This is a genomic window from Streptomyces sp. Inha503, from assembly GCF_047215865.1.
GTDB lineage: Bacteria > Actinomycetota > Actinomycetes > Streptomycetales > Streptomycetaceae > Streptomyces > Streptomyces lycopersici.
In genome coordinates, this window is sequence record NZ_CP178360.1 from 5259577 (window position 1) to 5371469 (window position 111893).

At 71.3% G+C, this 111893-nt stretch carries 105 protein-coding genes, 2 tRNA genes, 1 other RNA gene and 1 pseudogene (2 of these 109 only partly in view); 32 read left to right on the forward strand and 77 right to left on the reverse strand.

Going from position 1 to position 111893, the window contains the following annotated elements:
• A protein-coding gene (locus ACJX2R_RS21565) for a heme-degrading domain-containing protein (protein WP_413101471.1) crosses the window boundary here: on the forward strand, positions 1-335 show its 3' portion. The gene continues 151 nt to the left of window position 1, outside the view; 335 of the gene's 486 nt are visible here — the last part of the coding sequence; the start codon falls outside the window, past its left edge; the stop codon is at positions 333-335.
• Between the two features lie 2 nt (positions 336-337).
• On the opposite strand, the gene ACJX2R_RS21570 is transcribed toward ACJX2R_RS21565, so the two are convergent.
• The 6 genes from ACJX2R_RS21570 to ACJX2R_RS21595 form a co-directional block, all read right to left on the reverse strand.
• Positions 338-1894, reverse strand: coding sequence for a hypothetical protein (locus tag ACJX2R_RS21570; RefSeq protein ID WP_413101472.1), 1557 nt, complete (start codon positions 1892-1894; stop codon positions 338-340).
• A 236-nt stretch (positions 1895-2130) separates the two neighbouring features.
• Positions 2131-2997, reverse strand: a complete 867-nt coding sequence (locus ACJX2R_RS21575) for a fumarylacetoacetate hydrolase family protein (RefSeq protein WP_262699815.1) — start codon at positions 2995-2997, stop codon at positions 2131-2133.
• 137 nt (positions 2998-3134) lie between these two features.
• Positions 3135-3794: a YidC/Oxa1 family membrane protein insertase gene (locus ACJX2R_RS21580; protein ID WP_413101473.1), complete on the reverse strand. Its 660-nt coding sequence runs from the start codon at positions 3792-3794 to the stop codon at positions 3135-3137.
• A 165-nt stretch (positions 3795-3959) separates the two neighbouring features.
• Complete coding sequence (locus ACJX2R_RS21585) at positions 3960-4280, reverse strand: DUF6412 domain-containing protein (protein ID WP_262699906.1); 321 nt, start codon at positions 4278-4280, stop codon at positions 3960-3962.
• Between the two features lie 128 nt (positions 4281-4408).
• Positions 4409-5209 (reverse strand): class E sortase, encoded by an 801-nt coding sequence (locus ACJX2R_RS21590; protein ID WP_413101474.1) that lies wholly within the window; start codon positions 5207-5209, stop codon positions 4409-4411.
• 102 nt (positions 5210-5311) lie between these two features.
• Positions 5312-6634, reverse strand: a complete 1323-nt coding sequence (locus tag ACJX2R_RS21595; RefSeq protein WP_413101475.1) for a DUF445 domain-containing protein — start codon at positions 6632-6634, stop codon at positions 5312-5314.
• Positions 6635-6911: 277 nt separating this feature from the next.
• Here ACJX2R_RS21595 and ACJX2R_RS21600 point away from each other — a divergent pair, with 277 nt between their 5' ends.
• Positions 6912-8222: an SGNH/GDSL hydrolase family protein gene (locus ACJX2R_RS21600; protein WP_262699819.1), complete on the forward strand. Its 1311-nt coding sequence runs from the start codon at positions 6912-6914 to the stop codon at positions 8220-8222.
• A gap of 170 nt (positions 8223-8392) precedes the next feature.
• Here the strand turns inward: ACJX2R_RS21600 and ACJX2R_RS21605 are convergent, their stop codons facing one another.
• The 4 genes from ACJX2R_RS21605 to ACJX2R_RS21620 all read right to left on the reverse strand — a co-directional run bounded on the left by ACJX2R_RS21605 (position 8393) and on the right by ACJX2R_RS21620 (position 11924).
• The gene (locus ACJX2R_RS21605) at positions 8393-9190 is read right to left on the reverse strand and encodes a DUF1707 SHOCT-like domain-containing protein (RefSeq protein WP_413101476.1); all 798 of its coding nucleotides are present in this window, start codon (positions 9188-9190) and stop codon (positions 8393-8395) included.
• An 85-nt stretch (positions 9191-9275) separates the two neighbouring features.
• Complete coding sequence (locus tag ACJX2R_RS21610; RefSeq protein ID WP_262699821.1) at positions 9276-10265, reverse strand: ATP-binding cassette domain-containing protein; 990 nt, start codon at positions 10263-10265, stop codon at positions 9276-9278.
• A 47-nt stretch (positions 10266-10312) separates the two neighbouring features.
• The gene (locus ACJX2R_RS21615; RefSeq protein ID WP_413105923.1) at positions 10313-11077 is read right to left on the reverse strand and encodes an ABC transporter permease; all 765 of its coding nucleotides are present in this window, start codon (positions 11075-11077) and stop codon (positions 10313-10315) included.
• Positions 11078-11123: 46 nt separating this feature from the next.
• Complete coding sequence (locus ACJX2R_RS21620) at positions 11124-11924, reverse strand: ABC transporter permease (protein ID WP_413101477.1); 801 nt, start codon at positions 11922-11924, stop codon at positions 11124-11126.
• Positions 11925-12240: 316 nt separating this feature from the next.
• On the opposite strand from ACJX2R_RS21620, the gene ACJX2R_RS21625 reads away from it, so the two are divergent.
• Positions 12241-14586 (forward strand): transglycosylase domain-containing protein, encoded by a 2346-nt coding sequence (locus ACJX2R_RS21625; protein ID WP_413101478.1) that lies wholly within the window; start codon positions 12241-12243, stop codon positions 14584-14586.
• A gap of 397 nt (positions 14587-14983) precedes the next feature.
• Here the strand turns inward: ACJX2R_RS21625 and ACJX2R_RS21630 are convergent, their stop codons facing one another.
• Together ACJX2R_RS21630 and ACJX2R_RS21635 are read right to left on the reverse strand one after the other, a co-directional pair.
• Entirely contained in the window at positions 14984-15286 is a 303-nt protein-coding gene (locus ACJX2R_RS21630; protein ID WP_044581870.1) for a GroES family chaperonin, read from the reverse strand.
• 105 nt (positions 15287-15391) lie between these two features.
• Positions 15392-15754 carry a DUF3618 domain-containing protein gene (locus ACJX2R_RS21635; protein ID WP_413101479.1) on the reverse strand — a complete coding sequence of 121 codons (363 nt, stop codon included), beginning with the start codon at positions 15752-15754 and terminating at the stop codon, positions 15392-15394.
• 141 nt (positions 15755-15895) lie between these two features.
• Between ACJX2R_RS21635 and bcp the strand changes: the two genes are divergently transcribed.
• A complete protein-coding gene (bcp, locus tag ACJX2R_RS21640; RefSeq protein WP_262699825.1) occupies positions 15896-16363 on the forward strand; it encodes a thioredoxin-dependent thiol peroxidase in 468 nt (155 codons plus the stop codon).
• Between the two features lie 58 nt (positions 16364-16421).
• A tRNA-Leu gene (locus ACJX2R_RS21645) sits at positions 16422-16505 on the forward strand.
• Between the two features lie 66 nt (positions 16506-16571).
• On the opposite strand, the gene rdgB is transcribed toward ACJX2R_RS21645, so the two are convergent.
• The 4 genes from rdgB to ACJX2R_RS21665 form a co-directional block, all read right to left on the reverse strand.
• A complete protein-coding gene (gene rdgB, locus ACJX2R_RS21650) occupies positions 16572-17207 on the reverse strand; it encodes an RdgB/HAM1 family non-canonical purine NTP pyrophosphatase (protein WP_262699826.1) in 636 nt (211 codons plus the stop codon).
• 67 nt (positions 17208-17274) lie between these two features.
• On the reverse strand, positions 17275-17670 hold the full coding sequence (locus ACJX2R_RS21655; RefSeq protein WP_413101480.1) for a hypothetical protein: 396 nt from the start codon (positions 17668-17670) through the stop codon (positions 17275-17277).
• 79 nt (positions 17671-17749) lie between these two features.
• Positions 17750-18481 (reverse strand): ribonuclease PH, encoded by a 732-nt coding sequence (gene rph / locus ACJX2R_RS21660; RefSeq protein ID WP_413101481.1) that lies wholly within the window; start codon positions 18479-18481, stop codon positions 17750-17752.
• A gap of 246 nt (positions 18482-18727) precedes the next feature.
• A complete protein-coding gene (locus ACJX2R_RS21665; protein WP_069863737.1) occupies positions 18728-18961 on the reverse strand; it encodes a glucose PTS transporter subunit EIIB in 234 nt (77 codons plus the stop codon).
• A gap of 198 nt (positions 18962-19159) precedes the next feature.
• Between ACJX2R_RS21665 and ACJX2R_RS21670 the strand changes: the two genes are divergently transcribed.
• Positions 19160-20410, forward strand: coding sequence for a PTS transporter subunit EIIC (locus tag ACJX2R_RS21670; protein WP_037962145.1), 1251 nt, complete (start codon positions 19160-19162; stop codon positions 20408-20410).
• A 140-nt stretch (positions 20411-20550) separates the two neighbouring features.
• Here the strand turns inward: ACJX2R_RS21670 and ACJX2R_RS21675 are convergent, their stop codons facing one another.
• The 8 genes from ACJX2R_RS21675 to clpS all read right to left on the reverse strand — a co-directional run bounded on the left by ACJX2R_RS21675 (position 20551) and on the right by clpS (position 26198).
• Complete coding sequence (locus tag ACJX2R_RS21675; protein WP_413101482.1) at positions 20551-21303, reverse strand: MBL fold metallo-hydrolase; 753 nt, start codon at positions 21301-21303, stop codon at positions 20551-20553.
• 187 nt (positions 21304-21490) lie between these two features.
• Positions 21491-22441: a PLP-dependent cysteine synthase family protein gene (locus tag ACJX2R_RS21680; protein WP_138915421.1), complete on the reverse strand. Its 951-nt coding sequence runs from the start codon at positions 22439-22441 to the stop codon at positions 21491-21493.
• Positions 22441-22773, reverse strand: coding sequence for a MoaD/ThiS family protein (locus ACJX2R_RS21685; protein ID WP_020870964.1), 333 nt, complete (start codon positions 22771-22773; stop codon positions 22441-22443). The genes ACJX2R_RS21680 and ACJX2R_RS21685 overlap by 1 nt, the downstream gene beginning before the upstream one ends.
• A 105-nt stretch (positions 22774-22878) precedes the next feature.
• The gene (locus ACJX2R_RS21690; RefSeq protein ID WP_014061047.1) at positions 22879-22995 is read right to left on the reverse strand and encodes a putative leader peptide; all 117 of its coding nucleotides are present in this window, start codon (positions 22993-22995) and stop codon (positions 22879-22881) included.
• A 91-nt stretch (positions 22996-23086) separates the two neighbouring features.
• Positions 23087-23512, reverse strand: coding sequence for a Mov34/MPN/PAD-1 family protein (locus ACJX2R_RS21695; RefSeq protein WP_182471280.1), 426 nt, complete (start codon positions 23510-23512; stop codon positions 23087-23089).
• A 136-nt stretch (positions 23513-23648) separates the two neighbouring features.
• Entirely contained in the window at positions 23649-25064 is a 1416-nt protein-coding gene (locus tag ACJX2R_RS21700) for an amino acid permease (RefSeq protein ID WP_413101483.1), read from the reverse strand.
• 211 nt (positions 25065-25275) lie between these two features.
• Positions 25276-25887, reverse strand: a complete 612-nt coding sequence (locus tag ACJX2R_RS21705) for a DUF2017 domain-containing protein (RefSeq protein WP_413101484.1) — start codon at positions 25885-25887, stop codon at positions 25276-25278.
• Positions 25887-26198, reverse strand: coding sequence for an ATP-dependent Clp protease adapter ClpS (gene clpS / locus ACJX2R_RS21710; protein WP_413101485.1), 312 nt, complete (start codon positions 26196-26198; stop codon positions 25887-25889). Before clpS ends, ACJX2R_RS21705 begins: the two co-directional genes overlap by 1 nt.
• A gap of 83 nt (positions 26199-26281) precedes the next feature.
• On the opposite strand from clpS, the gene ACJX2R_RS21715 reads away from it, so the two are divergent.
• Together ACJX2R_RS21715 and ACJX2R_RS21720 are read left to right on the forward strand one after the other, a co-directional pair.
• Positions 26282-27616 carry a nicotinate phosphoribosyltransferase gene (locus ACJX2R_RS21715; RefSeq protein WP_413101486.1) on the forward strand — a complete coding sequence of 445 codons (1335 nt, stop codon included), beginning with the start codon at positions 26282-26284 and terminating at the stop codon, positions 27614-27616.
• A 103-nt stretch (positions 27617-27719) separates the two neighbouring features.
• A complete protein-coding gene (locus ACJX2R_RS21720; protein WP_413101487.1) occupies positions 27720-28304 on the forward strand; it encodes a nicotinamidase in 585 nt (194 codons plus the stop codon).
• Between the two features lie 338 nt (positions 28305-28642).
• On the opposite strand, the gene ACJX2R_RS21725 is transcribed toward ACJX2R_RS21720, so the two are convergent.
• Both ACJX2R_RS21725 and ACJX2R_RS21730 read right to left on the reverse strand, forming a co-directional pair.
• On the reverse strand, positions 28643-28957 hold the full coding sequence (locus ACJX2R_RS21725) for a hypothetical protein (protein ID WP_164430298.1): 315 nt from the start codon (positions 28955-28957) through the stop codon (positions 28643-28645).
• 133 nt (positions 28958-29090) lie between these two features.
• On the reverse strand, positions 29091-31478 hold the full coding sequence (locus ACJX2R_RS21730) for an immune inhibitor A domain-containing protein (protein ID WP_413101488.1): 2388 nt from the start codon (positions 31476-31478) through the stop codon (positions 29091-29093).
• Positions 31479-31797: 319 nt separating this feature from the next.
• Here ACJX2R_RS21730 and ACJX2R_RS21735 point away from each other — a divergent pair, with 319 nt between their 5' ends.
• Positions 31798-32079: a hypothetical protein gene (locus tag ACJX2R_RS21735; RefSeq protein ID WP_413101489.1), complete on the forward strand. Its 282-nt coding sequence runs from the start codon at positions 31798-31800 to the stop codon at positions 32077-32079.
• A 5-nt stretch (positions 32080-32084) separates the two neighbouring features.
• On the opposite strand, the gene ACJX2R_RS21740 is transcribed toward ACJX2R_RS21735, so the two are convergent.
• From ACJX2R_RS21740 to ACJX2R_RS21750, 3 genes are all read right to left on the reverse strand, one after another.
• A complete protein-coding gene (locus ACJX2R_RS21740) occupies positions 32085-32591 on the reverse strand; it encodes an RDD family protein (RefSeq protein ID WP_344316538.1) in 507 nt (168 codons plus the stop codon).
• 94 nt (positions 32592-32685) lie between these two features.
• Positions 32686-33288, reverse strand: a complete 603-nt coding sequence (locus ACJX2R_RS21745) for an RDD family protein (protein ID WP_413101490.1) — start codon at positions 33286-33288, stop codon at positions 32686-32688.
• A gap of 132 nt (positions 33289-33420) precedes the next feature.
• Positions 33421-35208 (reverse strand): RDD family protein, encoded by a 1788-nt coding sequence (locus ACJX2R_RS21750; protein WP_413101491.1) that lies wholly within the window; start codon positions 35206-35208, stop codon positions 33421-33423.
• A gap of 303 nt (positions 35209-35511) precedes the next feature.
• Here ACJX2R_RS21750 and ACJX2R_RS21755 point away from each other — a divergent pair, with 303 nt between their 5' ends.
• Together ACJX2R_RS21755 and ACJX2R_RS21760 are read left to right on the forward strand one after the other, a co-directional pair.
• Complete coding sequence (locus tag ACJX2R_RS21755; protein WP_262699842.1) at positions 35512-36435, forward strand: helix-turn-helix transcriptional regulator; 924 nt, start codon at positions 35512-35514, stop codon at positions 36433-36435.
• Positions 36436-36535: 100 nt separating this feature from the next.
• A complete protein-coding gene (locus ACJX2R_RS21760; protein ID WP_413101492.1) occupies positions 36536-37585 on the forward strand; it encodes an NAD(P)-dependent alcohol dehydrogenase in 1050 nt (349 codons plus the stop codon).
• Between the two features lie 101 nt (positions 37586-37686).
• Here the strand turns inward: ACJX2R_RS21760 and ACJX2R_RS21765 are convergent, their stop codons facing one another.
• The 3 genes from ACJX2R_RS21765 to hppD form a co-directional block, all read right to left on the reverse strand.
• Positions 37687-39054, reverse strand: coding sequence for an FAD-binding oxidoreductase (locus ACJX2R_RS21765; protein ID WP_413101493.1), 1368 nt, complete (start codon positions 39052-39054; stop codon positions 37687-37689).
• A 121-nt stretch (positions 39055-39175) separates the two neighbouring features.
• Positions 39176-40171 carry a teichoic acid biosynthesis protein C gene (locus ACJX2R_RS21770; protein WP_413101494.1) on the reverse strand — a complete coding sequence of 332 codons (996 nt, stop codon included), beginning with the start codon at positions 40169-40171 and terminating at the stop codon, positions 39176-39178.
• A 228-nt stretch (positions 40172-40399) separates the two neighbouring features.
• On the reverse strand, positions 40400-41548 hold the full coding sequence (gene hppD / locus ACJX2R_RS21775) for a 4-hydroxyphenylpyruvate dioxygenase (RefSeq protein WP_413101495.1): 1149 nt from the start codon (positions 41546-41548) through the stop codon (positions 40400-40402).
• Between the two features lie 159 nt (positions 41549-41707).
• Between hppD and ACJX2R_RS21780 the strand changes: the two genes are divergently transcribed.
• The 4 genes from ACJX2R_RS21780 to ACJX2R_RS21795 all read left to right on the forward strand — a co-directional run bounded on the left by ACJX2R_RS21780 (position 41708) and on the right by ACJX2R_RS21795 (position 44495).
• Positions 41708-42175: an Lrp/AsnC family transcriptional regulator gene (locus tag ACJX2R_RS21780; protein WP_020870947.1), complete on the forward strand. Its 468-nt coding sequence runs from the start codon at positions 41708-41710 to the stop codon at positions 42173-42175.
• A gap of 92 nt (positions 42176-42267) precedes the next feature.
• Positions 42268-42864: an ArsR/SmtB family transcription factor gene (locus ACJX2R_RS21785; RefSeq protein WP_413101496.1), complete on the forward strand. Its 597-nt coding sequence runs from the start codon at positions 42268-42270 to the stop codon at positions 42862-42864.
• 22 nt (positions 42865-42886) lie between these two features.
• Entirely contained in the window at positions 42887-43102 is a 216-nt protein-coding gene (locus tag ACJX2R_RS21790) for a hypothetical protein (protein WP_262699848.1), read from the forward strand.
• Between the two features lies 1 nt (position 43103).
• Positions 43104-44495 (forward strand): MFS transporter, encoded by a 1392-nt coding sequence (locus ACJX2R_RS21795; protein WP_413101497.1) that lies wholly within the window; start codon positions 43104-43106, stop codon positions 44493-44495.
• Here the strand turns inward: ACJX2R_RS21795 and ACJX2R_RS21800 are convergent.
• The 9 genes from ACJX2R_RS21800 to ACJX2R_RS21840 all read right to left on the reverse strand — a co-directional run bounded on the left by ACJX2R_RS21800 (position 44434) and on the right by ACJX2R_RS21840 (position 53429).
• Positions 44434-45219, reverse strand: coding sequence for a S16 family serine protease (locus ACJX2R_RS21800; RefSeq protein ID WP_201856642.1), 786 nt, complete (start codon positions 45217-45219; stop codon positions 44434-44436). The genes ACJX2R_RS21795 and ACJX2R_RS21800 overlap by 62 nt on opposite strands.
• Before the next feature lie 112 nt (positions 45220-45331).
• Entirely contained in the window at positions 45332-45973 is a 642-nt protein-coding gene (locus tag ACJX2R_RS21805; RefSeq protein ID WP_044574552.1) for an IclR family transcriptional regulator, read from the reverse strand.
• Between the two features lie 691 nt (positions 45974-46664).
• Entirely contained in the window at positions 46665-48461 is a 1797-nt protein-coding gene (locus ACJX2R_RS21810; protein ID WP_262699851.1) for a DEAD/DEAH box helicase, read from the reverse strand.
• Between the two features lie 117 nt (positions 48462-48578).
• Entirely contained in the window at positions 48579-48947 is a 369-nt protein-coding gene (locus ACJX2R_RS21815; protein ID WP_413101498.1) for a type II toxin-antitoxin system death-on-curing family toxin, read from the reverse strand.
• Positions 48947-49144, reverse strand: a complete 198-nt coding sequence (locus ACJX2R_RS21820) for an Arc family DNA-binding protein (protein WP_413101499.1) — start codon at positions 49142-49144, stop codon at positions 48947-48949. The genes ACJX2R_RS21815 and ACJX2R_RS21820 overlap by 1 nt, the downstream gene beginning before the upstream one ends.
• 32 nt (positions 49145-49176) lie before the next feature.
• The gene (locus ACJX2R_RS21825) at positions 49177-50712 is read right to left on the reverse strand and encodes an MFS transporter (protein ID WP_413101500.1); all 1536 of its coding nucleotides are present in this window, start codon (positions 50710-50712) and stop codon (positions 49177-49179) included.
• A gap of 109 nt (positions 50713-50821) precedes the next feature.
• Positions 50822-51874, reverse strand: coding sequence for a YeiH family protein (locus ACJX2R_RS21830; RefSeq protein ID WP_413101501.1), 1053 nt, complete (start codon positions 51872-51874; stop codon positions 50822-50824).
• Complete coding sequence (locus tag ACJX2R_RS21835; RefSeq protein ID WP_413101502.1) at positions 51871-52440, reverse strand: cysteine dioxygenase; 570 nt, start codon at positions 52438-52440, stop codon at positions 51871-51873. The genes ACJX2R_RS21830 and ACJX2R_RS21835 overlap by 4 nt, the downstream gene beginning before the upstream one ends.
• A gap of 83 nt (positions 52441-52523) precedes the next feature.
• Entirely contained in the window at positions 52524-53429 is a 906-nt protein-coding gene (locus ACJX2R_RS21840) for a LysR family transcriptional regulator (protein ID WP_020870935.1), read from the reverse strand.
• A 221-nt stretch (positions 53430-53650) separates the two neighbouring features.
• Between ACJX2R_RS21840 and ACJX2R_RS21845 the strand changes: the two genes are divergently transcribed.
• The 4 genes from ACJX2R_RS21845 (at position 53651) to gntA (ending at position 59992) form a co-directional block, all read left to right on the forward strand.
• Positions 53651-54526, forward strand: coding sequence for an alpha/beta fold hydrolase (locus tag ACJX2R_RS21845; protein ID WP_262699857.1), 876 nt, complete (start codon positions 53651-53653; stop codon positions 54524-54526).
• Between the two features lie 145 nt (positions 54527-54671).
• A tRNA-Cys gene (locus tag ACJX2R_RS21850) sits at positions 54672-54746 on the forward strand.
• A 329-nt stretch (positions 54747-55075) separates the two neighbouring features.
• Positions 55076-59086, forward strand: a complete 4011-nt coding sequence (locus tag ACJX2R_RS21855) for an amino acid adenylation domain-containing protein (protein ID WP_413101503.1) — start codon at positions 55076-55078, stop codon at positions 59084-59086.
• 213 nt (positions 59087-59299) lie between these two features.
• Entirely contained in the window at positions 59300-59992 is a 693-nt protein-coding gene (gntA, locus tag ACJX2R_RS21860; protein ID WP_413101504.1) for a guanitoxin biosynthesis heme-dependent pre-guanitoxin N-hydroxylase GntA, read from the forward strand.
• A gap of 79 nt (positions 59993-60071) precedes the next feature.
• Here the strand turns inward: gntA and ACJX2R_RS21865 are convergent, their stop codons facing one another.
• The 11 genes from ACJX2R_RS21865 to ACJX2R_RS21915 all read right to left on the reverse strand — a co-directional run bounded on the left by ACJX2R_RS21865 (position 60072) and on the right by ACJX2R_RS21915 (position 73338).
• Entirely contained in the window at positions 60072-60875 is an 804-nt protein-coding gene (locus ACJX2R_RS21865) for a polysaccharide deacetylase family protein (protein WP_413101505.1), read from the reverse strand.
• 125 nt (positions 60876-61000) lie between these two features.
• Positions 61001-63322 carry a xanthine dehydrogenase family protein molybdopterin-binding subunit gene (locus ACJX2R_RS21870; RefSeq protein ID WP_413101506.1) on the reverse strand — a complete coding sequence of 774 codons (2322 nt, stop codon included), beginning with the start codon at positions 63320-63322 and terminating at the stop codon, positions 61001-61003.
• Positions 63319-65574, reverse strand: a complete 2256-nt coding sequence (locus ACJX2R_RS21875) for a 2Fe-2S iron-sulfur cluster-binding protein (RefSeq protein WP_413101507.1) — start codon at positions 65572-65574, stop codon at positions 63319-63321. The genes ACJX2R_RS21870 and ACJX2R_RS21875 overlap by 4 nt, the downstream gene beginning before the upstream one ends.
• A complete protein-coding gene (locus tag ACJX2R_RS21880; protein ID WP_138915390.1) occupies positions 65571-66470 on the reverse strand; it encodes an FAD binding domain-containing protein in 900 nt (299 codons plus the stop codon). The genes ACJX2R_RS21875 and ACJX2R_RS21880 overlap by 4 nt, the downstream gene beginning before the upstream one ends.
• Before the next feature lie 275 nt (positions 66471-66745).
• Positions 66746-68401, reverse strand: coding sequence for a beta-N-acetylhexosaminidase (locus tag ACJX2R_RS21885; protein WP_413101508.1), 1656 nt, complete (start codon positions 68399-68401; stop codon positions 66746-66748).
• A 128-nt stretch (positions 68402-68529) separates the two neighbouring features.
• Complete coding sequence (locus ACJX2R_RS21890) at positions 68530-69399, reverse strand: carbohydrate ABC transporter permease (RefSeq protein WP_413101509.1); 870 nt, start codon at positions 69397-69399, stop codon at positions 68530-68532.
• Positions 69396-70394 (reverse strand): carbohydrate ABC transporter permease, encoded by a 999-nt coding sequence (locus ACJX2R_RS21895; protein WP_413101510.1) that lies wholly within the window; start codon positions 70392-70394, stop codon positions 69396-69398. The genes ACJX2R_RS21890 and ACJX2R_RS21895 overlap by 4 nt, the downstream gene beginning before the upstream one ends.
• A complete protein-coding gene (locus tag ACJX2R_RS21900; protein WP_413101511.1) occupies positions 70391-71728 on the reverse strand; it encodes an extracellular solute-binding protein in 1338 nt (445 codons plus the stop codon). The genes ACJX2R_RS21895 and ACJX2R_RS21900 overlap by 4 nt, the downstream gene beginning before the upstream one ends.
• Before the next feature lie 158 nt (positions 71729-71886).
• Positions 71887-72294 carry a recombinase family protein gene (locus ACJX2R_RS21905; RefSeq protein WP_413101512.1) on the reverse strand — a complete coding sequence of 136 codons (408 nt, stop codon included), beginning with the start codon at positions 72292-72294 and terminating at the stop codon, positions 71887-71889.
• Positions 72295-72441: 147 nt separating this feature from the next.
• Complete coding sequence (locus ACJX2R_RS21910) at positions 72442-72729, reverse strand: DUF3039 domain-containing protein (RefSeq protein WP_075200572.1); 288 nt, start codon at positions 72727-72729, stop codon at positions 72442-72444.
• 21 nt (positions 72730-72750) lie between these two features.
• Complete coding sequence (locus ACJX2R_RS21915) at positions 72751-73338, reverse strand: YqgE/AlgH family protein (protein WP_262699867.1); 588 nt, start codon at positions 73336-73338, stop codon at positions 72751-72753.
• A gap of 255 nt (positions 73339-73593) precedes the next feature.
• Between ACJX2R_RS21915 and murA the strand changes: the two genes are divergently transcribed.
• On the forward strand, positions 73594-74937 hold the full coding sequence (gene murA, locus ACJX2R_RS21920; RefSeq protein ID WP_037954796.1) for a UDP-N-acetylglucosamine 1-carboxyvinyltransferase: 1344 nt from the start codon (positions 73594-73596) through the stop codon (positions 74935-74937).
• A gap of 106 nt (positions 74938-75043) precedes the next feature.
• On the opposite strand, the gene ACJX2R_RS21925 is transcribed toward murA, so the two are convergent.
• Both ACJX2R_RS21925 and ACJX2R_RS21930 read right to left on the reverse strand, forming a co-directional pair.
• Positions 75044-75325 (reverse strand): HU family DNA-binding protein, encoded by a 282-nt coding sequence (locus tag ACJX2R_RS21925; protein WP_009717479.1) that lies wholly within the window; start codon positions 75323-75325, stop codon positions 75044-75046.
• A gap of 255 nt (positions 75326-75580) precedes the next feature.
• Positions 75581-77002 carry an NAD-dependent malic enzyme gene (locus tag ACJX2R_RS21930; protein ID WP_413101513.1) on the reverse strand — a complete coding sequence of 474 codons (1422 nt, stop codon included), beginning with the start codon at positions 77000-77002 and terminating at the stop codon, positions 75581-75583.
• 285 nt (positions 77003-77287) lie between these two features.
• On the opposite strand from ACJX2R_RS21930, the gene ACJX2R_RS21935 reads away from it, so the two are divergent.
• A complete protein-coding gene (locus ACJX2R_RS21935; protein ID WP_020870916.1) occupies positions 77288-77497 on the forward strand; it encodes a cold-shock protein in 210 nt (69 codons plus the stop codon).
• Positions 77498-77748: 251 nt separating this feature from the next.
• On the opposite strand, the gene ACJX2R_RS21940 is transcribed toward ACJX2R_RS21935, so the two are convergent.
• The 8 genes from ACJX2R_RS21940 to ACJX2R_RS21975 all read right to left on the reverse strand — a co-directional run bounded on the left by ACJX2R_RS21940 (position 77749) and on the right by ACJX2R_RS21975 (position 87332).
• The gene (locus ACJX2R_RS21940) at positions 77749-80259 is read right to left on the reverse strand and encodes a HelD family protein (RefSeq protein ID WP_413101514.1); all 2511 of its coding nucleotides are present in this window, start codon (positions 80257-80259) and stop codon (positions 77749-77751) included.
• Positions 80260-80322: 63 nt separating this feature from the next.
• A complete protein-coding gene (locus ACJX2R_RS21945; protein WP_262699869.1) occupies positions 80323-81087 on the reverse strand; it encodes an anti-sigma factor family protein in 765 nt (254 codons plus the stop codon).
• The gene (locus ACJX2R_RS21950; protein ID WP_020870913.1) at positions 81084-81605 is read right to left on the reverse strand and encodes a sigma-70 family RNA polymerase sigma factor; all 522 of its coding nucleotides are present in this window, start codon (positions 81603-81605) and stop codon (positions 81084-81086) included. Before ACJX2R_RS21950 ends, ACJX2R_RS21945 begins: the two co-directional genes overlap by 4 nt.
• 272 nt (positions 81606-81877) lie before the next feature.
• Positions 81878-82480 carry a CGNR zinc finger domain-containing protein gene (locus tag ACJX2R_RS21955; RefSeq protein ID WP_413101515.1) on the reverse strand — a complete coding sequence of 201 codons (603 nt, stop codon included), beginning with the start codon at positions 82478-82480 and terminating at the stop codon, positions 81878-81880.
• 161 nt (positions 82481-82641) lie between these two features.
• Positions 82642-83808 (reverse strand): uroporphyrinogen-III synthase, encoded by a 1167-nt coding sequence (locus tag ACJX2R_RS21960; protein WP_413101516.1) that lies wholly within the window; start codon positions 83806-83808, stop codon positions 82642-82644.
• Positions 83809-84020: 212 nt separating this feature from the next.
• A complete protein-coding gene (locus ACJX2R_RS21965; RefSeq protein WP_413101517.1) occupies positions 84021-85421 on the reverse strand; it encodes a nitrate/nitrite transporter in 1401 nt (466 codons plus the stop codon).
• A 204-nt stretch (positions 85422-85625) separates the two neighbouring features.
• Positions 85626-85991 (reverse strand): MmcQ/YjbR family DNA-binding protein, encoded by a 366-nt coding sequence (locus tag ACJX2R_RS21970; RefSeq protein ID WP_262699873.1) that lies wholly within the window; start codon positions 85989-85991, stop codon positions 85626-85628.
• A 366-nt stretch (positions 85992-86357) separates the two neighbouring features.
• The gene (locus ACJX2R_RS21975) at positions 86358-87332 is read right to left on the reverse strand and encodes a LysR family transcriptional regulator (protein ID WP_413101518.1); all 975 of its coding nucleotides are present in this window, start codon (positions 87330-87332) and stop codon (positions 86358-86360) included.
• A gap of 121 nt (positions 87333-87453) precedes the next feature.
• On the opposite strand from ACJX2R_RS21975, the gene ACJX2R_RS21980 reads away from it, so the two are divergent.
• A complete protein-coding gene (locus ACJX2R_RS21980; protein WP_413101519.1) occupies positions 87454-88740 on the forward strand; it encodes an MFS transporter in 1287 nt (428 codons plus the stop codon).
• Here the strand turns inward: ACJX2R_RS21980 and ACJX2R_RS21985 are convergent.
• Positions 88735-89589, reverse strand: coding sequence for an alpha/beta hydrolase (locus ACJX2R_RS21985; protein WP_413101520.1), 855 nt, complete (start codon positions 89587-89589; stop codon positions 88735-88737). The genes ACJX2R_RS21980 and ACJX2R_RS21985 overlap by 6 nt on opposite strands.
• A gap of 93 nt (positions 89590-89682) precedes the next feature.
• On the opposite strand from ACJX2R_RS21985, the gene ACJX2R_RS21990 reads away from it, so the two are divergent.
• The 5 genes from ACJX2R_RS21990 to yicI all read left to right on the forward strand — a co-directional run bounded on the left by ACJX2R_RS21990 (position 89683) and on the right by yicI (position 96131).
• Positions 89683-90576, forward strand: coding sequence for a LysR substrate-binding domain-containing protein (locus tag ACJX2R_RS21990; RefSeq protein WP_413101521.1), 894 nt, complete (start codon positions 89683-89685; stop codon positions 90574-90576).
• A gap of 163 nt (positions 90577-90739) precedes the next feature.
• Positions 90740-92044: an ABC transporter substrate-binding protein gene (locus ACJX2R_RS21995; RefSeq protein WP_413101522.1), complete on the forward strand. Its 1305-nt coding sequence runs from the start codon at positions 90740-90742 to the stop codon at positions 92042-92044.
• A gap of 7 nt (positions 92045-92051) precedes the next feature.
• Positions 92052-92966, forward strand: coding sequence for a carbohydrate ABC transporter permease (locus tag ACJX2R_RS22000; RefSeq protein ID WP_413101523.1), 915 nt, complete (start codon positions 92052-92054; stop codon positions 92964-92966).
• Between the two features lie 92 nt (positions 92967-93058).
• A complete protein-coding gene (locus tag ACJX2R_RS22005; RefSeq protein WP_413105924.1) occupies positions 93059-93823 on the forward strand; it encodes a carbohydrate ABC transporter permease in 765 nt (254 codons plus the stop codon).
• Positions 93824-93836: 13 nt separating this feature from the next.
• Positions 93837-96131: an alpha-xylosidase gene (gene yicI / locus ACJX2R_RS22010; RefSeq protein ID WP_413101524.1), complete on the forward strand. Its 2295-nt coding sequence runs from the start codon at positions 93837-93839 to the stop codon at positions 96129-96131.
• Between the two features lie 2 nt (positions 96132-96133).
• On the opposite strand, the gene dacB is transcribed toward yicI, so the two are convergent.
• Positions 96134-97708: a D-alanyl-D-alanine carboxypeptidase/D-alanyl-D-alanine-endopeptidase gene (gene dacB / locus ACJX2R_RS22015; protein WP_413101525.1), complete on the reverse strand. Its 1575-nt coding sequence runs from the start codon at positions 97706-97708 to the stop codon at positions 96134-96136.
• Positions 97709-97831: 123 nt separating this feature from the next.
• Here dacB and ACJX2R_RS22020 point away from each other — a divergent pair, with 123 nt between their 5' ends.
• Positions 97832-98245 carry a DUF3592 domain-containing protein gene (locus tag ACJX2R_RS22020; RefSeq protein ID WP_413101526.1) on the forward strand — a complete coding sequence of 138 codons (414 nt, stop codon included), beginning with the start codon at positions 97832-97834 and terminating at the stop codon, positions 98243-98245.
• Positions 98246-98262: 17 nt separating this feature from the next.
• On the opposite strand, the gene ACJX2R_RS22025 is transcribed toward ACJX2R_RS22020, so the two are convergent.
• Positions 98263-98937, reverse strand: coding sequence for a TetR/AcrR family transcriptional regulator (locus ACJX2R_RS22025; protein ID WP_413101527.1), 675 nt, complete (start codon positions 98935-98937; stop codon positions 98263-98265).
• 99 nt (positions 98938-99036) lie between these two features.
• On the opposite strand from ACJX2R_RS22025, the gene ACJX2R_RS22030 reads away from it, so the two are divergent.
• Positions 99037-99963, forward strand: a complete 927-nt coding sequence (locus tag ACJX2R_RS22030; RefSeq protein ID WP_413101528.1) for a zinc-binding dehydrogenase — start codon at positions 99037-99039, stop codon at positions 99961-99963.
• Here ACJX2R_RS22030 and ACJX2R_RS22035 read toward each other — a convergent pair.
• The 3 genes and pseudogenes from ACJX2R_RS22035 to ACJX2R_RS22045 all read right to left on the reverse strand — a co-directional run.
• Complete coding sequence (locus ACJX2R_RS22035; RefSeq protein WP_413101529.1) at positions 99908-100471, reverse strand: N-acetyltransferase family protein; 564 nt, start codon at positions 100469-100471, stop codon at positions 99908-99910. The genes ACJX2R_RS22030 and ACJX2R_RS22035 overlap by 56 nt on opposite strands.
• 62 nt (positions 100472-100533) lie before the next feature.
• The gene (locus tag ACJX2R_RS22040; protein ID WP_413105925.1) at positions 100534-101553 is read right to left on the reverse strand and encodes an XRE family transcriptional regulator; all 1020 of its coding nucleotides are present in this window, start codon (positions 101551-101553) and stop codon (positions 100534-100536) included.
• A gap of 132 nt (positions 101554-101685) precedes the next feature.
• A pseudogene (locus tag ACJX2R_RS22045) lies at positions 101686-101826 on the reverse strand (helix-turn-helix domain-containing protein); the annotation flags it as partial.
• A 205-nt stretch (positions 101827-102031) separates the two neighbouring features.
• On the opposite strand from ACJX2R_RS22045, the gene tgmA reads away from it, so the two are divergent.
• Positions 102032-102730, forward strand: a complete 699-nt coding sequence (gene tgmA / locus ACJX2R_RS22050; protein WP_413101530.1) for a putative ATP-grasp-modified RiPP — start codon at positions 102032-102034, stop codon at positions 102728-102730.
• A 287-nt stretch (positions 102731-103017) separates the two neighbouring features.
• On the forward strand, positions 103018-103173 hold the full coding sequence (locus ACJX2R_RS22055; protein WP_413101531.1) for a hypothetical protein: 156 nt from the start codon (positions 103018-103020) through the stop codon (positions 103171-103173).
• Positions 103174-103238: 65 nt separating this feature from the next.
• Here the strand turns inward: ACJX2R_RS22055 and ssrA are convergent.
• From ssrA to ftsE, 5 genes are all read right to left on the reverse strand, one after another.
• Positions 103239-103608: a transfer-messenger RNA gene (gene ssrA, locus ACJX2R_RS22060) on the reverse strand.
• A 117-nt stretch (positions 103609-103725) separates the two neighbouring features.
• Positions 103726-104205: an SsrA-binding protein SmpB gene (gene smpB / locus ACJX2R_RS22065; RefSeq protein ID WP_164435300.1), complete on the reverse strand. Its 480-nt coding sequence runs from the start codon at positions 104203-104205 to the stop codon at positions 103726-103728.
• 18 nt (positions 104206-104223) lie between these two features.
• The gene (locus ACJX2R_RS22070; protein WP_413101532.1) at positions 104224-105435 is read right to left on the reverse strand and encodes a S41 family peptidase; all 1212 of its coding nucleotides are present in this window, start codon (positions 105433-105435) and stop codon (positions 104224-104226) included.
• A gap of 68 nt (positions 105436-105503) precedes the next feature.
• Complete coding sequence (gene ftsX, locus ACJX2R_RS22075; protein ID WP_020870885.1) at positions 105504-106415, reverse strand: permease-like cell division protein FtsX; 912 nt, start codon at positions 106413-106415, stop codon at positions 105504-105506.
• A 9-nt stretch (positions 106416-106424) separates the two neighbouring features.
• Positions 106425-107114 carry a cell division ATP-binding protein FtsE gene (ftsE, locus tag ACJX2R_RS22080; RefSeq protein WP_009717451.1) on the reverse strand — a complete coding sequence of 230 codons (690 nt, stop codon included), beginning with the start codon at positions 107112-107114 and terminating at the stop codon, positions 106425-106427.
• Between the two features lie 330 nt (positions 107115-107444).
• Here ftsE and ACJX2R_RS22085 point away from each other — a divergent pair, with 330 nt between their 5' ends.
• Positions 107445-107639: a hypothetical protein gene (locus ACJX2R_RS22085; RefSeq protein WP_020870883.1), complete on the forward strand. Its 195-nt coding sequence runs from the start codon at positions 107445-107447 to the stop codon at positions 107637-107639.
• Between the two features lie 125 nt (positions 107640-107764).
• On the opposite strand, the gene ACJX2R_RS22090 is transcribed toward ACJX2R_RS22085, so the two are convergent.
• The 4 genes from ACJX2R_RS22090 to ACJX2R_RS22105 form a co-directional block, all read right to left on the reverse strand.
• Positions 107765-108439 carry a hypothetical protein gene (locus ACJX2R_RS22090; RefSeq protein WP_413101533.1) on the reverse strand — a complete coding sequence of 225 codons (675 nt, stop codon included), beginning with the start codon at positions 108437-108439 and terminating at the stop codon, positions 107765-107767.
• A 295-nt stretch (positions 108440-108734) separates the two neighbouring features.
• A complete protein-coding gene (gene prfB, locus ACJX2R_RS22095; RefSeq protein WP_262706200.1) occupies positions 108735-109847 on the reverse strand; it encodes a peptide chain release factor 2 in 1113 nt (370 codons plus the stop codon).
• A 40-nt stretch (positions 109848-109887) separates the two neighbouring features.
• Positions 109888-111228 (reverse strand): serine/threonine-protein kinase, encoded by a 1341-nt coding sequence (locus ACJX2R_RS22100; protein WP_413101534.1) that lies wholly within the window; start codon positions 111226-111228, stop codon positions 109888-109890.
• Positions 111229-111425: 197 nt separating this feature from the next.
• Positions 111426-111893 carry the end of a serine/threonine-protein kinase gene (locus ACJX2R_RS22105; RefSeq protein WP_262706198.1) on the reverse strand. Its footprint extends 1263 nt past the window's final position, so the window shows 468 of its 1731 coding nt (coding positions 1264-1731); its start codon lies off the right edge, out of view; its stop codon occupies positions 111426-111428.

The window sequence follows — 111893 nt, forward strand, 5'->3', positions numbered from 1 at the left end:
TCGGCATCCTGCGGGCCGGTCAGCGCCTCTTCCACCGCGCGCTGCCGGGCACCTCCCCGGACAATGACGCCTGGCTGGAGCGCAAGTGCCGGGTCGTGGAGCGCTACGGGGCGAGCTCGTTCCTGGTCGGCGCCCGCTTCCGCGCCAAGGGCGGCAGCTTCGAGGAGTCCTCCCGCCTCGACCCCGACCGGTACGCGGCGCACGGGGGCGCCTTCCCGATCCATGTGACGGGCACGGGCGTCATCGGCGCGGTGGCGGTCTCGGGGCTGCCGCAGGCCGAGGACCACGCGCTGGTGGTGGAGGCGCTGGAACGGTTCTCGCTCACCGGGCCCTGACGCTACGTGCCCACCGGGCCCTGACGGACGGACTCCGTCCGGGCCCGGGTCCGACAGCGTACGGCGTACAGCACTCCCAGAGCGAGCACGAGGGCACCGCCCGTTCCCCCGTACAGCCAAGGCCGCGTATCCGGCTCGGCGGCGGCGGTGGTCTCCAGAGCCACCGGGGCGCTGTCGTTCGCCGGGCGCGGGTCGTGTGGCGGGAAGTCGGGGTTGGGGACGACCTCGACCCGGCCCCGCGCACCGTGGACCTTCTTGTCGATGTGCAGGCGGAAGCCCATCCCCGCGCCCGCCCCCGGCCCCGACGCCGCTCCCTCCGCCGACTCGGGGCACATGGCCACCGTCCCCCCGTGCCGGATGGTGCACAGCGGCTGTCCGTCGTCCTCCGGCCCGCCCACGATGCGGGTCCCCCGGGGCGCCGTGAACCGCACGGACCAGGCGCTCTGATCCCAGTACGACAGGTCCAGGTCTCCGTTCCCCCGCGCCCGTACGCCGACCCGGACGGGCACCGTCTCGCCGACCCGGCCCCGGGCGGGCCGCGCGACCGCGTCCAAGTCCACGTGCCGGTCGAGCCCCACCGTGGCCTCGCTGAGGGATTCCCTGAACCGACCGCGGTCCGCCGACGCGTCCGTCAGCCCGAGCGGCCGGCCCTTGCCCGGCGTGGTGGGGTACGGCTCCTCGTCACGCTCGTCGGGGTCGTACGCGGGGTCGTCGGGGCTGCCGAGGGCGTAGACGGTGATGGAGAGGTCGCTGTACAACCGCCGCTTCGACGCGGTGACTCCGAGGGGCCCGTCCGTGGCCGCCGACTGACCCGGCTTCAGCGACCGCCCGAAGACACATCGCAGTTCGGGATCGAGGTCGGGGCCCTCCTTACGGCAGTTGCGGTACCTCGGAGTGATCCTCTGGTCCCCGCCCGCGCCGACCGCGATGCCGAAGCCGTTGCGCGCGGGGATCCCGCCCTCGTTCCGCACGGCCACCCGGAGCGGCAGCGGAGCGCCGGGCCGCAGGCGCTTCAGGCTGCCCCGCCCGCCCACGGTGAGCTTCGGCACCCCGACGATCACCGCGGTACTCCCCGCGGCCGCCGAACCGTCCTGGGACGCGCGTACGGTGACCCGGGCGTGGTCGCCGCGCGTGCTCCCCTCCGCCGGGCGCAGCCGGAAGGGACGTACGGTGCTCGGCTGCCCGATGTTCCAGACGCGGTACGAACAGGTCACCCGGGCGCCCTCGCGGCGGCAGGAATCACTCAGCCGGCGGACCGTGGCGACCCCGGCCAGCCGTGAGGTGTCGATGACCACCGTGACCCGCCCCGCCCGCTTCGGCACGACGGAGAACGCCAGGTCCATCGACCGTTCGTCGTTGCCCGGCTCCGGAACATAGGTGTCGGCGGGCAGATCCTCGACGCGCACCTGCCCCGGGTGGTCGTCCGCCCGCGCGGACGGCACAGCCACCATGACCGCGGTGGCCCCCGCCACCGCCAGAATGAGCGCGGCAAGCGCGACAGCTCTCGCCGCGCCCTTCGCCACGCCTGCCGCGAAGGAGACAGCCCCCTTATCCACCACTGCTTCACACTCCACCGTGATCGAGAATCCGGGGAAAGACGTTCACCGTGAGCACGTGGTTCCTGCATCGGATGGGCCCGTTCCGCCATCGGATGGGCCCGTTCCGCTACCGCTTCGATCCTGACCGCAGCCGGTAGGCGCTCGCGGACCGGTTCGGCGCGCGGCGGGTGTTCAGACGCCCAAGAAGGCGGGCCACTCGGGCAAGTGAGCCCGAGTGGCCCCGAGGCCGTCGATGGTCAGGCGTCCTTGAACTCCTGGCGCTGGCGGCCCAGCCCGTCGATCTCGAGCTCGACGACATCGCCGGCGCGCAGATACGGCTTGGGCTCGGGGCGGCCCATGGCCACGCCCGCCGGGGTGCCGGTGTTGATGACATCGCCGGGGTAGAGCGTCATGAACTGGCTGAGGTAGCGGACCACCTGGGCCACGCCGAAGATCTGGTCCGCCGTGTTGCCGTTCTGCTTGAGCTCGCCGTTGACCCAGAGGCGCAGGCCCAGGGCCTGCGGGTCGGGGACCTCGTCGGCGGTGACCAGCCAGGGGCCCAGGGGGTTGAACGTCTCGCAGTTCTTGCCCTTGTCCCACTGGCCGCCGCGCTCGATCTGGAAGGCGCGCTCGGAGACGTCGTGCGCCACCGCATAGCCCGCGACCGCGGCGAGGGCCGCCTCGTCGGAGTCGAGGTAGCGGGCGGTGCGGCCGATGACGATGGCGAGCTCGACCTCCCAGTCGGTCTTCACGCTGCCGCGCGGGACGAGGACCGTGTCATCGGGGCCGACGACCGTGTCCGGGGCCTTCATGAAGACGATGGGCTCTTCGGGGATGCTGGCGCCGGTTTCGGTGGCGTGGTCGTGGTAGTTCAGCCCGATGCACACGATCTTGCCGATACGGCCGAGCGGCGGGCCGATCCGCACCCCGCCGTCCTCGATCGCGGGCAGCGCGCCGTCCCCCTCGGCGGCCGCCGCCGCGCGCACCCGCGCGAGGGCGGCCTCATCGGCGAGGAGGGCGCCGTCGATGTCCGGGACCAGGGCGGATAGATCGCGCAGAGTGCCGTTCTGATCGAGCAGCGCGGGGCGTTCCGCGCCCGCCGGTCCGACTCGCAGCAGTTTCATCCCAAGACTCCCGAGGTCACAGGCCGGTGCGAGGCGCCTACCGGCCGATTGATCCTCCCTTCAGGGGCGTCCAGCCCGCAAGACCTCGTTCACGGACTGGGACATCGGTCTCAAGGGTGACCGCGGCGGGGCCGTTGTCAGCGGTGCAGCAGGGCCCGCTCCACCGCCGTCCAGGTGGTGCTGGTCGCCAGGTAGAGGGCCGCCGCCAGCGGGACCACGGCGGCGGTGACGAGGGTGCCGAACGACAGCAGCGGCAGCGCCCTGGCCACTCCGGGCGCCCCGGGGACGGTCGCCTTACGGGCGCGGAGATACGTCCAGGTGGCCACGGCCGCGATCAGCACGAAGAGCCCCAGGTAGACCAGGCCCGGCCCGCCAGTGAGCACCCCGCCCCAATGGGCGCCGAGCGGGGCCCCGGCGAGCGTGTGGTCGAGGAGGTCTCCGGCGCCGCTGCCGGTGGAGAACACGTGGTACATGACGAAGAAGACCGGGAGCTGGGCGAGCGTCGGCAGACACCCCGCCAGCGGTGACGCGCCCTCCTTCACCTGGAGCTCCGCCATGGCGCGCCGCATCCGCTCCGGGTCGTCCCGGTGCTTGCGGCCCAGCTCGGTGATCTTCGGCGCGAGCGCGGCCCGCGCCTTCTCGCCGCGCACCGCGGCCCGGGCGAGGGGATGCAGCGCGGCGCGGACGCACAGCGTGAACAGGACGATGGCGGCCGCCGCCGCGGACGCGCCGAAGAGCGGATCGAGGCCGTCCGCCATGGTGGTCAACAGGGAGCCGAGGGAAGAGAAAAGGGACATGGGAGCCCTCCGCGGGTCTCGTCGTGCCGGGGTGAGGAAGACATCGGCGTGACGAGCCGCGTGGCGCGGCGGTACGGATCCTGGACCTTCCGGGGCTCCGCCCCGGACCCCGCTCCTCAGACGCCGGAGAGGCTGGAGGTACGCCGTACAGCGATATGGGTGCGCCTACGCGGCCGTCGGCAGACGACGGCCCGGCGCTCGGGGCCTCGGGCGCCCGGCGGCGTCGGGATCCCGCTGCGGCAGGAACGCCGTACGGCGCTCCCGGTCCCGTATCGCGGTGCGAATCCGCCCGGCGGGGACGGGTATTCGGCCACGGGAGGCGAGGATCGCGCACATGGCCAGCGCGGCGGCGACCGCGGTCGTGGCCGCGACGGTGGCGGCGAGGGCGACGGCGCTGACCACCCCGCTCTGCGCCAGCAGAACCCCGGTCAGCAGGAACAGGCAGACGCCCAGATGCGCCCGCAGCGCTTCAAGCCGCCGCGACACCGTCACGTCCCCCCTCTCCCGGCCGGTCTCCCCTCCTGGCGCTGCCAGTCTAAGCAGACCGGGGGCCAGGTGGTGGAGCCGCGTAGGGGACAGCCCGCCGCAGGCGGCACGCGGCCCGTCGGACAACCCTAGTGGCCCCCGCCGACATCCCGGGGGGCGGCGGTTCGCAGTCGGGCCCAGACCACCAGGCGGTAGCGGGAGGTGAATTCGGGGGTGCAGGTCGTCAGCGTGAGGTAGTAGCCCGGCTCGGTGTAGCGGTAGCGGGGGTGGGCGGAGCTGTACGGCACCCGCGCGACCACCGTGCCATCGGCGGGCGAGGTACGCGGCAGGGTGCGCTCGATCACGTACGTATAGCGGGCGTCGGCGGTGTCGATGCGCACCGTGTCGCCGGGGCGCACCTCGTCCAGTTGCCGGAAGGGCTCGCCGTGGGTGTTGCGGTGACCCGCGAGGGCGACGTTGCCCGCCTGGCCCGGCTGGGCGGTGCGCGGATAGTGGCCCACATAGCCCTTGTTGAGCACCGCCGCGCGGCTGATGCCCTCGGCGATGGGCACCGTAAGGCCGATACGCGGGATCCTGAGCACCGCGTACGCCTGGTCCCGGCGCGGCCCTTGGCCCCCGGCGCCGCTTCCGGTCGACCGGTCACGGTCGCGTTCGTGTTCGTGTTCGCGGTCGCGGTCGCGTTCGTCCCGCTGAGCGGAATCGGAGGATCCCGTCGCCCCCGGCGTCGGCGTCGCGGACTCCGCCGCCCCGTCCTGCCACCGCCGCTCCAGCACCGACACCTCGTGCCGTGCGCCCGCCCTCGCCTGCCGGTTGGTCCACCACAGCTGGTGGACGACGAAGAGCAGCACCACGACCCCGAGGGTGACGGCGAGCTCACCGGCCGTCCACAGCCCCCGGGCGAGCACGGCACGCCCTCCACGACGTCGCACGCGCGCACCATAGGCCAGGCCGCGCACACCTTCCAGAGCCGCGACGCGGCAAGACGCGGCAATCCGCCGGACGCCACGGGTCAACTGCCCGCCGCCCGCGCGCTATCCGCCCAGCGCCCGGGAGACCGTATAGATCACCAGCCCGGCCAGGGCACCCACCACCGTGCCATTGATCCGGATGAACTGAAGGTCCCGGCCGATATGCGCCTCGATCTTCCGCGAGGTGTGGTCCGCGTCCCAGCTCGCCACCGTCTCGCTGATCAGCGAGGTGATCTCGTCCCGATACGTCGTCACCACATAGACGGCGGCGTCCTCCAGCCAGCCGTCGACCTTGTCCCGCAGCCGTGGGTCCGTCACCATCCGCCGCCCCAGCGACAGAATCGCCGCCCGCGCCCGCTGCCGCAGCTCGCTGCGCTCGTCCTCCGCCGCCGCGACGATCATCGCCCGCACCGAGGCCCAGGCCGAGGCGATGAGGTCCTGGACGTCGCCGCGCCCCAGCACCTCGCTCTTCACCCGCTCCACCCGCAGCCGGGTGTCGGTGTCGGACTGAAGGTCCCCGGCGAAGTCGGTGAGGAAGCGGTCCAGGGCGCCGCGCGCCGGATGGTCGGGCATGTCGCGCATCTCGGTCACGAAGCGCAGCAGTTCCTTGTAGACGCGCTCGCCGACCTTGCGGTCCACGAACCTCGGCGTCCAGCCGGGGGCGCCGCCGGTCACCGCCTGCATCACCGAGTCGTTGTGCTCCACCAGCCAGTCGTGGGCGCGCAGACACACCAGGTCCACGGCGCGGCGGTGGCCGCCGTCCGCGACCACCCGCTCCAGCAGCTTGCCCAGGCCCGGTGCGATCTCCTGGCTGTCGGCCCGGCGGGTGATCGCCTCGCCCACCACCGCCTGCACATCGGAGTCGCGCAGCACCGTGAGCGCGCCGCGCAGCGCGGTGGCCAACTCCGCGGTCACCCGGTCGGCGTGCTCGGGCTCGGCGAGCCAGGTGCCGAGCCGGCTGCCGATGCCGACCGCGCGCAGCCGCAGCCGTACGACGTCGCCGGAGAGGAAGTTCTCCCCGACGAACTCCCCGAGGCTGGCCCCGAGCTGGTCCTTCTTGGTGGGGATGATCGCCGTATGGGGAATGGGCAGCCCCATGGGCCGCCGGAAGAGCGCCGTGACCGCGAACCAGTCGGCCAGGGCGCCCACCATGCCCGCCTCGGCGGCCGCGGCCACATAGCCGGGCCAGCCGCCGATACCGGAGGACCGCGCCCAGGTGGCGAGCACGTACACCAGTGCGACGCCGAGCAGCAGTCCGGTGGCGAACGCCTTCATCCGGCGCACCCCGCGCCGCCGCTCCACGTCGAGAGGGCTGTCGGTGACGAAGGGCACAGCCGCGCCCCGAGGCGGCGGGGACGCCGTCTCACCAGTCGTTCTTCGCTCCATACGCTCCACCTGGTCGACCCGTCTCCCCATGCATTGTCTCTTTCCGGTCTCAGTCGCCCATGTGTGGAACGAACGGTGAGTTCCCGTCGTCTGTCTGGGGGAGCGACCCAGCACATTGGGGGCAGGCCGACGGGCGGAGCCGGGTCCCACCATGGGATCATGGGAGACCGACCGGACCGCATCGGCATTGCCGGATACCACCCGCCGTTCCCGTCCACTTCCGGAGCCTCGGGCTCCGTCTGCCCGAGGAGACAACCCGCCCATGAGCGTGCCCCCTATGCCCAGACGCACGGGGTATGCCGTGCTCGCTGCGCTGGCGGCTGTGGTGATCCTCGTCTCCACCGCGATATTCATCGGGCTCGGTGGTGACAAGGGCGGCGCGGACCCCCGTGCGCAGGGAGCCCGCGGCTCGGCCGACCCGGCCTCGGCCGGTGCCTGGGTGGGCACCTGGTCCACCTCGGCCGCTGCCGCCGAGCCGAGGACGCTGCGCGGCGGCCTCTCGGGCATGTCGATACGGAACGTGGTGCACACCAGCATCGGCGGCACCAGCGCCCGGATCCAGCTCTCGAACTTCTACAGCAGCCGTCCACTGACGATCACGCATGCCTCGGTGGCGCTGGCCGCCGCGCCCAGCAACCCCACCGCGGCAGCCGGCACCATGCGCCGTCTCACCTTCAACAACCGCACCTGGGTGACGATCCCGCCCGGTAAGGCCGCCGCCAGCGACCCGGTGCGGCTCGCCGTCCCGGACGCGGCCGATCTGCTGGTCACCACCTACACCCCGCAGGCGTCCGGGTCCGTGACCTACCATCCGCACGCCCGCCAGACGTCGTACATGGCGCGTGGCGACCGTACGGAGGACACTGCGGGCTCCGCCTACACCCAGCAGAGCCCGTACTGGCGCTATCTGACCGGTGTGGACGTGTGGTCCAAGCAGGCCGAGGGCGCCGTCGCGGTGCTGGGCGACTCGATCACCGACGGCATCACCTCCACCGCCGGGGCCAACCATCGGTGGACCGACTTCCTCTCCGAGCGGCTTCGCAGCGAGCCCGGGGCGCCCCGCTTCGGCGTGCTCAACCAGGGCATCAGCGGCAACCGCGTGCTGAGCGACGGCACGGAGTACCCGCCCAACAACCCCAGCGGGCTGTCCCGCTTCGACCGCGACGTGCTGTCCCGTACGGGCGTCAAGGCCGTGATCATCGAGCTGGGCGTCAACGACATACTCCGCATCCCCCATCAGACCGACCCCAACCGGATCGTGTGGGGCCTGAAGCGGCTGACCGAGCAGGCCCATACGCGCGGCCTGCGGGTCATCGGAGCCACCCTGACGCCCTTCTACGGGCACCGCGGCTACACCCCCCGGCTGGACGCCGTGCGCGAGCAGGTCAACGCGCAGATCCGCGCCGGGCGGGTCTTCGACGAGGTCGTGGACTTCGACAAGGCGCTGCGCGACCCGATCAGCCCGCTGCGGCTGCGCCCGATGTTCGACTCGGGCGACCATCTGCACCCCAGCGACGACGGCTACCGCGCGATGGCGCGGGCGCTGAACCTGGACCACCTGCGGGGCCGCACGGCGGCCGAGCTCTAGAGAGTTCCGCGGAGAGAGCCTAAGCGGCCTCGCTGAAGTCCGGTGCGGTTCGGTTGCGCCCCGAAGGGGCGCGGGACTGTGTCGATGTGCGGCTCCGCCGCGTGGGCGCGACCAGCCACGACGGCGCCGCAGTCGGCCGACGACGCATCGCGACACTTCCAGCGGAGCGCTTAGTCCTCGCGGCGTTCCTTCTCCAGGGACAGCCGCCGCTCCTCCCGCTCATCGCGTCGCTCCTCGCGCCGCGTGCCCCGCAGTTCCCGGCGCTCGGCGCGCAGCTCCTCCCGGCGCTCGGCCTTCAGCCGGCGGCGCTCCTCCTTCATGCGCTTGTGCTCCTCCCGGCGGAGCTTGCGCTCGACGCTGACCCCGCCGAAGAGCGCGAGGCCGGTCACGGTCACCCGGGGCCCGGTGGGATCCCCGTCGGCGGACCCGGTGTGGTCGAAACCGCCCATGAGTCCGATGCCGCTGACGTGCGTCTCCAGGTCCGGCGGGACGGTGATCTCTATCCCGCCCATGAGGGCGAAGCAGCGGATCACCACATCGCGGCCCTCGAACCGGGCCTCGCGCAAGTCGATCTCACCGCCGCCCATGATGGTGAGGGCGGTGAAGGCACGCGGAACGGTCCAGGTCCCCTTGCGCTGGAAGCCGCCCATGATCGCCACGCCCCACTTCGAGGTCGGGGTGCCGCCGATCCGCTCGGCCCAGCCGGTGCGGTCGGCGGGGGACGGCGGGGCCGGAGCGGCGCTGCCGGGCACCGGGAGGTCCCGTACCAGCGGCTCCAGCTGGCCATGGGTGCGCGCCGCGTAGGCCGCGCTCAGCCGCTCCTCGAACTCCTCCATGTCCAGACGGCCTTCGGCGACCGCCTCGCGGAGGACCTCGGCGATTCGCTCACGCTCGGCGTCCGATGCCCGCATCCCGGCCGGGTCCGGGAGGTCGGGGCTCGCCCCCTGGGAAGAACCAGCGCTCGTCATACGGACAGACTAATGGCGGGCACCGGCCCTGACCCCTCTCACACACCGAGCCCCGGTCGTTCTCGCACACGGCGCCCTTGCCCTCTTACGGGGTCCGCCCCGCCCGGTCCTCCGCCCCGTGCAGCATCCTCGCGATGACGTCCTCGATCTCGGGCTCGCGCACCGAGAGGTCCACCAGCGGACAGCCGTCGGCGACCGCCGCGACGATCGGCGCCGCGCTGCTGGTCGCCGGGAAGGCCAGCCACTGCCGGGGCCCCTCGACCCGCACCGTCCGGGCGCCGGGGACCTCGATGGGCGGCAGCTCCCGCTCCAGGTCGACCACGAGGGTGCGTTCGCTCTCCCCCACCGCGTGCAGCCCGTCCAGCCCGCCGTCGTAGACCAGCCGCCCGTGGTCGATGACCATCACCCGCTTGCACAGCAGCTCGATATCGGTCAGATCGTGGGTGGTGAGCAGCACCGTCGTGCCCTGCTCGGCGTTCACATCGCGCAGGAACTCCCGCACCTTCGCCTTGCTGACCACATCGAGCCCGATGGTCGGCTCGTCGAGATAGAGCACCTCGGGGTCGTGCAGCAGGGCGGCCGCGATATCGCCGCGCATCCGCTGGCCGAGCGAGAGCTGACGCACCGGCACGTCCAACAGCGCGCCGAGGTTGAGCAGTTCCACACAGCGGTCCAGATTGTGCCGGTAGCGGGCGTCGGGGATCCGGTACATCCGCCGCACCAGCGCGTACGAGTCGCGCAGCGGCAGGTCCCACCACAGGGTGGTGCGCTGCCCGAAGACCACCCCGATCCGGCGCGCAAGCCTCGTCCGGTCCCTGGAGGGGTCGATTCCGGCGACCCTGAGCCGTCCGCCGCTGGGCACCAGGATCCCGGTCAGCATCTTGATGGTGGTGGACTTCCCGGCGCCGTTGGGGCCGATGTAGCCCACCATCTCGCCGCGCGGCACCCGAAAGCTGATGCCGTCCACCGCGCGCACCTCGCGGCGCTCACGGCGCATCAGCCCGGCCTTGCGCCGCACCTGGAACACCTTCTCGACGCCGTCGAGCTCGATCAGATCGTCCACGGCACTCCCCATGCCACTCCCCACGGCATCCCCGGCACCATTCCCCACGGCCACTCCCCTCAGCTCCCCGTGCTCTGATACGCCCGCAGCCCCGCCCGCCACGCCAGCCCCGCCACCGCACAGCAGCCGCCCGCGACCAGCGGCGCCGCGAAGCCGATCCGGGCCGGGAGCCCCAGCGGATCGGGCCGGCCCAGGATGTGCAGCGCCGGGAGCCAGTTGACGAAGGCCAGCGGGACGACGAAGGTGACGCCTCGCAGCAGCTCCTTGCCGAAGACCGTCGGCGGGTACTCCAGCAGCGTGGTCCCGCCGAAGGTGAAGGCGCTCTGCACCTCGGAGGCGTCCTTGGCCCAGAACTGGAAGGCGCCACCGAGCACGAACAGCGCCCCGAAGATGGCGCCCCCGCTCAGCAGCATCACCGGCATCAGCAGCGCCCGGTCCACCGTCCAGTCGATGTCCAGCCGGGCCAGCGACCAGCCGAGCACCACCGTCCCCTGGGTGATCCGGCCCAGCCGGCGCAGCGCGAAGCGGTCGGCGGCCACCTGGGCGAGTATCGGCACCGGCCGCACCAGCAGGGTGTCCATCGTGCCGTCGCGCACCCGCTGACCCAGCCGGCTCATGGTGCCCAGCACGAGATCGGCGAGGCCGAAGGCGACGCTGGTGGTGCCGTAGAGGAAGGCGACCTCGTCCAGGGTGAAGCCGCCCAGCTCACCGATGTGGCTGAACATCAGCGCGATCGCGACGAAGTCGAGACCGGTCGCGAGGAAGTTCCCCAGCGTCATGATCAGGAACGAGGTGCGGTACGCCATCGTGGAGCGCACCCACATCCCGACGATCAGGCCGTAGGCCCGGAGCCCGTTGGACACGGCGGACTCAGCCACCCTGGACCACCACCTTCCGGGTCGCCACCGATTGAACCGCCCGCCCGGCCGCCAGCAGCGCCACCGCCCACCCCGCCTGGAAGGCGAACGCCCCCAGCAGCCCCGAGCCCCGGCGCTCCTCCAGGAAGACGTCCGCGGGCATCTGGAGTGTCGCCGCCCAGGGCAGCGCGCGGGCGATCTCGCCCAGCTGCCCGGGGAAGACGTTGAGCGGCAGGGTCATCCCGGAGAAGAACAGGCACAGCAGCCCGCTCAGCATGGACAGCCCCGTCCCGTCGAGCAGCCAGAACGAGGCGAGCGACACCAGATAGCGCAGCGCGAAGCTGACGCACACCGCGAGCGCCACGGCGAGCAGGAACCACAGCCAGGTCAAGGGCGAGGCGGGCAGCCGGAGTTCGAACGCCAGCGCCCCGACGGCCATCGGCACCACACCGCGCCCCAGCAGCTGGAACAGCGCCCGGCCGAGCTCGGTGGCCAGCCACCACAGCTGGAGGTCGACGGGGCGGTAGAGGTCCACGGCGATGTCCCCGGAGCGGATGCGCTCCTGGAACTCCTCCTGGAAGCCGCCGCCCATCAGCGCCACGGCCGCCAGCAGCGCCTGCCCGAGCCAGACGAAGGTCAGCGCCTGGGCGAGGTCGTAGCCGCCGAGGTGCGGCCGCTCGTCCCACAGCGCGGTATAGGTGTAGGCGAGGATGAAGCCGAAAACCGTGTTGGTGAAGACCCCGGCCACCGTGGCGACTCGATACGTCGCGTAGCGTTTGAAGCCGCTGACCGCGACGGCCGCGTACAGCCGCATCCGCCCCTGCCTCCCTCCCCGACCGCACCGCCCGACCGGCCCGGCTCGACCGGCCCCGACCGCACGCCCCCGAACGGCGCCAAAATCCGGAGCCTAGTGGGGTGACGGGAGAGACGGCCAGGCAATTATTCACCGGATGGTGTGAGCGGAATCATCCATTCGACCGGTCACAGACCAGTCACAGGTGCGCGCCTCGTCCTCGGCCCGGAACGGATGATGCGACAGTGTTTTATCGGGCGTACGACGCGAATCGCCCGACCGTGCACGATCCCGCCGCCGCGCAACCTTCGACGGCGGCCGAGGAGTCTCAGGAGACATGAGCGACGAGCCCCAGTTGATCGATGGTGGCGCGGCCGGAACGGGTGACCGGCCCGGCACCGACGATGGCAACCACGACACGCCGCACCGTGCGGACGGCCTCCCCGGGGGCAAACCGGCCAAGGGCAGAAAGGGGCGTCCCCAGCGCACCGGATGGCGCCGTCTGCTGCCCACCTGGCGCATGGTCCTCGGCGGCTTCCTGCTGATCGTCCTGCTGATCGCGGGCGGGCTCGTCACCGGCTATCTGCTCGTCGACATCCCCCCGGCCAACAAGGCCGCCATCGCCCAGAGCAATGTCTTCCTCTACTCCGACGGCTCCCAGCTGGCCCGCGAGGGCACGGTCAACCGGGAGAGCGTGCAGCTCAGCCAGGTGCCCAAGCGGATCCAGCGGGCGGTGCTGGCGGCCGAGGACCGGGACTTCTACTCGGAGTCGGCCATCGACCCCCAGGCGATGCTCCGGGCCGCCTGGAACACCGCCACCGGCAAGGGCAAGCAGTCCGGCTCCACCATCACCCAGCAGTATGTGAAGAACTACTACCTGGACCAGGAGCAGACGGTCTCCCGGAAGGCCAAGGAGTTCTTCATCGCGATCAAGCTGGACCGCGAGGTGAGCAAGGACAAGATCCTTGAGGGCTACCTCAACACCAGCTACTTCGGGCGCAACGCCTACGGCATCCAGGCCGCCGCCCAGGCGTACTACGGCAAGGACATCGGCGAGCTCAACACCGCCCAGGGCGCGTATCTCGCCACCCTGCTGAACGCCCCCAGCTCCTACGACATCGTCGCCCATCCGCAGAACAAGGGCCGGGCCGTGGCCCGCTGGAACTACGTGCTCGACGGCATGGTGAAGAAGCACTGGCTGACCAGGGCCGAGCGGCAGAAGATGACCTTCCCCGGGCCCTCCGAGGCCAAGGCCCCCTCCGGCATGTCCGGCCAGCGCGGCTATCTCATCGAGGCCGTCGAGGACTACCTCACCAGCAACGGGATCATCGACGAGCAGACCCTGGCGCGCGGCGGCTACCGCATCACCACCACGATCGACAAGGACAAGCAGGACGCCTTCACGGAGGCCGTGCGCGACCGGCTGATGAGCAAGCTCAGCAAGGACCGCAAGGTCGACGCCTACGTCCGCGCGGGCGGCGCCTCGATCGACCCCAAGACCGGGAAGGTGGTCGCCCTCTACGGCGGGATCGACTACACCAAGCAGTTCGTCAACAACGCGACCCGCCGTGACTACCAGGTGGGGTCCACCTTCAAGCCATTCGTCTTCACCTCGGCGGTGCGCTACGGGGCCACCACCCAGGACGGCCAGACGATCACCCCGGACACCCTCTACAACGGTGACAACGAGCGCGAGGTCATCGGCTCCGACGGGCCCACCGGCTACGCCCCCGCCAACGAGGACGACGTGGACTACGGCGACATCGACGTCACCACGGCCACCGACAACTCGGTGAACTCGGTGTACGCGCAGATGGCCGAGGACGTCGGCCCCTCCAAGGTCAAGCAGACCGCCATCGACCTGGGCATCCCCAAGAACACCCCCGATCTGCACGCCTCCCCCTCGATCGCGCTCGGCCCGGCCACCGCGAGCGTGCTGGACATGACCGAGGCGTACGCGACCCTCGCCAACCACGGTGAGCACGGCCGGTACAGCCTGGTCGAGGAGGTCACCAAGGACGGTGCGCGGCTCAAGCTCCCGGCGCGGGAGAGCCGCCAGGCCATCCCGCGCGGCGCCGCCGACACCACCACCTCGATACTCCAGAGCGTTGTCGACGGCGGCACCGGCACCGCCGCCCAGGCCGCCGAGCGCCCGGCGGCGGGCAAGACCGGCACCGCGGAGGAGGACAAGGCCGCCTGGTTCGCGGGCTACACCCCGGATCTGGCGACCGTGGTCGCGGTGATGGGCCAGGACTCCAACACCGGCGTGCAGAAGTCGCTGTACGGGGCGACGGGCCTGGAGCGGATCAACGGTGGCGGCTACCCCGCCGAGATCTGGGCGCAGTACACATCGGGGGCGCTGGACGGCAAGGAACCGGCCGAGTTCGATCTGCGGCTGGAGGACGGGGCGGGCGCCCCCGACGGCTCCGAGACCCAGCAGCCTCCGAACTCCCCGCCGCCGGTCGTCACCCCTCCCCCGACCGGCGCGCCGCCGGACACCTCGGTCCCCACGGCGCCGACCTACACCCCGCCGACGCCGCCGACGGACGAGCCGACGATCCCCACCCCGCCGACGGACTTCCCCACCGACGGCCCGACAACCGAACCCGGCCCAGGCGGCCCCGGCGACCCGGGCGGCGACCCGGGCGATCCCGGCGGCCCAGGAGGCCCGGTGGGCGGCTGAGGGGCGCCCCGAAGGGGCGCCCTAAGGGGCGCGGGGCTGTGTCGATGTGCGGCTCCGCCGCGTGGGCGCGACCAGCCACGACGGCGCGACAGACGACCGACGGCAGGTCGGGGCACAACCTGCGGAGCGCTGGGGGGTCTTTCCCCTCCGCGCCCCTTCCCGATACCAGGGGCTCCGCCCCTGGACCCCGGGGGCCTGGGGCGGAGCCCTGCCACGCGGCGGAGCCGCATATCGATGCTGCGGGAAGGGGCGCAGCGGCTCCGGCCCGGGGTCTGGGGCGCAGCCCCAGTTGAGGGAAGGGGCGGGGAGGGGGAAGCATCGATATGCGGCTCCGCCGCGTGGCCCGCCGCAGGCGCCAAGACCCGGCGGGCGCCCCTGGGCGGTCCTACAGGCAGTCCTACAGGTAGAGCCCCGTGGAGTCGTCCGCGCCCTCCAGCCGCTCCGCGGCAACCGCGTGCAGATCGCGCTCCCGCATCAGTACGTAGGCGACCCCGCGGACCTCGACCTCGGCCCGGTCCTCCGGGTCGTAGAGCACCCGGTCACCGGGCTCCACGGTCCGTACGTTCTGTCCGACCGCGACCACCTCGGCCCAGGCCAGCCGTCGGCCGACCGCCGCGGTGGCGGGGATGACGATTCCGCCGGACGACCGGCGCTCGCCCTCCGGGATGTCGGTGCGGACCAGCACGCGGTCGTGCAGCATCCGGATGGGCAGCTTGTCATGGGTCGTGTTCGCACTCACGCCATGACCGTACCTGGCCGGAGGGCGGGATGACGCCTCAGGGCCGGAGCCCGCCGCCCCAGCCCCTCACCGGCGCCGCTTGGCGCACCACGAGGAGCGGGGCGCCTTGGCGGACCGGGCGGACCTGGCCGACAGTGCGAGCAGGCCGACCAGCCCGGCCACGAGGAGCGCGGCCGGCACGATCCGCTCCATGCGGGGCCCGCCCTCCTCCGACACCAGCTGGCCGCGCACGCCCGTCACCACTCGGTTGACGGACACATAGGCCCGCCCGGCGGTCCGGTCCACGGCCGACGCCGCCTTCGCCTTCGCGTCCCCGATGATCGTCTTCGGGTGCACCCGCACCCCGATCTCGTCGAGCGTCACGGCGAGCTCCTGCCGCCTGCGGGCGATGTCCGCCTCGATCTGCGCAGGGGTCCTGGCATCCGACACCGCGCTGCCTCCGTCGTCAGTCTCGATGGTTCGTGGTGGACAGTCTGTCAGCTCGCTCTCCTCACCGCCCCACGGCACCCCCGGACGGGAAGCTGGCTAATGTCGGGTGTGTACCCCCGATGCCAGGAGGAGCACCAGACCATGAGCGAGCGACTGAAGCCCGGCGACACCGCCCCCGCCTTCACCCTCCCCGACGCGGACGGCAAGCAGGTCTCGCTCGCCGACCACACCGGCCGCAAGGTGATCGTCTACTTCTACCCGGCGGCCCTCACCCCCGGCTGCACCAAGCAGGCCTGCGACTTCACCGACAACCTCGAGTTCCTCTCGGGTCACGGCTACGACGTCATCGGCATCTCCCCCGACAAGCCGGAGAAGCTGGCCAAGTTCCGCGACCAGGAGGGTCTGAAGGTCACCCTGCTCGCCGACCCCGCCAAGGAGACCCTGGAGGCGTACGGCGCCTTCGGTGAGAAGAAGCTCTACGGCAAGACGGTGACGGGCGTGATCCGGTCCACCGTCATCGTGGACGAGCAGGGCAAGGTCGAGCGCGCCCTGTACAACGTGAAGGCCACCGGCCACGTCGCCAAGATCATCAAAGACCTGGGGCTGTGACGGACCCGGGGCTCCGGCCCCGGCCCCCGTTCACCAGGCGATACCATGACCGTGCCGAGCGGCCGTGATGGAATTGGCAGTCATGCTGGGTTTAGGTCCCAGTGGGGTAACACCCGTGAGGGTTCGAGTCCCTCCGGCCGCACGCCACGCATACGCGGGCCCGGCTCGCCTCAGCGCGGGCCGGGCCCGCGGCGTCCTATGGGGCGGCTCACCCCAGGAGTTCGCGGACGACCGGGGCGATGGCGCGGAACGCCTTGCCGCGGTGGCTGATGGCGTTCTTCTCGTCGGGGGTCAGTTCGGCGCAGGTGCGGGTCTCACCGTGGGGCTGGAGGATCGGGTCGTAGCCGAACCCCCCGCCGCCCACGGGCTCATGGCGGAGGGTGCCGGTGAGCCGGCCCGAGACCACGCGCTCGGTGCCGTCGGGGAGGACGAGGGCGGCGGCGCACGCGAAATGGGCGCCGCGGTGTTCGTCGGGGACGTCGGCGAGCTGGGCCAGCAGCAGCTCGAGGTTGGCGCGGTCGTCGCCGTGCCGGCCCGACCAGCGGGCCGAGAAGATGCCGGGGGCGCCGCCGAGGACGTCCACGCACAGCCCGGAGTCGTCGGCGATGGCGGGGTGGCCGGTGGCCCGGGCCAGGGCGTGGGCCTTGAGGAGGGCGTTCTCCGCGAAGGTCACGCCGGTCTCCTTGACGTCCGGGACCTCCGGATAGGCGTCGGCGCCGACGAGTTCGACGTCGAGGCCGGTCTCGCCCAGGATCGAGCGCAGCTCGGTGATCTTGTAGGCGTTGCGGGTGGCGAGGATGAGACGGCGGGGGTGCGGAGGGTGTCCCTCAGTGCGTTGCTGCATAGCTCTCGATTATCGAGGGTGCGTGGCGCGTGCCGTTCGGGGGCGGTCAGGACGACTCGGGGGACGGTCAGGAAGAGCAGACCTTGGTCAGCTCGCCCGCCGCGTCCTTGACCGGGGTCAGATCGGGGTCCTTGCCGCTGTCGATGGACTTCTGGACGTTGTCCACGGCCTTCTGGAGGTCGTCGACGGCCTTGCCGACGTCCGCGTTGTCGGTGCGGTCGCCGACCTTGTCGATGTCCTTGTCGAGCGAGTCCAGGATCTTGTCGGCCTGCTGCGGGTCGACCGCGGCGCCGGTCACGGCGTCCTGGAGGTTGTCCACGTCGTTGGATATCTCGACCGCGAGCTGGGCGCAGTCCAGGGCCTTCTCCACCGCGCCGCAGCCCACGGTGACCGGCACGGCGAGCGCGACGGCGGCGAGGGCGGTGAGGGCGGTGGTACGGCGGTGACGGTGGCGCGGCGCCATGGAGTGGGTCCTTCCCCGGGAATGGTGCTGGTACCTGACTAAACGCCAGGCGCCGCGCGACGGTTGCCTGGTGCCGTCGTCAGTTCCCCTCGGCCAGTGCCGCGCGCTGGATTCCGGACAGCGTGTCACAGCCCGCCACGGCGAGGTCCAGCAGCCCGTCCAGCTCCTCACGGGCGAAGGGCTCGCCCTCGGCGGTGCCCTGCACCTCGACGAAGCGTCCGTCACCGGTACAGACCACGTTCATGTCGGTCTCGGCGCGCACGTCCTCCTCGTAAGCGAGGTCGAGCAGGGGGACGCCGCCGACGATGCCGACGCTGACGGCGGAGACGGTGCCGGTCAGCGGCTGCCGGGTGGCCTTGATCAGCTTCTTCCCCCGGGCCCAGCCGATGGCGTCGGCCAGGGCCACATAGGCGCCGGTGATGGCGGCGGTGCGGGTGCCGCCGTCGGCCTGGAGGACATCGCAGTCCAGGACGATGGTGTTCTCGCCCAGCGCCTTGTAGTCGATCACGGCGCGCAGCGAGCGGCCGATGAGCCGGGAGATCTCATGCGTACGGCCGCCGATCTTGCCGCGGACGGACTCGCGGTCACCCCGGGTGTTGGTGGAGCGCGGCAGCATCGCGTACTCGGCGGTGACCCAGCCCTCGCCGCTGCCCTTGCGCCAGCGCGGCACGCCCTCGGTGACGCTCGCGGTGCACAGGACCCGCGTATCGCCGAAGGAGACGAGGACCGAGCCCTCGGCATGCTTGCTCCAACCGCGCTCGATGGTCACGGGGCGGAGCTGGTCGGGGGTGCGGCCGTCGATACGAGACATGGGATGAGCCTATCGGCATCGCCAGGGGCCCCGGTCCGCGTCCGCGGCGGGGCAGGGGGCTTCTGATGGATCTCCGTGGGAGAAGGAGCGGGGCCTGGCGCCTGTGATCGCAAGGCGGAGGAGGGAAGCGACGCGGAGCGTCGTTGACCGACGACAACGCCGCGAGCGCTGGTGCCAGGGCACGCGACGCCACGGAGATCCATCAGAAGCCCCCTGGTCCCGGGGGACGGCGCGACGGTCAGCGGCTCACATCAGGTCTTCGATCTCGGCGGCGACGGGGTCCGCGTCGGTGCCGATGACCACCTGGATCGCGCTGCCCATCTTCACCACGCCATGGGCGCCCGCGGCCTTCAGCAGCGCCTCGTCGACCAGGGAGACGTCCTTGACCTCGGTACGGAGCCGGGTGATGCAGCCCTCGACCTCGACGATGTTGTCGATGCCGCCGAGCCCCTCGACGATCTTCTCAGCCTTGCTGGCCATGTTCGCTCCCTGTCGTACGTTCCGCCATGCGGCAAGTGGTCTACACCATTATGTGGGCGAAGACGTTACACGTCACTTGGAACGATAGATTCCTTCATCGGATCCCTCCGTGCTACAACAGGTCTACACCACATGTGGTTTAGACCATAAAGCGGGCCGTCCCTTCCCCCGAGAGCCCGCCTCACCAGGAGGAATCCGATGAGTACGGCCACCGCCAAGGCGGCGCCCGCCCAGAAGCGGGGTGCCGGCCTGTTCCAGGGACTCCAGAAGGTCGGCCGCAGCCTTCAGCTGCCGATCGCGGTCCTGCCCGCCGCCGGAATCATGGTCCGGCTCGGACAGCCCGATGTGTTCGGCGCCGACGGACTGGGCTGGGACAAGGTCGCCGCCGTGTTCAACAACGCCGGTGGCGCGCTCACCGGCGCCCTTCCGCTGCTGTTCTGCGTCGGCGTGGCCATCGGGTTCGCCAAGAAGTCGGACGGCTCCACCGCGCTGGCCGCCGTGGTCGGGTTCCTGGTCTACAGCAAGGTGCTGGAGGCGTTCCCGGTCGCCGACGCGGTGATCCAGAAGGGCGAGGACATACCGGCCAAGTTCAACGACCCCGGGGTGCTCGGCGGCATCATCATGGGGCTGCTCACCGCGGTGCTGTGGCAGCGGTTCCACCGCACCCGGCTGGTGGACTGGCTCGGCTTCTTCAACGGCCGCCGGCTGGTGCCGATCATCATGGCCTTCACCGGTATCGCGGTGGGCGTCTTCTTCGGCCTGGTCTGGGAGCCCATCGGCGACGGCATCAGCAACTTCGGCGAGTGGATGACCGGGCTCGGCTCCGCGGGATCGGCCCTGTTCGGCGCCGTCAACCGCGCCCTGATCCCGATCGGCATGCACCAGTTCGTGAACACCGTGGCCTGGTTCCAGCTCGGCGACTTCACCAACGCGGCCGGTGAGACCGTGCACGGCGACCTCAGCCGCTTCCTGGCCGGCGACCCGAGCGCGGGCATGTTCATGTCCGGCTTCTTCCCGATCATGATGTTCGGCCTGCCGGCCGCCGCCCTGGCCATGGCGCACACCGCCCGCCCCGAGCGCCGCAAGGCCGTGCTCGGCATGATGATCTCGCTGGCGCTGACCTCGTTCGTCACGGGTGTGACCGAGCCGATCGAGTTCTCGTTCATGTTCATCGCCCCGCTGCTCTATGTGATCCACGCGGTGCTGACCGCCCTCTCGATGGCGATCACCTGGGCCCTGGGCGTGCACGCGGGCTTCAACTTCTCCGCGGGGTTCATCGACTACGCGCTGAACTGGAGCCATGCCACCAAACCACTGCTGATCATCCCGGTGGGGCTGGTCTTCGCGGTGGTCTACTACGTGGTCTTCCGCTTCGCGATCACCAAGTTCGATCTGCCCACCCCGGGCCGTGAGCCCGAGGAAGAGGTCGAGGACCTCACCAAGGCGTAGACCGCCGCCCCGCGCCCCGTGCGAAGGCCCCGGAACCGGACTTGAACCGGTTCCGGGGCCTTCGCGCGTACGGGGAGCGCTCGGGGCCTTCGCGCGTACGGGGAGCGCTCGGGGCCTTCGCGCGTACGGGGACGGCGCGCCTACACCTCGTAGACCGCGCCCGCCTTGGCCAGCTCCACCGGGCCGCCGAAGACCGCCTGGGCGTCGCGCTGGTTGATCTGGGGGTCCGTCCACGGCGGCACATGGGTGAGCACCAGGGCCCCGACCCCCGCCCGCAGCGCGTGCTCGCCCGCCTCGCGGCCGTTGAGATGCAGCCCCGGGATGTTCTCCTTGCCGTGCGTGAAGGCCGCCTCGCACAGGAAGAGGTCGCCGCCCCGGGCCAGGTCCACCAGGGCCTCACAGGGGCCCGTGTCGCCCGAGTAGACCAGCGAGCGGCCGCCGTACTCGATCCGGAAGCCGTACGCCTCCACCGGATGGCACACGCGCTCGGCGCGGATGGTGAAGGGGCCGATCTCGAAGCTGCCGGGCGTGAGCGTGCGGAAGTCGAAGACCTCGCGCATCGACTTCTCGTCGGGCACGTCGTCGTACGCCTGGACCAGCCGCCGCTCGGTGTCCTCGGGGCCGTAGACGGGGATCGCCTCGGCGCGGCCACCGTCGTGCCGGTAGTAGCGCGCGACGAAGTATCCGCACATGTCGATGAAGTGATCGGGGTGGAGATGGGACAGCAGCACGGCGTCGAGGTCGTAGAGACCGCAGTGGCGCTGCAACTCGCCAAGGGCGCCATTGCCCATGTCGAGGAGCAGCCGGAAGCCGTCGGCCTCGAGGAGGTAGCTCGAGCAGGCCGATTCCGCGGACGGGAACGACCCTGAGCATCCGACGACGGTGAGCTTCATGAAGCAGGAACCTCCTTGAGGGGTCCCCATGCCGAGGGCCATGGGCGGGTGCGGGGGGTCATGCGGTGCCCACGAGCGTAAGGCGCAAAAACCCAGGCAGCTCCTCCACGGGGCCGCGTTGTGGGCGGAATCACCAGGACGGAGCCGGGTGGCGCCCGGCCCTGCCCCCCGTCGGCCGATTCGGTCTCTACGCCCAGAGCTGGCCGTGCAGCGTCTCGATCGCCTCCTCGGTGGTGGCCGCCGTGTAGACACCGGTGGAGAGGTACTTCCAGCCGCCGTCGGCGACGATGAAGACCACATCGGCGCTCTGCCCGGCCGTGACCGCCTTACGGGCGACACCGAGGGCGGCGTGCAGCGCGGCCCCGGTCGAGACGCCCGCGAAGATGCCCTCCTGGGCGAGGAGTTCCCGGGTGCGGGACACCGCGTCCTCGGAGCCGACGGAGAAGCGGGTGGTCAGGACGGACTCGTCGTACAGCTCGGGGACGAAGCCCTCGTCGAGGTTGCGGAGTCCGTAGACGACGTCGTCGTAGCGCGGCTCGGCGGCGACGATCTGGACGTCCGGCTTGTTCTCGCGCAGGAAGCGGCCGACGCCCATCAGGGTGCCGGTGGTGCCCAGACCGGCGACGAAGTGGGTGATGGAGGGCAGGTCGGCCAGGATCTCGGGGCCGGTGGTGGCGTAGTGGGCGCCGGCGTTGTCCGGGTTTCCGTACTGGTACAGCATCACCCAGTCCGGGTGCTGCTCCGCCAGTTCCTTGGCCACCCGGACGGCGGTGTTGGAGCCGCCGGCGGCGGGCGAGGAGATGATCTCCGCACCCCACATGGCGAGCAGCTGGCGCCGCTCCTCGCTGGTGTTCTCCGGCATCACGCAGACGATGCGGTAGCCCTTGAGCTTGGCCGCCATCGCGAGGGAGATGCCGGTGTTGCCGGAGGTGGGCTCGAGGATGGTGCAGCCGGGGGTCAACCGGCCGTCCTTCTCGGCCTGTTCGATCATATGGAGCGCGGGGCGGTCCTTGACCGAGCCGGTGGGGTTGCGGTCCTCCAGCTTGGCCCAGATCCGTACGTCGGAGGAGGGCGAGAGCCGCGGCAGCCCGACGAGCGGCGTATTGCCGACCGCGGCCAGAGGGCTGTCGTACCGCATCAGAGCATGCCCGCCCGTCGCCCGGCCACCACCCCAGCAGGACGGGGCTCCGCCCCGAGAGCCCCACCTGCGACAGCCGGGAGGATCGTCACATTGTCGCCGTCCGAGACCTTGGTGGAGATGCCGTCGAGGAAGCGGACGTCCTCGTCGTTCAGATAGACGTTGACGAAGCGGCGCAGCTCGCCGCCGTCGACCAGGCGCTCCTGGATGCCGGAGTGCCGGCTCTCCAGGTCGGCGAAGAGCTCGGCGAGCGTGGCCCCGCTGCCCTCGACCGCCTTCTGGCCGTCGGTGTAGGTGCGGAGGATGGTCGGGATGCGGACCTCGATGGCCATGTCTGGGCTCCTGTCGGAGGGCGGGGTGGACTCCCGGACCGGGAGCGGCCGGGAGGGCGTCGTCGAAGGGCGTCGGGCGTCGCGTCGGGCGTCTCGGGCGCGCGCTCAGGCGGCCACGGCGCGGCGCGGACACATCGCGCTGGCGAGCCGGCACAGGTCGACGTGGAGCCGCGCCACGAGCAGCATGCCCGGCGTCTTCTCGCTCACGTCATCGAAAACCATGGACTCATCGTATCGATTCCCGAACCGGACTCCGGTAGGTGATCCCGCGATACGGACGGGTAGCGACCGCGATACGAGACAGCATGGCGATTCAGCCACCCGGGACGATCTCCACCTCTTCCTCGGTGACCTCGCCGTCCACGATCCGGAAGGACCGGAACTGGAAGGGCCCCTCGTCATTGCCGCATTCGGCCGTGGAGACCAGGACGTAGTGGGCACCGGGCTCATTGGCGTAGGAGATATCGGTACGGGAGGGGTACGCCTCGGTGGCGGTGTGCGAGTGGTAGATGACCACCGGCTCCTCGTCCCGGTCGTCCATCTCGCGGTAGAGCTTGAGCAGGTCACCCGAGTCGAACTCGTAGAAGGTGGGGGAACGGGCCGCGTTCAGCATCGGGATGAACCGTTCGGGGCGGCCGCTTCCGGCCGGGCCCGCGATCACACCGCATGCCTCGTCGGGGTGGTCGGCACGGGCGTGCGCGACGATCTTGTCGTGGAGCGCCTGGGTGATGGTCAGCATGAGCACACAATAGGAAAGAAGAGGGGGCGGCGCGCAGCGCCTCCGTTGAGGGTGGTGGCGGGAGACGGGCGGGCGGGCTCCGGACAGAGGTCCGGAGCCCGCCTGCTGAGATGCTGCGCCCGAAAGGCGATACGGCTTAGTTACGCGCGTACTCCGGCTCCGCCGCGTCACTCTGGTCGAGCGGCCGAGCCCCGCCGCGGGCCTTGAGGACGTACCAGCCGATCACCAGGCAGACGGCCCACCCGGCGCCGACGTACAGGGAGACCCGGCCGTCCTTGTCGTAGGCGACCAGGCAGGTCACGAACAGCAGGAAGACCACCGCCACCCAGCTGAAGAACGAGCCGCCGGGAGCCGGGAAGGACGAGGCGGGCAGCCGGCCGGCGCGGAACGCGTGGCGGTACCGGATGTGGGCGAACAGGATCATCAGCCAGGTCCAGATGCCGCAGGCCGTGGACACCGAGGTGACGTAGGTGAACGCCTTCTCGGGGACGACGTAGTTGAGGAGCACGCCGATGGCCATGAAGAGGACGGAGAAGGTGATGCCGATGGCCGGGGACTTGCGGAGGTTGAGCCGGGCGAAGATCCTCGGCCCCTCACCGCTGGTCGCCAGGTCGCGCAGCATCCGGCCGGTGGAGTACATGCCGGAGTTACAGGAGGACAGGGCCGCGGTCAGGACGACGAAGTTGACGATACCGGCGGCGAGGGGGATGCCGATCTTGGAGAAGCCGTGCACGAAGGGGCTCTCGCCGGCCGAGAACTCGGTCCACTTGACGACGGCGAGCAGCACCGTCAGGGCGCCGACGTAGAAGATGATGATGCGCCACGGCAGCGTGTTGATCGCCTTGGGCAGGGTCTTCTCCGGGTCCTCGGACTCGCTCGCGGTGACGCCGACGAGCTCGACGGCGATGTAGGCGAACATCACGCCCTGGAGGGTCATCAGGCTGTCGCCGATGCCGTTGGGGAAGAACCCGCCATGGGACCAGAGGTTCGAGGCGGCGGCGGTGTCACCGGCGTCGGAGAAACCGAGGGTGAGCACACCGAGGCCGATCACGATCATGCCGATGATCGCGGTGACCTTGACCATCGAGAACCAGAACTCGACCTCACCGAAGACCTTGACCGAGATCAGGTTGACCCCGAAGAGCACCACCAGGAAGACCAGGGCGCTGACCCACTGCGGGATCGAGGGGAACCAGAAGTTGATGTAGATGGCGGCGGCCGTGAGCTCGGCCATACCGGTCACCACCCACAGCAGCCAATAGGTCCAGCCGGTCACATAGCCGAAGAACGGGCCCAGGAACTCCCGGATGTATTCCGCGAAGGAGCCCGTGGAGCGCCGGTAGAGGAGCAGCTCACCGAGCGCTCTCATGATGAAGAAGACGACCACGCCCGCGAGGGCGTACATCAGGATGATGCTCGGGCCGGCCTTGGCGATGTTCGCCCCGGCACCCATGAACAGGCCGACGCCGATGGCGCCACCGATAGCGATCATCTGGACCTGGCGACTGCCAAGGCCGCGCTCATAGCCCTCTTCAGGAGCCGCTGAGGTCATATTGCTGCGCCTTTCTCCCTGTGGCGGCTGGCTGCGATCGTGAAGATTTACCACGACCGTCACGCTGATCCACTGCGTCGCGTGTGGTGCACGCCATAGGAAGAAGCGGACAAAGGTTATGCCGTGCGGCAAAGTTAACGATCGCAGTGATGCGATCGTTATCCGGAGTTGAGCATCCTCTAAACGAACACTCAGTAATTGCCGGAGGGCATCATTCCGGCATGAGGGTCTCGATCAGGGTCTCCTGGAGCCCACCGAGCCAGAAGTACGCCATCACCATCGGCTTGCGCGGATCGGAGTCCGGCAGCCCCAGCAGCTCACCGCCGTCGTCCTCGTCGGTGACCTCCAGCCGGGTGCCGATGGCCAGCCGCAGGTCGTTGAGCGCGCCCAGCCACCGCCCGGACTTCTCCGGCCCCAGCTCCAGCACCCCCGGGGCCCCGCCCGAGGAGCCGGAGCCCAGCGCGTCCAGGTCGCGCACCACCGTCAGGGCGTCGTCGCGCTTGCGCGCCCGCAGGTCGTTCTCGGTGAAGCGGCGGAACTCCGCGGACGCCTCCCGCGCCTCCTTCTCCTCCCGCGCCCCGAGCTCCCGGTCCGGCGGGGAGTAGGCGTCCGGGAAGAGCCGGGCGAGCGCCGGATCCTCCGGCGGCTTGCTGGGGCCGTCCGCGAAGAGCGCGGCCAAGGGGTCCTCGCCCCCGGCGGGCTGATCACCCGGGCCGATCAGCTCGGCGAGCTGCATGGCCAGGCTGCGCAGGATGGAGATCTCCACCTCGTCCAGGGCGATGGCGGCACCGCCGCCCGGCAGGGGTTCGAAACGTCCCGACATCAGCGCTCCTGCTGGAGGATCGCCCACAGGCCGTAGCCGTGCATCGCCTGCACGTCGCGCTCCATCTCCTCGCGGGTGCCGCTCGAGACGATCGCGCGGCCCTTGTGGTGGACGTCGAGCATCAAACGGTTGGCCTTGTCCTTGGAGTAGCCGAAGTAGCTCTGGAAGACGTAGGTCACATAGCTCATGAGATTGACGGGGTCGTTATGGACCACCGTCACCCACGGAACGTCGGGTTCCGGCACCGACGAGGGTGCTTCACGGGATTCGGGACGTTCGATCTCCACGGGCGCGACACTCACACGTCCCATGCTGCCACCCGGCACAGGCCGTCGCCTAAACCGGCACCCAGATCTCGTCACTCTGACGAGTACGGGAGGTAGCATCGTCAACCATGGACACTGCGGACTTGGGACTGCCGGTGGACGTGCCGTCGACCGCCCTCTTCACCGACCGGTACGAACTCACCATGCTTCAGGCCGCGCTGCGGGCGGGCACCGCCGACCGCCGCTCGGTCTTCGAGGTCTTCACCAGGCGCCTCCCCGAGGGCCGGCGCTACGGCGTCGTGGCGGGCACCGGGCGGGTGCTGGACGCCGTCGAGAACTTCCGCTTCGACGCCGGCGTGCTGGACTTCCTCGCCCAGCAGCGGATCGTGGACGAGCCCACGCTCGGCTGGCTCGCCGACTACCGCTTCCGCGGCGACATCTGGGGCTACCCCGAGGGCGAGGTCTACTTCCCCGGCTCGCCGATCATCCGGGTGGAGGGCACCTTCGCCGAGGCGGTGCTGCTGGAGACGGTCATTCTGTCCATCCTCAACCACGACTCCGCGGTGGCCGCCGCCGCGTCCCGGATGTCCACCGCCGCGGGCGACCGGCCGCTCATCGAGATGGGCGCCCGCCGCACCCATGAGCTGGCCGCCGTGGCCGCCGCCCGCGCCGCCTACGTCGGCGGCTTCACCACCACCTCCGACCTCGCGGCCGGATTCCGCTACAACATCCCCACCGTGGGCACCAGCGCCCACGCCTTCACCCTGCTGCACGACAGCGAGCGGGACGCCTTCACGGCGCAGGTCCAGGCGCACGGCAGCGACACCACCCTGCTCGTGGACACCTATGACGTCGCCGAGGCGGTGCGCACCGCCGTGGAGGTGGCCGGCAAGGACCTGGGCGCCGTAAGGATCGACTCCGGCGATCTGCTGCTGCTCGCCCACCGGGTGCGCCAGCAGCTGGACGAGCTGGGCGCCAAGAACACCAAGATCGTGGTGACCAGCGACCTCGACGAGTACGCGATCGCCTCGCTGGCCGCGGCCCCCGTGGACGCGTACGGGGTCGGCACCCAGCTGGTCACCGGCAGCGGCCACCCGACCAGCTCGATGGTCTACAAGCTGGTGGCGCGGGCGGTTTCGGACGACGCGGACGCGCCGCTGCTGCCGGTGGCCAAGAAGTCCATGGGCGCCAAGACCTCGGTGGGCGGCCGCAAATGGGCCGCGCGGCGGGTGGACGAGCAGGGTGTGGCCGAGGCCGAGGTGATCGGCACCGGTGAGGTCCCCGAGCAGCTGGCGGGCCGTCAACTGCTGGTGGAGCTGGTGCGCGGGGGCGAGATCGTGGCCCGCGAACCGCTGGACGCGGCGCGGGACCGGCACATCGCGGCGCGGGCCGGACTGCCGCTGTCGGCCACCCAGCTCTCGCGCGGGGAGCCGGTCCTGCCCACCGAGTACGCGCGGTCGTGAGGCGGGCCGGTCCGGTCATGAGCGGGAACACGGGGCACGCATGAGCGGGAACACGGGGCACGCCCACTGCCGCAATCGCCGCGGAGTGTCTACCCTCGGTGACATGCACCGGGCACTGATCGTCGTCGACGTCCAGAACGACTTCTGCGAGGGCGGAAGCCTCGCGGTGACGGGGGGCGCGGACGTCGCCGCCGCGATCACCGATCTGATCGGGGAGGCCACGCCCGGTTACCGGCACGTCGTCGCCACCCGTGATCACCACATCGATCCGGGCGATCACTTCTCGGAGAACCCGGACTACGAGCACACCTGGCCGGTGCACTGTGTCGCGGGCACCGAGGGCGTCGGATTCCACCCGAACTTCGCGCCCGCCGTCGCCTCCGGCGCGATCGACGCGGTCTTCGACAAGGGCGCGTACACGGGGGCGTACAGCGGCTTCGAGGGCGCCGACGAGCACGGCACCCCGCTCGCCCAGTGGCTGCGCGAGCGGGAGGTGACCGAGGTGGACGTGGTGGGCATCGCCACCGACCACTGTGTGCGGGCCACGGCGCTGGACGCGCGCCGCGAGGGGTTCGCGGCGCATGTCCTGCTGGACCTGACCGCGGGCGTCTCCCCGGGCACGACCGAGCGCGCCCTGGAGGAGCTGCGGGCGGCCGGGGTCGACCTCAGCGGCAAGCCGGTCGTCTGAGCGCCCCGGAGGCGCCCTGAGCGCCCCCCAGCCCCCTTCCCGGCAGCTTGCCGGCCTGGCCCGACCGGCTGCCCTCCCGGGCCCGGTGCTACGCGGCGTCCGGTGGGCCTTTCCCCTACCCGCCCCTTCCCGTTACCAGGGGCTCCGCCCCTGGACCCCGGGACGCCCTTCGGGCGTGTCCTCAATCGCCGGACGGGCTGAAATCAGCCCCTCCGGCGATTGAGGAGCGGGGTCTGGGGCGGAGCCCCCCACGCGGCGGAGCCGCATATCGTCAGGCGTCGGGAAGGGGCGGGGAGGGGAGCAGCCCGCCGCAGGCGTCACGATCCGCCGGGCACCCCCTACGACGCCGGGGCCGGGGGTCTGAGGAGGGCGGCCATGGGGTGCCAGAGCTCCCCTCCGCGATCCGGCGCGGCGCGCCAGACCACCCCGTCGGGATGGTGGAGCACCGCCGTCACCTCATCGGGTGTCGGCGGCGCCGTATTGCCGCGCAGATAGACAGCGCGAAGCCCGAGATTGCGGAGCCTGGTCAGGGCTCGCTGACGGTTCGCGGCGTGTACCAGTACGCGGACGCCACCCTCGCCCAGCGGGCGCGGCAGCGTCAGTGCGACCACCACACTGCCGCCCGGCAGCTTGGTAAATCCTCCGTCGGCCATTGCGGTCATGTCCCCCGTGAGACGTCGTGTCAACAAGAAGGTCTAAGGGGCATCTAAACGCGAACGGCCGCCGCCCGCTAGGGGGCGACGGCCGCTACCGCTCTGACCTGCGAAAACGCAGACTGGTGTGGATCTAGGAGGCGGACGGTCCGACCTGGACGGTCATCGTCGAGCCACCCGGGAGCTCCTTGAGGATCTTGATCCGGGTGTTGGTGTCAGCAGTCTGGACGCTGCCGGTCGGGTTGCTCTTGTCCCAGTACGTACCCTTGTGGTCGTCGAAGACCGGGATGCCAGGCTTCGGCTTCACCTTGGCGGCCTTGCCGTCGTTGTGCAGCGTGAAGCCGTCCGAGGGGAGCCGACTGAAGGGCGAGTCGTACGCCTGGATCCGGTTGCGCATCAGCGCGCCGTCCGCCCACTTCTCGGCGGCGGGGTGCGCGTCGATCGGCAGGATCAGACCGCTGCCCGGGTGGACGCCGACGTTGTTGTCCGGCTGCGAGGTGTCCCACTGCCAGATCAGCAGCCCGTTCTGGTACGGGAAGTGCTCGACCCAGTTGGGCCGGCTGGAGGCCCAGCCGAAGTTGTACGGACCGGTCTTGAGGGTGGTGTCGTACGACACGTACTGGCGGTTCTCGGCGAGGTAGTACTGCGGGTAGTCCTTGGTGAAGGAGCCGCCGATGCGCGAGAAGCCGTTGGCGGTCCAGCCGTTGTCGTCGCCCTCGGCGCCGTCGCTGAAGACCGGGGCGCCGTCCGCGGTCAGGGTGATCGCGTCGGCCGCGAAGCCCTTCTGCGCCACACCGCCGTCGGTCTGGTAGCGGAAGCGCAGGTCGATCTTCTTGCCCGCGTAGGCGTCCAGCGGGAAGGAGAGCTTCTTGTACGCGCCGGAGGTGCCGGTCAGCGCGGGCTTGTCACCGGCGTCGCGCGGGATGGCCTTGCCGTCCGCGGTGCCGTCGACGGGCGTCCAGTTGGCGCCGCCGTCCGTGGAGACCTCGGCGTAGAGGTAGTCGTAGTTCTCCTCGATGTCCCACCAGCCCTGGAGGTCCAGGCTGGCCTTGGACTTACCCGTGAGGTCCACCGACCGGGTCAGGGTGTTCTTGAGGTCGTCCCCCATTCCGCTCCACCACTGCTTGGAGCCCTCGGCTGGGGCGACCACCTCGGTGGTGACGGCCTTGGCGGGCAGCTCGACCACCAGCGCCTGCTTGTTCTTGGTGTTGTACTCGGCCACCCCGAGGGTGTGGGTGGACTTCTTACCGGCCTTGGCCGAGGCGTAGTTCAGCCAGCCCAGCTGGAGCTTGTCCCAGGCGTTCATGTCGCCGGGCAGATCGCCGATGGCGTCCTTACCGGTGCCGAGCCAGGATCCCGCGGACATCAGCGACCAGTAGGCGACGGACGACTCCCCCTTGCCGGTGGTGTCGTACTCGTCCGGCAGCCCCAGGTCATGGCCGTACTCATGGGCGAAGACGCCGAGGCCGCCGTTCTCCGGCTGCATGGTGTAGTCGCCGACCCAGATGCCGGTGTCGCCGATCTGCGTACCGCCCGACTTGTTCTCGCCGGGGCCGGTCTTGCCCGCGTCGGTGCCGTACGCGTACCAGCGGTGCGCCCAGATGGCGTTCTCGCCCTGGACCCCGCCGCCCGCGGACTCGTCCTCACCGGCGTGGACGATCTGGAAGTGGTCGATGTAGCCGTCGGGCTCGTTGAAGTTGCCGTCGGCGTCGTAGTCGTAGCGGTCCCACTGGTCGTACTTGGCCAGGTCCGCCTTGATCTGCGCGTCGGTGCGGCCGGCCGCCTTCTGGTCCTTGGCCCACTGGTTGACGCCGTCGCGGATCAGGTCCCAGGCGTTGGCGCAGTTGGTGTCGCCGCAGTAGTTGGACCCGTAGCGCGCCTCGTTCCAGTCGACCTTGACCCAGTCGGAGACCTCGCCGTCCACCGAGTAGCGGCCCGAGGACTGCTTCTCGTAGTACTTCTTCAGGGACTCCTTCTTCTTGTCCTTGGAGAAGTAGAGGTCCTGGAAGTGCTGGCGGTTGTAGTCCTTCTGCCAGGCGGTGCTGTTGTCGTCGGCGCGGTCCGGCCGGCCTATGGTGTTGTGCGCCGGGCCCGGGTCGCCGCCGTACTTCTTCACCGGCGGTTTGGGGCCGTCCCCGTCCGGGTCGTACATGGTGGTGTCGTCCACCTTGTCGCCGAACTCGACCAGGATGGTGAAGATCTTGTCGGTCTTCTCCCGGGCCAGCTCGACGTACTTGCCCTTGCCGAGCTTCACGACCTTGGACGCCCCGCGCGTGGTCGCCTTGGTGTCGCCGGAGATGACCTGACGCAGCGCCTCCTGGCGCTGCGCTTCCCGCTGCTTGCTGTAGGGACCTTCGAGGTCGTGCTGGACATCCGTCTTCGCGGGCGCCGGATCATGGCGCTCGACACGCGTAGACGGTGCGTCCGCCTGGGCCATGCCGGTCGATAGTGCCGCCGCTCCGAGCGCGGCCACCACTGTGGCTATGGCGGCCGATCTGGCCGCCCTCCGTTGGCTGTTCACTCGCTCAGTCCTCCCCTTTCCACACCAGTGCCGGACATTTGACCGGAGTGGCAGGAGAAAAGACAGACCTTGACTTGGACTGATGAGACAAGTACGTTCTGCGATCCCGACGTTCCGTTTAACGGACGGCAACGGGCGCGCCATGCACGCCGGTTGGCACACCCGATGATTCCGTGCGCCCCCTGTGCAACGGCGTCGTGGGTGAGGTCACGCTTACTTCCGTTCCGCACGGGCATGCAGGACCGTAGAGTCAGGACTGACGGTGCACTTCAGCCTGGTTCATGCCCCCTGCATATCGCCCCCGAGGACGGATCCCGCCATGCCGCGTCCGACTCCTGCACAGCTTGCCTATGGTTCGGCCACCGTCGTTCTCTCGACCTTCGCCATGCTGCTGCTCTCCCAGACCCGATCGGGGCTCGGGATGGCGGTGGTGACCGTGGTCGGGTTGGTTCTCGGGCTCCTCGTCGCCGTCACCGTGCCGGTGGCCCGGGTGTCCCGCTCCGGCCGCACCGTCCGCACCAGCCGCCCCGTGGCGGGGTCCGGACCGGCCGACCCGGCGCGGGCGCACACCCGGGCGCACGCCGACTCACTGCACGGCTGACCCACTCACTGCACGGCTGACACCACGACGGTCCGCGCGGCCTTGTCGTGCAGACAGCGCTGGAACGGCTTGTCCCACAGCAGTGACGCCGAGTTGACCAGCCAGAAGACCGTGCCCACCAGCAGCGGGATCAGCATCCCCGGCAGGACGTAGACCGCCGCGCGGACCCAGCCCTGACCGGCCGGCACATTCCCGTCGGACAGCATCGCCACCCGGATGCGCAGCGCCTTCTTGCCGAGCGTCTGTCCGCTGCGGGCCAGCATGACGCCCTCGTAGCCGAAGTAGAGCGCCATCGTGATGATGAGCGCGAGGGTCACCTTGCCCATGTCCTGCTCGCCCGGGTGGTCCATCGTGTACTGGAGCGCGCCGGTCGCCGTGAGCGCCACCGTCCAGATCGCGCCGAGGATGACGATGTCGATGAGCCGGGCGGTGAAACGCTGACCAGGGGTGGCCAGCGGGGGCATCCCTGGGGGGATCACAGGCGGGGGCGAGGACAGCGGGTCGGGGGCCATGCCCCCGATTACATCAGCGCTCCCGGAGGACCGGAAGCGCAGGGGGCGTCTCGGGGGCTCGGGACGCGCCTCGGGGTCAGGGGGACGTCAGAGATCAGGGCGCGGCCGAGACCACCAGCGTCTTGGCCACCTTGTCATGGAGGCACTGCCGGTAGGGCCGGTCCCAGGTGCACCACAACACATTGATCAGCCAGAAGAGGAAGCCGCAGCAGGGCACGATCTCCGGCAGGGCGTACACCCCGGCGCGCACCCAGCCCGCCTGGCCGACCGGCGGCCCGCCGTTCTCCAGCATGGCGACCCGGATCTTCATCGCCTTCTTGCCGACGGTCTGGCCGTCCCGGGTCAGCATCAGCCCCTCGTAGAGGAAGTAGACCAGGACGTATACCAGCGTGACGGTGGTCGAACGCGCGTTGCCCTCGATCGGGTCATAGCCCTCGGCGATCGCGGTCACGACGAGCCCGACCGGGATGCCGATGAGCAGCGCGTCGATGATCCGGGCGATCAGACGGCGGCCGAGGTGCGCGAGCGGGGGCATCCCGGCGTACGGCTCGGGCCCCGCGGTGTGGTCCTCGCGGTCCCCGTGGTCCCCGTGCTCCCCGTACGGGGAGCCGTTCGCACGCGGTTGCTTCGCGAACGGATCGCTGCTGTCCCGGTCCCGGGGCTCATCGGGCCCGGGCGGCGGCTGATCGGTGCTCATGGCCCGAGTCGACCCCGGAGCCGGGACGGCCGCATCCGGCGCGCCCCGTTCGGGCGACCGGGCTCGTCCATCCGCCGCAGCCGGGGCGGATGTCCGGTTCGACGGCGGCGGGCGGCCCGGTCGGCCGCCGCCTCAGTCGGCCGACGCGACGAAGGTGCGGGCCGCCTTGTCGTGCCAGCACTGCCGCCACGGGCGGTCGAACAGGCACCACAGCACGTTCAGCACGCCGATGACGAGCACCCCCAGCACCGAGTAGACCAGCCAGCGGCGCAGCGCGGCGCCGAAGGACGGGGTGTCGTGCTCCTCGATGTCCAGCACCCGCACCCCGCACAGCCTCTTGCCGAGCGTGCGGCCCCACTTGACGGTCGGCAGCGTCTCCAGGACGACGCCGAGGACGAGCAGCAGACCGAGGACGATGCCCAGATAGCCGCTGGTGGTGCCGTCCAGGAAGTAGACCGTGACGGTCTCGCCGCTCTGCTTGGCCGCCTCGACCTTCTCGTCGATGTGGTCGCTCGTCTTGCTCCACAGCGGGAACGCGACGGCGCCGACGACGCCGAACAGCACGACCGAGTCGATCAGCCGGGCGGCGAGGCGGCGGCCGAGCGAGGCGGGCCGCCCCTCGGCCTGGGCGGCCAGGAGGAAGGGGTTGTCGACGGGCGGCTTCCAGGGGATGACGCCCTCGGGCGCGCCCGAGGGCGCGCCGCCCGGACCCACGCCGTGCGGGGCCGCCTGGGGAGCGTGCGGCGCGGCCTGCGGCGGGCTCTGCGGCGGGCCGGGCTGCTGGGCGAACCGCCCCTGCGGCTGCCAGGCCGGGCCGCCGCCCTGGGCGGGGATACCGCCGAAGGGCTGCTGGGGCTGGTGTGTCTGCGGGGGCTGCGGGGGCTGGTGTGTCTGCGGAGGCTGCTGGGGCTGGTGCGCGGGCTGGGCCGGGGGCGCGGCCTCGGCGCCCTTGCGCGCGCCGCCGCGGCCGATCGCCCGGATCGCCATCGTCCCGTCGTCCCTACCGGCCGCCTGGCCCTGGCCCCGGCCCTGGCCCCGGCCCTGGCCCCGGCCCTGGTCCTGCCCCTGTTCCCGGTCCTGCCCCTGGCCGGTCGTGGGTGCCGCTCCGCCGCCGCGTCCCACCGTCCGGAACGTCATCGTCCCGTCGCCCGCCGGGGCGGGGGTCCCGCCCTCGTCCGCCGGGGGCAGCTCCGGAGCCCGGCGTACGGGCGGCAGGGCCTGCGTCGAGCGGTCCGTCGTACGCCCGCCCCCGCCCGCGCGCATGGTCAGCGTGCCGTCATCGCGCCCGGCGTCCTCACCCGGGCCCGCGCGCCGCGGGTCGGGCACGCCGGGCCACTGCCCGCCACCGGCTGGTCCGCCACCGGGCTGCCCGGCACCGGCCCGGGAGTCGCCGGGGGCGTCCGGCTCCGCTCCCCAGGAGATCCGGCGGTCCTGCTCACCGCCGAATCCGCCCTGCTGGGCGGCGTCCGCCTGCCAGGCCGAGCCGGCGTCGGGGCGGGTGCCGTGCAGCCGCTGGGGGTCGTTCCAGTCCACGGACGCCGGGACCCCGCCGGGCGGCACCGGCTGCGCCCCCATGCCACCGGCCGCCGCCTCGGGCGGCCCGCCCGCGCCGCGGACGTCCATCTCGGCGCTCCGGCGCAGCTCGGGCAGTGCGCTGCCGGTCTCCTCGGCGGCCCGCGGCGCCGGATCCTCGTCCAGGAACATCGGGCCCGTCTCGTCCGGCGGCGGGCTGATCACCTGGGTATGGGTGACCCCGGGCGGCGGCGCGGGCATGGCCTCGCCCTCGGCCGGGGCGGGACGGCTGGTGCCGGGCACCCAGGCGGCGCCGTTCCAGTAACGGATGTACCCAGGGATGGACGGATCAGGATAAAAGCCAGGAATGGAGCTGCCGTCCGCGGATCCTGAGGTAGGGGCGCTCATGATCTCCGATGTCCCATATCTGCTCGGCCGTGCTGTACTGCGCTGCGCCTTTGCGGTGCCTCGCGGTGAGGGTGGAGCGTAAGCAGTTTGCCGTACAGGAGCCGCAGTGCAACCCGGAGCGCGCGGTCAAGGTCTATCAGACCGGCCCACCGGCACCAGCCCACCGCTCCCGCCACCACTCTCCCGTGCGAGCGCCACGAAGCCTTACGAGCGGCGGCGGCCCGCATGGCCCCGCCCGGCCTAGGTTCAGCAGACCTACTCTGGCACGCTCGGATGCCTTTTCCGTTGCCAATACTGGAACCCATGGACCGCAATACCGAGCTCAGTGAGTTCCTGCGGAGCCGCAGGGCACGTCTGAGCCCCGGCGACGCGGGCGTGAGCGTGAGCAACGACAGCCCCCGCCGGGTGCCGGGGCTGCGCCGCGAGGAGCTGGCGCAGCTGGCCGGCGTGAGCACGGACTACTACACGCGTCTGGAACAGGGCCGTCACCTCAATGTGTCGGAGACGGTGCTGGACGCCGTGGCCCGCGCCCTTCAGCTCAATGAAACCGAACGTGCGTACCTCTTCGAGCTGACCCGGCCGCGCCCCCGGCGCGCGGTGCGCCGCCGACCGCCCCGCCCCCAGCGGGTGCGGCCCGGGGTACACGCGCTGCTGCGCATGCTGGACGGGGTCTCACCGGCCTTCGTCCTCGGGCGCAGGGGCGATGTCCTGGCCTCCAATCAGCTGGCCCGGGCGCTGATCATCGACTTCGAGGCGCTCCCGTACCACGAGCGGAACATGGCCCGTTTCATGTTCCTCGACGAGGCGGCCCGTTCGCTGTGGCCGGAGTGGGAGACGGTCGCGGCGGAGATGGTGGCGTCCCTCCGGCTGGAGGCCGGGCGCCACCCCGACGATCCCCGGCTGACCGAGCTCGTGGGCGAGCTCACCATCAAGAGTCCTGAGTTCCGCACCTGGTGGGCCGACCACAACGTGCGGGAGAAGACCCACGGCGTCAAGCTCTACCACCATCCGGTGGTCGGGGACATGACGCTGGCCTACGAGAACGTGACCGTGCCCGGCGATCCCGACCAGGCTCTGTGTATCTACACGGTCGAGCCCGGCTCCCCCTCCGAGGCGGCCCTGCGGCTGCTGGCGAGCTGGACCGCGACTCCCTCGGCCGATCGTTCCGCGCCGCCCTCGTCCGAAGCGCGTCCTTCGGGGGGATCGTCCTCCGACGTCTCCCCCTGATCCCCCCTTCCCCCGCACACCCTTCCCCCCTCCCCCTCCTTACCTCCCCCTTCCCTCCATCCATCCCCTTTTTTCTAGTTAGTCCCAGGGAGACACGTTTATGACCACCAGCGTCACCGCCTACGCGGCCCCCGCCCCGAAGGCCCCGCTGGAAAGGACCACCGTCGAGCGCCGCGCCCTGCGCGAGCACGACGTGCTGATCGAGATCGCCTACGCCGGTATCTGCCACTCCGACATCCACCAGGCCCGCGAGGAGTGGGGCACCGCCCTCTTCCCGATGGTGCCCGGCCATGAGATCGCCGGTGTGGTCGCCGAGGTCGGCTCCGCCGTGACCAAGTACGCCGTCGGCGACCGGGTCGGCGTGGGCTGCTTCGTCGACTCCTGCCGCGAGTGCGAGAACTGCCTCGCGGGCGAGGAGCAGTACTGCCTCAAGGGCGAGGTGGCCACGTACAACGGCAAGGAGTACGACGGCGCCCCCACCTACGGCGGCTACAGCACCCACATCGTGGTGGACGAGAACTACGTACTGCGCATCCCCGAGGGGATCTCGCTGGACGTGGCCGCCCCGCTGCTGTGCGCCGGGATCACCCTCTACTCCCCGCTGGCCCACTGGAACGCCGGTCCCGGCAAGAAGGTCGCCATCGTGGGCCTCGGCGGCCTCGGCCACATGGGCGTGAAGATCGCCCATGCGATGGGCGCCGAGGTGACGGTGCTGAGCCAGACGCTCCGCAAGAAGGACGACGGGCTGCGGCTGGGCGCCGACCACTTCTACGCCACCAGCGACGAGTCCACCTTCACCGAGCTGGCGGGCACCTTCGACCTGATCGTCAACACGACCTCGGCGAACCTCCCGCTGGACGGCTATCTGTCGCTGCTGAAGCTGGACGGCACGCTGGTGCACGTGGGCGCGCCGGAGAACCCCAGCGCGTTCAACCAGTTCTCGCTGATCATGGGCCGTAAGTCGATGGCCGGATCGAAGATCGGCGGCATCCGGCAGACCCAGGAGATGCTCGACTTCTGCGCCGAGCACGGGCTCGGCGCGGAGATCGAGCTGATCGACGGCGAGCGGATCAACGAGGCCTACGACCGCGTCGTGAGCAGCGATGTGCGCTACCGCTTCGTGATCGACATCGCCTCGCTCAAGGCGTGATCGGCTACTCGGGCGCGATCAGCCGCTGAGACCGAGGCCGTCCGGACCACCCCCGGGTCCGGGCGGCCTCACCATAAGCCGACCCTCAGAACAGCCGGCCCTCAGAACAGCTTGCCGGGGTTGAGCAGGCCCAGCGGGTCGAAGACCTGCTTGATACCGCGCTGCATCTCCATCCCCACCGGGCCGAGTTCACGCGCCAGCCACTCCCGCTTGAGGACGCCGACGCCGTGCTCCCCGGTGATGGTGCCGCCGAGCTCGAGGCCCAGCGCCATGATCTCGTCGAACGACTCCCGGGCCCGCCGCGACTCGTCCGGGTCCGCCGGGTCGAAGCACACCGTCGGATGGGTGTTGCCGTCCCCGGCGTGGGCGACGACGCCGATCGTGAGATCGTGCTTCTCGGCGATGGCGGCCGTGCCGTCGATCATCTCGGCGAGCCGGGAGCGGGGCACACAGACGTCGTCGATCATGGTGACGCCCTTGACCGCCTCCAGCGCCGGAAGCGTCATCCGGCGGGCCTGGAGCAGCATGTCGGACTCGGCGGCGTCCTCGGCCGGGACCACCTCCGTGGCACCGGCCGCCGTGCACAGCTCGGCCACGGCGGCGAGGTCGGGGGCCGGGTCCGGGGTGTCGAAGGCCGCCATCAGCAGGGCCTCGGTGGACTCCGGGAGGCCCATGTTCCCCATCGCGTTGACCGCGCGGACGCTCGTACGGTCCATCAGCTCCAGCAGCGAGGGGGCGTGGCCGCGCTCCATGATCCGGCAGATGGCGTCGCAGGCGGACGCGGTGGAGGGGAACTCGGCGGCGAGCACGAGCTGTTCGAGCGGGGCGGGCTTGAGGGCGAGGACCGCTCGCACGACGATGCCGAGGCTGCCCTCGGAGCCGACGAAGAGCCGGGTCAGGTCGTAGCCCGCGACGCCCTTGGCGGTACGGCGGCCGGTCTTCAGCAGCCGGCCGTCGGCGAGGACGACATCGAGCCCGAGGACGTATTCGGCGGTGACGCCGTACTTCACACAGCACAGCCCGCCGGACGCGGTGCCGATGTTGCCGCCGATCGTGCACTGCTCCCAGCTGGAGGGGTCCGGCGGATAGTAGAGGCCCCTCTCCATCACCGCGCGGGACAGGGTCGCGTTGATCACGCCCGGTTCGACGACCGCGATCCGGTCCACCGGGTTGATCTCCAGGATCCGGTCCATCTTGACCAGGGACAGCACGACGCAGCCGTCCGACGCGTTGGCCGCGCCCGACAGCCCGGTGCGCGCGCCCTGGGGCACGATCGGGACGCGCAGCGCGGTGGCGGTGCGGCACACGTGCTGCACCTGCTCCACCGTGCGCGGGAGAACGACCACGGCGGGCGCGCCCGCATCGCAGAAGCTCGCCATGTCATTGGCGTAGGCCCCGGTCACATCGGGGTCGGTGAGCACCGCCTCCTCGGGGAGGCCCTCCCGCAGCAGCTCGATGAGGTCCGTCATATCTCCAGACTCGCACCCGGGAAGCGCCCGGGGAAGATCGCCGCAGCGGACGGATGACCGCGAGGAGGGCCTTGAGAGGGTCCGTGGGCAGGGCCGTGAGCAGGGCCGTACGTACGGACTGCTACTGCGCCTTGTAGTAGACGCTGACCTTACGGTCCCCGGCGACGCCCGAGGCGAAGCCCATGCACAGCCGGCGGGGGCTGGACAGCTGGACGGCCATCCCCTCGGGCTCGCGGTAGCTCAGCGAGTAGGCGGCCTCGGTGCGGGCGCGCTGGACGAGTTCGCCGGTGCGCAGATCGACGCAGGAGACGTAGGCGTTGCCGTGGCCGGAGGGCGGGTTGGCGCCGTCCTCGCCGGTGTAGGCGGTGCCGGTCAGCTGGTACACGTAGTCGCCGAGGACCGTGAAGCCCTGGAAGACCTCGCCGTCCTCGACACCGGTCTGGGGTATGTCGTCGTACACGGCCGTGTAGTCGCCCGCGCTGACCCCGGACAGGCTCATCAGCCGGTAGCGGACCTCGCCGTCGAGGCGGTGGCGCAGCAGCAGCCGGCGGTTGAGCATGTCGACGGCGGGCTGATTGCTGGTGGAGCCCGCCACCGGGCGGTGCTTGACCAGCGAGGACGAACCGGACGACAGCACGGTGCCATCGGCGAACTTGAAGCGGCTGATGGCGCGGCCGTAGCCGGAGTCGGGGTTGGCGTCCGACTCGGTCCACAGATAGACGGTGGAGCCGACCGGCTCACAGCCCATGGCGACGCCGTGCCCGAACCCCTTGAGGTACATCGAGCCCAGCTCCGCCCCGGCCAGGGACAGCTTGGTGACGCACAGATCGCCGTGGGCGGCGCGGTCGGCGCCGGAGACGGGGGCGGACTCCCCGCTGAGCCGGATCCCGCCCTCCATCAGCTGGATCGTGTAGACGTGCCCGCCCACGTCGTCGAACGCGAAGGACTGCGCCACGGTGGAGTTGTGCGGGGTCTTCTCGCGGATCAGCTGGGTGGAGGGCACCGACAGGTCGAACCGGCCGCCCGCCACGGTGGCGGCCCCCGCGCGGGCGGCGAAGGCACCGAGTGCGCCGGCCGCGGCGACTCCCCCGCCGAGGGTGAACCTACGCCTGGTCAAACGGCCCGCAGTGTACTTTTCCGTGTGCATTGATACTCAACAACTCCCGTGTGATCACGCCGTGTTGGAGTGAACAGATCGCCGTGAGTGTAGACGGTGAGAAAGCGCTCCCATTCAGGTGTTCGCATTTTCTGGCACCGGCGGCGCATGGGCACGGGAGTGTGGGCGCATGTGCGCGGAATTGGGGGACCGCCCCGCACGGCCGTGCGGGGCGGGGGCGGTCAGGAGTCAGAGGTTGCCGCGCTTGGCCTGCTCGCGCTCGATCGCCTCGAACAGCGCCTTGAAGTTGCCCTTGCCGAAGCCCATCGAGCCATGCCGCTCGATCAGCTCGAAGAAGACGGTCGGCCGGTCCTGGACCGGCTTGGTGAAGATCTGGAGCAGATAGCCGTCCTCGTCCCGGTCGGCGAGGATCTTCAGCTCACGGAGGGTCTCCAGCGGGACGCGGGTGTCGCCGACCCACTCCCCCAGGGCGTCGTAGTACGAGTCCGGCGCGTCCAGGAAGCTCACCCCGGCCGCGCGCATCGCCCGCACGGTGGCGACGATGTCGTTGGTGGCGAGCGCGATGTGCTGGACGCCGGGGCCGCCGTAGAACTCCAGGTACTCGTCGATCTGGGACTTCTTCTTGCCGACCGCGGGCTCGTTGAGCGGGAACTTCACCTTGCGGGTGCCGTCGGCCACGACCTTCGACATCAGCGCGGAGTACTCGGTGGCGATGTCGTCGCCCACGAACTCCTTCATATTGGTGAAGCCCATGACGTCGTTGTAGAAGCGGACCCACTCGTCCATCCGGCCGAGTTCGACATTGCCCACGCAGTGGTCGATGGCCTGGAAGTTCCGGCGCGCCGGCGGGGCGACGATCGGCTCGGCCTCGGCGTAGCCGGGGAGGTACGGGCCGAAGTAGCCGGTGCGCTCGACGAGGGTGTGGCGGGTGTCGCCGTAGGTGCGGATCGAGGCCATGACCACCGTGCCGTGCTCATCCTTGACCTCGTGCGGCTCCTCGATCCCGGTGGCGCCGTGCTCGAGGGCATACGCGTAGGCGGCGCGCGCGTCCGGCACCTCGACCGCGAGGTCGATCACCCCGTCGCCGTGCTCCGCGACATGCTCGGACAGGAAGCGGCCCCAGGCGCTCACCGGTTTGATGACGGAGGTGAACACGAAGCGGGCGCTGCCCGAGACGAGGACGTAACTGGCCGTCTCCCGGCTGCCGTTCTCCGGGCCGGAGTAGGCGACGAGCTTCATGCCGAAGGCGGTGGCGTAGTAGTGCGCGGCCTGCTTGGCGTTGCCGACGGCGAAGACGACCGCGTCCATCCCCTTCACGGGAAACGGGTCGGCGTGCCGTGCGTCCCCCTGATGCAGCATCTCTGTCGTCTCAGTCATACTTCGAAGCGTCCCTCGGTGACTCAAGGTGCGCAACACTTCACGAAATCGCTGGTCAGTGTGTATAGCCGCAGCCGAGTTCGGCAGCGCATCCTGTACAGGGTGACCACCGTCACAGAGGACACCTCAAGAGAAGCCCGGGACCTGGAGGGGAACCGCATGGGAATCGACGGGCTCGACGCCCGCCTGATCGAGCTGCTCGCCGAGGAGCCACGGATAGGGGTGCTGGAGGCGTCGCGCCGCCTCGGTGTCGCCCGCGGCACGGCGCAGGCACGGCTGGACCGACTGCGGGCGCAGGGGGTGATCCGGGGCTTCGGCCCCGAGGTGGACCCGGCGGCGCTCGGCTATCCGGTCACCGCCTTCGCGACGCTGGAGATCGAGCAGGGGCAGGGGCCGGACGTACGGGCCCATCTGGCGACCGTTCCGGAGGTGCTGGAACTGCACACCACCACGGGCCACGGGGACATGCTGTGCCGACTGGTGGCCCGCTCCAACGCCGATCTCCAGCGGGTGATCGACCTGGTGGTGGGGTTCGGGGGGATCGTCCGGGCCTCGACGGCGATCGTGATGGAGAACCCGGTGCCGCTGCGGATCATCCCGCTGGTGCGGCAGGCGGCGCGGGACTGAGCACTGGGATCAGAGGGTCCTGAAGTGGATCCAAAGACTCCGTTGCAAAGGAAGGGTTGCAAGCACATCTTTGCATGCTTACGCTGCGGCGCATGGCAGAGAACGAACAGCCCGCGTCCGACGAAGTACGGGTGCTCGACCCACGCACCCTGCGCGGGCTCGCGCATCCACTGCGGATGCGCCTGCTCGGAGCGCTGCGCGAGTACGGACCGGCCACCGCGTCCCAACTGGCCGACAGATTGGGGGAGTCCAGCGGCGCCACCAGCTACCATCTGCGTCAGCTGGCCACCTATGGCTTCGTCGAGGACGACCCGGGGCGGGGCAAGGGGCGGGAGCGGTGGTGGAAGGCGGCGCACAGAGGTACGCGCTGGAACGCCGACAAGTTCCTGGCCCACCCCGACCCGGCCGTACGGGGGGCGGTGAACACCGTGCTGCACGAGGTGGCCACCCAGCACACGGAGCAGATGTCCACCTGGCTGGGCACTCTGCACGGCTGGTCGGATAAGTGGGTGTCGGCCTCGGACATGAGCGACTTCCACCTTCGTCTCACCCCTGAACTCGCCCGCGAAATGCGCGACAAGGTGCACGAACTGATCGAGAGCTACCGCGAGAAGGAGGTGGACCGGGACACCGAGGGCTCCGCCCCGTACCGCGTCCATCTGCACGCCTTCCCGCGCGACGAGGACTGACCGATCCCTGGGGGACCCACATATGTACGGCGACGAGATCCATCTGTGGCTGCACCACATACGCGCCGAGCGGCTGCGCGACGAGGCCCGCGAGGCACCCCGGCCACACCGCCGCTCCCGCCCCGCCCGCGCCCGGGTGCTGCGCGCCCGGGTCGGCTGGACGCTGGTGGAGGTCGGGCTGCGGCTGGCCACGCCGCGGCTGCCGCAATCCGGTCTGACCGCCCGGTTCGACCACTGATATGAGCTCCGACGACACAGGAGACAGAGAGCGCCGGGGGAACAGCGGGGACGGCCGAAGACCACTCTTACTCGTCCTCGCCGCCAACACCGTCTCCATAGCGGGCAATTCCCTCACCCTGATCGCCGTCCCGTGGTTCGTCCTGGAGACCACGGGCAGTGCCGCCAAGGCCGGGCTGGTCTCCTTCTGCGCGACCCTGCCGGTGGTCGTCTCCGCCGTCATCGGCGGGCCGGTCATCGACCGGATCGGCCGCCGGCGGGTCTCCATGGCCTCCGACTCGCTGTGCGGGGTGGCCGTCGCCACGATCCCGGTGCTGCACTTCGCCGGGATGCTGCGGTTCTGGCAGCTGTGTGCGCTGATGGCGTTCTGCGGACTGCTCCACGCGCCGGGCGAGACCGCCCGCCAGGTGCTCGTCCCCGCGCTGGCCGAACGGGCGGGCACCACCCTCAGCCGCGCGGCCAGCTTCTACGACGGGGCCTCGCGCGGGGCCAGGATGCTGGGCGCCGCGCTGGGCGGGCTGCTGATCGCGCTGCTCGGCCCGCCGTCCGTACTGCTGCTGGACGCGGCGACGTTCGCGGCGTCCGCGGTGCTGATCATGGCGGGGCTGCGCGGACTGCCCGCCGCCGCGCCACGCAAGCCCGTCGTCCCGGTGTCCGCCCGCGCCTACCGCGCCGAGCTGGGCGAGGGGTACCGCTTCCTGCTGCGCCACCGGCTGCTGCTGGCCATCGTGCTGATGGTCATGGTCACCAACGGCCTCGACCAGGGCCTGTCCTCGGTACTGCTGCCGGTCCACGCCGAGCGGCACCTGGGCGGGTCCGTACAACTCGGGCTGCTCACGGCGCTGTTCGGCGGCGGGGCGCTGGTGGGGGCGCTGCTGTACGGGGCGGTGGGCGACCGCTTTCCGCGCCGGACCGTGTTCGCGGTGAGCTTCCTGGTGTGCGGGCTGCCGAGGTTCCTGATCGCCGCGTTCGTGCCCGGGGTGTCCCCGCTCGCCGTGACGATGGCGATCAGCGGGGTCGCGGCGGGGATGCTCAATCCGATCCTGACCACGGTGACGTACGAGGCCGTCCCCGATGAGCTGCGCAGCCGGGTCTCGGGGGCGCTCACCGCGGGGGTGTGGGTGGTGATGCCGCTCGGCGGGCTCGCGGCCGGGTGTCTGGTGGAGGGGGTGGGGCTGACCGCCGCCTTCCTGATGACCGGTGGTGTCTACTTCCTGGCCACGCTCAGCCCGCTGGTCTTCCCGGCCTGGCGCGGGATGGACGAGGGGGCGGCGCGGACGGTGGAGGAGGGGACGGCGGCGCGGACGGTGGAGAAGGGGACGGCGGCGCCGCTCAGCAGTGCGGGACCGCGCCGCCCGACCGCAGCGCCCGCAGAGCCGTCACCGCACCCTTGAGGGTGGTGACGGGGATCAGCCGCAGCCCCTTGGGCAGCTCGGCCGTGGCGTCGGCACACTCGGCCTTCGGCACCAGGAAGACCGTGGCACCGTCCCGCTTGGCGGCCTGCGTCTTCAGCGGGACCCCGCCCACGGCTCCGACCTTGCCCTTGGCGTCGATGGTGCCGGTGCCCGCGATCGTCCGGCCGCCGGTGAGGTCGCCGCCGCGGCCGTCGCCGTCCAGCTTGTCGACGATGCCGAGGGAGAACAGCAGCCCGGCGCTCGGACCGCCGACGTCGGCGAGGCGCAGGGTGACCTTGACGTCGCGCGGGGAGCGGTGGAGATAGCCGAGCGCGGCGCTGGTGGCCGAGGACTGGGACTCCTCCATCTCCTCGGCGTTGTGCCGCTCGATCTCCTTGGTAGTGCCGCCGACGTAGACCGAGTCATGCGGCATGACGGCGCGGTCGGTGGCGAACCAGCCGCTGACCACGTCCTTCACCCGTACGGTGGCGTCCGGGCCGGTCGCCAGGATCGTCGTCATCCGCAGCTGCCCGGCGGTCTTGCGGGTGCCGGTCCCGGAGACGCTGATCACCTGCTTGCCGCGGTCGGAGCCCAGGACGTTCACGGTCGAGCCGGGCTGGGCGACGGTGAACGGCAGCGGCGCGAACGCGGCGACCGCGAGCAGGGCGAGCACGGGTGCGGAGCAGAGCGCGAGGGTGCGGGCGCGGGGGGAGACGGCAGGCATGGTGCGAATCTAGTTGACCGCCGGGGAGCAGGCCGCTCGGGGGCGGCGTGAACCTGACCGTGGGGCCCGGTCGCCGGGCCGCCAGGCCGCCGAGTGGCGGCCCGCGCTCACCTCACCTCAAGGCGTCCGAGACCTCTCGGGCCGCGTCGACCACCCGGGGGCCGACCCGCTCCGGGACCGAGTCGCAGAGCATCACGACCCCGACGCTGCCCTCTATCCCCGTCACCCCGATGAGCGGTGCGGCCGCGCCGCTCGCGCCCGCCTCCAGTTCGCCGTGGGTGAGGGCGTATCCGGGGTCGTCGGGGCGGCCGGCGCGGGCGGCGAGGATCGCGCGCCCGGCGGCGCCCCGGTCGAGCGGATGCCGGAATCCGGCCCGGTAGGCCACGTGGTAGTCGGTCCAGGTCGGCTCGACGACCGCGACGGCGAGTGCCTCGGTGCCGTCGACCAGGGTGAGGTGGGCGGTCGCGCCGACGTCCTCGGCGAGGGAGCGCAGCGCGGGCAGCGCCGCCTCCCGTACGAGCGGATGCACCTGGCGGCCGAGCTGGAGCACTCCGAGCCCGACGCGCGCCCGCCCGCCGATGTCCCGGCGGACCAGGGAGTGCTGCTCGAGGGTGGCCAGCAGCCGGTAGACCACGGTGCGGTTGACGCCGAGCTTGTTGGACAGCTCGGTCACGGTCAGCCCGTGGTCGGTGTCGGCGAGCAGTTTGAGGACGCGCAGTCCCCGATCGAGCGTCTGAGAGGTCTCCGCGGTCACGACGCCCCCTCCTCGGTGATGAGTGGCGGCTCTCCGTGCGGTGCCCCGCCGGTCCCGACGACGGCGCGCGAAGAGGCCGCCGGTCGCGGTGGTCACGCACCGGCTGCGCTCCGCGGCGGCGCTGCCACGGGGCGTGTGCGTGCCCGAACGCTAGCGAGCTGGTCCGCTTTGCGGAAGGGTTTGTCCAGAATACGAGCGGAGCTGCCAAAGAACGCGGCGCGAGAGCACCCTAAAGTGTCCCGGTTTGCCCGGATTCACGAGGGGGGTCTGCGACCGGTTCATGAAATTTTTCGAAAGGGGGTTGCGTAGGGCGACCCGCGCCTGCGGCGGGCTACTCCCCTCCCCGTCCCTTCCCACAACTGGGGCTCCGCCCCAGACCCCGACACCGGGAGCGAAGCCCCTGATACGGAAAGGGCGGCAAGGGGCAGGGCCCCTCCCAGCCCCCGGCCCCCGGGGGCGAAGCCCCTAGCGCGGGAAGGGGACCGCGCCGCCCCGGCGTACCCGCCCGCCAGAGATCGCCCGGGGCTCTGCCCCCGAGCCCACGGTCCAGGGGCGGAGTCGCTGGGGCGGGGAGGGGGAAGAACCGGCGGGTCCGCCGCACCCCGCCCTGGCGTGTCCGCGCGCAAGGGGGCCCGGGGTCTGGGGCGGAGCCCCAGTTTCGGGAAGGGGCGGGGAGGGGAAAGGGCGCGCGTCAGCGCATGCGCGTTGCCCACTCCCGGACCTTCTTGATCCGCTCCCGAATCTGCCCCGCCGTCGCCTCCGCGCTCGGCGGCCCCCCGCACACCCGGCGCAGTTCGGTGTGGATCACGCCATGCGGCTTTCCGCTCTGGTGGACATACGCCCCCACCAGCGAGTTGAGCTCCTTGCGCAGCTCCAGCAGCTCCTTATGGGTGACCACCGGCCGCCGCTCCGCCGGAAGCTCCAGCAGATCCGCCTCCGTGTCCGGCTTCTTGCGGCTGTGCGCGATCTGCTTGGCCTGGCGCTTCTGGAGCAGCATCTGCACCTGATCGGGTTCGAGGAGCCCCGGGATGCCGAGGTAGTCCTGCTCCTCCTCGCTGCCCGGATGCGCCTGCATGCCGAACTCGGCGCCGTCGTACAGCACCCGGTCGAAGACCGCGTCCGACTCCAGTGCCTCGAAGGGCAGTTGGTCCTGTTCGCCGGTGTCCTCGTCCTGCTGCTTCTCGGCCTCCTCGAGGAGTTTCTCCTCCTCCGCGTACGGGTTCTCCTCCTCGCCGTCCTTCTTCGGCTTGTCCAGGACGTGGTCGCGCTCGACCTCCATCTCATTGGCGAAGCCGAGCAGGTTCGGGATGGTGGGGAGGAAGACGGACGCGGTCTCGCCGCGCCGCCGCGACCGTACGAAGCGGCCCACGGCCTGGGCGAAGAAGAGCGGGGTTGAGATGGTGGTCGCGTACACCCCGACCGCCAGCCGGGGCACGTCCACCCCCTCGGACACCATGCGGACCGCGACCATCCAGCGGTCGTCGGAGTGGCTGAAGTCCTCGATCCGCTGGGACGCCGCCGCCTCGTCGGAGAGCACGAGCGTCGCCTTGGTGCCGGTGATCTCGCGGATCAGCTTGGCGTAGGCGCGGGCCGAGTCCTGGTCGGAGGCGATGACGAGCGCCCCCGCGTCGGGGATGCCCTTACGGACCTCGGACAGCCGCTGGTCGGCGGCGCGCAGCACGTTCGGCATCCAGTCGCCGCGCGGGTCGAGCGCGGTGCGCCACGCCTGGGAGACCGCGTCCTTGGTCATCGGCTCGCCGAGCCGCGCCTCGATCTCGTCGCCCGCCTTGGTGCGCCAGCGCATGTTGCCGCTGTAGGAGAGGAAGATGACGGGGCGCACGACGCCGTCCCCCAGCGCGTTGCCGTAGCCGTAGGTGTAGTCGGCGGAGGAGCGCCGGATGCCGTCGTTGCCCTCTTCGTAGGTGACGAAGGGGATGGGGTTGGTGTCGGACCGGAACGGGGTGCCGGTGAGGGCCAGCCGCCGGGTGGCCGGTTCGAACGCCTCCAGACACGCCTCGCCCCAGGAGCGGGAGTCACCGGCGTGGTGGATCTCGTCCAGGATGACGAGCGTCTTGCGCTGCTCGATCCGGTTGCGGTGCAGCATGGGCCGGACGCCGACGCCCGCGTAGGTGATGGCGATGCCGTGGTACTCCCGGCTCAGCGGGCCCGCGCTGTACTCCGGGTCCAGCTTGATGCCGATGCGCGCGGCGGCCTCCGCCCACTGCTTCTTCAGGTGCTCGGTCGGCGCGACGACCGTCACCTGCTGGACGACATGGTGATGCAGCAGCCAGGAGGCGAGGGTCAGGGCGAAGGTGGTCTTACCGGCGCCGGGGGTCGCCACCGCGAGGAAGTCCCGCGGCTGCTCCTGGATGTACTTGTCCAACGCGCCCTGCTGCCAGGCGCGCAGCTTGCTCGCGGTACCCCAAGGCGCCCGGCCGGGAAAGGCGGGCGAGAGGTGATGGCTGGTGGAGGCGGCAGTAGTACTCACGGTCTCCGTCGGGCTGGCTCGGCGGGGTCGATCGGGAACCGCGTCAGCCTACCGGTGCCGCCGTTCATGCTTCGGGGTACGCCCTGGTCCCACCCGAGGGTGGGACCAGGCTCACATTCAGTTCGTGAACCGGGTCAGCCCTTCCGCGATCTTCGGCACGTCCAGCTCGCCCTGGCAGACGCTCAGCACGAAGCGCTCGGCCTCGTCGACGTCGAAGTCCGCGTGCAGTGGGTGCCCGTTGATGTGGAGGAAGACCCAGGTCGCGTACCAGGAGAGCCGCTTGTTGCCGTCCACCAGGGCGTGGTTGCGGGCCAGCGACTCCATCAGCGCGGCCGCCTTCTGCCACACGTCCGGGTAGGCGTCCTGGCCGAACACGCTCGCCTGCGGACGGGCCAGAGCGGACTCCAGCAGCCCGTAGTCGCGCACCTCGTCGGCCCCGAGGCGCTCCGCGAGGTTCAGCAGCTCGGGCAGGGCGAGGTAGTGCATCAGGCGAGCCTCCGGTTGAGCTCATCGCTCACCCGCAGCACATGGGCGGCGGCCTCGTTGAACAGCCGGGAGTGCTCATTGATCGCAGCGATCACCGCGTCGTGGGCGAACGACTGCATACTCCGGCCCTCCGCCTCCGCGCGCTTGCGCAATGCGTCGAGCTCTTCGTCCGTAAAGCGTAGATTCAGCGCTGCCATGAGCCGATGGTACCGCGTGGTACCACGCGGTGCTAACGGTTTTCGGGCCGCAACCGCGTCGTCACCCAGATGCCCGCCAGCGCCACCGCCGTCATCGCCACATAGACCGCCCCGAAGGCGGCCGGCTGGTGGGTGGCCGCGGTGCCGGTGGGGGCGATCTCGCCACCGCCGAAGGCGACGAAGAGGACACCGCTGACGCCGACCAGTGTGATGTTGCCGAGCGCGTCGGAGACCTGGAGGGAGGCCGAGTTGCTGCCCGCGTCCTCCGGGCGCGAGAGCTTCAGCAGCAGCACGCTTCCGCTGGAGATGGTCAGCCCCATTCCGTAGCCGCCGATCAACCAGGCCACGGCCGCGATCCAGGCGGGTACGGAGTCGATGAGGGCCAGGAGCACCATGGCGATGGAGACGGCCATGAGGAACATGCCGAGGCCCATCAGCCGTTCGCGGTGCGGCTCCAGGCGGGGGCGGCTCTGGGTGTAGGAGCCCAGGGCCCAGGTGAGGCCGCCGCCGGTGAGGCAGAGCCCGGCGGCGGTCGCGGACAGGCCGCGCTGGGTCACCAGCATCAGCGGGACGAAGCTCTCCGCGCCCAGGAAGGACCCCGCCGCCACCCCGCGCAGCAGGATCACCGACGGCAGGCCGCGGGCGGCGCGGAAGGTGCCCTTGGGCAGCAGCCGCAGTACGCAGGGGACCAGCAGGGCGAGCCCGGCGGCGGCCGGGACGAGGGAGAGCCAGTTGAGGTCCTGGCCCGCGTACTGGAGCAGTCCGGCGCCCACCGCGACGGCGAGCGCGAGCAGGATGCGGCGGCGGTTCATGCCCGCGGAGAGCCCGCTCGGGGGCAGCGCGCGCAGCGCGGGGAGCATCACCGCGAGCGGCGGCAGCACCAGCACCGGGATGGCGAGGAACACCCAGCGCCAGCCCGCGTGTTCGGTGACGGTCCCGGCGGCGAGCGGGCCGACGATGACGGGCAGCACCCAGGCGGCCGAGAAGGACGCCAGCACGGCGGGCTGGAGCCGCTGCGGATAGGCGCGGCCCACCACCACGTACAGCGCGACGATCACCAACCCGCCGCCTATGCCCTGCACCGCGCGCCCGCCCACGAACATCCACATCCGCTGTGCCGAACCGGCCACCAGCAGCCCGGCGGCGAACGCCGCGATCCCGGCGAACAGCGGCGCCAGCGGCCCCTTGCGGTCGCACCACTCTCCCGACAGGGCCATCGCGAACAGGCTCGCGGTGAAGTAGGCGGAGAAGGCGTACGCGTAGAGCTCGACCCCGTCCAGCGCGCGGGCCGCGACCGGCATCGCGGTGTTGACCGCGCTCGCCTCGAAGGCGATGAGGGAGACGACCGTGACGATGCCGAGGGTGAGGGCTCGGTAGCGCCTCCCCAGTACGGTGCCGCCGGTGCCGCCGGTATCCCCGGTTTCCCCCGTGTGCCCGGTGTCGCCGTCGTCCGTCAGGGCCAGGTCACCGGCGGCCGCCGGACCGGGGTCTCCGGCTGCCGGCTCGGGGTGGCTGTCCGTGATGGCGGCGTCGGCGGCACCGCCATCGAGGGGGTCGCGAGGGGTCATGGCGTCAGGGTAAGTGGCGTTCCGGGGCGTCACACCTGTCGCGGGACGGAGTCGCGCTCGGCCGCTGGGCTTAGGACACCCCTGGCCGTCGCCCCGGGCCCGTCGGGCCCTACGTGGTGAGCAGGACGCCCCCGTACGACGCGCCCGCGATCACCACCCACGCGCACAGCCCCAGCGCGGCGACCCGGGCGCCGGTGCGGGTGAGGGAGGGGAGGTGGACGGCGCTGCCGAGGCCGAAGAGGGCGGCGGCGAGGAGGAGTTCCTGGGCCGTGGCGGCGCCGTCCAGCACGGCGGTGGACAGCACGTCCGTACTGCGCAGGGCCGTCATCGCGAGGAAGCCGAGGACGAAGAGCGGCACCAGCGGCGGCCGCCGCCCCGCCTTCTCGCCCCCCGCCTCATTGGCGCGCCCCCGCGCCCGTACGGACGTCGCGAGCACCGCGACCAGCGGCGCGAGCAGGGCCACCCGCACCAGCTTGACCAGCACCGCGTCGCCCAGCGCGGACGGCCCCGCGGTCTGCGCGGTGGCCACCACCTGGCCCACGTCGTGCACGCTGGCCCCCACCCACCGGCCGAACGCCTCGTCGCCGAGCCCCAACGGGTGCTGGAGCAGCGGCAGGACGGCGATGGCGAGCGTGCCGCACAGCGTCACCAGCGCCACGGAGGTGGCCACATCGCGCTCATCGCTGTCCGACACCTCGCTCACCGCGCCGATCGCGGACGCCCCGCAGATCGAGTAGCCGGTCGCGATCAGCAGCGGCTGGTCGCCGCTCAGCCCCATTCGGCGGCCGAGCCACCAGGTGCCGCAGAAGGTGGCGGCGACCACGCCCAGGACCATCGCCACGGTGGCCCAGCCCAGGCCCAGCACATCGTTCAGGCTGAGCTTGAGGCCGAGCAGCACGATGCCCAGGCGCATCAGCCGCTTCCCGGCGAGCGAGAGCCCGGCCCGGCAGACGCCCCGGACCAGGCCGCGCGCCCCCGGCAGATGCGCGGCGACGATGCCCAGCACCACGGCGGCGGTCAGCAGGGGGACGGCGGGGAACAGCCGGTGGACGCCCCAGGCGGCCCCGACCCCGGCCGCGGCCAGCCCGAGCCCGTACACCGGGGCGGGTGGCCGCCATCCGGCGGCCTGCCGCGCCCGGCCGGGCGCGGCGGTCAGCGTCACTGGCCGCCCGCCGTCGGGAGGTCGTAGACCCGCCGGACGCTGCTGCCCAGACGGGCGATGTCCGCCCCGTAGACATGGATCGAGATCGCCTTCGTCCCGCAGGCGTTCCACACCCTGTGGATATCTCCGGGCGGCGCGAATCCGCACACCGCGCCGCGCGGATTGACCACGTCCTCCACCGCGATCAGCCGCGAGCCCGGCCCGTCCGGGACGAGGCGGTAGCGCCGCTCGTGCTCCTCGCCCTCGTGGACGCCGGTCACACACCAGGACACATGGTCATGGATCGCCGTGCGCTGGCCGGGCAGCCACACCAGCGCGACGATCGAGAAGCTGCCGTCGGGCTCGGCGTGCAGGATGTGCTGGCGGTAGCGGTCGGGGTCGCCCTCGCGCTGCCCGGGGGTGAGCAGATCGTCCGAGCCGAGGTGGGGCGCGAGCCGCTCGCCCACCAGATAGGCGGTCACATCGGGCGCCAGACCCCGGCCGACGGCCTCGCGGACGTCGCCGACGAACGCGCCGAGGCGTGCCGTGAGAAGACGGGAGGACGGATACGCGGTCGGGGTGGTCATGGCGGCAGCGTCCTGCCACCCGCACCATCACGTCCAACGACAGGTTGTTGAGCCCTCCCCAAGTTCCGCTTATGGGTGAGGGGTCAGCATCCGACCCGGTTCCCGGCCACCGTCTTCAGCTCCTCCAGCACCCGCGCGGTGGCCGGTATCCCCAGGTGCTCGCGGAGGACGTACGCCGAGACATGGCGGCGCGACGCGGGGTCCAGGGCGCGCCCGGTGACCTTCTGGTGGCACAGGAACGACAGCACCAGGCCCGGCATCATCGCCACGCCGAGCCCGGCCGCGACCATGCTCTGCACCACCAGGTTGTCGTCGGTGGTGAAGGCGATGTCCGGGGCGAAGCCCTGCTCGGCGCATTCGTGCAGGAAGTTGGCGCGGCACCGCAGACATCCGGCGATCCAGCGCTCCTCGCTCAGCTCGGCCAGCTTGACCGCCCGCCGCCGGGCCAGCGGATGCCCGGTCGGCAGCAGCACCGTCAGCTGGTCCTCCAGCAGCGGGATCTCCACCAGCTCGGCGGGGGTCTCCTCGCGCAGCCCGGGATAGGTGAAGGCGAGGGTGATGTCGCACTCCCCGCGCACCACCCGCCCCAGCGAATCCGGCGGCTCGCCCTCCAGCAGCTCCACCCGCACCCCCGGATGGGCGGCGGCGAGCCGGGCCATGGCCTCGGGGATGAGGGTCGCGTTGGCGCTGGGGAAGGCGCAGACCCGCACCCGGCCCGAGCGCAGCCGGGTGATGGCGCTCATCTGCTGCTGGGCGGTGGAGATGCTGGTCAGAATGGTGTCGGCGTGCCGGGCCAGGGTCTCCCCCGCCTCGGTGAGCCGCATCCCCCGGCCGACCCGGATGAACAGCGGACTGCCCACGGCCCGTTCGAGCGCCTTCATCTGCTGGGTGATGGCCGGCTGGGTGTAGCCGAGGGCACGGGCGGCCCCGGAGTAGGAGCCGGAGCGGACCACCTCGTGGAACGTCTTGATGTGCCGGGAATCGAACACACTCGCATCATACGGAGCCCGGAACCGAAACCATAAGCGGGATTTGGGTACCCACAAGATCGCCCCTACCGGCGCTTTTGCGTCACGCGGAGCGCCGCGGCGCCAGTGCCACGAGACATGCGGCCCGGCCCCACGGGACATACGCCCCCGCGCCACACCCGCTGCGCGAGGACACCCCGTCAAGCACGGTCAGGATGACAAAGCTGGGGCAAGCTGACCCCATGCCGCACTACACCTCGTACGACGGAACCGAGCTGGCCTACCGCGTCCTGGAGGCCCGGGACGGCTCGGCGGGGCCACCGCTGGTCTGCCTGGCGGGCGGGCCGGGGCGGAACGCCGAGTATCTGGGCGACCTCGGCGGGCTGGACGCCCATCACACCCTCCTCATCCCCGACAGCCGCGGCACCGGGGACTCCCCGCCGGCCTTCGACCCCATCGGCTACGCCTTCCCCGGGCTCGCCGAGGACCTCGAGTCGCTCCGCCGCCATCTGGACCTCGTCCGCTTCCCGCTGCTCGCCCATGACGCGGCCGCCGCCACCGCCCAGGCGTACGCGGCCGCCCACCCCGAGCGGCTCAGCCGGCTGATCCTGGTCAGTCCGGGCGCCCGCCTTCAGGGCGAACTCCCCGAGGACGCCCGGGAGATCTTCGAATCCCGCGCCGACGAGCCCTGGTGGCAGGACGCGTACACGGCGGTGCAGTTGCTGCCCGACACCACCGACCTCGCCGAGATGCGCAGACTGCTGCTCCAGGCCGCCCCCATGGCGTACGGCCGCTGGGAGGAGCCCCAGCGGGCGCACGCCGAGAGCGAGGGCGAGCAGCTGGGGCGGGTGGCGCGGGCGGGCTTCTGGCAGGGCGTCGACGAGGCGGGGCGGCGCGCGGTGCTGGCCCGGCTGCACGAGGTGCCGTGCCCGGTGCTGGCGATCACCGGCGACCGGGACGCGGTGACCGGGATGCGGGCCGGGGAGCTGGTGGCCGGGTCCTTCCCGGACGGCCGGGCGCGGCCACTGCCCGGGGTGGGCCACTATCCATGGGTCGACGAGCCGGATCTCTTCCGCGAGGTGGTCGAGGACTTCCTGGCACAGCGCCCCACGGGGTGAAGGGAGCCGGGACGCGCCCGGCGGGACGCGCCCGCAAGCCATGAGCGGCGGCCGTGAACGCAGTGTGTCAGTCGTATGGCAGCCCCCGCCGCTCCGTTGTGCCCGCCCCGCCCCGGTCCTATCGTCGAGAACACAACACGACATCGGCCGTGTGCCCGAGTGGTTGAGGGGCTCGACTGCAAATCGAGTTACGTGGGTTCGATTCCCGCCACGGCCTCCACACCCCGGCGCGGGCGCCTCACTCGGCGCCCGCGCTTTGGGTTGCCTCTCGGTGAACTCCCGGACGCCCTCTGGACACTCGCGCCCGTAGGGCGCATGCTCATGCACGCGCTCATGCCGTTCCGTGCCGTTCCGGCACCGTGGATACTCCAGGTAAACACCTAGGGCTCGGCGATTTTCACAGTCTCGCCACCGAACGGTCTCCTGACCCCCGCACTGAGTGCAATTCCGTCTCATAGGGTCGCGTGTGGTGCCTGTGACCGCGCGGAAAACTACTCCCGGTCGGCGGGCACATTCTTCGACCATGGTCCCATTCTCAGTGGGGGAAATGTGCAGCCCGCCGTACCGGCCGCCCGTCTGCCGCTCTCGACCGGCCAGAGTGAAATCTGGTTCATAGAGCAGCTGGAGCCGCCGGAGAGCACCACCTTCCGGGTCGGTGAGTACCTGGAGATACAAGGACCGATAGACACCGAGCTATTCGAGCGGGCCCTGCGCAGGGCCGTGGCGGAGGCCGAGCCCTACAACATCCGGGTCGGCGAGGACGACGGGGAGCCCTGGCAGGCCCTTGACCCGGTGACCGACTGGGAGCTCCCGAAGCTGGACCTCACCGCCGAGGACGACCCCTGGGCCGCGGCCGAGCGGTGGATGAAGAACGACCTGGCCACGGGGGCGCTCAAGCTGGGCGATCACCCGGCGTTCTCATTCGCCCTGATCAAGGTGGAGGCCGAGCGGTTCCTCTGGTACCAGGGCACCCACCACATCGTCTCGGACGCCGGTTCGGCCGCCCTGCTGGGCCGGCGGACCGCCGAGGTGTACACCGCGCTCGTCGAGGGGACCGACCCGGCCGAGGGGGAAACGGTCTTCGGTTCCCTGCGGGCGATGCTCGACCAGGACGCGGAATACCGGACCTCACCGGATTTCGCCAAAGACCGCGCGTACTGGCTGGAACACTTCGGTGATTCCCCGCGCCCGGCGCGGCTTTCCACCCACCCCACCAGGGAACTTTCCACCGTCCTCCGTCAGACCGCCTACCTGACCGAGGCGGAAGCGGTCGAGCTGCGGGCCGCCGCGCGTAAATACGCCACCCACTGGTCCGCTATGATCATTGCGGCGACCGCGCTGTATCTGCACCGATTGACCGGTAAATCGGACATCATTCTGACGCTGCCGGTATCCGGCCGTACCGATGCCACTTCCCGCGCCATTCCCGGGATGTTCGCCAATGTGGTGCCGCTGCGCATCCAGGTGCGCGCCGATATGCGAATACGGGAGCTGGTCCGGCAGATCTCGCGGGAAGTCAGGCAGGCCCTTCGCCATCAGCGCTACCGCCGTATCGACCTGGCCCGTGATCTGCGACTGCCGGACGGCGGAAACGGATTGCTCGGCCCGCACGTCAACATCATGACGTACGACTACGACTTCCACTTCGCAGGTCACCGGGTCAAGGGACACAACCTCTCCAACGGCACCGTCGAGGATCTCTCGATCATGGGGTACGACCGGTCCGACGGCACCGGTATCCGGATCGACCTCAACGCCAACTCCAACCTCTACACCGAGGACGCCCTCATCGGCCACCGGGAGCGCTATCTCGGCCTGCTGCGCACCCTCTCCGACACCTCCGACATGCGGCGCACCGTCGGCTCGCTGGAGCTGCTGTCCGCCGAGGAGCGCCGACGGGTCCTGGGCGAGCCGGGCGACACGGCGCATCCCACCTCCGGCGCCACCCTCCCCGAGCTGCTGGCCGCCCAGGCCGCCCGGACCCCCGACGCCCAGGCCCTGGTCTGCGATGACACCGTGCTCAGCTACGCGGAGCTGGACCGGGCGGCGAACCGGCTGGCCCGGGTGCTCATCGCGCGCGGCGCCGGACCGGAGCGCACCGTCGGCGTGGCCCTGCCCCGCTCCGCCGACCTGGTCATCGCGCTGATCGCGGTGTTGCGGACGGGGGCCGCGTATCTGCCCCTGGACCTGGACTACCCGGCCGAGCGGCTGGCGTACATGCTCGACGACGCGGGCCCCGCCCTCGTGGTCACCCGCGCCGACAGCGCCGGGGCGCTGCCCGCGCGCCACGGCGTGGGGCGGCTGCTCCTGGACGTCGTGGACCTCACGGGCGGCGGCGACGCCGCGGGCGGCTCGGCCCCGGCGGTGGCGATCGACCCCGAGCACCCCGCGTACATCATCTACACCTCGGGCTCCACCGGCCGCCCCAAGGGCGTCCTGGTACCCCACCGGGCCGTGGCCAACAGCATGGAGTGGATGCGGGACGCTTACGGCCTCGGTCCCGGGGACCGGATGCTCCAGAAGACCCCGGCCGGGTTCGACGCCTCCGTCTGCGAGTTCTTCCTTCCGCTGCTCAGCGGCGCCACCCTGGTGGTGGCGAAGCCCGGCGGCCACAGGGACCCAGTGTACCTGGCGCGCACGGTGCGCGAGGAGGGCATCACCACGCTCCAGTTCGTGCCGTCGATGCTCCAGGCGTTCCTCGCCGAGCCGGGCGCCGCCGACGCGTGCGCGGGCATCCTGCGGCGCGCCTCCAGCGGTGGTGAGGCGCTGCCGCGCGAGACCGCCGAGCGGTTCCACGAGCGGTTCCCCGGCGTGCCGCTGAACAACCTCTACGGGCCCACCGAGACCACCATCCAGATCGCCCACCACCCCTCCGCGCCCGGCGGCGAGGGCCCGGTGCCGATCGGCCGGCCGGTGTGGAACACCCGGATGTACGTCCTGGACACCGCGCTGAAGCCCTGCCCGGCCGGGGTCACCGGCGAGCTGTACGTGTCCGGGGCGCAGCTGGCCCGCGGCTACCTCAACCGGGCCGCGCTGACCGCCGAGCGCTTCGTCGCCGACCCCTACGGCCCGCCCGGCACCCGGATGTACCGCACCGGCGACCTGGCCCGCATGCGGCCGGACGGCGACGTCGAGTACCTGGGCCGCACCGACGGCCAGGTCCAGCTGCGCGGCTTCCGCGTCGAGCTGGGCGAGGTCGAGGCGGCGCTGCGGGCCCTCCCCCAGGTGGCCGAGGCCGCCGCGGCGGTACGCGCCGACCGGCCCGGCGACCAGCGGCTGGTCGGCTATGTGACGTGCGCCGGGGGCACCCCGCCGGACGTCGCCGCGGTCCGCGAGGCGCTGGGCGAGGTGCTGCCCGAGCACATGGTGCCCAGCGCGTTCGTGGTCCTCGACACCCTCCCCCTGGACGCGAACGGCAAGCTGAACCGCGCCGCGCTGCCCGCGCCGTCCCTCGAGGCCACCACGGGCGGGCGCGCGCCCCGCACCCCGCGCGAGGAGACGCTGTGCGCGCTCTTCGGCGAGGTCCTGGGCGTCGACGGCGTCACCGTCGACGACGACTTCTTCCTGCTCGGCGGCCATTCGCTGCTCGCCTCCAAGCTGGCCAGCCAGGCCCGCGCCGCACTGGCCACCGAGCTGTCGATGCGCGACCTCTTCGAGGCGCCGACCGTCGCCCGGCTGGTGGCCCGCCTGGACGGCGCGGGACCGGCCGAGGCGCACCAGGGGCAGCCGCTGGACATCCTGCTGCCGCTGCGCGGCGAGGGGACGCGCCCGCCGCTGTTCTGCGTCCACCCCGGCGGCGGTCTCGGCTGGTCGTACACCGGGCTGCTGCGCCATCTCGCCCCGGACCAGCCGGTGTACGCCCTCCAGGCGCGCGGTCTCACCGAACCGGACGTCCTCCCGGCGAGCGTCGAGGAGATGGCCACCGACTATCTGGAGCAGATCCGGACCGTCCAGCCGACCGGTCCGTACCATCTGCTCGGCTGGTCCTTCGGCGGGCTGATCGCCCATGCGATGGCCACCCGGCTCCAGGCCCAGGGCGAGGAGGTCGCCACGCTGGCCGTGGTCGACGCCTACCCCGACAACGCCCAGGCCCTGCCCGAGGCGCCCGGGCTCAGCAAGCGCCAGTGGCTGGGGGTGCTGCTCGACGACATCGGCGGCGGCGACATCTTCGCCCCTGGCTGGCTGGAAGCGCACCCCGACGGGGCGGACGGCACCGCCGACCTGGTGGCCGACCTCTGCCGGGAGACCGGGCTGCCGCCCCGGCTGCTGGAGGGCGAGACCAGCTTCCCGCTGCTCGACATCCTGCTCAACGACCAGGAGCTGATGCGGAAGTTCGCGCCCGAGCGGTTCCAGGGCGACATGCTGCTGTTCCGGGCCGTGGAGGAGATCCCCGGCTACCGGCGCGATCCGCTGCATGTGGCGGACGCCTGGCTCTCCTCCGTGGACGGCGCCCTGGTGGTGTACGGCGTCCCCGATCACCACTACCGGATGATGCGGGAGGAGTCCCTGGCCCGGATCGGCCCGGTGGTGGCGGCGGCGCTGGACCGCGCCCGGAACTGACGGCCGGGGCCCGGGATCCGGGTCGGGGCCGCTCCCTCGGGGGCCGGGCCCCGACCCGGATTTCGCCTATGGACCCTTCGCCAATCACAATTCAGCCAGGCGCCCCATCTCGTTCTCCTGCTCTCCCACGCAGGTGAGCAGGGTGGGCGCCTTCATGTGGAGAAGGAGATGAGCTCCCAGCGAGGAGGCACGTAGTTGGAAGGAAGGCTGGCCATGACAGTGGACGCACGTGACGAGGTGGAGCGGTTCATTCTGGGGGACCGGTTCGCCTGCCTGGCGGGACGGTCCGCCTGGCGCAAGGGTGGTATCACCCATCGTCACTACGACCTGATGGGATCCGACGACTCGGCCCGGCTGATGGCACTCGATCTCGCGGACTTCGTGGACACGGCCGACTGGAGCCACCGGTCGTTCACGAGCTTCATCGCGACCTTCGAGCAACCCCGCGGAGTGGATGAGCTGCGGTTCGAGGAGCTGCTGTGGGAACAGCTCCAGCTACTCCACGAACAGGACTCCCGGTCCTATCGCTGGGCCGAGGGCCGTTCGTCCGATCCGCAGGCCAGGGAGTTCGCCTACAGCGTCGCCGGTCACCCCTTCTTCGTCATCGGCCTGCACGAGACCCACCGCCGCTGGGGCCGCCGTCCGCCCTTCCCGATGCTGGCCTTCAACTCGCATGAGCAGTTCGACCGCATCAAGGGCGCCAAGATGTGGGACCGGCTGGCCGAGAAGATACGCAAGCAGGACATCCAGCTCCAGGGCGACATCAACCCCAACCTGCTGGAGTACGAGGAGCTCTCCGAGGCCCGCCGCTACTCCGGCCGCCCGAAGCCCGCCGACTGGCAGTGCCCGTTCACCGCCCGCGATGGCGAACGCGAACCCGCCCTGACGGGTCAGCCCCCGGCCTGACCGCGGCGTCTCTCACCGGCGGGCGGATGGCGCCCGCCGGTGACCAGGGTGACGTCGGCGCGGGTCCATGTACGCGGCGTCAGCGGACCGGGAAGCCGAAGCCGTATCCCTCCTGCTTCAGCCACGGCAGGACCTGGCGCAGTGCCTCGACCGTCTGGCCGCGGTCGCCGCCCGCGTCGTGGAAGAGCACGGTGGGGCCGCTGGAGATCTCGTTCTTGACGGTGTTGACCATGGCCTCGACGCCCGGCTTCTCGAAGTCCTTGGAGTCCACGTTCCAGCCCAGTGGCCGCATGCCCTGCGAGGCGGCGATCTGGCGGCTGTACGGGGTGAACGCGCCGCCCGGGGCACGGTAGTAGAGCGGCTTGACGCCTCCTGACGCCTTGGTGATCATTCGCTGGGCGTCGAGGATCTCCTTGGACTGGTAGGCGGATGACTTGGTGTCCATCGCCGTGTCGTGCGAGATGGAGTGGTCGCACAGCCGGTGCCCGTCCGCGACCACGTCCTTGACCAGGTCCGGATGGGCCTGGGCCTGCGGGCCGACCATGCAGAAGGTGGCCTTGACGCCGTTGGCCTTGAGCACCTGGAGGACCTGCGGGGTCCAGGTCGGGTCCGGACCGTCGTCGATCGTGATGTTGACGCCCTTGGCGCCCTTGTCGGAGGCGTGGGCTATGTCCATGTTGACCACGGGGTCCGGCAGTTCGGGGTCGGGCTTGGAGGTCTGGCCCACGATCGGCGTCGGCTTCCGCGGCGCCGAGGCGCCCGGATCCGCCTCGGCGGTTCCGGCCTGGGCGGTCCACACGGCGGCCAGGGCGGTCACCCCCATCACACCGAACGCCGCCACCAGTACTCGGCTGTTCGTCCCCAGGACCCGGTGCCGTGCCATGCCCGCCTCGCTCCCCATGTCTCCTGTGTCGCTTTCGCAAACATGAGGATGGGGTTGGGGCGGGGAGGGATCCCTCTGTTACACGTCTCGTACAAACCCGCGCCGCGGGCGTCCCAGCCCTGGTCCTAGCCCTGGTTGACCACCGCCGCCTGGGGGCGGATCGGGAGGCGGTTGACCGGACGGCCGGTGGCCGCGCGGACCGCCGCCGCCACCGCGGCCGGGGTGGTGACCACCGGCACCGCGCTGGCCGCCTTGGCGCCGAAGGGGGCCACCACGTCCCGCTCCTCGACCAGCTTGACGATGCGGATGTCGGGGATGTCCAGGGCGGTCGGCAGGGCGTAGCCGGTCAGGTCCGGGTGCCGGACCACACCGCGTGAGGTGCGCAGGTTCTCGGTGAGGGCCGCGCCGATGCCCTGGGCGACGCCCGCCTCGATACGGGCCTTGAGCTGACGCGGGTTGAGGACCCGGCCCACGTCCTGGGCCACCGTCATGTCGACGACGCGTACCGCGCCGATCTCGATGTCGACGTCCACCACGGCGCGCACCGCGCAGTAGGCGAGTCCGACGAAGGCGTCACCCTGGCCGGTCTCGTCCAGCGGCTCGGTGGGGTGCGGGCGGCACTGCGCGGTGGCCCACAGCTCCTTGCCCTCCAGGGCCTCCTCGACGGTGGTGCTGAGCACCCCGTCATACGAGGTGATCTTGCCGTCGGCGATGCTGAGCAGTTCGGTGGACATGCCGAAGGTGTGCGCCAGCGGCTGGAGCAGCTGGGTGCGGACCATCTTCGCGGCGCGCTCGACCGCACCGCCCGAAACCCAGGTGTGACGGCCGCGCGAGGCGGGCCCGGCCGGGGGCTGGTCGGTGTCGATGGGCGCCACATGGACCTCCTCGATACCGAGGACGTCCTGGACGATCTGGCGGGCCAGGGTGGTGAAGCCCTGGCCGGTCTCGACGGCCGCGCAGATGACGGTGGCCACCGGCCCGGTGACCTTGACGGTGGCGGTGGAGACCTCGTCCCGCCCCTCGGCGCCGAGCATGTGGACCATGCCCAGGGCGTAGCCGACCCCGCGCCGCACCGCGGCCGGATCGCCCGCGCCCTCCAGGCCTCCAGGCAGCAGCCACTCCTCCTCGGGGTCGTCCTTGGGGAGGGTGGGCAGCGGTGCGTCCCTTACGGCTTGCAGCAGCTCGGCGACCGGGGCCGGGCAGGTGACGGTCTGTCCGGTGGGCAGCAGATCGCCGGTCGCCATCACATTGCGCATCCGGATCTCGACCGGGTCGAGGCCCAGCTTGGCCGCCAGCTTGTCCATCTGGCCCTCGTACGCGGCGCACACCTGCATCGCGCCCTCGCCGCGCACATGGCCGGAGGGCGGGTTGTTGGTGCGCACCGCCCAGCCCTCGATGAAGGCGTGCGGAACGACATAGGGGCCGCAGGCGAAGGAGACGGCGGCGGCCAGCGTGTCCGCCGAGGAGTCGGCGTAGGCGCCCGCGTCCAGCAGGATCTGCGCCTCGACCTTGACCAGCTTGCCCTGGGAGTCCGCGTGGTGGCGGTAGCGCAGCAGGGTGGGGTGGCGGTGGGGGTGGCCGAGGAAGGACTCCTCACGGGTCGCGGCCAGCTTCACCGGATGGCCGGTGCGCAGCGCCAGCAGCCCGAGCGGCAGCTGCATCCCCGGGTCCTCGCGCTCGCCCATGGCGCCCGGGACGCCGGTGACGACGACCTTCACCCGCTCCGGCTCAAGACCGAAGCAGGCGGCGGCCAGGTCGCGGTCGGCGTGCGGATCGGTGGAGGCGGTGTAGATCTCCACCCCGCCGTCGGGGCGCGGCACGGCCAGGCCCGCCTCGGCGCCGATGGGCGCCGGGTCCTGGCGGCCGATGCGGTACAGCCCCTCGACGATGACCTCGCCGACCACGTCCGGGTCGCCGAAGGCCAGCGGGATGTGGCGGACCAGGTTGCCGTCGGGGTGCAGCGGCTCGGCGGAGAACGCCTGCTCGGGATCGGTGACCGGCTCCAGCACCTCGTACTCGACGGCGATGGCGGCGGCGGCAAGCCGGGCCGTGTCGGGGTGGTCGGCGGCGACCGCGGCGATGGGCTCGCCGTGGTGGCGCACCAGGTCCTTGGCGAACACCGGACGGTCGGCGACCCGGCGGCCGTGCGAGGCGTCACCGGGCACGTCGGTGTGGGTCACCACGGCCCGTACGCCGGGCATGTCGACGGCCTGTTTGGTGTCGATGGAGACGATGCGGGCGTGCGGATGCGGGGCGCGCAGCACGGCGGCCCACAGCAGCCCCTCGGCCCACAGGTCGGCCGCGTACGGGAAGGTGCCCGAGGTCTTGGCGGCCGAGTCGGTGGGCGGCAGGGACACCCCCAGGCCCATGGTGGACGGGGTCTTGACGGGCGTTCCGGCGGCGGGGGTGGCGGTGACGGCGCCCGCGCCGTCCGCGATTCCGGTCATGCCGATGCCCTTCCGCTGCCGCTTCCGTTGACGCTCCCGTTGCCCGTGACTCCGTGCGGTCCCGTCTGGTGCGGGATGCGGGCCGGGTCCTGGTGGGCGTCGTGTCCCTCGTCCGCCTCGGCCTCCGCCTCGTCGGCGGCCTCACGGCCCGCGACGACCTCGCGGACGGCGTCGAGGACCCCGCGGTAGCCGGAGCAGCGGCAGAGGTTGCCGGAGATCGCCTGGCGGGTCTCCTGGTCGGTCGGGGCGTGGTTGCCCTCGAGGAGGTCGTGCACGGTCATCGCGAGCCCGGGCACGCAGAAGCCGCACTGCACGGCCCCGCACTGGGCGAGCGCCCGCTGGACGTCGGAGGGCTGTCCGCCGGTGGCGAGGCCCTCGACGGTACGTACCTCGCTGCCCGCGGCGGTGGCGGCGGGCACCAGGCAGGAGGCGACGAGCCGCCCGTCGACCTGGACCGAGCAGGCCCCGCACTCGCCCTGGGAGCAGCCGTCCTTGGCCCCGGCGAGGCCGAGGCGCTCGCGCAGGACGTAGAGCAGCGACTCGCCGATCCAGACGTCGGTGACGGGCCGGTCGGCGCCGTTGACGTGCAGTACGTACGAGGCGAGCGGATGCTCGCTGTGGCTCGGGCTCTCGTCCGCGGCCTGGGCGGCCTCGGCGAGCAGGGGCTCCGCAAGGGGCTCGACGGGGGTGTCAGCGGCCTCCGGGGCGCCGGCCGGAGTCCCGGCCGGGTCGGGCGCTCCGGCGGCGTCAGGCGCGTCCGGGAACTCGCCCTCGGCCGGGGCCGGTTCGGGCTCGGCCGCAGTATCGGTGAACTCGGGCCCGGCGTCGTCCGGCACCGCCTCGGCGGGGGCCTCGGCGGCGCCCGGCGCGGTGTCGGCGGCGTCGGTGTGGCCGGCGCCGTCATCGGGGCCGGGGTGCGGGGCGTGCCCATGGGCGTCCCCCGCGAATGGGGCGCCCGCCAACCGGTCGTCCGCCAACCGGTCGTCCGCGAACCCTTCGTCCGCGAACGTGCCGTGCCAGGACGCCTCCTGGGGCAGTCCGGGCGCCGGGCTGCCGTGCGGCGGGGTCTCCAGCCCGGTGTGCTGCCCGTCGACCGGGAACTCACCGGAGTCCCCGGCGGCCGGATCGCCCGGCCGCCGGCCGGGGTCGTCGGCGGCGGGCCGCTCGGGCCCGGGGCCGCCGTGTGGGGGCGTGCCGTGCGGCGGGGTGCCACGGGGCGGGGTGTGCAGCCCCTGGTGCCCCTCGGTCGCGAACTCGCCCGAGTCCCCGGCGGAGGGGCCCGGCCACGCCGGGTCCGCGGCCGGAGCCGGTTCGTCGCGGTCGGGCATGCGCAGCCGGCGTCGGGCGGGCGGCGGCGTGGGCGCGACCGGTGGTGCGGACGCGGCCGGGCCCGGGTGGCCCTCGACCGCGTACTCCCCGGAGTCCTCCGTGCCCTCGTCGGCGGCCGGAACCGACCACTGGCCGGAGTGCCCCTGCCGCTCCCCGGGCTGCGGCTGCGGCTGCGGCTGCCCAGGATGCGGCTGATGGGGCTGATGAGGTTGCTGGGGCTGCCGGGGCTGCTGGGGCTGCTGCCGGGGCTGTGCCTGCCCGGCGAAGGGCATCCGCAACTGGGCCGTCGTCTGCGGGTCCTGGGGCCCGTCCGCGTGGCCGCCGTACGGAGGGGCGGCCGGGCCGGGGTGGTCGTCGACGCGGTACTCACCGGTCTCGTCCACACCGTCGTCGCCCGCGACCGGGATGGTCCACTGGCTGGTGTGCACCGGCCTGCCGGCGCCGTCGTCGGACGGGGCGGGCACCGGCCAGTCGTCCACCGGCTCCTCGGCCGCCGGAGCCGGCCAGTGGCCGGTGTGCGGCGGGTGGTGGCCCTGCTGGTCCCCGGCGGGCACCGGCCACTGGCCGGACCCGTGTTGGGGCTCGTGGTGCCCGCCATAGAGGTAGCCACCGTCGGTCCCGTCGGTGGTCCAGTGCCCGGTCATGCCCTGGTCGTGGGGCGCGCCCTGGCCATGGCCGGACGGCTGCCAGTGGCCGCCCTGGGACGGGTCACCGTGCCCGGTGTCCATCGGCGGGGGCGCGTAGCCCGTGCCGGGCGCCGCGAGCGGGTCCCAACGGCCGGAGGTGTCGGTCGGGTCCGGGTGGGCGTAGTCGGGCGGCAGTTGGACGAAGGCCGTCGACTCGGCGTCGTACTCCGGGCCGTGCGGCATCGGCTGCCATCCGCTCCCGGGCTCCGGCCGGTGCGGCTGCTGTTCATCACTCACGCGAGTGCCCTCCCCAGTGCTCGGCGGGCCAGAGCTGCCACGGTACGCCTCAGGTGGATCGCGGCGGGCGGCAGGGGGACCGGCTCGCCGCCGTCCTGCGGGGGCAGCGGATCGGGGATGCACGCGGCGGCGACGTACTCGCCGAAAGCGGTCGTGACCTGCGGGTCCAGATGGCCGCGGTCGCCGTCCCAGTCGATGAGCGAGGCGACCCAGCGCTCGGCCTCCAGGGGGCGCAGCGGCATCGGCGCGACCGCGCCGACGGCACAGCGAACCCCGCGCCGCGCGGGGTCGAGGACGAGGGCGACGGAGGCGGTGGACCGGCCGGGCCCGGTGCGCCCGGTGGCCTTCAGGAAGGTCTGCGGGGCGTGCAGCAGCGGAACCCGGACGAACCCGACGAGTTCACCGGGGCGCAGCAGATCGACTCCGGCGAGCAGATGGCTGACCGGGATCTCGCGGCGGGACCCCTCGGGCCCGGCGATGATCACCGTGGCCTCCAGGGCGGCGAGCACCGGCAGCGCGTCGCCGGTGGGGGCGGCGGTGACGATGTTGCCGCCCAGGGTGCCGGCGTTGCGGATCTGCGGGGGCCCGGCGGCGCGCGCGGCCGCGGCCAGCGCCGGGATCAGCGCGGCGAAGTCGGGGCGGCCCATCCGGGCGTGGGTGAGTCCGGCGCCGAGGAGGGCGTGCCCGTCCAGATAGCGCCAGCCGCGGATTTCGCTGATCCGGCCGAGGCCGACGAGCGCGGCGGGCCGCAGCAGGCCGGAGTTGACCGCGGCCATCAGATCGGTACCGCCCGCCACGGGCACGGCGGCGGGCATGGCGGCCAGCGCCGCCACGGCCTCGTCGAGCGTGCCCGGCAACGTCACCGTGTGCGCCGCCTGCGGTGCGTGCGTGGTCAACCCAGCTGCCCCTTCCCCGGTGTCCCGGCTGTTGCGCCGTACGGTACGTGCTGACAGCCCGGACGTGGCAACTCTGGCACATCTTGCGAGCCCGCCGTCGCGGGGGTCCGTGATCCGTGGATCCGTCCCTGACCTGGGGGATGGTACGGGTTTCTTACGACGTCTCCGTCGGGAGTGGATTGCCACGTTTCAGGGACCCTTGTGCGATTTGGGCTTGCGCCGGTGGGACTACGCTCCCAGGGGCGGCGGAGCGCGGTGCGCACCTTACGGGCGGCTCACACGATCGGGGGCGCTCCCTCGCGCGGACGTCCGAGAAGGCCGGGGCGCCGCTGCCAGGGAAGCGGCCCGGCGGGCGGGCGGTAGCTCACACCGAGCGCGTCCAGGCGCGCGTAATGTGCCTCCATGCGCCCCTGGAACGCCCCGAAGTCCCGTTCGGGAGAGGGCGGCAGCGCCGACCAGACGACCTCGGCGAAGGCGGCGAGCCGGGGGAAGGCCTGGTAGTCCACCCGCCTGCGGTCCTCCATCACCTCGGTCCAGACATTGGCCTGGGCGCCCAGCACCCGGTCCGCTCCTACGCCGGTGAGCTGCGGGGGAACCGGTTCGAAGCGGTAGACGTCCTCCAGGGTGCGGACGTAGCCGATCGGCACCGGCTCGTCCTCGCCCGGGGCCTGCCGGTGGTCGAAGTACACCTGCTGCTCGGGGCACATGACGACGTCGTGGCCGGCCCGCGCGGCGGCGATCCCGCCCGCGTAGCCGCGCCAGGAGGAGACCGCGGCACCCTCGGGCAGCGGGGCGTCGGGCGCGCCACCCTCGAGGATCTCGTCCCAGCCGATCAGCCGGCGGCCGCGCTCGGCGAGCCAGTGGCCGAAGTGGCGGATGAACCAGCTCTGCAACTCGTCCTCGTCGGCCAGGCCGAGGGCGCGGATGCGCTCCTGGGCGGCCGGGGACGCCTTCCACTGGTCCTTGGGGCACTCGTCGCCGCCGATGTGGACGAAGGCACCGGGGAACAGCTCCAGGACCTCTTCCAGCACATGTTCGTAGAAGCGGAGCGTGTTGTCGGTGGGGGCGAGTACGTTCGGGTTGATGCCCCAGGTGGTCCAGACTCCGAGGGAGGCGGTGTCGATGACGTCGGTGTTGCCCAGCTCCGGATACGCGGCGATGGCGGCCTGCGAGTGTCCGGGGATGTCGATCTCGGGCACGACGGTGATATGCCGCTCGGCCGCGTAGGCGACGATCTCTCGGATGTCGTCCTGGGTGTAGTGGCCGCCGTGCGGCCGCTCGTCCCACAGCGGGGACGCCCGGTGGCCCAGCTTGGTGCGCTCGCGCCAGGAACCGACCTCGGTCAGCTTCGGGTAGCGGCGGATCTCGACGCGCCAGCCCTGGTCGTCGGTGAGATGGAAGTGGAACACATTGAGCTTGTGGGCGGCGAGCAGGTCCAGATAGGCCAGGACGCCGTCCTTGGGCATGAAGTGGCGGGCCACGTCCAGCATCAGCCCGCGCCAGGCGAACCGCGGCGCGTCCTCGACCGTCCGCTCCGCCAGCTCCCAGCCGGTCTCCGCGCTCCTGAGCGGGGCGCGGCGGAAGGCGTCGGGGCCCAGCAGCTGACGGAGGGTCTGCGTGCCCCAGTGGACGCCCGCGGCCGTGCCGCCCGCGATCTCCACCCGGCCGTCGGCCACGGTGAGCCGATACCCCTCGGGCTCTAGCGCGGCGTCGATCCGCAGGCTGATGGTGTCGTCGCCGCCGGGCGCGCCGTCCGGCAGGGACAGGCCGAGCGCCTGGCCGAGGGTGGTGCGCAGCAGCCGCGCCACCCCCTCGGTGCCGGGCCCGGCGGCCAGGGCGGTGCGCCGCGGGTGGATCCGCGCGCCCGCGCGGCCGGGACGGCTCTGGTCATGGCGGGGCGCGGGGATCAGCCCCGCGGCGTCGTGAGTCATCTGCTCCCCTGTCGGCACTCGTCAGCTCTTGTCAGCGCTCGTCGGTCCTCAGTGCTCGTCAGTGCTCGTCGGTCCTCAGTGCTCGGCGATCCTCGGCAATCGTCGGCCATCAGTTGCTCGTCTGCTCGTCAGTCCTTCACCGCGCCGCCGAGGCCGGAGACCAGCCGGCGCTGGACGAGCACGAAGAAGACCAGCACGGGGATGGTCATGACGGTGGACGCCGCCATGATCCCTCCCCAGTCGTTCCCCTCGTCCTTGAAGAAGACCAGCAGCGCCATCGGAAGGGTGGAGTTCTCGGTCGCGCTGATGATGAAGGACTTGGCGAAGAGGAAGTCGTTCCAGGCGGAGATGAAGGAGAAGACGCTCGTCGCCACGAGTCCGGGGAAGACGAGGGGGAAGAGGATCTGCCACAGGAAGCGGGAGCGGCTGGCCCCGTCCAGATAGGCCGCCTCCTCCAGCGCCTCGGGCACCGCCTTGACGAAGCCGCGCAGCATCCAGATGGCGAACGGCAGCGAGAAGGCGATATGCGGCAGGATCAGCGAGCCCAGGGTGTTGAGCCCCACCCCGGGCACCGTCTCCCCCAGATCGCGCATCAGGAAGAACATGGGGATGGTCAGCGCCTCGATCGGCACCATCTGGGCGACCAGGAACATGATCAGCAGCGTGGTGCGGAAGCGGAACTTGAAGCGGGCGACCGCCGTGGCCGCCAGGAAGGCGATCAGCGCCGAGGCGACCACCACCACCCCGGCCACGAACAGGCTGTTGAGGAAGTAGCGCCCGAAGTCCTGCTGCTCGAAGACGCGCCGGAAGGAGTCCAGCGACGGGGACCCGGTCCACGGCCGGGGCTCGGTGGACTGGATCTCCCCCTCCGGTTTGAAGGCCGAGAGCACCATCCAGTACAGCGGGAAGGCGACCACGGCCGCCACGATGAGGGCGGTGGCCTCGGCGGCGAAGCGCCAGGGACGGCGGATGCGCAGCGAGACGCGCGAGTGGCTCACAGTTCTTCTCCCTGGCGTCGCAGCAGCCGCAGATAGACCAGCGTGACGGCCAGCAGGATCAGCAGCATCACCACGCCGATCGCCGAGCCCAGGCTGTACTGCGAGGACGCGAACGCCTTCTGGTACGCGTACACGTTGAGCACCATGTTCTGGCCGGCGATCCCGCCGCCGTTCGTCATGACGTAGATCTGTGTGAAGACCTTGAAGTCCCAGATGATGGACTGGATGGTCACCACGACGAGGATCGGCCGCAGCATCGGTGCCATGATCGTGCGCCAGATCCGCCAGGTGGAGGCGCCGTCCAGGGCGGCGGCCTCCAGCACCTCGCCGGGGATGGCCCGGATGCCCGCGTAGACGGTGACCATCACGAACGGGAACGAGCACCACACGACCTCGAACAGCACCAGGGCGAAGGCGCTGTAGCGGTCGTAGGTCCAGGAGTAGTCCTCGAAGCCGGAGAGGCCGAGCCACACCAGGACCTTGTTCACCGGCCCGAAGTCGGGGTCGAAGAGGAAGACCCAGACCGTCGAGCCGGTGATCGCCGGGGTGGCCCAGGCGCCGAGCGCGGCCAGCATCAGCGCCAGCCGCGGAATCGCCCGTACGCGCGTCAGCAGCACCGCCAGCGCACAGCCGACCGCGAGGGTGGACACCACGCAGACGGCGGCGAAGAGCAGGGTGGCGACGGCTACGTTCCAGAACTCGCTGTCGCCGAACAGCTCGGCGTAGTTGGCGAACCCCTGGAAGGTGGTCGGTTCACCGCCGCTGACCTGCGCCTGGGTGTACTCCAGGAAGGAGATCAGACCGAGCTGGTAGATGGGGTAGACCAGCAGCCCGCCCAGGACGACGAGCGCCGGGGCGAGATAGAGCCAGGGGGTCCAGGTGGAGCGCCGGGCGCCCTTCCCGGATCGGCGCCCGGCCGGGACGGTGGATCCCGGCCGGGACCGGCGGCCCTTGGCGGGGGCTCGCCGGGCGTGCTGTGCGGTGCCGGCGCTCACTGCTCGAATGCCTCGTCCATCTTCTTCGCGGCGTCCTGGGTGGCGGCCGGCACGCTCTTACGGCCGCTGACGATCTCCTGGAACATGGTGGGCAGGACGAGCTGCGCGTCGATGGCCGCCCAGCCGGGCGAGGCGGGCACGAACTTGGCGCTGTCGTTGAGGGTCTTCACGAAGGGCTTGACGAAGGTGTCCTTGTGGGCGACGTCGCCGCGCACATCGGTGAAGGTGGGCAGGAAGCCCATGGCGTCGTAGAGCTCGCGCTGGGTCTGCTTCCCGGCGAGCGTCTTCAGCAGGTCCACGGCGATCGTGCGGTGCGAGGTGCTCTTGAGCACCCCGAGGTTGTTCCCGCCCGCGAAGGCCGGTGCGATGTCGCCCTTCTTCACGCCCGGCAGCGGCACGACCTTGTACTTGCCCTTGGCCTTGCCCGCCTCGATGGCCTGGCGGTTGAAGTCGCCGCCGATCGCCATGGCCGCCTTGCCCGAGGCGAACGCCTCTACGGTGTCGTTGCCGCCCCACTGGGCGCACTTGGCGGCCGGGCAGTTGTCGTTGCCGAAGAGCGAGGTGTACGCCTTCACGCCCTTCTGGGCGTCGGCGCTGTCGATGGCCGCCTCGTACTCGTTGGAGCCGAACTTGCCCTTCTCATCGGCGAGGTCGCCGCCGTTGGCCCAGATGAAGGGCATCGCGCCGTAGGTGTAGGCGCCGCCGACCGCGAGACCGTACAGATCCGGCCGCTCCGCGCGGATCTTCTTCGCGGTCGCAATCAACTCGTCCTGGGTGGTCGGCGGCTCCAGGTCGAGCTCCTTGAAGACGTCCGTCCGGTAGTACAGCGCCCGTACGCCGACGAAGAGCGGGGCGCCGTAGACCTTGCCGCCGATGGTCAGCGAGTACTTCGCGGTGGGGTCGATATTGGTCGAGTCGACCCAGGCGCCGAACTCCTTGCTGATGTCCAGCAGCCCGCCGTCCTTGACATAGCCGGCGGTGTCGGTGTTGCCGAACTCGATGACGTCGGGAGCGCTCTTGGGGTCGTTGAAAGCCGCCTTGATCTTCTGCGCCCGGGTGTCGATGGGAATGTACGTCACCTCGACATCGGTTCCGTCGTGCTCCTTCTCGAAGCCGGCGACCGCCGCGTCGATCACCTTCTTCTTGGGCGCGTTGTTGACCTCCTGGAAGAGCCAGACCCGCAGCTTGCCGCTCTTCTCGTCCTCCTTGGAGCTGTTGTCGGAGGTGGAGGGGGCGCATCCGGTCATGGCCAGCCCCGCCAGGGCGAGTGCCACCACGGGCACGGTGACGCGGGAGGACAACCGGGAGGAAACAGAGAGATGGGACGACTTCATAAGGACCCTTAAACATTTGGCGTTGCATGTAATGCAACGCATGTTTCGCTCAGCACAATATGCGTGAGGCTAGGGAACCTTGAGCGACCCCACAAGAGGTCTGAACCACTTCGTGATAAAGCCAGGCCGAAGCACTCCGCGACACAAGGAACTTCGCGCTAGCGCGGCAACTCCTCGCCCGGATAGGCGGGTTCAACATACGGCACGGCCTCCACCCGCGCACCCGCTTCCGCCAGGCGCTCGACCACCCGGTCCCAGTCCGGCCAGGTCTTCCGGAACCGCTCCAGAACGCGGTCGCTGGCCACCAGCACCACATCGGCGCCCGGGTCCTCCGCCCACTCCAGGAGTCTGGGAAGGGTCGGCTGGGCGACCGACATCACGCAGCCGCCGGAGAGCCGGTAGCCCCGCTCGGCGGCCAGCCGCCCGCACCGCTCCAGCTGGGCGTCCCAGTCCTTCTCGAACTGGCAGTAGGCGCTGGCGCCTTCCGCTTCGGGCTCGTCGACCTCACGCGCCCCGAACACCAGATAGGCGGCCCGCGCCGCCCCGTTCTCCGTACGCCCGCTCATGGGCCGACCCTACTGGGGCCGTCCGGCGCGCGGCAGGGCGCACAAGGCACGGCACGCCCGGCCCGCGACCCCGTCTGGGGATCGCGGGCCGGGCGTGCCGTCTGTTCGCGCGAGGCTGTTCGTCAGCGCCCAGGGCCGACGGACCGGCTACTTCTTGCCGTCGCCGTCCTTGCCCTTGTCGCCACCGGCGCCCATGCCCTCGAAGATCTCCTTGCACATGGGGCAGACCGGGTACTTCTTCGGGTCACGACCCGGGACCCAGACCTTGCCGCAGAGTGCGACGACGGGAGATCCGGAGAGGGCACTCTCCATGATCTTGTCTTTCTGTACATAGTGGGCATAGCGCTCGTGGTCGCCGTCACCGTGCGACACCTGCGGTGTCGGCTCAACGAGGGTCCCCGTGCCTGCCCCGCGCTCGGGCTCAAGAGTGCTCATACAGCCCTAGGGTACTCATGCCTAGTTGAGAGAAGGGTCGTCCGGATACGTGGCGACCATGGCCAGCTCACTGCGCTGGCGGCGCAGCACCGACCGCCACAGCCGCTCGGGGGCGGGCGAGGACACATCGCCCGGCTCGGACTCCACCACGTACCACGCGCCCTCGGCGAGCTCGTCCTCCAGCTGGCCGGGGCCCCAGCCCGCGTAACCGGCGAAGATGCGCAACGAGCCCACGGCCGCCGCCAGCAGCTCCGGCGGCGCCTCCAGGTCCACCAGGCCGATGGCGCCGTGCACTCTGCGCCAACCGAGTGGCCCGTCCTCGCTGCGCGCCGAGGCCCGGCCCGACTCGCCCGGCACGACGGCCACGCCCAGCGCCGAGTCCAGCGAGACCGGTCCGCCCTGGAAGACCACCCCCGGCTCCCCGGCCAGCGAGGCCCACGACTCCAGGATGTCGCTCACCCCCACCGGGGTCGGGCGGTTCAGGACCACGCCGAGCGAGCCCTCCTCGTCATGGTCGAGGAGGAGCACCACCGCACGGTCGAAATTCGGGTCAGCAAGCGCCGGTGTCGCGACAAGCAGCCGTCCTGTGAGCGAGGACACCTCGGTCATGGCCACATGATCCCCCATATCCGGGCCGGAGGGGGAGTGGAAGTCGAGTCCCGTATGAGAGCAGGTCGGGGCGCAAGACAGCAGATGCGGCGCACGTGACTGTGGGCCTTTCGATCGAAACGGACCGTGTTGTGTCGCCTACGGGGTGACGCAAAGGGTGCAAGAGCCTTACGGAGGCGGTCTCCGGGGCTATTACTCTTGCCCTTTGGCCCTAGTGCCTTTTGGCCCTTGCCCGTCTCAGGAACGCGAGACCAGATGACCCGCTCGAACGATGTCCTGCTCGTCCATGGCGGCACCCCGCTCGAAGGCGAGATCCGTGTCCGCGGCGCGAAGAACCTCGTGCCGAAGGCCATGGTGGCCGCCCTGCTCGGCAGCGCGCCCAGCAGGCTGCGCAACGTCCCCGACATCCGCGATGTGCGGGTGGTGCGCGGGCTGCTCCAGCTGCACGGCGTGACGGTGCGGCCCGGTGACGAGTCCGGTGAGCTGGTGCTCGATCCCACGCACGTGGAGAGCGCCAATGTCGCCGACATCGACGCACACGCGGGTTCCTCGCGGATCCCGATCCTCTTCTGCGGTCCGCTGCTGCACCGCCTCGGCCACGCCTTCATCCCGGGCCTGGGCGGCTGCGACATCGGCGGCCGGCCGATCGACTTCCACTTCGACGTACTGCGCCAGTTCGGCGCGACGATCGAGAAGCGGGCGGACGGCCAGTACCTGGAGGCCCCGCACCGGCTGCGCGGCACCAAGATCCGGCTGCCGTACCCGTCGGTGGGCTCCACCGAGCAGGTGCTGCTGACGGCGGTGCTCGCCGAGGGTGTGACGGAACTCTCCAACGCGGCGGTCGAGCCGGAGATCGAAGACCTCATCTGCGTACTGCAAAAGATGGGCGCCATCATCTCCATGGACACCGACCGCACGATCCGGATCACCGGTGTCGACCAGCTCGGCGGCTACAACCACCGCGCCCTCCCGGACCGCCTGGAGGCCGCCTCCTGGGCGAGCGCGGCGCTGGCCACCGAGGGCAGCATCTATGTGCGCGGCGCCCGCCAGCGCGAGATGATGACCTTCCTGAACACCTACCGCAAGGTCGGCGGCGCCTTCGACATCGGCGACGAGGGCATACGGTTCTGGCACCCGGGCGGCAAGCTCAACGCGATCGCCCTGGAGACCGACGTCCACCCCGGCTTCCAGACCGACTGGCAGCAGCCGCTGGTGGTGGCCCTGACCCAGGCGTCGGGCCTGTCCATCGTCCACGAGACGGTCTACGAGTCCCGGCTGGGCTTCACCTCGGCGCTCAACCAGATGGGCGCGCACATCCAGCTCTACCGCGAATGCCTGGGCGGCTCCGCGTGCCGGTTCGGCCAGCGCAACTTCCTGCACTCCGCGGTCGTCTCAGGACCCACCAAGCTCCAGGGCTCCGACCTGGTCATCCCCGACCTCCGCGGCGGCTTCTCCTACCTGATCGCGGCCCTGGCGGCCCAGGGCACCTCACGGGTCCACGGCATCGACCTGATCAACCGCGGCTACGAGAACTTCATGGAGAAGCTCGTGGAGCTGGGCGCGAAAGTGGAGCTCCCTGGCGGCGGCAACGCCGTGTAGAGCCTCCCGGGGCCCCGTAGCGGCTCGTAGAGGGGCCTCAGGGCCCGTAGGAACGCCGAAGGGGCGGCCACCCTGCCGGGTGGCCGCCCCTGTCGTTCGCGAGGGCTTACTTGCCCTTGGCGGCTTCCTTGAGCTTGGAGCCCGCGGAGACCTTGACGCTGTAGCCGGCCGGGATCTCGATCGGCTCACCGGTCTGCGGGTTGCGCGCGGTGCGAGCGGCACGGTGGGTGCGCTCGAAGGTCAGGAAGCCGGGGATGGTGACCTTCTCGTCGCCCTTCGCGACGACCTCACCAGTCACCTCGGCGAGGGCGGCCAGCACGGCGTCGGCGTCCTTTCGGGTCACCTCGGCGCGCTCGGACAGAGCGGCCACCAGCTCACTGCGGTTCATGTTGTACTCCCGTGTTCATCTTGCCAATGAGGCGTGAGATCGAAGCCGATGCTGCCAGGGCCCTCGGACAGTCCCCGGACCCGGGTCTGCTGTTCAGACCCTCGCGCCCGGAACGCATCCTGCCCCCACCTGTGGCGGGAATGCCAATCCGGAGCCCTGGAGAGTCACACGAAAAGCGCCGTGGCGGTCGTTTTCCTGTCCGCCACCCTATGGCCGCTCCCGGGACCCCGGAGCGCGCGACGCGCCGTGCCCCGCCTAGACCGCAGTGGTACCGGTCACAGCGCGGGCCGCGTCTCGCACGGCCCCGGCGACCGCCCCCGCGACCTTGTCGTTGAAGACGCTCGGAATGATGTAGTTGGCATTGAGCTCGTCGTCGTGGACGACGTCGGCGAGCGCACCGGCAGCAGCCAGCATCATCTCGGTGTTCACCGTACGCGACTGCGCGTCCAGCAAACCACGGAAAACGCCCGGGAACACCAGGACATTGTTGATCTGGTTCGGGAAGTCCGAGCGTCCGGTGGCGACCACGGCCGCGGTCTGGCGGGCGATCGCCGGGTCCACCTCGGGGTCCGGATTGGCCAGTGCGAAGACGATCGCGCCGTCCGCCATGGCGGCCACGTCGTCGCCGGAGAGCACGTTCGGGGCCGAGACACCGATGAAGACGTCCGCGTCCCGTACGGCCTCGCGCAGGGTGCCCGTGACGCCCTCCGGGTTGGTGTTGTCGGCGATCCAGCGCAGCGGGGACTCCGGGTCGGCGGAGATCAGGTCCTGGCGCCCGGCGTGCACCACACCGTGGATGTCGGCCACCACCGCGTGCCGCACGCCCGCGGCGATCAGCAGCCGCAGGATGGCCGTGCCGGCGGCACCCGCGCCGGACATGACGACCCTCACGTCCTCGATCTTCTTGTCGACCACCCGCAGCGCGTTGGTGAGGGCGGCCAGCACCACGATCGCGGTGCCGTGCTGGTCGTCGTGGAAGACCGGGATGTCCACGGCCTCGCGCAGCCGCGCCTCGATCTCGAAGCAGCGGGGAGCGGAGATGTCCTCCAGGTTGATCCCCGCGAAGCCGGGGGCGATGGCCTTCACGATTGCGACGATCTCGTCGGTGTCCTGGGTGTCCAGGCAGAGCGGCCAGGCGTCGATGCCCGCGAAGCGCTTGAAGAGGGCCGCCTTGCCCTCCATGACCGGCAGGGCGGCCTTGGGTCCGATGTTGCCGAGGCCGAGCACCGCGGAGCCGTCGGTGACGACCGCCACACTGTTGCGCTTGATGGTGAGGCGGCGGGCGTCCTCGGGGTTGTCCGCGATGGCCTGGCAGACCCGGGCCACGCCCGGGGTGTAGACCATGGAGAGGTCGTCACGGTTGCGGATGGGGTGCTTCGACGACATCTCGATCTTGCCGCCGAGGTGCATCAGGAACGTACGGTCGGAGACCTTGCCGAGCGAGACACCCTCGATGCCCCGCAGCTTCTCCACGATCTCCTGGGCGTGCGCGGTCGAGGTCGCGGCGATGGTCACGTCGATGCGGAGCTTCTCGTGGCCGGAGGCGGTCACATCGAGGCCCGTTACCGAGCCACCGGAGGACTCCACGGCCGTGGTCAGCTGGCTGACCGCGGTTCCGCTCGCGGGCACCTCCAGCCGGACCGTCATCGAGTACGAGACGCTGGGCGCCGTTGCCATGGCCTGGTTCCTCTGCTTTCCCTTGTTCATCCTGTCGGGGCCGCGGGATGTGATTACCGGGCCACGTCCTCAGATGGTTACACCTACCTCTGGGTACGGGGTAACCCGGCCCGACTTTCGGACATATTGTTCTGACATAGCAGAGTGGGGTCAGGCGAGTGGAAAGCCCCACTCCTTCGCGGGAACCCCTGGCGAGGCGGGCCGTCCGCCGCAGCCACCGCCCTAGGCTCTGGCGCGCTACAGCGTCGTAAGGACGTCGAGGAAGAGACAACGAGGAGCGCGGGCATGGCTCAGGGCACCGTGAAGTGGTTCAACGCCGAGAAGGGCTACGGCTTCATCGCCCAGGAGGACGGCGGACCGGATGTCTTCGTCCACTACAGCTCGATCGACGGCAGCGGCTACCGCAGCCTGGTCGACGAGCAGCGGGTCGAATTCCAGATCGTGCAGGGCCGCAAGGGCCCCCAAGCGGAAGAGGTCCGCGTCCTGGGCGGCTGACGCCGCCGGGCGCGGACCTCTCGCGGAAGGGATGAAAGATGGCACCGACCCGCCATGCTCGCCTCGCGGCAAGTGGTCGCTCGAAGCGACGAAGGTTGGGCCCGGGGGCTTGGATCGGGCCGGTGCCACATCAAGGCTAACAAACAGGCCCGGGAAGGGATTCCCCTCCCGGGGGTGGATTTCGGAGGCCCTCCGAGCACCGGGCGCGGGGGTCCTCCGGCCGGGGTGGTGGTCGGTCCGCAGCAGGGCGGTCAGTCCCGCAGCAGGTCGGGGACGGCGTTGCCGTCCGGCTCGTCGCGGTCGCCCGAGACCACCGTCAGCCGCTGGGTGGCGCGGGTGAGCGCCACGTACAGCACCCGGAGCCCCGCCGGGGACTCGTCGGCGATCTCGGCGGGCGAGACCACCACCGTCGCGTCGTACTCCAGCCCCTTCGCCTCCAGGCTGCCCAGCGCCACCACCCGGTCGCCCAGGCCCGTCAGCCACTGACGGGCCTGGGCGCGCCGGTTCATCGCGACGACGACGCCGACGGTGCCGTCCACCTCGTCCAGCAGCCGGACCGCCTCGCGGCGCGCGGCCGCGCCGAGGTCGCCGTCCGCGCCCGGTACGAAGCGCGGCGCCACGCCCGTGGAGCGGACCGCCTCGGGGGCCGGGGTGCCGGGCATGGCGAGGGTGAGGACCCTGGTGGCCAGTTCGGCGATCTCCGCGGGGTTGCGGTAGTTGACGGTGAGGGTGAAGCGGCGGCGCGGGCGGCTGCCGAGCGCCTCGTCCCGGGCCCGGCCCGCCTCGTCCGGGTCGGACCAGGAGCTCTGGGCCGGGTCGCCGACGACCGTCCAGGTGGCGTGGCGGCCGCGCCGTCCGATCATCCGCCACTGCATCGGGGTGAGGTCCTGCGCCTCGTCGACGATCACATGGGCGTAGTCGGCGCGCTCCCGCTCGCCCCGCTCGGCGCGGCTGCGGCGGGGGCTGACCCGGTCGGCGTAGGTGGTCAGCTCGTCCAGACCGGTGAGCTGGTCCAGCGGATCGGCCTCGCGGGGGGTCGCGGGGCGGGCGGGGGTGCCCAGGAGGGTGGTCAGCTCGTCCAGCAGCGCCACGTCGTGGACCGACAGCGGGCCCTGCCCGTCCGGGCCGAGCCGGGCCAGCGACCGGGCCACCTGGCGGACCTCGCGGGGGTTGAGCACCCGTCGTGACCAGCGGTTCAGCCGCTTCTCATCGGCCATGGCGGCGAGGACGGAGCGCGGGGTGAGCTCGGGCCACCAGGCGTCGAGGAACTCCTGGAAGGAGTCCTCGGAGGAGATGTCCTCGTCGAAGCCCTCCCGCGCCTCGGCGGCCAGCTCGGGGTCGGTGTACCGCCTGGGGGCGCCGGAGCGGGTCCACAGCGCGTCCAGGAGCAGCCGCCGGGCGCGGGGGCGCAGCAGATTGACGGGCGCGGTGCCGCCCAGCACGTTCTGGCGGATGGTGCGCAGCTCATCGGCGCCCAGCTCGATCCGGGCGCCGAAGGCGACCACGCGCAGCCGCTCGGGCGGGCCGCCGGATCTGGATCCGGCCCCCGCACCGGGTCTGCCGCCGTGGGCCTCAAGCGCCCCGTCCAGCGCCCCGTCCAGGGTCAGCTGGCCATTGCCGGATGACTCGGATGAAGAGGACGAAGCCGATGACGGCGAAGGGGTCGAACCGGCGGGCGCTACGGCTCCGCGCGGCAGCTCCAGCGCGCCGCGCGCCGCCTTGCGCAGCACCTTCACCATCCGGGACGAGCCCTTGACCCGGGCCACCGCCGGGGTGTCGTACGTGGTGGCCTCGGCGCCCTCCACCAGCGAGCCCACCGCCCGGATGGCCACCTGGCCCTCCTCGCCCAGCGAGGGCAGTACGCCCTCGGTGTAGGCGACCAGCAGCGGGGTGGGGCTGACCACGAGGATGCCGCCCGCGTAGCGCCGCCGGTCCTGGTAGAGGAGGTACGCCGCGCGGTGCAGCGCGACCGCCGTCTTACCGGTGCCGGGGCCGCCCTCGACCTCGGTGATCGAGGCGGCGGGGGCGCGGATCACCTGGTCCTGCTCGGCCTGGATGGAGGCCACGATGTCGCGCATGGTGTGGCCGCGGGCCTGGCCGAGCGCGGCCATCAGCGCACCGTCGCCGACCACCGGCAGCGCCCCGCCGTCGAGGGTGGCGCTGAGCTCCGGGCGCAGCAGATCGTCCTCGACGCCGAGCACCCGGCGGCCCTTGCTGCGGATCACCCGGCGGCGGACGACCCGGCCGGGGGCGACCGGAGTGGAGCGGTAGAAGGGCGCGGCGGCGGGCGCCCGCCAGTCGATCACCAGCGGGGCGTAGTCGGCGTCCAGGACGCCGATGCGGCCGATGTGCAACGTTTCGGCGATCTCCGCGCGGTCGCCGTCCGGGCCGGTGCGGATGGCGTCGTCGGCGGGCTCCACGGAGGTGTAGGCGCCGTCGGGGCCGCGTCGGCCGTCCTTGCCCGGCAGCAGATCGATGCGGCCGAAGAGGAAGTCCTCGAACTCGCTGTTCAGCCGGTTGAGGTGGACCCCGGCCCGGAAGACCTGGGCGTCCCGTTCGGCGAGCGCGCCGGGAGTGCCCACCTGACCGCGCTTGGCGGCGTCGTCCATGAGGAACTCCGCCTCGTGGATCTTCTCCGCGAGGCGGTGGTACACCCGGTCCAGATGCGCCTGTTCGATCCGGATCTCGCTGTCCCGGACCCCGTCCCCGCGGTCCCCCCGCGGTGCCGTCCGGTCGTCATGCGTGGCGTTCTGCGCGGCCACCCAGGCCCCCTTCTGTGTTCTTAAGGGCAGCCGTCAACCGTACACCTGAAGCGAGGGGGTTTCTCAGAGCCTCACCTGGGCCAGGCGCTGGCCGTCCAGGGTGCGGACCTCGAACCGCTCGATGTCGTCGGTGTTCATGGCGGCGCCGCCCTGGGCGTAGAGCGGCTCCTTGCTCCAGCGGGAGCCGTCCCCGTCCTTGACGCCGTAGCCCGAGGTGGGCACGGCCCAGGTGGTGATGGTCTCCTCGTGGCCGTCCTTGCCGATGGCGACCAGGTCACAGGTGCGCGGCCCCTTCAGATTGCCCAGCTTGAGGGCGACGGAGGTGCCCCACCCCTTCTGCTGGAGCGAGACGGAGGCGTCCACCTTGGTGACGGGGTCGACCGCGCTGAACTTCTGCCCCTGGTCGTACACCTGCTTGGAGGAGGAGGCCACGGCCTGGTCCTTGCCCCCGCCGTCGTCGGAGCTCGCGGTGATGGCCGCTCCCGCGAGCGGGCCGCCGACGATGAGGACGGCGGCCGCGGCGACGAGGAAGAGACGCCGTCTGCCGGAGGCCTTGCGGCTCACCGCGACGTCGTCCATCAGCCGGTCGAGCAGTTCGGGCCCCGGGCGGGCGGTGACCACCGCCGGATCCGGGAGCGCGGTGCCGTCGGCGGCGGTGGCGTACTCGGCCAGCAGCGGCGGGAGGCCCATCAGCTCGTCGAGCTCGGCGGCGCACCGCTCACACCCGATGAGGTGGTCCTCGAAGCGCGCCGCGTCGGCGGGGTCGAGCACCCCGAGCGCATAGGCGCCGACCGCGGTGTGCTGCTGGTCGTCCGCTGCCGGCATCATGCCGTGACCCCCCGTTCCTCGAGCGAGAGCTTCAGGGAGCGCAGCGCGTAGAAGACCCGGGACCGCACCGTCCCGGCGGGAACGCCCAGCACTTCGGCCGCCTCACTCACCGTCCGTCCCTTGAAGTATGTCTCGACGAGCGCCGCTCTATGTGCGTCGGTGAGGTCATTCAACGCGTCAGAAATGGTCATCTGGCGCAATGCGCGGTCGATGTCGTCCGCGGCGGGCATCACATGGAGCGGCGCGGCGTCCACTTCGTGGGGGCGTGCGCGGCGTTGGCGGTGGCCGTCGATGACGATGCGGCGGGCCACGGTCACCAGCCAGGGTCGTACCGATCCTCCGGAGCGCCGCAGTTGGTCGGCGTTGCGCCAGGCGCGCAGGAGGGTCTCCTGGACCACGTCCTCGGCGCGGTGCCGGTCGCCCGCGACCAGGCGCAGGACGAAGGCGAGAAGCGGGCCTGCGTGCTCCGCGTAGAGCGCGCGCATGAGCGCGTCGTCCGGTGTCGTCCTCTCGGTCACGAGGGCATCTTTGCGTACGCAAGCCGTCGGGTCGAGGGGGGTACGGGCTGGAAACGCTCGCCGTTCATCGATCACGGTGTGATGTACATCCCATTCCCGGACTGAACATCTCCCCCTGTGCGGTGCGTACTTGAGTCCGAGTAAGGCCGACGCCGGGCGGGCGCCGGCTACCAGGAAGGGCTCCCTCCCTAAAACCGCCCCGCAGGCCCCGGTCCCCCCATCCGGGGCCTGCGTCATGTCCGGGTGGTGTCCGGGTCATGACTGAATATCGCTCATGCTTTGCTGATGCTTGGGTTTACCCGGCGGCGGTGACGGGCAACTCGCTCGCGGTTTCCACAGATCTCGCTGGAGCACCAGCGCCTGCGGCGGCCGCGCGAGGTGTCGAGGTAGACCAGCGAGCAGGTCTCCCCCTCACAGCGCCGCAACTGCCCGCGCGCCACCGGGTCGGTGAGCAACTGCACCGCGTCCCGGGCGATCTGGGAGAGCAGCGCACCGCAGTCCGCCTTCCCGGCGAGGGCGCGGACCAGGGTGCCGTCGGGGGTCCGTACGGCGCGCAGGGCGGGCGGGGCGGTGGCGGCCAGCGCGTTCATCCGCTCCAGATCGGCGGCCGCGGCATGGCCCTCGACCTCGGTGTGGACGATGCGGTGCAACAGATCGCGGGCGGCCCGGAAGCGGATGAGCCAGCGGTGGTCCACGGCGTCGAGCGAGGTGCCGCCGGGCACCAGCCCGGCACCCAGCAGCCACGCCTTGAGGGGCTCCACCCCGCCGAGCCGCTCGACGGGCGCCTCGCTGAGCCGGCCGCCGACCGTGGCCACCAGGTCCAGGCAGATCCGCCCCGAGTCGAACCGCAGGTCGTAGGCCGACGCCGCCGCCATGTTCCCGTCACCCCTTCGGGGAAGGCCCGATCCGGTCACCCTTCAGAGTGCCCGCCCCGCGTGTGCCCCGTAACCCCCTCAACCCAGCCCCTCCGGGGGAATCCCAGCCCCTCCGGCGTTTGAGGAGCGGGGCCCGGGGCGGAGCCCCGCCGACAAAACAGCTACCCGCCCCCATACTTCGTGTCGGCGGACGGATCGAGCGCCAGCCGATACCCCCGCTTGACCACCGTCTGAATCAGCTTCGGCGAGCCAAGAGCCGTCCGCAGCCGAGCCATCGCCGTCTCCACCGCATGCTCATCACGCCCGGCCCCCGGCAACGACCGCAGCAGCTCCGACCGCGCCACGACCCAGCCGGGCCGGCGCGCCAGGGCCCGCAGCAACGCCATCCCGGCGGGCGGCACCGTACGCAGCTCCCCGTCCACGACCACCGCGTGGCCACGGATCTCCAGCCGCCGCCCGGCGACCGGCAACGGCCGCACCCGCCCCGGAAGCTCCGCGGTCAGCAGCTGCACCAGCGGCCCGAGCCGGAACCGTTCGGGCTGGGAGGTGGGGATGTCGTGGGCCTCCAGCGGCAGCGCGGTGACCGGCCCCACACACGCGGGCAGCACATCATGGCGGAGCGCGTCCAGCAGCTCCTCGCGCATCCCGCGCCGCTCCGCCCGGTCCAGCAGGCTCGCGGCGGCGGGCGCGCTCGTGAAGGTGACGGCGTCCAGGGCGCGGGCCACGGTCGCGTCCAGCAGCCGGTCCACCGGCCCGATGTCCTCCGGCGGCATCCAGCGGTACACCGGCACCCCGACCACCTCCGCTCCCCCGGCCCGTAGCGACTCCACGAAGCCGGGCAGCGGCTCGCCGTGCAGCTGGACGGCGATGCGGTGGCCCTCGACGCCCTCCTCCAGCAGCCGTTCGAGCACCTCGGCCATCGATTCGGAGGCCGGGTACCACTCCTCGGTGAGCCCGGCGGCGCGGATCGCCCCGCGCACCTTGGGCCCGCGGGCCAGCAGCCGCACCTCGCGCAGCCGGTCGAGCAGGGCGTCGCCCAGGCCCCAGCCGTCGGCGGCCTCGACCCAGCCGCGGAAGCCGATGGCGGTGGTGGCGACCACGACATCCGGGGCGCTGTCGATCAACTGCTTGGTGGCGGCGAGGAGTTCGGAGTCGTCGGCGAGTGGCACGATCCGCAGCGCGGGCGCGTGCATCACCTCCGCGCCACGGCGCCGCAGCAGGGCGCCGAGCTCATCCGCGCGGCGCGCGGCGGTGACTCCCACGGTGAATCCGGCGAGAGGGCCGACGGGCACCTCTTCGCCCGCGGCTCCGGTCTGTTCTCGGTGCATGGCTCTCGTCCCGATCTTCCGATCTCCCGATTCACTCGTGTATGGGCGCCTTCGGTTCCGCATCCTGTCGCCGTCCCGTGTCGGTGGCGGTTCACGGAGGTTTCCCAGGCGTAACGGAGTGGTCGGCCGGGAGCTTCCCCGGCCGACCGTACGCCCCGAACCGCCGGGACGCCCCGAACCGCCGTGACGCCCGGAGCCTCTGGGCGCCCCGCTCAGACGTCCGCGTAGGCGGGTTGCCGCTCCGACCGCGGATCATGCGCACCCGTCTGTGCGGCGGACACCGCGGCCGGGCGGCGGGCGCCACGGAGGTATACGGCCCAGGTGACCGCGGAGCACACCGCGTAGAAGCCGAGGAAGGAGACGAAGGCGGGGGTCCCGGAGTGGGCGCCGGCGAACGACTCCCGGAAGGCGAGGTTGATCCCCAGCCCGCCGAGCGCGCCGACCGCCCCGATCAGCCCCATCGCGGCGCCCGACAGCCGCCGCCCGTAGGCCGCGGCCTCCTCGCCGGTCAGACCGCGGGCCACGGCCTTCGCCTGGAAGATGCCGGGGATCATCTTGAAGGTGGAGCCGTTGCCGAGCCCGCTGAGGACGAAGAGGGCGATGAAGCCGACGAGGAAGACGGACAGCGACTTCTGCGCGGAGGCGTAGACGACCACGACGGTCGCGGCGGCCATGGCGGCGAAGGTCCACAGCGTGATCTTCGCACCGCCGTGGGCATCGGCGAGCCGGCCGCCGACGGGCCGGATGAGCGACCCGAGCAGCGGGCCGATGAAGGTGAGCGAGGCGGCCTGGAGCGGGGTGCGGTCGAACTGGTTCTGGAGCACGAGACCGAAGGCGAAGCTGTAGCCGATGAACGAGCCGAAGGTGCCGATGTAGAGCAGCGACATGATCCAGGTGTGGGCGTCCCGCGCCGCCTCCTTGGCCGCCCCGGTGTCGTTGCGCACCGGCGCCAGGTTGTCCATGAACAGCGCCGAGAGCGCCGCCGCGACGACGATCAGCGGAATGTAGACGGCGAGCACGAGCCGCGGCTGGGCCGCCCCGGCGGTGCCGATCACCAGCAGCCCGACCAGCTGGATCACGGGGACGCCGATATTGCCGCCGCCCGCGTTGAGGCCGAGCGCCCAGCCCTTCCTGCGCAGCGGGTAGAAGGAGTTGATGTTGGTCATGGACGAGGCGAAGTTGCCGCCGCCGACCCCGGTGAGCGCCGCGACCACCATGAACGTGGTGTACGAGGTCCCGGGCTCCATCACCACGGCGGCGGTGATCGCGGGCACGAGCAGCATCGCCGCGCTGACGATCGTCCAGTTGCGCCCGCCGAACCGCGCGACGGCGAAGGTGTACGGCACCCGCAGCACCCCGCCCACCAGTGTGGGCATGGCGACCAGGAAGAACTTCCCGGCCGGGTCGACGCCGTACTCCGGCCCCATGAACAGCACCATCACCGACCACAGGCTCCAGATCGAGAACCCGATGTGCTCGGAGAGGATGGAGAAGACCAGGTTCCGGGCGGCGATCCGCTCCCCCTTCTCCCTCCAGAACCTCTCGTCCTCCGGGTCCCACTGCTCGATCCAGCGGCCCCCCTTGCGCGCGGCGGTGGTGGTCGGGGCAGTCATCACGCCTCCACAGTTCTCGGTGTCGCCACAGACGGTAGGGACGGCGGATTTCCGGGCTGTGGCGGCAGGTGACGCGGACGAAACCTTGCTCTCACCCGGGGGGCCGGGTGGCGGTGAGGGGGATTCCCGGGGCCCCGGAACCCCGTGGCAGCCAGGACCACGGCACCCTTGAGCCCACGCCCTCGATGCCGACCACGGCACCCTTCAAGGCCGGTCGAGCCGTAGCCGCTCGGCCCTCGGCAGCCCCGCGACCACCAGGTCGTAGGAGTCCTCGATGAGCTCCCGGACCAGCCGGTCCGGAAGGCCGCCGTCGACCGTGACCGTGTTCCAGTGGCGCTTGTTCATGTGCCACCCCGGGACGATCAGATCCGGATGCCCCTCACGGAGCCGACCCGCGTCCGCCGGGTCGCACTTCAGATTCACCGTGAGCGGGCGGGCGTCCAGCGTGGTCAGGGCGAAGATCTTGCCGAGCACCTTGAAGGTCGAGACCTCCGGGTGCCGGGAGAACGGGAACTCCTCCGCCACCGCGTTGAAGGAGAGGCAGAAGGACCGCAGCTGCTCGGGGGTCACTCCGGATTCTCCTCGCACTCGACTCGCACTCGGCCGAAGGGGCCAGGACGATCCCCACCGTAGAGCACGCCTCTGACAGCGGACCGGTGACGGCAGCGGCGCACCGGACGGACGCACACCGACGATCCGCCTCTAGGGGTATCCGGCGGACCACGCGGCGGAGCCGCATATCGAGGCTTTCTCCTCCCCGCCCCTTCCCGCTGCCAGGGGCTTCGCCCCTGGACCCCGAGGTCTGGGGCGGAGCGCCCCGCCACGCGGCGGAGCCGCATATCGATGCCGTGGGAAGGGGCGGAGCACCGGCCCGGGGCCTGGGGCGGGGCCCCAGTTGTGGGAAGGGGCGGGGAGGGGAGCAGCCCGCCGCAGGCTTCACGATCCGCCGGACACCCCATGGTCCGCCTCCGGACGCGGCAGCCAGGCGCCCGGTGGGCGGTGGAGCCAGCCGGACGTGGTGGCGAGCGCGCGGGCCGCGGCATGGAGGGCGTCCAGGCCGGGGTGGGCGAGGCCCCTGCGCCACACGATGGAGACCGGTGAGAGCGGAACGGGCTCGGTGAGGGGGCGCAGCACCGCGCCGGGCAGCTGGGTGAACACCTCGCTGGCCAGCACCGACCAGCGGCGCTTGGTCACCACCCGGATGAACTCCTCATCCCCGTCGATCTCCGGGAACGGCTCGGCCATCGCGATCCCGCGCCCCGCGAAGAGCTGGGCGGCCAGGTCCGTCCACTCGGTGGTGGTGTCGTTGCCCGCCGCCGCGTACAGGGTCTCACCGGCGAGCGCGGACAGCGGGATCTCCTCGAACCGGGCGAGCGGGTGGTCCTCGCGCAGGACCACGGCGATGCGCTCGTAACGGATCAGCCGGTGGTCCAGCCGGGCGAGCACGGCGGGGTCGAGGCCGCGGACCCGGCCGAAGGAGACGTCCAGGCGTCCGGCCAGGAGCTCGGCGGCGGCCCCGGCCAGCCCACTGTGGAAGCGGGCCACCAGCTCGGTCTCGGGGCCGATGCGGCGCCGCGCCTCCGCCAGCACCTGGCTTCCGGTGCTCACCGGGGCGCTCACGTCCACCAGCAGCGGGCGGCGCTCGGCCCCGCTGAAGGCCGCCGCCAGGTCGTCCTGGGCCTGGAGCACCCGCCGGGCGTACGGCAGCAGCCGTTCGCCCGCGGCCGTGAGGGCGACCTGGCGGGTGGTACGGACGAACAGCTCCGCGCCCAACTCCCGCTCCAGGCGCCGGATGTCGCGGCTGAGGGCCTGCTGGGCGACGTAGAGGCGGGCGGCGGCGCGGGTGAAGTGCAGCTCGTCGGCGACGGCGGTGAAGGCGCGCAGCAGGCGCGGTTCGATGTCCCGGTTCACCCGCACATGGTGACCGACGCGACCCGCGATCCTCACCCGGCCAGCATTGACAACGGGGATGCGTGAATGGCCGCCGATCAGGTGTTGGACCGCCCCCGGCCGGGCCCGGGACCGTAGTGGCATGATCCTCTTCCTCGCCTCCCGCCCCGTCGTCCCCCGCCCCGCCCGCCCCGGCACCACCCCACGGCACCGCCGCTCCCCGCTCACCCCGTACCGCCGCCTCTTCGCCGCCCCCGGCGCGCTCGCCTTCACCCTCGCGGCCTTCGTCGGGCGGCTGCCGGGCTCGATGCTCGGCGTCTCCACGGTGCTCATGATCGCCACGGTGCGGGACTCGTACGCGCTCGCGGGCGCCGTCTCGGCGACCGGAGTCGCTGCGACGGCGATCGCGGGCCCGCTGCTGGGTCGCCTGGTCGACCGGTACGGGCAGGCCAGGGTCGCGGTCCCCGCCGTCCTCGTCTTCGTGGCCGGGGCGATCGCCATGGTGCTCTGCGTCCGCCTCGGCACCCCGGCCTGGACGCTGTTCTGCTGCGCGGTGGGCTCGTCCGGGGTGCCCAGCCTGGGCTCGATGACCCGCGCCCGCTGGGCCGCGCTCCACCGCGACGACCCGGCCGCCCGGCACACCGCCGCCTCCTTCGAGCAGGTCGTCGACGAGGTCTGCTTCATGGCCGGGCCCGCGCTGGCCATGGTGCTGTGCACGGCGGTCCACCCCGAGGCGGGGCTGGTCACGGCGATGGCGCTGCTGCTCGTCGGCACCCTGCTGTTCGCCGCCCAACTGCGCACCGAACCGCCGCCGCATCCGCGCCCCGCCCGGGGCCGCGTCCTCCTCACCCCCGGTCTGCGGGTCGTCCTGATGACCTTCCTCGCGACCGGCGCCGTCTTCGGCTCGATGGAGGTGACGACGGTCGCCGCCGTCGGCTCGTACGGGGGCTCCACGGCGAGCAGCGCCGTCCTCGCCCTCCAGGCCGCGGGGTCCTGCGCGGCCGGGCTGGCCTTCGGCGCGCTGCCACCGCGCGGTACGGCCGGGGGGCGGCTGGTGGCGGGCGTGGCCGCGATGGCCCTGACCGTCCTCCTCCTGCTGACCGCCCACAGCCTCGCCGCCCTCGCCCCGCTGCTCTTCCTGGCGGGCATGGCCACGGCCCCCACGATGATCACCGGTATGACCCTGGTCCACCGGCTGGTCCCGGCCGCCCGCCTCAACGAGGGGATGACCACCGTCTACACCGGTCTGCTCATCGGCATCTCCACGGGTGCCGCGGCCGGCGGCTGGACGGTGGACCACCTGGGCCCCACCTCCGCCTACCTCACCCCGGCGTCGGCGGCCGCCCTCGCCTTCGCCATCGCCTGGGCGGGGCGGGGTCGGCTGCGGCCCGGCTACGGTGCGGTGCCCGATCCGAGCGGGCGGTCATGACGCGTCGGCCTCCGCCAGGAAGGGTTCGAGCAGGGAGAGCAGGGGCCCGGGGCGTTCCTCGGGGAGGAAGTGGCCGCTGTCGTCGATCACGGCGCCGCGGGTCGCCGGGGCGACCTGGCCGAGGCTGTGGACGGGGGCCGGGCCGCCCGCCTGGCCGCAGCCAATGGCCAGAGTGGGCATCGGGAGCGGGGTGCGGGCGAGTTCGGTGAGGGCGGCGGTGTCGGCGGGGGCGTTGCGGTAGTACGCGAAGCCGTTGGCCAGCCGGCCCGGGCGGGTGTAGGTGCGCAGATAGGTGTCGACATCGGCGGGGCGGATGGCCCCGGTCTCCAGGGCGTGCCCGTAGAAGTGCTCCAGCAGGATCCGCTCCCGGCCCGCCGCCAGCTCCTCCGCCAGGCCGGGCACCGAGAAGAAGCCGAAGTGCCAGAGCCCGGCGCGGGCGATCAGCTCGCTCAGCCCGAAGCCGTGCAGCGGCACGGCGAGCAGGGTGAAGCTGCGGACCCGGGCGGGATGGGCGGCGGCCCAGGCATAGCCGATGGGGCCGCCCAGGTCGTGGCCGACGACATGGACCCGGTCCAGGCCCAGCTCGGCGCGCCAGGCGTCGAGCAGGTCGGCGGCGATCCGGACCCCGTGGCCGTGCGGGGAGGAGTCCGAGTCGCCCAGGCCCGGCAGGTCCACCGCGAACACCTCGTGGTGGCGGGCGAGTTCGGGGATCACCTTGCGCCAGGCATACCAGGTCTGCGGCCAGCCGTGGAGCAGCACGACGGGCGTCCCCGGCCCCGCCGCCGCCCGCACCCAGTGCAGCCGTACGCCCTCGATCGTCGTCTCGCGGTGTTCCAGCGTTTCGCTCATGCGGGCCAGTCGAACACCGGCGCGACGATGCTTTCCTCTTTGATATATGAGCCGTGAAGGGATTATTCGCGATCAGATATAGGCTTGGCCCTTATGGAGCTGCGCCATCTCCGCTACGCGCTCGCCCTCGCCGAGCACGCCCACTTCGGCCGCGCCGCCACCGCGCTGGGCATCCGGCAGCCCCCGCTGTCCCAGCAGATCAAGGCGCTGGAGACCGAACTGGGCGTACGGCTCTTCGACCGCACCGGGCACGGGGTGCGGCCCACCGCCGCGGGTGAGGCTTTCCTGGCCCGGTCCCGGCAGGTGCTGGACCATCTCGACCTCGCCGTTCGGGACGCGGCCGACGCCGGGCGGGGCGAGACCGGTTCGCTCGCCATCGGTTTCCTCGGCACCGCGCTGGCCGCCGTGCTGCCCGAAGTGCTCACCGCCTTCCGGACCCGCCGCCCGCAGGTCCGGCTGGAGCTGCGGGAACTCCCCAGCGCCCGGCAGATCGAGGCGCTGCTGGACGGCAGCCTGGACGCCGGGGTCATCTGCGGCCCGCCGCCCGCGGCCGCCCGGCGGCGGCTGACCAGCCTGCCGCTGGCCCGGGAGACCCTGGTGGCGGCGGTGCCGTCCGGCCATCCGCTGACCAGCGCCGCGGCCGTGCCCGTACGGGCACTGGACAGCGAACCGCTGATCCTCTCCTCGCGGCAGGCCGAGCCCGCCGCCGCCGATGTGGCGCTGGCCGTATGCCGCGCCGCCGGGGTCGAGCCGCGGATCGCGCATGAGGCGCACAATCTGCACACCCTGCTGGGGCTGGTCGCCTGCGGTCTCGGCATCGGCATCGGACCGGCGGGGATGCGGCGCTTCCGGCATGTGGGGGTGACCCTGCTGCCGCTGGAGCCGGCCGCCGCCGGGCTGGAGTTCCACCTCGCCCACCGCTTCGGCCCGGTCCCGAGCGTCCTGGGCGCCTTCCTCCGCACGGTGCGCCAGGTCCACAAGGGCTGACACCGCCGCCCGGTCCATGCCCGCCCCCGTTCATGCCCGCTCCCGCCCGTTTTGTCAACGCCATTGACATATCTCTACCACCCCTCGTATACCTCTCCCCATCGAAGCGCTTCGACGAACGTTGCACACGCGCCCTTCCTTCCAACCCTCCCGGAGGCAGCGGATGTTGACGGCACGGAAACGGACGAAACGGACGGTGGCCCTCATCGCGGCCACGCTCGCAACCTCCCTGGTCATAGCGGGTTGCGGGGACAGCGGGGACGAGGCCGGGGACGGCAAATCGCTCAAGCTGTGGCACTACGAGGCGCCCAACAGCGCCATGGGCATCGCCTGGAAGCAGGCCATCGAGGAGTTCAAGAAGAGCCATCCGGGCGTCACGGTGAAGGTCGAGGAGAAGGGCTTCGAACAGATCCAGAAGACCGCCTCGATGGTCCTCAACTCCGGTGACGCACCCGATCTGATGGAGTACAACAAGGGCAACGCCACCACCGGGCTGCTCTCCAAGCAGAGCCTGCTCACCGACCTCACCCCCGAGGTCACCAAGCGCGGCTGGGACAAGCCGCTCAGCCCCGGCGTGCGCACCACCAGCCGCTACGACGCCCAGGGCGTGATGGGCTCCGGCAACTGGTACGGCATCCCCAACTACGCCGAGTACACGATGGTCTTCTACAACAAGACCCTCTTCACCAAGCACCACATCAAGGTCCCGACCACCTTCGACGAGTTCACCGCCGCCCTGAAGGCGTTCAAGGACAAGGGCGTCACCCCGCTGGCCAGCGCGGGCGCCGAATACCCCGCCCACCAGTACGTCTACCAGCTCGCCCTGTCCAAGGCCGACCGCTCCTGGGTGAACGCCTACGAGCGGTACCAGGGCAAACCGGACTTCCACGACGCCGCCTGGACCTATGGCGCCACCACCTTCGCCGACTGGGTGAAGAAGGGCTATATCGCCAAGAGTTCGAGCGGCGCCAAGGCCGAGGACGCGGGCGCGGCCTTCATCGCGGGGAAGTACCCGATGTTCTTCTCCGGCAGCTGGTGGTTCGGCCGCTTCAAGTCCGAGATGAAGGACGAGTGGGGCACCTTCCCCTTCCCCGGCTCCAAGCTCACCCTCGGCTCCGGCGGCAATCTCTGGGTCGTCCCCAAGGGCGCCAAGAACAAGAAGCTCGCCTACGACTTCATCGACATCACGATGAAGAAGGGCATCCAGAACACCCTCGGCAACAACGGCGGAGTGCCCGTGGCCGCCGATCCGTCAGCGATCACCGACCCCAAGTCCAAGGCGCTGATCAAGGACTTCACCACCTACTCCAACGGCGATGGCCTGGCCTTCTATCCCGACTGGCCGGTCCCCGGCTACTACGACGTCCTCGTCTCCGAGACCCAGAAGCTGATCACCGGCAGCACCGGGCCCGACGCCTATCTGGACGCGCTGAAGAAGGCGTACGACGCGGGCGCCCCGAAGGGGTGAGCTCCCGATGAGCTCCCATGGCCACGGCGTCCGACGCGGGCGCCGCGAATATCCGTACGCCCTGTTCCTGCTCCCCGGCGCGCTGGCCTTCCTCGCCGTCATCGTCGTCCCGTTCCTGATGAACACCGGGATCAGCCTCACCCACTGGCAGGGCGTGGGCACCCCGAAGTGGGCCGGGCTCGCCAACTACCGCGATCTGCTGGACGACTCCGCCTTCTGGGAGTCCTTCCGGCACAGCCTCGCGATGGTGGTGGCGATGGCGGTGGTCCCCACCGCCATCGGCCTGGTGCTGGCCGCCGCGCTCTTCGACTACATCGCCAAACACATCGGCACCCGCACCGCGAGCGTGCTGCGCGCCTGCTTCTATCTGCCGCAGGTGCTGCCGATCGCGGTGGCCGGAATCGTCTGGAGCTGGATCCTCGCCCCGGAGAACGGCGCGCTCAACGAGGCGCTGGGCGCCGTCGGCCTCGGCTCGCTGCGCCATGACTGGCTGGGCGACCCGGACTTCGCGCTCTACAGCGTGATGGCCGTGATGGTGTGGGTCCAGCTCGGCTTTCCGCTGGTGGTCTTCATGGCGGGGCTCCAGCGCGCCGATCCGTCCCTGCACGAGGCGGCCGAACTGGACGGGGCCTCGTGGTGGCGGCGGTTCTGGCATGTGACGCTGCCGCAGATCCGCCCGGAGATCTACGTCGTGCTGCTGTGGTGCACCATCGCGGCGCTCAAGGTCTTCGGCGCGGTGTATGTGCTCACCAAGGGCGGGCCTGGCGGGGCCACCAATGTCCCCTCGTACTTCTCCTTCCAGTCCTTCTTCGAGAAGACACAGGTCGGCTACGGCTCCGCGGTCTCGACCGCCCTCACCGTGATCATCCTGGCGCTGGCCCTGGTGGCATTGCGCCTGCAAACCCGGGCGGAGGACGAGTGAACGCCCTCAAGGGCCCAGCGAACGCCGTCAAGCGACACCAGCCCCCGGCCCGCTACCCCGTACTTGCCGCGCTGATCGTGGCGGCCACGCTCATGGTGCTGCCGTTCCTCGTGGTGGCCCTCAACGCCGTGAAATCGCCCGCCGACTACTCCGCGAACGGCCCGCTGAGCCTGCCCGAGGGGTTCCACCTCGACGGCCTGCGGGACTTCTGGCAGCGGGTCGACTTCGGCCGGAAGCTGTTCAACTCCGCGCTGATCTCCGGCTCGGTGGCGGTGCTCGCCGCACTGCTGTCCGTGCTCAACGCGTATGCGATCGGCATCGGGCGGGTCAGGGGCCGCCCCTGGGTGCTGGCCTTCTTCGTGCTGGCCAACATGCTGCCGCAGGAGGCCCTGGTCTACCCCGTCTACTACCTGTCCAAGCAGGTGGGCCTCTACGACACCCGGCTGAGCGTGATCATCGTCTTCACCGTGATCCAGTCGGCCTTCGGCACCTATCTGCTCTCCTCCGTGCTCGGCGCCTTCCCCAAGGAGGTCATCGAGGCGGCCCGGATCGACGGCGCCACCAAATGGCAGGTGCTGTGGCGGGTCGTGGTGCCGGTCAGCCGCCCCACCATCGGAGTCCTGCTGGTCTTCTTCTTCATCTGGACCTGGAACGAGTTCCTGCTGCCCCTGGTGATGCTGATCTCCAACGACAACCAGACGGTCTCGGTGGCGCTCGGCGTCCTCCAGGGCCAGCGGCTGATGGACGCCACCATGACCAACGCGGCCGCCCTGCTGGGGGTGCTCCCCGCGTTCTGCTTCTTCCTGATCTTCCAGCGGACCCTGACCCGTGGCATCGCCATGGGCGCGGTCAAATGACGAGGAGGGCCGCATGAAGTTCAGCGACGGCTACTGGAGACTGCGCGAGGGCGTCCACGCCGCGTACCCCCAGGGGGTGCTCGACGTGGAGACCGGCCCCGGCACCCTCACCGTCCACGCCCCAACCCATCCCGTACGCCACCGCGGCGATCTGCTCAAGGGTCCCGCCCTCACCCTGACCTGCACCGCCCCCATGCCCGACGTGATCGCCGTCCGGATCACCCACTTCGCGGGCGGGGTGGAGCGCGGCCCGTCGTTCGAGATCGCCCGTGAGACGTGCGACGCCGAGGTGAGCTGCGACGACGGGGAGGCCCGGCTCACCTCGGGCGCGCTCTCGGTGCGCTTCGCCCGCACCGGACCCTGGCGGATGGACTTCGAGGCCGCCGGGCGCGCGCTCACCGGCAGCGGCGTCAAGGACATGGGCATCATGGAGACCGCCGACGGCCGCCACCACCTGCGCGAACGGCTCGCGCTGCGGGTCGGCACCTCCGTATACGGCCTCGGCGAGCGCTTCGGCCCGCTGATGAGGAACGGCCAGGCCGTCGACGTCTGGAACGCCGACGGCGGCACCGCCACCGAGCAGGCGTACAAGAACGTCCCGTTCCTCCTCACCGACGCGGGCTACGGCGTCTTCGTGGACCACCCCGGCCGGGTCTCCTTCGAGGTCGGCTCGGAGGCGGTCTCCCGGATCCAGTTCAGCGCCGAGGACCAGGAGCTCACGTACTACGTCATCCACGGACCCACCCCGAAGGACATCCTGCGCCGCTACACCGCGCTCACCGGCCGCCCCGCGCTGCCGCCCGCGTGGTCCTTCGGGCTGTGGCTCTCCACCTCCTTCACCACCTCCTACGACGAGGAGACGGTCAGCGGCTTCGTGGACGGCATGGCGGAGCGCGCGCTGCCGCTGTCCGTCTTCCACTTCGACTGCTTCTGGATGCGCGAGTACCAGTGGTGCGACTTCACCTGGGATCCGCGGGTCTTCCCCGACCCGGCGGGCATGCTGCGGCGGCTGCGCGAGCGGGGGCTGAAGATCTCCGTCTGGATCAATCCGTACATCGGCCAGCGCTCCCCGCTCTTCGCCGAGGGCAAGGCGGCCGGGCATCTGCTGAAGCGGCCGGACGGGTCGGTGTGGCAGTGGGACCTGTGGCAGCCGGGCATGGCGCTGGTGGACTTCACCAGCCCCGACGCCCGCGCCTGGTACGCGGCCAAGCTGACCGCGCTGCTGGACATGGGCGTGGACTGCTTCAAGACCGACTTCGGCGAGCGGGTGCCGTTGGACGTGGTCTACGCGGACGGCTCCGACCCCGAGCGGATGCACAACTACTACACCCACCTCTACAACCGCACCGTCCACGAGGCGCTGAGCGAGCGGCGCGGGGAGGGCGAGGCGGTGGTCTTCGCGCGCTCGGCCACGGCGGGCGGCCAGCGGTTCCCGGTGCACTGGGGCGGCGACTGCGAGTCCACCTACGAGGCGATGGCCGAATCACTGCGCGGCGGGCTCTCGCTGGGTCTCTCCGGCTTCGGCTTCTGGAGCCATGACATCGGCGGCTTCGAGGGCACCCCGGACCCGGCCCTGTTCAAGCGGTGGATCGCCTTCGGGCTGCTGTCCTCGCACAGCAGGCTGCACGGGTCGTCCTCCTACCGGGTGCCGTGGCTCTTCGACGAGGAGTCGGTCGAGGTGCTGCGCCACTTCACCCGGCTGAAGCTGCGGCTGATGCCGTATCTGTACGAGGCGGCGCGGCAGGCGCACACCGAGGGCGTCCCGGTGATGCGCGCCATGGTCCTGGAGTTCCCGGACGACCCCGGGTGCGCGGGTCTCGAGCGGCAGTACATGCTCGGCGGGGATCTGCTGGTCGCCCCGGTCTTCGACGACGAGGGCGAGGTGACGTACTACGTACCGGAGGGCGTCTGGACGCATGTGCCCAGCGGGCGGACGGTGCGCGGCCCGCGCTGGGTGCGCGAGACCCACGGCTTCCTCAGCGTCCCGCTGCTGGCCCGCCCCGGCGCGGTGATCCCGTTCGGGGCGGCCGACGACCGCCCCGACGCGGACTGGGCGGACGGGGTCACGCTACGGGTGTACGAACCGGCGGCGGACCCGGCGGCGGGCCCGGTCACGGTGCGGGTGCCGAGCCCGGACGGCACGACGGCCGCCACCTTCACCGTCGTCCGGGACGGGGCGGTGCTGCGCGCCGAGGCCGCCGGCACCTCGGCGCCGTGGCGGCTGGAGGTGGCCGGCGGCCCGTCCGCGGAGGCGGCGGGGACGGCGGTGCTGACGGTGCCGATGCCCGCCAGCAGTGGTGGGGCTTGACCTCAGCAGTGGTGGGGCTTGGTCCAGGAGCACTCGCGTCCGGCGTCGGCCGGGGCGGCAGTGGCACCCCGTACGGCACGGGGCCGCACCGCCTCCGCATGGCCCTCGCCGGACTTCGCGAGCGTCACCACGATCGCGTCCTCCAGGTTCTTCACGGACGGGGCGAGGTAGTTGTTGAGGACGACGCTGTAGACCAGCTCCCTGCCGTCCGCGTCGGTGACATAGCCGGAGAGCGCGGAGGCGCCGGTCAGGGAGCCGGTCTTGCCGCGCGCGTTCCCGGCCGCCGGGGTGGAGCACATCCGCGTACGCAGGGTGCCGCCCACGAACCGGTCCGGGGCGCAGGCCACCGGCAGCGAGGCGTACCAGTCGGCGTACCAGGGCTCGTCGCGCACCGACAGCAGCAGTTCGGTGAGGCGCCCGGCCGCGATGTTGTCCATCCGGGACAGCCCCGAACCGTCCACCTGACGCACCGCGCCGCTGTCCACGCCCTGCTTCTTCAGCCAGTCGGCGATGGCGGCGAGCCCCGCGTCCCAGGTGCCGCGCCCGGCCGTCTCGTAGCCGATGGCCTTGGTGAGCGCCTCGGCGTGGATGTTGTTGGACAGCTTCATGAAGGGGATGAGCAGTTCCTTCAGCGGCATGGAGCGGTGCGCGGCGAGCGCTCGGGCGTCCGCCGGGGCGGCCCTGCCCAGCCGGGTGGGCCCGGCCACGCGGACGCCGTGCCGTTCGAGGGCGTCGGCGAAGACCGAGGTGGCGTAGCCGGTGGGCTCCCACACGCTGACCCACTCCTTGGCGGTCGCCGCCCCGGCCGGGAGGGCCCCGCTGACGGTGATGGTGTTGGAGCCGTGCTGCCGCTCGAGGGTGAGGCCGCCGCTTCCGGTGGTCGCCCGGTTGTCGATCCGTACGTACGCGTTCGGCGGCGTGACGGTGACCTTCGGCCGGTCGCCGGTCGCCGCGCCCGGGGTCACCTCCACGATGACGCTGCCCGCGTCGTAGTCCGTGTCGGGGGCGAGGGTCAGTGCGGAGATCTGCGCCGCGTAGTACGAGGACTCGTCGTCGGCCGCCCAGGAGCGGCCCACCCGCTGGGCGTCGAACCGGGTGTCATCGGCGATCAGCCGCCCGCTGACCTCGGTGATCCCCGCGTCGGCGACGCGCTTCGCCAGGCGGTCGTAGTCCCCGGCGAGCATCGTGGGGTCGCCGGTGCCGCGAAGGTAGAGATCGCCCCGGAGGGTGTGCCCGCGGCGGGCGCCGTCGGTCAGCACATCGGTGCGGAAGCGGTGGTCGGGGCCGAGCAGCCCCATGGCGGCGGCCGAGGTGAACAGCTTGGTGTTGGAGGCGGGCATCAGCCGGTCGTCGGGCCGGTGCTGGTACAGAACGGCGCCGGAGTCGGCGTCGGCGACCACGACCCCGGCCGCGCCGCCCTTCAGCAAGGGGTCGGCGAGGATGGTGTCGAGAGCGTCGCCGATCCCGGCGCGGGAGGTGTCCGCACCTGCCGGTGAGCTCCAGGTGAGGGTGAGGGCGAGCCCGATGACGAGGGGCCAGATCCAGCCGTGCGCACGACGGTTCAGGGGTCTGCTCATGTCACGGGAGGATCCCGCACCCCGTCATTTCGCGACAGAGCGCGCGGGCGGCAACCGGAGCTCCGGATCAACGCGTCTCCTGTGGCGGGAAGGGGTTCGAACACGACGAGAGGCGGTTCATCGATGGCCGTGCCCGGAGCGGATCTGCTGTGCGTCGCGGTCGGATGGTTGCTCTACGCCTGCGCCTGGCGCGACGCCCGGCTGGTGCGACGGCTGCGCCGCGAGGGGGTCCGTACGGAGGGCCTGGTGGTCGCCAACATCGTGGACCACCACAGCCGGAACAGGAACCGCGGCACGACCCAGACGCCCGTCATCCGGTTCCATGACCACCAGGGCTACATGGTGGAGTTCACGACCGCGATCCAGGGCGTCGGCCTGGGGCTGGCGAACGGCCGGAGGGTGGATGTGAGGTACCTCCCGGGCGAGTCGCAGAAGGCCCGGGTATGGATGCGACGCCACATACTCGGCCCGGCGGCGTTCCTGACCCTGATCGGCACGATCTTCCTCGGCTTCGGCCTGGTGATCGCCTTCAGCTGAGGATCGCGGTGTGAACGTCAGCCACGCTCGGCCCGTTGCCCGACCGTCAGGGCCAGGCCACCCGGGAGGGCGGCGACGGCCTCGCGGAGGCGGTCGGCCAGATCCCCGGCGGTGGGCGGCCCGGCACGGCCCGCCCCGTCGGCCTCTTCGGCCTGTGCCACCCAGCTCGCCAGCGCCCCGTGGAACGCGGCGACCAGCATGTCCACCGCCAGCCGCGGCCGGAGGTCGCCCCGCGCGCCGAGGCCGAACCGGCGGTGCAGGATCGCCAGCGCCTCCTGCGTGGTGGCCTCGCAGAACTGCAAACCGTGCGCGCCCATCGAAGGCGTCCGCTCGGCCAGCCGCCGGCTGAGCAGCATCCGGCGGGCCCAGCCCTCGTCGTCCATCCGCGCCAGCGCGGCCAGCAGCGCGTCCCGCCCCAGCTCCACCACCGGCAGCCCGGCCGGGTCCGCGGTCTCCAACTCCTCCAGGAAGGCCCGCCACAGATCCTGGTCGGGGGCCATCGCGACATCTTCCTTGCTGGTGAAGGTGCGGAAGAAGGTGCGCTTGGAGACCTCAACCTCCTCGCACAGCTCGTCCAGCGTCACCCCGCCGAAGCCGCGCCGGGTGAACAGTTCCAGGGCGGTGTCTATCAGCGTCTGACGGGTGCGCCGCTTCTTGCGTTCGCGCAGTGAGGAGTTGGGAGCGGCAGTCACGGCGAAAAGTGTAGCCGTCATCGATGACGCCACTTGCACGCGTTTGCCACTCAGTGGCATAACTGATGTCGCCATCATTCACCGGAAAGGCGAACCGCCATGCGCGCCCTGCTCGTTGACCACTCCTCCCCCTCCGGCCTCCGCCTCGGCGTGACCGCCGACCCCGAACCCGCCCCCCATCAGGCGCTGGTCCGGGTGACCGCCACCTCCCTCAACTACGGCGAGGTCGCCCACCGGACCGAGGCCCCCGACGGCACCGTGCTGGGCTGGGACGCCGCCGGAGTGATCGAGCGCGCCGCCGCCGACGGCTCGGGACCGGCCGCCGGAACCCCCGTCGTCACCCTGGGCGCGGACGGCGGCTGGGCCGAGCTGCGCGCGGTGGACACCGGAATGCTCGGCGTCCCGCCCGCCGGTGCCGACCCCGGCGCCATCAGCACCATCCCGGTCGCGGGCGGCAGCGCCCTGCGCGCACTGCGCCGGATCGGCGACACCCTCGGCCGGCGCATCCTGGTCACGGGCGCCACCGGCGGGGTCGGCCGCTACGCCGTCCAGCTCGCCCGACTCGGCGGCGCGTATGTCATCGCCACCACCGGCGATCCGGCGGCCCACGGCGACGGCCTGCGGAGACTGGGCGCCCACCAGGTGGTCACGGACCCAGCGGAGATCGACGAGCCGGTACACGGGGTGGTCGACAACGTCGGCGGACCGCAGTTGGTGTCCGCGTACGACAAGCTCGCCGCGCACGGCACCCTGGTCTCCGTCGGCCATGTGACGGGCCAGCCCGAGACCTTCCCGTTCGGCGCCCTCTACGGCAACGAAGGCCGCCACAACCGCTCCATCGTCACCTTCTACCTCCTCGACCGCCCCGACATCGGCGCCGACCTCGGCTGGCTCGCGGAGCGCGTCGCGACGGGCGACCTCGACCCCCAGATCACCTGGCGCGGCGGCTGGGACCGAGCCGAGCAGGCCGTCACCGCCCTCCTGGACCGCCGCCTCCACGGCAAGGCGGTCCTGGACATCGGCTGACCATCACCGTGAGAACAGGCGCCTCCGGCGATGACTGCGCGGTGCCCACCGCCCGATATCCCCACGCCACGTAGAGCGCCTGCACCTTCCCGTCCTGGTTCAGGGGGTTGACCATCAGCGAAGCTTGCGACTCGGGCCGCCCGGCCAGCAGGACGTCATGCAGCCCACGGGCGATCCCCTGCCTCCGCCACTGCTGGCGAACCATCATCTCTTTCACCGCAACGGTCGAAGCACTCGCGATGCCCGCCTCGGGCTCCGGGCGCGTGCGGCGCCACCAGCGGTCCTCCGCTCCGGTGAGCCGGTTGGCGTAGAGATAGCCGACGGGCTCGCCCGAGTCATACGCCACCACAGCCTCCCAACCCGGTTCGGCGGCGTGCCGCCGCAGCCGCTCCCCGAACGCCTCGGGGGCGTAATGCGGCAGATGGAGCTTGTGCGCCCAGCACTCTCGGTAGATGTCCAACAGGTCATCCCACACGGACCCCACATCACCGACCCGGACAAGCCTCATGCCGCCTTCCACTACTGCTCCCCCGTTCAGCGCGGGCCTGTGTTCCGGCCATGAGGAGGCCGTCAAGCGGGCAGGGCCCCGGTGCGGGCCGCGAATTCCCGCACGCCCGGCACGCGGGCGGGCAGGTACAACAGGTCCGCCGTCAGGGCACGCAGTGCCGGCCGCCGCACTTCCTGCGGCGCCTCCTGCTCCACCTTGCGAAGCGCCGAGAAGGTCTGCGGATGGTTGCCGAGGGCGTGCCACATGCGGGCCGTATCCGTCCAGGCGCGGGCGCGGCGCTCCGCCGTCGGCATGCGGTCGATGTTCAGCCGGGCGGCGACCTTCACGCCCTCGTCAGGCGTGCCGAGTGCGTTGAGCACGCCGATCCGGTACACGTCCACCTGCGTCTGGCTGGCGTCCACGGTGAACAGTCCCGGTACCGCTTGGCGCCGCTTCGTCTCCTCCTGAGCCTCGTCCAGCAGGCCCAGTGCCATGGTGCGGTCCCTGCTGGTGGCCGCTGTGTACGCGGCCGTCAGCAGCAGCGTCGTACGCACCGCCCCGGTCGAGGACCGGTCCCCATCCAAATCGGCCGCCTCCTGGGTGAGCAGCCGCACCGCGGCCGGGCACCGCCCCGAGCGCCGCATGGTGATCGCGAGCACCCGGGCGGACTCACCGATCGGAACCGGGTGGCCGCTGGCCCGGGCCGCCGTCAGCGCACGGTCGGCAGCCGCCCAGGCCGCGTCGTTGTGCTGTTTGAGCGCCAACTCGGCGGCCAGCACGTATGCCCGCGCGAGCACCATGCTCGCCTGCTCTCGCGCCCGCCCGCGCGACGCGTCCCGCGTCGCCGAGGCCGCGGCGAGCAGGCCCGGGAGCGCGCGACCGAGAGAGGTGTAACGAGCGGCGCAGAAGTCCGATCGTGCGGCCGCTGCCTGCTGGACGAGGCGGGCCGGCGGAACCGGGGCAGCAGAAGGGAGCCGGAAGAGAGCGTCCTCAAGTCCGGCCGCCGGGTCGAAGGGGCCGGACGCGGCACCGGCTGGTGCGGCGCCCACGACGGCCGTTGTCCCGGCTGCCAGCACACCGGTGAGCAGTTCCCTACGACGCACCGCATCCTCCTCGCCCGATGGACACCCCACGGTATCGACCATGGGTCCGCCCGGCACAGGAGTCGCGATCAGCCGATCGAGTGGGAGGTTCAAGAACACTGTGAACCGCGCCAGCGCGGCGTGGTCGAGCCGCATGCGACCGGACTCGATCCGGGAGACGGCCGACGCGGAGTAGCCACACGCCTGACCGACTTGCGCCTGAGTGAGGCGGGCGGCGCAGCGGGCGCCGCGAAGGATCGCCCCGATGTCAACTCTCGCTGAAGCAACGTCCATAGGTACCTCCTACGGAACAACGGGAGACACGACACTAGGGATACCGCGGGCGGGTGGGGAGGGCGTACGGAAGCACACCATGTGCGGGTTCGGCACACGGCGTGCGGAACGCCGCCTCATGCTCCCGCACGAGGCGGTGGGCCGCGATGGTGATGACACGCCCGGCGGCAGGCCGGGCGTAACCCACTCACCGGAAGGCCGAGAGATGACCACAACGACCATCAGCAAGCCCTCACCGCTCACCCCGACCGGCACAGGGCACCCGGCCTACACCCAGTCGCTTCCCTGCACCGAGGAGTCCGTGCGCATCGCGCGCCGGTCCGTCGCCGCGACCCTACGCGCCTGGGGGCTGGAGGACCTGGTGGACGACGCCCGCCTGATCGCCTCGGAGCTGACCACCAACGCGATCCTGCACACCGCCCGCTCCATTCCCGATCCCGAGCAGCGCGGCTGCTTCCGCCTCAAAGTCGAACGCCGCAGTGACCACCTGGTACGAATCTCGACATTCGACCGGTCCCACAGCGTCCCTCGCGTCGTCCAGACGGCCGAAACGGCCGAGTCCGGGCGCGGCATGGCCGTGGTGGCGGCCGTCTCCTACCGGTGGGGGATCGACCCCAGGCCGTGGGGCAAGGGCGTATGGGCGGAATGCGCCACCTCGGGTCGGCCCGGCCCGCCGCGCCCCTGGGGCCTGCGCCGACTCCGCCCGTACCCCACGACGGCGGAGATGCCGTTCACCACCGTCACCATCGACCCGGACACCCAGACCGGCGTGTTCCGCGACCGTAACGGCCTGGTGGTCGAGATGGGCAGGCACGGCACGAGCTCGGCTACCTCGACATCGACCGTGACAAACCTGGACTCTCGCAACGACACGGGCTCCGACCAGGACTCCCAGCAGGACTGACAACCCCATGCCCGACACCAAACCGGTCCTGGTGGTCACGGAACCACTCGACATCACCGCCGACATGGTGATCACCCGGCTCAACGAGCGTGGCGTTCCCGTGATCCGCTTCAACCCCGCGGACCTCCCGGCCGGGGGGCTGACGGTCTCGGCCCGGTTCGGCGGGCGCCCGGCCGCCACTCCGGTGGCCGGGCAGCTCCGTACCCCGTCGAGGGCCGCCGACCTGGAGCGCCTTCGCCGCGTTCACCGAGTACAGCTCCGGCTGGAGCGTCCGGCAAGGCGGTCCGGTGGCGCTGTGGGACGACATCGAGCGGACGCTCATCGCCTGGCAGGGCGCCGAACGTCCCGACATCGGCACCGTGCGGCTCCGTGTCACCCCCAGCTCGCACACGTACTGGATCGGCGACGGGCCCGCGCTGCGCTGGGAACACCGCCTCACCTGAGCTGACAAGCCGAACACGACGAAGGGCCCCGCCGTGGTGGCGGGGCCCTTCGTCGTACATGGGATGAGTGGAGATGGCGGGAATCGAACCCGCGTCCAACGGTGCGGAATCAGGGCTTCTCCGAGCGCAGTCCGCTGTGATTTTCTCGGCCCCGGAGATCACGCGGACAAGTCTCCGACGGGCTCAGTCACTGTTTGATTTCCCACTACACCCCGTGACCGGGTCTAGTGGTTTAGTTCCCTAGTCGATGCCAGGATCCGGGTCGGGAACAGCCCCGGGCTGACACTTCGCAAGTCGCTACTTAGGCAGCGAGGGCGAAGGAATCGCGCTTGGTGTTGGCGATTATTGGTTGCGACATATGGTTTACGAGATCATTGCCGCTTCCTCGGCTCGCTTCCCCTGCTTCGACAGCCGCTGTCGAAACCGATCATCCCCATGTTGTGTTTTCAATAGGTGGTGCCACGCCCTTGGTGGGGCGCAGAGCCATCATAGGTGAACAACGCGCGACAAGGCCACATCATTCCCGCCGCCCGTGGTGCGCCTTCCGGCTGGTCAGGCGCGCTGGCGGCGGCGGGCCGCCGAGATCGCCCGCTCGGCCTCGCGGCGGTCCTGCTTCTCGCGGAGGGTCTGGCGCTTGTCGTACTCCTTCTTGCCCTTGGCCAGCGCGACCTCGACCTTGGCCCGGCCGTCCTTGAAGTACAGGGCCAGCGGCACCAGGGTGTGGCCGGTCTCCTGGGTCTTGCCGGCCAGCTTGTCGATCTCCGCCCGGTGCAGCAGCAGCTTGCGCCGGCGGCGCGCCGAGTGGTTGGTCCAGGTGCCCTGGCTGTACTCGGGGATGTGCACGTTGTGCAGCCATGCCTCGCCGCCGTCGAGCTGGGCGAAGCCGTCCGCGAGCGAGGCGCGCCCCTGGCGCAGCGACTTCACCTCGGTTCCGGTCAGCACCAGACCGCACTCGTAGGTGTCCAGGATGTGATAGTCGTGCCGCGCCTTCTTGTTCTGCGCGATCAGCTTGCGACCCGTCTCTTTAGCCATGGTCAGGCCATTCTCGCACTAGGACCCGCCCCCGAGGCCACTCAATACCGTGCGCGCCCGCGCCTCCGCCGAGGGGCCGTCGTCGCCCTTGACCGTCAGGTCCGGGGCGATGCCCTCGCCGTCGACGTTACGCCCGGCGGGGGTCCGGTAGTGGCCGACGGTGAGCTCGGCGACCGAGCCGTCGGGAAGTTCGCTCGGCATCTGGACCGAGCCCTTGCCGAAGGTGCGGGAGCCCACGACCACGGCGCGGCCGCGGTCCTGGAGGGCGCCGGTGAGCAGTTCGGCGGCGCTCATGGTGCCGCCGTCGACCAGCACCACCAGCGGGCTGTCGGTGTCGCCGCCCGGTCGCGCGTCGAGAACTCGCTGGTCACCGCGGACGTCGTAGGTTGCGACCAGGCCACCGTCGAGGAAGGAGGAGGCGGCGGTGACGGCTTCGGAGACCAGCCCGCCGGAGTTGCCCCGCAGGTCGAGCAGGACGCCGTCGCCCCGGGGGATGGAGCGCACCGCGCGCCGGATCCGCTCGCCGGTGCCCTTGGTGAACGAGTCGACCTTGATCCGGACGGCGCCGGGTCTGTGGTCGTCGTAGCCGCTGAGCCGGTCGACGGTCACCGGGTCCGTGGTCAGCCGGGCCCGGCGGAGTTCCTGGGTCCATTCGTGGCCGCCGCGCCGCAGCCCGAGCTCCACCCGGGTGCCCGGGGAGCCGTCGGTGGGGCCGCGCAGCAGGGCCACGACCTCCGTGACGGGCCGCCCGGTCACGGCTCTGTGGTCGACCGTGCGCAGTCGGTCACCGGCCCGGACCCCGGCCTTCTGGGCGGGGCTGCCGGGCTCGACGCGCTCGACCGCGATCCGCCCCTGGGCGTCCCGGCGGGCGGAGATCCCGACTCCGACGTAGGCACCGTCGAGGGTCTGGCGGTAGCCCTCGTACTCACGGGCGCTGTAGACCGCGCCCCACCGGTCTCCGCTGCGGCTCACCACCTCGCGGGCGGCCTTGGAACCGGACTTCCCGTCCTCCTGGGCCTGGGCCGCGGCGGCCTTGACCTGGTCGCTCTCGACCGCGCCGACGTACGCGCGGGCCGGTATCCGGGCGGCTTCGGGTTCCTGGCGCGATCCGGGCTCGGCGCCCCAGGAACCGACGGCCGCCCCGGTGGCGAGCACGCCGGCGAAGACCAATGTCAGGGCGGCCCCGCGGCGAATGCGGCGGGGATGGACGAACAAACACGGGCCCGACATGCCGGTGAGTGTAGGGCACCAACAGGCGCCGTACCGGGCGTTATCCGGTACGGCGCCCTAGGCGAATGTCACACCTTGAGGTACTTGCGGAGCGCGAAGAACGCCGCGAGAGCGGGCATGAGCAGGCCAATCGCGAGCACCAGTGGCAGCTTCGCCAGCACCGCGTCCCAGCCGATGAAGTTGATCACATCGATCTTGTCCACCAGCCAGTTGTTGACCAGGAAGTACTGCCCGCTCACCAGCAGTACACAGGCGAAGCCCGCGCCCAGCAGCCCCGCGATGGCGGCCTCCATGATGAACGGCATCTGGATATAGAAGCTGGACGCGCCGACCAGCCGCATGATCCCGGTCTCCCGGCGGCGGCTGAACGCCGACACCCGCACCGTGTTGACGATCAGCATCAGTGCGACGATCAGCATCAGCGTCATCACGCCGAGCGCTGCGAAGTTCATGCCGTTGAGCAGATTGAACAAGTCGTCGACCAGGGCCTTCTGGTCCTGGACCTCCTGCACTCCGGGCCGCGCGGCGAAGGCCGTGGAGATGACGTCATAGCGCTCGGGGTCCTTCAGCTTGATGCGGAAGGACTCCTGCATCTGGTCCGGGGTCAGGGAGTCGGCCAGCGGCGAGTCGCCGAACTGCTCCTTGTAGTGCTTGTACGCCTCCTCACTGGTCTCGAAGTGCACCGACTCGACGATGTTCATCTGCTTGAGCTCGGACTCGATCTCCTGCTTCTGCGCCTCGGTAACCGCGCCCTTGGCGCAGTTGGCCGAGGTCTCCTTGTCGTTCTTGTTGCAGAGGAAGATCGAGACGTTGACCTTGTCGTACCAGTAGCCCTTCATCGTGCTCACCTGCTCGCGCATGAGCAGGGACCCGCCGAACAGGGCGAGCGAGAGGGCCACGGAGACGATGACCGCGAAGGTCATCGTGAGATTGCGGCGGAGACCGACGCCGATCTCCGACAGGACGAACTGGGCGCGCATGGCGTCCTTTCAGTGCTGGTAGCCGTAGACGCCGCGGGACTGGTCGCGGACGAGGCGGCCCTTCTCAAGTTCGATCACGCGCTTGCGCATCTGGTCCACGATCTGCTGGTCGTGCGTGGCCATGACGACCGTGGTGCCGGTCCGGTTGATCCGGTCCAGCAGCTTCATGATGCCGACGGAGGTCTGGGGGTCCAGGTTTCCCGTCGGCTCGTCGGCGATCAGCAGCATCGGACGGTTGACGAACGCGCGGGCGATGGCCACCCGCTGCTGTTCACCACCGGAGAGCTCGCCGGGCATACGGTCGTCTTTACCGCCCAGGCCCACGAGATCGAGCACCTCGGGAACGGTTTTCCGAATGGCGCCGCGCGGCTTGCCGATCACCTCGAGCGCGAAGGCGACATTCTCCCCGACCGTCTTGTTGGGGAGCAGCCGGAAATCCTGGAAGACGGTCCCCAACTGGCGGCGCATCTGCGGCACCTTCCAGTTGGACAGCCGCGCGAGATCCTTCCCCAGCACATGGACCGCGCCATGGCTGGCGCGCTCCTCGCGGAGCAGCAGCCGGAGGAAAGTGGACTTTCCCGATCCCGAGGAGCCCACCAGGAAGACGAACTCGCCCTTCTCGATCTCGAGCGAGACATCCCGGAGTGCGGGACGGGTCTGCTTGGGGTAAGTCTTGGATACGTTGTCGAATCGGATCACTGATGCACCACGGTCGACCTGGGTAGCGGTACGGGCAGCAGCCGAAGCGGCTCCCGTCGGTGAGCGTGACCATACGCGAAGCGCGCATGGGCGCGCAGTCCGCCGTCCGGCGTGGGTGGGTTTCTTCACTGCACTATTGGGGTCAAACGGTTGACAAGCCGCCTGTCGGGGCGGCCGAAACGGCCACGAAACCGGTACGGATGCGGCACGGAATCGTGCGGGGCGCGCCGAACCGGACGGAAGCTGGCACAGTGGAAGGGGAACCAACCCATTTCCCTGAGCGTTGGCCCCGTGTCTACTGCGGCACCGCCGCGCGGGAGGAGAAAGCGCATGACGTACGACAGGCTCGTCTGCGCCAACTGCGCGAGCCCCGTCAGCGAGGGCCGCTGCCCGGTCTGCCGGGCCAGCAGGGAGCGCCTCCAGCAGGAGGGCATGTTCGGCGGACTGACCCCGGCCGCGCTGATAGCGCTGCTGGTGGCCCTCATCGCGGTGGCCGTGCTCGCGCATGAGATGGCGACGGCGTAACGGAGCGTTACGAGGCGATACGCCGGACATGGCGCCCCTGAACGCACCAGGGGCCCGATAAACACACAAGGGGCCCGGAGCGCTGCGGCGCTCCGGGCCCCTTACCGTGCGTGAGGCGCGTGCGATCAGGCCACGTTGTTGCGGTTCACCAGACGCGGCACAAAGCGGAAGCCGATACCACCGGCGATCATCGTGGCGGCGCCGACCAGCAGGAACGTGGTCTCGGAGGCACCGGTCTCGGCCAGCTGCTCCTTGGCCTTGCCCTGCTCCACCGGCTTGGAGCCGACATTGTCGGTGCCGGTGTTGTCGTCGCAGTTGGTGCTGTCGAGGTCGACCGTGCAGGTGCTGTCGTCGCCACCGCCGCCGCCACCCTGGCCGGGCGTGCTCGGCTGGGCGGTCGGGCCGTCGGTGGGCTCGTCGGTCGGCTGCCCGGTGGGCTCATCCGTCGGCTCGCCGGTCGGCGGCTCGGTCGGCTCGTCCGTGGGCGGCTGAGTGGGCTCGTCCGTGGGCGGCTGAGTCGGCTCGTCGGTGGGCGGAACCGTCGGCTCGTCCGTGGGCTCGCCCGTCGGGATCGAGGTCGGCTCGTCGGTGGGCTTGTCGGTCGGCTTGCCGTGACCGTTGCCGATGCCGACGCCGACGTCCAGGCCCTTCTCGTCCGCGTTGGCCGAAACGTTCACGCCGCCGATACCGACATCAACACCAACGGCCGATGCGGCGCCGGCGGCGGTGAGCGACGCGCCGGCGGCGATCACCGCACCGGCCGCTATTCGCGCAACGCGCAGCCGCGTCTTCTTCGTCATCTGCCTGCTACCCCCAGTAGCTGTACTCGTCAATGGAGCAGCTATGCACGGGGCAACGGCTCGGGGTTCTCAGTCTCCGCGGGCCCCTGTATCCCTCCGAGGCGGTCCGCAGGGCCCCCGTTCACACGCGCCCCAGTCATACGCATGCCGCGCGTCAGCCTTCCCAGTTTTCACATCACCGTCAAGGCCATTGCACGCGAGATGTCCGCTATGGAAGTGCTTGCCGGATGCATGGGTACAGGACTGTGACCAAAAACGCGGCGCACGCGGCCCGTTGGGACGACGAGCGGGAAGGTTACTTCCCCTGCTCCTGCTGCTTGCGCCAGCGGATCCCCGCCTCCAGGAAACCGTCCAGCTCACCGTCGAGCACGGCCTGCGGATTGCCGACCTCGAATTCGGTGCGCAGGTCCTTGACCATCTGGTACGGGTGCAGGACGTACGAACGCATCTGGTTGCCCCAGGAATTGCCGCCGTCGCCCTTGAGCGCGTCCATCTTGGCCTGCTCCTCCTGGCGGCGCCGCTCGAGCAGCTTGGCCTGGAGGACGTTCATCGCGGTGGCCTTGTTCTGGATCTGCGAGCGCTCGTTCTGACACGAGACGACGATGCCGGTGGGGATGTGGGTCAACCGCACCGCGGAGTCGGTGGTGTTGACGCCCTGGCCGCCGGGGCCCGAGGAGCGGTAGACATCCACGCGCAGCTCGGACTCGTCGATCTCGATGTGGTCGGTCTGCTCGACGACCGGCAGCACCTCGACGCCCGCGAAGGAGGTCTGGCGGCGGCCCTGGTTGTCGAACGGCGAGATCCGCACCAGGCGGTGGGTGCCCTGCTCGACCGAGAGCGTCCCGTAGGCGTACGGGATCTGCACGGCGAAGGTGGTCGACTTGATGCCCGCCTCCTCCGCATACGACGTCTCATAGACCTCGGTCTTGTAGCCGTGGCGCTCGGCCCAGCGCAGATACATCCGCTGGAGCTGCTCGGCGAAGTCGGCGGCGTCCACCCCGCCCGCCTCGGCGCGGATGTTCACGACCGCCTCACGGGAGTCGTACTCGCCGGACAGGAGGGTGCGCACCTCCATCTCGTCGACGGCCTTGCGCACGGCCTCCAGCTCGGCCTCGGCCTCGACACGCGCGTCGTCGTCGCCCTCGTCGGCGGCGAGCTCGAACAGCACCTCGAGATCGTCGATCCGGCCGCGCAGCTCCTCGGCCCGGCGCAGCTGCCCCTGGAGATAGGAGAGCTTGCTGGTGACCTTCTGCGCGTTCTCCGGGTCGTCCCACAGGGACGGGGCCGCCGCCTGCTCCTCGAGCACGGCGATGTCGGCCCTCATCTTGTCGAGGTCCAGGACGGCCTCGATCGACCCCATGGTCGAGGAGAGGGACTTCAGCTCTTCGGATACATCGACGACTGCCACGGGACCAGCGTAACCGCTACGGAAGACTGACCGTCCCCGGTCATGGCGTACCGGGGTCCTGGGAGGCGGAGTGCTCGCCGCCCTTGGGCGGATCGCCGCCGTCGTCGCCGCTCGCCGCCAGCCATCCGCCGAGCGCCACCGCGACCAGCGCGGCCAGGGTGACCGCGGCCACCTTCAGCCGGCGGCGGCGCAGCGCGCCCGCGACCGCGGGGTTGCGGGCCGAGCCCGCCCGGCGCTGGCCGTGCACCCGGGGGGCGCGCGCGGTGCCGTGGGCGCCGCCCGCGAGTTCATCCGCGCTGGGCACCCGCATGCTGGTGTGGGTCTCCCGGCTGGAGTCCGGCACGGCGCCCGGGACCAGCGGCACCGCGCCGCGCCGCCGCGGGGGCGTACGCGGCGCGGGCCCGGCGGCGGGGACGGAGACGCCGCGGTGCGGAGTCTCGGCTTCCGCGCCCTCCCGCTCACCGCCGTCCTGTTGCTCATCGGGCTCGTCGATGTCCAGCGGCGGATATCCGGCCAGGCCGGGCAGCAGCTCGCGCAGCCGGGCGGCCAGCTCGGAGGCGCGCAGCCGGGAGGCGGGCGCCTTGGCCAGGCACTGGAGGAGCAGCTGCCACAGCTCGTCGGGGATCCCGGGGAGCGGCGCCACCGTCTCGGTCACATGGCGGCGCAGGATCGCGCCCGGGTGGCCGCCGCCGAAGGGCGTGAAGCCCGCCAGCATCTCGTACAGGACCGTCGCCAGGGCGTAGACATCCACACTGGCCCGGGGCGGCAGCCCCTCGACGATCTCGGGGGCGAGATAGTCCGGGGTGCCGATCACGCTGCGCGGGTTCGGCGAGCGGCCCTGGGAGGAGGCCCGGTCACGGGCGGGCTGGGCGCGGATCGGGGTCGGCTCGTCGACCAGCCGGGCGATGCCGAAGTCGGTGAGCAGGGCGGGGTGCGCACCGCCGGGGCCGAGCGGCCCCCGCATGTCCAGCAGCACGTTCTCCGGCTTGACGTCGCGGTGGACCACCCCGGCGGCGTGCGCGGCGGCCAGCGCGTCGGCGACGTCCGCCGCGATCGCGACGGCGGCCTCGGGGGCGAGCCTGCGCTCGCGGTCGAGGCGGGTACGCAGATCCGTACCGCGGATCAGGTCCATGACCAGCGCCAGGTCATTGCCGTCGACCACCAGGTCACGCACCCCGACCACCCGGGGGTGGTCGAGGCCGAGCAGTGCGGTGCGCTCCTGGACGAAGCGCTCCACGAGCTCCTGGTCGGAGGAGAGGTCCTCACGCAGGAGCTTGATGGCGACGGGTCCCTCGGGCCCGTCGCCCAGCCACACCGCGCCGGCGCTGCCGCGCCCCAGGAGCTGATGCGCGGTGTACCGACTGCCGATCTTCCGTGACAAGACTGCTCCGAATCCTCACGAACAAGGGGGGCACGTTGGCGACAAAGCTACGCGGCTACTGGCGCGTTGGGTGCACCAGACAACGCCAACTGTCACTTCTGGGGCGGAAAACACCCTTCGGATGTCGACAAATCACCGGAGTGGGAGGCGCGGAGGCGGAGTTATGGGGTCGGGAACGGGGAGGGACCTGGGGCGGATCAGCTGCTGGGCCCGCCGAGGTCCTCGATCCACTTCTGGACATCGCCGACCCAGCCCGAGACCGCGTCCCAGTAGCCCTTGCCGTCGGCGATCCAGTCCTTGAGCGGGCTCAGCTCCCAGACCAGCCAGGAGCCGATGATCAGGACCACGATCACGAACAGACAGCCCTTGAGGCACCCCAGGCCCGGGATCTTCATCCGGTTGGGATTGGAGCTCCGCTGCCGGGGCTCGCGGCGCGGCTCCGGCTGCTGCGGCGGCGGGGCGTAGCGCTGCGGCTGGGGCTGCTGGGGGTGGTGCGGCGCCGGGGCGTACTGCTGCGGCTGCTGCTGGGCGTACGGCGGCGGCTGCTGGCGGCCCCGCCGGCGCTGGGGCGGCTGCTGGGGCTGCTGAGGCTGCTGGTACTGCTGCGGCTGCTGGTATTGCTGTTGCTGGTACTGCTGCTGCGGCGCGGGGCGGTGGGGGCGGCG

What these genes read in the sequence shown, in the direction of transcription:
- ACJX2R_RS21575 (WP_262699815.1), bottom strand. Translation starts at nt 2,997, where the DNA reads ATGAAACTGCTGCGAGTCGGACCGGCGGGCGCGGAACGCCCCGCGCTG.
- ACJX2R_RS21580 (WP_413101473.1), bottom strand. Translation starts at nt 3,794, where the DNA reads ATGTCCCTTTTCTCTTCCCTCGGCTCCCTGTTGACCACCATGGCGGAC.
- ACJX2R_RS21595 (WP_413101475.1), bottom strand. Translation starts at nt 6,634, where the DNA reads ATGGAGCGAAGAACGACTGGTGAGACGGCGTCCCCGCCGCCTCGGGGC.
- ACJX2R_RS21600 (WP_262699819.1), top strand. Translation starts at nt 6,912, where the DNA reads ATGCCCAGACGCACGGGGTATGCCGTGCTCGCTGCGCTGGCGGCTGTG.
- ACJX2R_RS21605 (WP_413101476.1), bottom strand. Translation starts at nt 9,190, where the DNA reads ATGACGAGCGCTGGTTCTTCCCAGGGGGCGAGCCCCGACCTCCCGGAC.
- ACJX2R_RS21610 (WP_262699821.1), bottom strand. Translation starts at nt 10,265, where the DNA reads ATGGGGAGTGCCGTGGACGATCTGATCGAGCTCGACGGCGTCGAGAAG.
- ACJX2R_RS21615 (WP_413105923.1), bottom strand. Translation starts at nt 11,077, where the DNA reads ATGTGGGTGCGCTCCACGATGGCGTACCGCACCTCGTTCCTGATCATG.
- ACJX2R_RS21620 (WP_413101477.1), bottom strand. Translation starts at nt 11,924, where the DNA reads ATGCGGCTGTACGCGGCCGTCGCGGTCAGCGGCTTCAAACGCTACGCG.
- ACJX2R_RS21625 (WP_413101478.1), top strand. Translation starts at nt 12,241, where the DNA reads ATGAGCGACGAGCCCCAGTTGATCGATGGTGGCGCGGCCGGAACGGGT.
- ACJX2R_RS21630 (WP_044581870.1), bottom strand. Translation starts at nt 15,286, where the DNA reads ATGCTGCACGACCGCGTGCTGGTCCGCACCGACATCCCGGAGGGCGAG.
- bcp (WP_262699825.1), top strand. Translation starts at nt 15,896, where the DNA reads ATGAGCGAGCGACTGAAGCCCGGCGACACCGCCCCCGCCTTCACCCTC.
- rdgB (WP_262699826.1), bottom strand. Translation starts at nt 17,207, where the DNA reads ATGCAGCAACGCACTGAGGGACACCCTCCGCACCCCCGCCGTCTCATC.
- ACJX2R_RS21655 (WP_413101480.1), bottom strand. Translation starts at nt 17,670, where the DNA reads ATGGCGCCGCGCCACCGTCACCGCCGTACCACCGCCCTCACCGCCCTC.
- rph (WP_413101481.1), bottom strand. Translation starts at nt 18,481, where the DNA reads ATGTCTCGTATCGACGGCCGCACCCCCGACCAGCTCCGCCCCGTGACC.
- ACJX2R_RS21665 (WP_069863737.1), bottom strand. Translation starts at nt 18,961, where the DNA reads ATGGCCAGCAAGGCTGAGAAGATCGTCGAGGGGCTCGGCGGCATCGAC.
- ACJX2R_RS21670 (WP_037962145.1), top strand. Translation starts at nt 19,160, where the DNA reads ATGAGTACGGCCACCGCCAAGGCGGCGCCCGCCCAGAAGCGGGGTGCC.
- ACJX2R_RS21675 (WP_413101482.1), bottom strand. Translation starts at nt 21,303, where the DNA reads ATGAAGCTCACCGTCGTCGGATGCTCAGGGTCGTTCCCGTCCGCGGAA.
- ACJX2R_RS21680 (WP_138915421.1), bottom strand. Translation starts at nt 22,441, where the DNA reads ATGCGGTACGACAGCCCTCTGGCCGCGGTCGGCAATACGCCGCTCGTC.
- ACJX2R_RS21685 (WP_020870964.1), bottom strand. Translation starts at nt 22,773, where the DNA reads ATGGCCATCGAGGTCCGCATCCCGACCATCCTCCGCACCTACACCGAC.
- ACJX2R_RS21690 (WP_014061047.1), bottom strand. Translation starts at nt 22,995, where the DNA reads ATGGTTTTCGATGACGTGAGCGAGAAGACGCCGGGCATGCTGCTCGTG.
- ACJX2R_RS21695 (WP_182471280.1), bottom strand. Translation starts at nt 23,512, where the DNA reads ATGCTGACCATCACCCAGGCGCTCCACGACAAGATCGTCGCGCACGCC.
- ACJX2R_RS21700 (WP_413101483.1), bottom strand. Translation starts at nt 25,064, where the DNA reads ATGACCTCAGCGGCTCCTGAAGAGGGCTATGAGCGCGGCCTTGGCAGT.
- ACJX2R_RS21705 (WP_413101484.1), bottom strand. Translation starts at nt 25,887, where the DNA reads ATGTCGGGACGTTTCGAACCCCTGCCGGGCGGCGGTGCCGCCATCGCC.
- clpS (WP_413101485.1), bottom strand. Translation starts at nt 26,198, where the DNA reads ATGGGACGTGTGAGTGTCGCGCCCGTGGAGATCGAACGTCCCGAATCC.
- ACJX2R_RS21715 (WP_413101486.1), top strand. Translation starts at nt 26,282, where the DNA reads ATGGACACTGCGGACTTGGGACTGCCGGTGGACGTGCCGTCGACCGCC.
- ACJX2R_RS21720 (WP_413101487.1), top strand. Translation starts at nt 27,720, where the DNA reads ATGCACCGGGCACTGATCGTCGTCGACGTCCAGAACGACTTCTGCGAG.
- ACJX2R_RS21725 (WP_164430298.1), bottom strand. Translation starts at nt 28,957, where the DNA reads ATGGCCGACGGAGGATTTACCAAGCTGCCGGGCGGCAGTGTGGTGGTC.
- ACJX2R_RS21735 (WP_413101489.1), top strand. Translation starts at nt 31,798, where the DNA reads ATGCCGCGTCCGACTCCTGCACAGCTTGCCTATGGTTCGGCCACCGTC.
- ACJX2R_RS21740 (WP_344316538.1), bottom strand. Translation starts at nt 32,591, where the DNA reads ATGGCCCCCGACCCGCTGTCCTCGCCCCCGCCTGTGATCCCCCCAGGG.
- ACJX2R_RS21745 (WP_413101490.1), bottom strand. Translation starts at nt 33,288, where the DNA reads ATGAGCACCGATCAGCCGCCGCCCGGGCCCGATGAGCCCCGGGACCGG.
- ACJX2R_RS21750 (WP_413101491.1), bottom strand. Translation starts at nt 35,208, where the DNA reads ATGAGCGCCCCTACCTCAGGATCCGCGGACGGCAGCTCCATTCCTGGC.
- ACJX2R_RS21755 (WP_262699842.1), top strand. Translation starts at nt 35,512, where the DNA reads ATGGACCGCAATACCGAGCTCAGTGAGTTCCTGCGGAGCCGCAGGGCA.
- ACJX2R_RS21760 (WP_413101492.1), top strand. Translation starts at nt 36,536, where the DNA reads ATGACCACCAGCGTCACCGCCTACGCGGCCCCCGCCCCGAAGGCCCCG.
- ACJX2R_RS21765 (WP_413101493.1), bottom strand. Translation starts at nt 39,054, where the DNA reads ATGACGGACCTCATCGAGCTGCTGCGGGAGGGCCTCCCCGAGGAGGCG.
- hppD (WP_413101495.1), bottom strand. Translation starts at nt 41,548, where the DNA reads ATGACTGAGACGACAGAGATGCTGCATCAGGGGGACGCACGGCACGCC.
- ACJX2R_RS21780 (WP_020870947.1), top strand. Translation starts at nt 41,708, where the DNA reads ATGGGAATCGACGGGCTCGACGCCCGCCTGATCGAGCTGCTCGCCGAG.
- ACJX2R_RS21785 (WP_413101496.1), top strand. Translation starts at nt 42,268, where the DNA reads ATGGCAGAGAACGAACAGCCCGCGTCCGACGAAGTACGGGTGCTCGAC.
- ACJX2R_RS21790 (WP_262699848.1), top strand. Translation starts at nt 42,887, where the DNA reads ATGTACGGCGACGAGATCCATCTGTGGCTGCACCACATACGCGCCGAG.
- ACJX2R_RS21795 (WP_413101497.1), top strand. Translation starts at nt 43,104, where the DNA reads ATGAGCTCCGACGACACAGGAGACAGAGAGCGCCGGGGGAACAGCGGG.
- ACJX2R_RS21800 (WP_201856642.1), bottom strand. Translation starts at nt 45,219, where the DNA reads ATGCCTGCCGTCTCCCCCCGCGCCCGCACCCTCGCGCTCTGCTCCGCA.
- ACJX2R_RS21815 (WP_413101498.1), bottom strand. Translation starts at nt 48,947, where the DNA reads ATGCACTACCTCGCCCTGCCCGAGCTGCTGAACCTCGCGGAGCGCCTC.
- ACJX2R_RS21820 (WP_413101499.1), bottom strand. Translation starts at nt 49,144, where the DNA reads ATGGCAGCGCTGAATCTACGCTTTACGGACGAAGAGCTCGACGCATTG.
- ACJX2R_RS21825 (WP_413101500.1), bottom strand. Translation starts at nt 50,712, where the DNA reads ATGACCCCTCGCGACCCCCTCGATGGCGGTGCCGCCGACGCCGCCATC.
- ACJX2R_RS21835 (WP_413101502.1), bottom strand. Translation starts at nt 52,440, where the DNA reads ATGACCACCCCGACCGCGTATCCGTCCTCCCGTCTTCTCACGGCACGC.
- ACJX2R_RS21845 (WP_262699857.1), top strand. Translation starts at nt 53,651, where the DNA reads ATGCCGCACTACACCTCGTACGACGGAACCGAGCTGGCCTACCGCGTC.
- gntA (WP_413101504.1), top strand. Translation starts at nt 59,300, where the DNA reads ATGACAGTGGACGCACGTGACGAGGTGGAGCGGTTCATTCTGGGGGAC.
- ACJX2R_RS21865 (WP_413101505.1), bottom strand. Translation starts at nt 60,875, where the DNA reads ATGGCACGGCACCGGGTCCTGGGGACGAACAGCCGAGTACTGGTGGCG.
- ACJX2R_RS21870 (WP_413101506.1), bottom strand. Translation starts at nt 63,322, where the DNA reads ATGACCGGAATCGCGGACGGCGCGGGCGCCGTCACCGCCACCCCCGCC.
- ACJX2R_RS21885 (WP_413101508.1), bottom strand. Translation starts at nt 68,401, where the DNA reads ATGACTCACGACGCCGCGGGGCTGATCCCCGCGCCCCGCCATGACCAG.
- ACJX2R_RS21900 (WP_413101511.1), bottom strand. Translation starts at nt 71,728, where the DNA reads ATGAAGTCGTCCCATCTCTCTGTTTCCTCCCGGTTGTCCTCCCGCGTC.
- ACJX2R_RS21905 (WP_413101512.1), bottom strand. Translation starts at nt 72,294, where the DNA reads ATGAGCGGGCGTACGGAGAACGGGGCGGCGCGGGCCGCCTATCTGGTG.
- ACJX2R_RS21910 (WP_075200572.1), bottom strand. Translation starts at nt 72,729, where the DNA reads ATGAGCACTCTTGAGCCCGAGCGCGGGGCAGGCACGGGGACCCTCGTT.
- ACJX2R_RS21915 (WP_262699867.1), bottom strand. Translation starts at nt 73,338, where the DNA reads ATGACCGAGGTGTCCTCGCTCACAGGACGGCTGCTTGTCGCGACACCG.
- murA (WP_037954796.1), top strand. Translation starts at nt 73,594, where the DNA reads ATGACCCGCTCGAACGATGTCCTGCTCGTCCATGGCGGCACCCCGCTC.
- ACJX2R_RS21925 (WP_009717479.1), bottom strand. Translation starts at nt 75,325, where the DNA reads ATGAACCGCAGTGAGCTGGTGGCCGCTCTGTCCGAGCGCGCCGAGGTG.
- ACJX2R_RS21930 (WP_413101513.1), bottom strand. Translation starts at nt 77,002, where the DNA reads ATGGCAACGGCGCCCAGCGTCTCGTACTCGATGACGGTCCGGCTGGAG.
- ACJX2R_RS21935 (WP_020870916.1), top strand. Translation starts at nt 77,288, where the DNA reads ATGGCTCAGGGCACCGTGAAGTGGTTCAACGCCGAGAAGGGCTACGGC.
- ACJX2R_RS21945 (WP_262699869.1), bottom strand. Translation starts at nt 81,087, where the DNA reads ATGATGCCGGCAGCGGACGACCAGCAGCACACCGCGGTCGGCGCCTAT.
- ACJX2R_RS21955 (WP_413101515.1), bottom strand. Translation starts at nt 82,480, where the DNA reads ATGGCGGCGGCGTCGGCCTACGACCTGCGGTTCGACTCGGGGCGGATC.
- ACJX2R_RS21960 (WP_413101516.1), bottom strand. Translation starts at nt 83,808, where the DNA reads ATGCACCGAGAACAGACCGGAGCCGCGGGCGAAGAGGTGCCCGTCGGC.
- ACJX2R_RS21965 (WP_413101517.1), bottom strand. Translation starts at nt 85,421, where the DNA reads ATGACTGCCCCGACCACCACCGCCGCGCGCAAGGGGGGCCGCTGGATC.
- ACJX2R_RS21980 (WP_413101519.1), top strand. Translation starts at nt 87,454, where the DNA reads ATGATCCTCTTCCTCGCCTCCCGCCCCGTCGTCCCCCGCCCCGCCCGC.
- ACJX2R_RS21985 (WP_413101520.1), bottom strand. Translation starts at nt 89,589, where the DNA reads ATGAGCGAAACGCTGGAACACCGCGAGACGACGATCGAGGGCGTACGG.
- ACJX2R_RS21990 (WP_413101521.1), top strand. Translation starts at nt 89,683, where the DNA reads ATGGAGCTGCGCCATCTCCGCTACGCGCTCGCCCTCGCCGAGCACGCC.
- ACJX2R_RS21995 (WP_413101522.1), top strand. Translation starts at nt 90,740, where the DNA reads ATGTTGACGGCACGGAAACGGACGAAACGGACGGTGGCCCTCATCGCG.
- ACJX2R_RS22000 (WP_413101523.1), top strand. Translation starts at nt 92,052, where the DNA reads ATGAGCTCCCATGGCCACGGCGTCCGACGCGGGCGCCGCGAATATCCG.
- ACJX2R_RS22005 (WP_413105924.1), top strand. Translation starts at nt 93,059, where the DNA reads ATGGTGCTGCCGTTCCTCGTGGTGGCCCTCAACGCCGTGAAATCGCCC.
- yicI (WP_413101524.1), top strand. Translation starts at nt 93,837, where the DNA reads ATGAAGTTCAGCGACGGCTACTGGAGACTGCGCGAGGGCGTCCACGCC.
- dacB (WP_413101525.1), bottom strand. Translation starts at nt 97,708, where the DNA reads ATGAGCAGACCCCTGAACCGTCGTGCGCACGGCTGGATCTGGCCCCTC.
- ACJX2R_RS22020 (WP_413101526.1), top strand. Translation starts at nt 97,832, where the DNA reads ATGGCCGTGCCCGGAGCGGATCTGCTGTGCGTCGCGGTCGGATGGTTG.
- ACJX2R_RS22030 (WP_413101528.1), top strand. Translation starts at nt 99,037, where the DNA reads ATGCGCGCCCTGCTCGTTGACCACTCCTCCCCCTCCGGCCTCCGCCTC.
- ACJX2R_RS22035 (WP_413101529.1), bottom strand. Translation starts at nt 100,471, where the DNA reads ATGAGGCTTGTCCGGGTCGGTGATGTGGGGTCCGTGTGGGATGACCTG.
- tgmA (WP_413101530.1), top strand. Translation starts at nt 102,032, where the DNA reads ATGACCACAACGACCATCAGCAAGCCCTCACCGCTCACCCCGACCGGC.
- smpB (WP_164435300.1), bottom strand. Translation starts at nt 104,205, where the DNA reads ATGGCTAAAGAGACGGGTCGCAAGCTGATCGCGCAGAACAAGAAGGCG.
- ACJX2R_RS22070 (WP_413101532.1), bottom strand. Translation starts at nt 105,435, where the DNA reads ATGTCGGGCCCGTGTTTGTTCGTCCATCCCCGCCGCATTCGCCGCGGG.
- ftsX (WP_020870885.1), bottom strand. Translation starts at nt 106,415, where the DNA reads ATGCGCGCCCAGTTCGTCCTGTCGGAGATCGGCGTCGGTCTCCGCCGC.
- ACJX2R_RS22085 (WP_020870883.1), top strand. Translation starts at nt 107,445, where the DNA reads ATGACGTACGACAGGCTCGTCTGCGCCAACTGCGCGAGCCCCGTCAGC.
- ACJX2R_RS22090 (WP_413101533.1), bottom strand. Translation starts at nt 108,439, where the DNA reads ATGACGAAGAAGACGCGGCTGCGCGTTGCGCGAATAGCGGCCGGTGCG.